The sequence below is a fragment of the Tistrella mobilis genome, from assembly GCF_039634785.1.
GTDB classification, from domain to species: Bacteria; Pseudomonadota; Alphaproteobacteria; order Tistrellales; family Tistrellaceae; genus Tistrella; species Tistrella mobilis.
Genome location: NZ_JBBIAB010000008.1, coordinates 56,651 through 168,224 on the forward strand (window position 1 = coordinate 56,651; position 111,574 = coordinate 168,224).

Annotated in this window: 108 protein-coding genes, 2 tRNA genes, 1 pseudogene and 1 riboswitch (1 of these 112 only partly in view); of the genes and pseudogenes, 60 read left to right on the top strand and 51 right to left on the bottom strand. The window is 69.3% G+C overall.

Annotated features, from left to right (window positions below; all coding sequences use genetic code 11):
* Window positions 1–174: 174 nt before the first annotated feature.
* The 6 genes from pip (at window position 175) to WI697_RS13280 (ending at window position 5,284) form a co-directional block, all read left to right on the top strand.
* Entirely contained in the window at window positions 175–1,194 is a 1,020-nt protein-coding gene (gene pip, locus WI697_RS13255; RefSeq protein ID WP_345958790.1) for a prolyl aminopeptidase, read from the top strand.
* Window positions 1,195–1,326: 132 nt separating this feature from the next.
* Window positions 1,327–1,403, top strand: a tRNA-Arg gene (locus WI697_RS13260).
* A gap of 174 nt (window positions 1,404–1,577) precedes the next feature.
* The gene (locus WI697_RS13265) at window positions 1,578–2,690 is read left to right on the top strand and encodes a glycosyltransferase (protein WP_345958791.1); all 1,113 of its coding nucleotides are present in this window, start codon (window positions 1,578–1,580) and stop codon (window positions 2,688–2,690) included.
* Complete coding sequence (locus WI697_RS13270) at window positions 2,687–3,856, top strand: acyl-CoA dehydrogenase (protein ID WP_345958792.1); 1,170 nt, start codon at window positions 2,687–2,689, stop codon at window positions 3,854–3,856. The genes WI697_RS13265 and WI697_RS13270 overlap by 4 nt, the downstream gene beginning before the upstream one ends.
* Window positions 3,853–4,617, top strand: a complete 765-nt coding sequence (locus WI697_RS13275; protein WP_345958793.1) for a PIG-L deacetylase family protein — start codon at window positions 3,853–3,855, stop codon at window positions 4,615–4,617. Before WI697_RS13270 ends, WI697_RS13275 begins: the two co-directional genes overlap by 4 nt.
* On the top strand, window positions 4,604–5,284 hold the full coding sequence (locus WI697_RS13280; RefSeq protein ID WP_345958794.1) for a class I SAM-dependent methyltransferase: 681 nt from the start codon (window positions 4,604–4,606) through the stop codon (window positions 5,282–5,284). Before WI697_RS13275 ends, WI697_RS13280 begins: the two co-directional genes overlap by 14 nt.
* On the opposite strand, the gene WI697_RS13285 is transcribed toward WI697_RS13280, so the two are convergent.
* From WI697_RS13285 to WI697_RS13310, 6 genes are all read right to left on the bottom strand, one after another.
* Window positions 5,184–6,110, bottom strand: a complete 927-nt coding sequence (locus WI697_RS13285) for an HNH endonuclease (protein WP_345958795.1) — start codon at window positions 6,108–6,110, stop codon at window positions 5,184–5,186. The two genes, WI697_RS13280 and WI697_RS13285, sit on opposite strands and share 101 nt — an antisense overlap.
* 90 nt (window positions 6,111–6,200) lie before the next feature.
* A complete protein-coding gene (locus WI697_RS13290) occupies window positions 6,201–7,004 on the bottom strand; it encodes an enoyl-CoA hydratase/isomerase family protein (protein WP_345958796.1) in 804 nt (267 codons plus the stop codon).
* A 29-nt stretch (window positions 7,005–7,033) separates the two neighbouring features.
* Window positions 7,034–8,161 (bottom strand): NAD(P)/FAD-dependent oxidoreductase, encoded by a 1,128-nt coding sequence (locus WI697_RS13295; protein WP_345958797.1) that lies wholly within the window; start codon window positions 8,159–8,161, stop codon window positions 7,034–7,036.
* An 80-nt stretch (window positions 8,162–8,241) separates the two neighbouring features.
* Window positions 8,242–9,186, bottom strand: a complete 945-nt coding sequence (locus tag WI697_RS13300) for an NAD-dependent epimerase/dehydratase family protein (protein ID WP_345958798.1) — start codon at window positions 9,184–9,186, stop codon at window positions 8,242–8,244.
* A complete protein-coding gene (gene rfbC / locus WI697_RS13305) occupies window positions 9,183–9,749 on the bottom strand; it encodes a dTDP-4-dehydrorhamnose 3,5-epimerase (protein WP_345958799.1) in 567 nt (188 codons plus the stop codon). The genes WI697_RS13300 and rfbC overlap by 4 nt, the downstream gene beginning before the upstream one ends.
* Window positions 9,750–9,756: 7 nt before the next feature.
* Window positions 9,757–10,815, bottom strand: coding sequence for an NAD-dependent epimerase/dehydratase family protein (locus WI697_RS13310; protein WP_345958800.1), 1,059 nt, complete (start codon window positions 10,813–10,815; stop codon window positions 9,757–9,759).
* A 383-nt stretch (window positions 10,816–11,198) separates the two neighbouring features.
* On the opposite strand from WI697_RS13310, the gene WI697_RS13315 reads away from it, so the two are divergent.
* Window positions 11,199–11,900: a TetR/AcrR family transcriptional regulator gene (locus WI697_RS13315; RefSeq protein WP_345958801.1), complete on the top strand. Its 702-nt coding sequence runs from the start codon at window positions 11,199–11,201 to the stop codon at window positions 11,898–11,900.
* Window positions 11,866–13,062 (top strand): aromatic ring-hydroxylating oxygenase subunit alpha, encoded by a 1,197-nt coding sequence (locus WI697_RS13320; RefSeq protein ID WP_345958802.1) that lies wholly within the window; start codon window positions 11,866–11,868, stop codon window positions 13,060–13,062. The genes WI697_RS13315 and WI697_RS13320 overlap by 35 nt, the downstream gene beginning before the upstream one ends.
* Before the next feature lie 31 nt (window positions 13,063–13,093).
* Here the strand turns inward: WI697_RS13320 and WI697_RS13325 are convergent, their stop codons facing one another.
* Together WI697_RS13325 and WI697_RS13330 are read right to left on the bottom strand one after the other, a co-directional pair.
* Window positions 13,094–13,558 carry an NUDIX hydrolase gene (locus tag WI697_RS13325; protein WP_062761933.1) on the bottom strand — a complete coding sequence of 155 codons (465 nt, stop codon included), beginning with the start codon at window positions 13,556–13,558 and terminating at the stop codon, window positions 13,094–13,096.
* Between the two features lie 24 nt (window positions 13,559–13,582).
* The gene (locus tag WI697_RS13330) at window positions 13,583–13,951 is read right to left on the bottom strand and encodes a RidA family protein (protein ID WP_014746551.1); all 369 of its coding nucleotides are present in this window, start codon (window positions 13,949–13,951) and stop codon (window positions 13,583–13,585) included.
* Between the two features lie 138 nt (window positions 13,952–14,089).
* Here WI697_RS13330 and WI697_RS13335 point away from each other — a divergent pair, with 138 nt between their 5' ends.
* Complete coding sequence (locus WI697_RS13335) at window positions 14,090–14,959, top strand: RluA family pseudouridine synthase (protein WP_062761934.1); 870 nt, start codon at window positions 14,090–14,092, stop codon at window positions 14,957–14,959.
* Window positions 14,960–14,990: 31 nt separating this feature from the next.
* Here the strand turns inward: WI697_RS13335 and WI697_RS13340 are convergent, their stop codons facing one another.
* From WI697_RS13340 to WI697_RS13350, 3 genes are all read right to left on the bottom strand, one after another.
* Window positions 14,991–16,298 (bottom strand): adenylate/guanylate cyclase domain-containing protein, encoded by a 1,308-nt coding sequence (locus WI697_RS13340; protein WP_345958803.1) that lies wholly within the window; start codon window positions 16,296–16,298, stop codon window positions 14,991–14,993.
* 4 nt (window positions 16,299–16,302) lie between these two features.
* On the bottom strand, window positions 16,303–16,749 hold the full coding sequence (locus WI697_RS13345) for an HIT family protein (RefSeq protein WP_062761936.1): 447 nt from the start codon (window positions 16,747–16,749) through the stop codon (window positions 16,303–16,305).
* A 113-nt stretch (window positions 16,750–16,862) separates the two neighbouring features.
* Window positions 16,863–17,291 (bottom strand): PaaI family thioesterase, encoded by a 429-nt coding sequence (locus WI697_RS13350; RefSeq protein ID WP_197465051.1) that lies wholly within the window; start codon window positions 17,289–17,291, stop codon window positions 16,863–16,865.
* A 177-nt stretch (window positions 17,292–17,468) separates the two neighbouring features.
* Between WI697_RS13350 and WI697_RS13355 the strand changes: the two genes are divergently transcribed.
* From WI697_RS13355 to WI697_RS13385, 7 genes are all read left to right on the top strand, one after another.
* Entirely contained in the window at window positions 17,469–18,335 is an 867-nt protein-coding gene (locus WI697_RS13355) for a hypothetical protein (RefSeq protein ID WP_156503030.1), read from the top strand.
* 58 nt (window positions 18,336–18,393) lie between these two features.
* Entirely contained in the window at window positions 18,394–19,038 is a 645-nt protein-coding gene (locus WI697_RS13360) for a c-type cytochrome (RefSeq protein ID WP_345958804.1), read from the top strand.
* The gene (locus tag WI697_RS13365) at window positions 19,035–19,931 is read left to right on the top strand and encodes a phytanoyl-CoA dioxygenase family protein (RefSeq protein ID WP_345958805.1); all 897 of its coding nucleotides are present in this window, start codon (window positions 19,035–19,037) and stop codon (window positions 19,929–19,931) included. Before WI697_RS13360 ends, WI697_RS13365 begins: the two co-directional genes overlap by 4 nt.
* A gap of 226 nt (window positions 19,932–20,157) precedes the next feature.
* Window positions 20,158–21,471, top strand: a complete 1,314-nt coding sequence (gene gltA / locus WI697_RS13370; RefSeq protein ID WP_345958806.1) for a citrate synthase — start codon at window positions 20,158–20,160, stop codon at window positions 21,469–21,471.
* A 220-nt stretch (window positions 21,472–21,691) separates the two neighbouring features.
* Complete coding sequence (locus WI697_RS13375) at window positions 21,692–23,329, top strand: PAS domain-containing protein (protein WP_345958807.1); 1,638 nt, start codon at window positions 21,692–21,694, stop codon at window positions 23,327–23,329.
* A gap of 57 nt (window positions 23,330–23,386) precedes the next feature.
* A complete protein-coding gene (gene dapB / locus WI697_RS13380; protein WP_345958808.1) occupies window positions 23,387–24,247 on the top strand; it encodes a 4-hydroxy-tetrahydrodipicolinate reductase in 861 nt (286 codons plus the stop codon).
* Entirely contained in the window at window positions 24,244–25,896 is a 1,653-nt protein-coding gene (locus WI697_RS13385; RefSeq protein WP_345958809.1) for an FMN-binding glutamate synthase family protein, read from the top strand. Before dapB ends, WI697_RS13385 begins: the two co-directional genes overlap by 4 nt.
* Window positions 25,897–25,908: 12 nt before the next feature.
* Here WI697_RS13385 and WI697_RS13390 read toward each other — a convergent pair whose 3' ends face one another.
* From WI697_RS13390 to WI697_RS13400, 3 genes are all read right to left on the bottom strand, one after another.
* On the bottom strand, window positions 25,909–26,739 hold the full coding sequence (locus tag WI697_RS13390; protein WP_345958810.1) for an alpha/beta fold hydrolase: 831 nt from the start codon (window positions 26,737–26,739) through the stop codon (window positions 25,909–25,911).
* A gap of 100 nt (window positions 26,740–26,839) precedes the next feature.
* Complete coding sequence (locus WI697_RS13395; protein ID WP_062761944.1) at window positions 26,840–27,277, bottom strand: DUF1499 domain-containing protein; 438 nt, start codon at window positions 27,275–27,277, stop codon at window positions 26,840–26,842.
* A gap of 36 nt (window positions 27,278–27,313) precedes the next feature.
* Window positions 27,314–28,228 (bottom strand): LysR family transcriptional regulator, encoded by a 915-nt coding sequence (locus tag WI697_RS13400; RefSeq protein WP_062761945.1) that lies wholly within the window; start codon window positions 28,226–28,228, stop codon window positions 27,314–27,316.
* Window positions 28,229–28,384: 156 nt separating this feature from the next.
* Between WI697_RS13400 and wrbA the strand changes: the two genes are divergently transcribed.
* From wrbA to WI697_RS13440, 8 genes are all read left to right on the top strand, one after another.
* On the top strand, window positions 28,385–28,990 hold the full coding sequence (gene wrbA / locus WI697_RS13405; protein ID WP_041606591.1) for an NAD(P)H:quinone oxidoreductase: 606 nt from the start codon (window positions 28,385–28,387) through the stop codon (window positions 28,988–28,990).
* Window positions 28,991–29,076: 86 nt separating this feature from the next.
* The gene (locus tag WI697_RS13410; protein WP_062761946.1) at window positions 29,077–30,093 is read left to right on the top strand and encodes a glutathione S-transferase family protein; all 1,017 of its coding nucleotides are present in this window, start codon (window positions 29,077–29,079) and stop codon (window positions 30,091–30,093) included.
* A gap of 227 nt (window positions 30,094–30,320) precedes the next feature.
* Window positions 30,321–31,916: an ABC transporter substrate-binding protein gene (locus WI697_RS13415; RefSeq protein WP_345958811.1), complete on the top strand. Its 1,596-nt coding sequence runs from the start codon at window positions 30,321–30,323 to the stop codon at window positions 31,914–31,916.
* A 151-nt stretch (window positions 31,917–32,067) separates the two neighbouring features.
* Entirely contained in the window at window positions 32,068–33,078 is a 1,011-nt protein-coding gene (locus WI697_RS13420) for an ABC transporter permease subunit (RefSeq protein WP_062761947.1), read from the top strand.
* A gap of 81 nt (window positions 33,079–33,159) precedes the next feature.
* On the top strand, window positions 33,160–34,056 hold the full coding sequence (locus WI697_RS13425) for an ABC transporter permease subunit (protein WP_062761948.1): 897 nt from the start codon (window positions 33,160–33,162) through the stop codon (window positions 34,054–34,056).
* Entirely contained in the window at window positions 34,056–35,060 is a 1,005-nt protein-coding gene (locus WI697_RS13430) for an oligopeptide/dipeptide ABC transporter ATP-binding protein (RefSeq protein ID WP_345958812.1), read from the top strand. The genes WI697_RS13425 and WI697_RS13430 overlap by 1 nt, the downstream gene beginning before the upstream one ends.
* Window positions 35,053–36,042: a dipeptide ABC transporter ATP-binding protein gene (locus WI697_RS13435; protein WP_345958813.1), complete on the top strand. Its 990-nt coding sequence runs from the start codon at window positions 35,053–35,055 to the stop codon at window positions 36,040–36,042. The genes WI697_RS13430 and WI697_RS13435 overlap by 8 nt, the downstream gene beginning before the upstream one ends.
* Before the next feature lie 260 nt (window positions 36,043–36,302).
* On the top strand, window positions 36,303–36,860 hold the full coding sequence (locus WI697_RS13440) for a hypothetical protein (protein ID WP_345958814.1): 558 nt from the start codon (window positions 36,303–36,305) through the stop codon (window positions 36,858–36,860).
* Here the strand turns inward: WI697_RS13440 and WI697_RS13445 are convergent, their stop codons facing one another.
* From WI697_RS13445 to WI697_RS13455, 3 genes are all read right to left on the bottom strand, one after another.
* Window positions 36,861–37,520, bottom strand: a complete 660-nt coding sequence (locus WI697_RS13445; protein ID WP_062761952.1) for an FMN-binding negative transcriptional regulator — start codon at window positions 37,518–37,520, stop codon at window positions 36,861–36,863. It abuts the gene before it with no gap.
* 174 nt (window positions 37,521–37,694) lie between these two features.
* Window positions 37,695–38,687 carry an aspartate-semialdehyde dehydrogenase gene (locus WI697_RS13450; RefSeq protein ID WP_296714532.1) on the bottom strand — a complete coding sequence of 331 codons (993 nt, stop codon included), beginning with the start codon at window positions 38,685–38,687 and terminating at the stop codon, window positions 37,695–37,697.
* Window positions 38,688–38,863: 176 nt separating this feature from the next.
* Window positions 38,864–40,462 carry a gamma-glutamyltransferase family protein gene (locus tag WI697_RS13455; RefSeq protein WP_345958815.1) on the bottom strand — a complete coding sequence of 533 codons (1,599 nt, stop codon included), beginning with the start codon at window positions 40,460–40,462 and terminating at the stop codon, window positions 38,864–38,866.
* A 219-nt stretch (window positions 40,463–40,681) separates the two neighbouring features.
* Between WI697_RS13455 and zapE the strand changes: the two genes are divergently transcribed.
* The 7 genes from zapE to lpdA all read left to right on the top strand — a co-directional run bounded on the left by zapE (window position 40,682) and on the right by lpdA (window position 51,250).
* Window positions 40,682–41,860, top strand: coding sequence for a cell division protein ZapE (zapE, locus tag WI697_RS13460; RefSeq protein ID WP_062761955.1), 1,179 nt, complete (start codon window positions 40,682–40,684; stop codon window positions 41,858–41,860).
* A 401-nt stretch (window positions 41,861–42,261) separates the two neighbouring features.
* A complete protein-coding gene (gene mdh / locus WI697_RS13465) occupies window positions 42,262–43,206 on the top strand; it encodes a malate dehydrogenase (protein WP_062761956.1) in 945 nt (314 codons plus the stop codon).
* Between the two features lie 179 nt (window positions 43,207–43,385).
* Window positions 43,386–44,555 carry an ADP-forming succinate--CoA ligase subunit beta gene (sucC, locus tag WI697_RS13470; RefSeq protein WP_014746523.1) on the top strand — a complete coding sequence of 390 codons (1,170 nt, stop codon included), beginning with the start codon at window positions 43,386–43,388 and terminating at the stop codon, window positions 44,553–44,555.
* 2 nt (window positions 44,556–44,557) lie between these two features.
* Window positions 44,558–45,433 carry a succinate--CoA ligase subunit alpha gene (sucD, locus tag WI697_RS13475; RefSeq protein WP_062761957.1) on the top strand — a complete coding sequence of 292 codons (876 nt, stop codon included), beginning with the start codon at window positions 44,558–44,560 and terminating at the stop codon, window positions 45,431–45,433.
* Between the two features lie 65 nt (window positions 45,434–45,498).
* Complete coding sequence (locus WI697_RS13480) at window positions 45,499–48,390, top strand: 2-oxoglutarate dehydrogenase E1 component (protein WP_345958816.1); 2,892 nt, start codon at window positions 45,499–45,501, stop codon at window positions 48,388–48,390.
* 145 nt (window positions 48,391–48,535) lie between these two features.
* Window positions 48,536–49,762 carry a 2-oxoglutarate dehydrogenase complex dihydrolipoyllysine-residue succinyltransferase gene (gene odhB / locus WI697_RS13485; protein ID WP_345958938.1) on the top strand — a complete coding sequence of 409 codons (1,227 nt, stop codon included), beginning with the start codon at window positions 48,536–48,538 and terminating at the stop codon, window positions 49,760–49,762.
* A 75-nt stretch (window positions 49,763–49,837) separates the two neighbouring features.
* Complete coding sequence (gene lpdA, locus WI697_RS13490) at window positions 49,838–51,250, top strand: dihydrolipoyl dehydrogenase (protein WP_345958817.1); 1,413 nt, start codon at window positions 49,838–49,840, stop codon at window positions 51,248–51,250.
* Window positions 51,251–51,358: 108 nt separating this feature from the next.
* On the opposite strand, the gene WI697_RS13495 is transcribed toward lpdA, so the two are convergent.
* From WI697_RS13495 to WI697_RS13510, 4 genes are read right to left on the bottom strand one after another with little or no spacing between them, the layout of a single operon-like run.
* On the bottom strand, window positions 51,359–51,820 hold the full coding sequence (locus WI697_RS13495) for a periplasmic heavy metal sensor (protein WP_062761958.1): 462 nt from the start codon (window positions 51,818–51,820) through the stop codon (window positions 51,359–51,361).
* Window positions 51,817–52,227 carry a hypothetical protein gene (locus WI697_RS13500; RefSeq protein ID WP_062761959.1) on the bottom strand — a complete coding sequence of 137 codons (411 nt, stop codon included), beginning with the start codon at window positions 52,225–52,227 and terminating at the stop codon, window positions 51,817–51,819. Before WI697_RS13500 ends, WI697_RS13495 begins: the two co-directional genes overlap by 4 nt.
* Window positions 52,224–52,799, bottom strand: coding sequence for a sigma-70 family RNA polymerase sigma factor (locus WI697_RS13505; protein WP_062761960.1), 576 nt, complete (start codon window positions 52,797–52,799; stop codon window positions 52,224–52,226). The genes WI697_RS13500 and WI697_RS13505 overlap by 4 nt, the downstream gene beginning before the upstream one ends.
* A 3-nt stretch (window positions 52,800–52,802) precedes the next feature.
* Window positions 52,803–53,120, bottom strand: a complete 318-nt coding sequence (locus WI697_RS13510) for an EF-hand domain-containing protein (RefSeq protein WP_062761961.1) — start codon at window positions 53,118–53,120, stop codon at window positions 52,803–52,805.
* Between the two features lie 161 nt (window positions 53,121–53,281).
* Between WI697_RS13510 and WI697_RS13515 the strand changes: the two genes are divergently transcribed.
* The 4 genes from WI697_RS13515 to WI697_RS13530 all read left to right on the top strand — a co-directional run bounded on the left by WI697_RS13515 (window position 53,282) and on the right by WI697_RS13530 (window position 57,485).
* A complete protein-coding gene (locus WI697_RS13515) occupies window positions 53,282–54,625 on the top strand; it encodes a hypothetical protein (RefSeq protein ID WP_345958818.1) in 1,344 nt (447 codons plus the stop codon).
* A 265-nt stretch (window positions 54,626–54,890) separates the two neighbouring features.
* Window positions 54,891–55,616, top strand: coding sequence for a Crp/Fnr family transcriptional regulator (locus tag WI697_RS13520; RefSeq protein ID WP_062761963.1), 726 nt, complete (start codon window positions 54,891–54,893; stop codon window positions 55,614–55,616).
* Window positions 55,617–55,639: 23 nt separating this feature from the next.
* On the top strand, window positions 55,640–55,978 hold the full coding sequence (locus tag WI697_RS13525; RefSeq protein WP_345958819.1) for a hypothetical protein: 339 nt from the start codon (window positions 55,640–55,642) through the stop codon (window positions 55,976–55,978).
* 61 nt (window positions 55,979–56,039) lie between these two features.
* Window positions 56,040–57,485 (top strand): multicopper oxidase family protein, encoded by a 1,446-nt coding sequence (locus WI697_RS13530; protein ID WP_345958820.1) that lies wholly within the window; start codon window positions 56,040–56,042, stop codon window positions 57,483–57,485.
* Here the strand turns inward: WI697_RS13530 and WI697_RS13535 are convergent.
* From WI697_RS13535 to fsa, 3 genes are all read right to left on the bottom strand, one after another.
* Window positions 57,476–58,498 (bottom strand): tyrosine recombinase XerC, encoded by a 1,023-nt coding sequence (locus WI697_RS13535; RefSeq protein WP_345958821.1) that lies wholly within the window; start codon window positions 58,496–58,498, stop codon window positions 57,476–57,478. The two genes, WI697_RS13530 and WI697_RS13535, sit on opposite strands and share 10 nt — an antisense overlap.
* Window positions 58,483–59,190 (bottom strand): DUF484 family protein, encoded by a 708-nt coding sequence (locus WI697_RS13540; protein WP_345958822.1) that lies wholly within the window; start codon window positions 59,188–59,190, stop codon window positions 58,483–58,485. Before WI697_RS13540 ends, WI697_RS13535 begins: the two co-directional genes overlap by 16 nt.
* Window positions 59,191–59,337: 147 nt before the next feature.
* Window positions 59,338–59,994, bottom strand: coding sequence for a fructose-6-phosphate aldolase (fsa, locus tag WI697_RS13545; protein ID WP_014746505.1), 657 nt, complete (start codon window positions 59,992–59,994; stop codon window positions 59,338–59,340).
* 345 nt (window positions 59,995–60,339) lie between these two features.
* On the opposite strand from fsa, the gene WI697_RS13550 reads away from it, so the two are divergent.
* The 8 genes from WI697_RS13550 to WI697_RS13585 all read left to right on the top strand — a co-directional run bounded on the left by WI697_RS13550 (window position 60,340) and on the right by WI697_RS13585 (window position 69,513).
* A complete protein-coding gene (locus tag WI697_RS13550; RefSeq protein ID WP_345958823.1) occupies window positions 60,340–62,544 on the top strand; it encodes a primosomal protein N' in 2,205 nt (734 codons plus the stop codon).
* 308 nt (window positions 62,545–62,852) lie between these two features.
* Window positions 62,853–63,413, top strand: coding sequence for a F0F1 ATP synthase subunit delta (locus WI697_RS13555; RefSeq protein ID WP_062761967.1), 561 nt, complete (start codon window positions 62,853–62,855; stop codon window positions 63,411–63,413).
* The gene (atpA, locus tag WI697_RS13560) at window positions 63,413–64,945 is read left to right on the top strand and encodes a F0F1 ATP synthase subunit alpha (RefSeq protein WP_345958939.1); all 1,533 of its coding nucleotides are present in this window, start codon (window positions 63,413–63,415) and stop codon (window positions 64,943–64,945) included. Before WI697_RS13555 ends, atpA begins: the two co-directional genes overlap by 1 nt.
* A gap of 172 nt (window positions 64,946–65,117) precedes the next feature.
* Window positions 65,118–66,011 carry a F0F1 ATP synthase subunit gamma gene (locus WI697_RS13565; RefSeq protein ID WP_062761968.1) on the top strand — a complete coding sequence of 298 codons (894 nt, stop codon included), beginning with the start codon at window positions 65,118–65,120 and terminating at the stop codon, window positions 66,009–66,011.
* A gap of 75 nt (window positions 66,012–66,086) precedes the next feature.
* On the top strand, window positions 66,087–67,511 hold the full coding sequence (gene atpD / locus WI697_RS13570; RefSeq protein ID WP_014746500.1) for a F0F1 ATP synthase subunit beta: 1,425 nt from the start codon (window positions 66,087–66,089) through the stop codon (window positions 67,509–67,511).
* 57 nt (window positions 67,512–67,568) lie between these two features.
* A complete protein-coding gene (locus WI697_RS13575; RefSeq protein WP_014746499.1) occupies window positions 67,569–67,970 on the top strand; it encodes a F0F1 ATP synthase subunit epsilon in 402 nt (133 codons plus the stop codon).
* A 284-nt stretch (window positions 67,971–68,254) separates the two neighbouring features.
* Window positions 68,255–69,070, top strand: coding sequence for a ferritin-like domain-containing protein (locus WI697_RS13580; protein ID WP_014746498.1), 816 nt, complete (start codon window positions 68,255–68,257; stop codon window positions 69,068–69,070).
* Window positions 69,022–69,513 (top strand): winged helix-turn-helix domain-containing protein, encoded by a 492-nt coding sequence (locus WI697_RS13585; RefSeq protein ID WP_409351433.1) that lies wholly within the window; start codon window positions 69,022–69,024, stop codon window positions 69,511–69,513. Before WI697_RS13580 ends, WI697_RS13585 begins: the two co-directional genes overlap by 49 nt.
* Here the strand turns inward: WI697_RS13585 and modC are convergent.
* From modC to rplU, 17 genes and pseudogenes are all read right to left on the bottom strand, one after another.
* Window positions 69,488–70,609, bottom strand: a complete 1,122-nt coding sequence (modC, locus tag WI697_RS13590) for a molybdenum ABC transporter ATP-binding protein (protein ID WP_345958824.1) — start codon at window positions 70,607–70,609, stop codon at window positions 69,488–69,490. The two genes, WI697_RS13585 and modC, sit on opposite strands and share 26 nt — an antisense overlap.
* Window positions 70,606–71,367 (bottom strand): molybdate ABC transporter permease subunit, encoded by a 762-nt coding sequence (gene modB, locus WI697_RS13595; RefSeq protein WP_345958825.1) that lies wholly within the window; start codon window positions 71,365–71,367, stop codon window positions 70,606–70,608. Before modB ends, modC begins: the two co-directional genes overlap by 4 nt.
* Before the next feature lie 34 nt (window positions 71,368–71,401).
* A complete protein-coding gene (gene modA / locus WI697_RS13600) occupies window positions 71,402–72,199 on the bottom strand; it encodes a molybdate ABC transporter substrate-binding protein (RefSeq protein ID WP_345958826.1) in 798 nt (265 codons plus the stop codon).
* A 107-nt stretch (window positions 72,200–72,306) separates the two neighbouring features.
* On the bottom strand, window positions 72,307–72,783 hold the full coding sequence (locus tag WI697_RS13605) for an RNA pyrophosphohydrolase (RefSeq protein ID WP_296714587.1): 477 nt from the start codon (window positions 72,781–72,783) through the stop codon (window positions 72,307–72,309).
* 85 nt (window positions 72,784–72,868) lie between these two features.
* Window positions 72,869–74,218, bottom strand: a complete 1,350-nt coding sequence (locus tag WI697_RS13610; RefSeq protein WP_345958827.1) for a divergent polysaccharide deacetylase family protein — start codon at window positions 74,216–74,218, stop codon at window positions 72,869–72,871.
* Window positions 74,219–74,255: 37 nt separating this feature from the next.
* A complete protein-coding gene (locus WI697_RS13615) occupies window positions 74,256–75,653 on the bottom strand; it encodes a S41 family peptidase (RefSeq protein ID WP_014746491.1) in 1,398 nt (465 codons plus the stop codon).
* Between the two features lie 93 nt (window positions 75,654–75,746).
* Complete coding sequence (locus WI697_RS13620; RefSeq protein ID WP_345958828.1) at window positions 75,747–77,165, bottom strand: murein hydrolase activator EnvC family protein; 1,419 nt, start codon at window positions 77,163–77,165, stop codon at window positions 75,747–75,749.
* Between the two features lie 4 nt (window positions 77,166–77,169).
* Window positions 77,170–78,750 carry a 2,3-bisphosphoglycerate-independent phosphoglycerate mutase gene (gene gpmI / locus WI697_RS13625; RefSeq protein WP_345958829.1) on the bottom strand — a complete coding sequence of 527 codons (1,581 nt, stop codon included), beginning with the start codon at window positions 78,748–78,750 and terminating at the stop codon, window positions 77,170–77,172.
* Between the two features lie 181 nt (window positions 78,751–78,931).
* Window positions 78,932–79,615, bottom strand: a complete 684-nt coding sequence (locus WI697_RS13630; RefSeq protein ID WP_345958831.1) for a flavin reductase family protein — start codon at window positions 79,613–79,615, stop codon at window positions 78,932–78,934.
* 34 nt (window positions 79,616–79,649) lie between these two features.
* Entirely contained in the window at window positions 79,650–80,123 is a 474-nt protein-coding gene (rlmH, locus tag WI697_RS13635) for a 23S rRNA (pseudouridine(1915)-N(3))-methyltransferase RlmH (protein ID WP_014746487.1), read from the bottom strand.
* 127 nt (window positions 80,124–80,250) lie between these two features.
* Complete coding sequence (rsfS, locus tag WI697_RS13640; protein ID WP_014746486.1) at window positions 80,251–80,655, bottom strand: ribosome silencing factor; 405 nt, start codon at window positions 80,653–80,655, stop codon at window positions 80,251–80,253.
* A gap of 127 nt (window positions 80,656–80,782) precedes the next feature.
* On the bottom strand, window positions 80,783–81,493 hold the full coding sequence (locus WI697_RS13645) for a nicotinate-nucleotide adenylyltransferase (protein ID WP_231889532.1): 711 nt from the start codon (window positions 81,491–81,493) through the stop codon (window positions 80,783–80,785).
* A complete protein-coding gene (locus WI697_RS13650) occupies window positions 81,459–82,802 on the bottom strand; it encodes a glutamate-5-semialdehyde dehydrogenase (protein WP_345958832.1) in 1,344 nt (447 codons plus the stop codon). The genes WI697_RS13645 and WI697_RS13650 overlap by 35 nt, the downstream gene beginning before the upstream one ends.
* Window positions 82,799–84,004: a glutamate 5-kinase gene (proB, locus tag WI697_RS13655; RefSeq protein ID WP_345958833.1), complete on the bottom strand. Its 1,206-nt coding sequence runs from the start codon at window positions 84,002–84,004 to the stop codon at window positions 82,799–82,801. Before proB ends, WI697_RS13650 begins: the two co-directional genes overlap by 4 nt.
* Before the next feature lie 470 nt (window positions 84,005–84,474).
* Window positions 84,475–85,488 (bottom strand): annotated as a pseudogene (obgE, locus tag WI697_RS13660) (GTPase ObgE); the annotation flags it as partial.
* Window positions 85,489–85,694: 206 nt separating this feature from the next.
* Window positions 85,695–85,955: a 50S ribosomal protein L27 gene (gene rpmA / locus WI697_RS13665; RefSeq protein WP_014746481.1), complete on the bottom strand. Its 261-nt coding sequence runs from the start codon at window positions 85,953–85,955 to the stop codon at window positions 85,695–85,697.
* A 114-nt stretch (window positions 85,956–86,069) separates the two neighbouring features.
* On the bottom strand, window positions 86,070–86,378 hold the full coding sequence (gene rplU, locus WI697_RS13670) for a 50S ribosomal protein L21 (RefSeq protein ID WP_345958834.1): 309 nt from the start codon (window positions 86,376–86,378) through the stop codon (window positions 86,070–86,072).
* 415 nt (window positions 86,379–86,793) lie between these two features.
* Between rplU and WI697_RS13675 the strand changes: the two genes are divergently transcribed.
* Window positions 86,794–86,878 (top strand) — tRNA-Leu (locus WI697_RS13675).
* A gap of 15 nt (window positions 86,879–86,893) precedes the next feature.
* Here the strand turns inward: WI697_RS13675 and WI697_RS13680 are convergent.
* Window positions 86,894–87,877 carry a GlxA family transcriptional regulator gene (locus tag WI697_RS13680; protein WP_345958835.1) on the bottom strand — a complete coding sequence of 328 codons (984 nt, stop codon included), beginning with the start codon at window positions 87,875–87,877 and terminating at the stop codon, window positions 86,894–86,896.
* A 120-nt stretch (window positions 87,878–87,997) separates the two neighbouring features.
* Here WI697_RS13680 and WI697_RS13685 point away from each other — a divergent pair, with 120 nt between their 5' ends.
* Complete coding sequence (locus tag WI697_RS13685) at window positions 87,998–88,543, top strand: cysteine hydrolase family protein (protein WP_345958836.1); 546 nt, start codon at window positions 87,998–88,000, stop codon at window positions 88,541–88,543.
* A gap of 10 nt (window positions 88,544–88,553) precedes the next feature.
* Here the strand turns inward: WI697_RS13685 and WI697_RS13690 are convergent, their stop codons facing one another.
* Window positions 88,554–89,177, bottom strand: coding sequence for a LysE family translocator (locus tag WI697_RS13690; protein ID WP_345958837.1), 624 nt, complete (start codon window positions 89,175–89,177; stop codon window positions 88,554–88,556).
* A 119-nt stretch (window positions 89,178–89,296) separates the two neighbouring features.
* On the opposite strand from WI697_RS13690, the gene WI697_RS13695 reads away from it, so the two are divergent.
* Window positions 89,297–90,094, top strand: a complete 798-nt coding sequence (locus WI697_RS13695) for an AraC family transcriptional regulator (protein ID WP_345958941.1) — start codon at window positions 89,297–89,299, stop codon at window positions 90,092–90,094.
* Here the strand turns inward: WI697_RS13695 and WI697_RS13700 are convergent.
* From WI697_RS13700 to WI697_RS13710, 3 genes are all read right to left on the bottom strand, one after another.
* Window positions 90,046–90,969 (bottom strand): NAD(P)-dependent oxidoreductase, encoded by a 924-nt coding sequence (locus WI697_RS13700; RefSeq protein WP_345958838.1) that lies wholly within the window; start codon window positions 90,967–90,969, stop codon window positions 90,046–90,048. The genes WI697_RS13695 and WI697_RS13700 overlap by 49 nt on opposite strands.
* A gap of 96 nt (window positions 90,970–91,065) precedes the next feature.
* A complete protein-coding gene (locus WI697_RS13705; RefSeq protein ID WP_345958839.1) occupies window positions 91,066–91,998 on the bottom strand; it encodes a transglutaminase family protein in 933 nt (310 codons plus the stop codon).
* A 99-nt stretch (window positions 91,999–92,097) separates the two neighbouring features.
* Window positions 92,098–92,556: an Lrp/AsnC family transcriptional regulator gene (locus WI697_RS13710; protein ID WP_345958840.1), complete on the bottom strand. Its 459-nt coding sequence runs from the start codon at window positions 92,554–92,556 to the stop codon at window positions 92,098–92,100.
* A 116-nt stretch (window positions 92,557–92,672) separates the two neighbouring features.
* Between WI697_RS13710 and WI697_RS13715 the strand changes: the two genes are divergently transcribed.
* On the top strand, window positions 92,673–93,878 hold the full coding sequence (locus WI697_RS13715) for a methionine gamma-lyase (protein ID WP_345958841.1): 1,206 nt from the start codon (window positions 92,673–92,675) through the stop codon (window positions 93,876–93,878).
* A 61-nt stretch (window positions 93,879–93,939) separates the two neighbouring features.
* Here WI697_RS13715 and hutC read toward each other — a convergent pair whose 3' ends face one another.
* Window positions 93,940–94,698 carry a histidine utilization repressor gene (gene hutC / locus WI697_RS13720; protein WP_345958842.1) on the bottom strand — a complete coding sequence of 253 codons (759 nt, stop codon included), beginning with the start codon at window positions 94,696–94,698 and terminating at the stop codon, window positions 93,940–93,942.
* Between the two features lie 297 nt (window positions 94,699–94,995).
* Between hutC and WI697_RS13725 the strand changes: the two genes are divergently transcribed.
* The 7 genes from WI697_RS13725 to WI697_RS13755 all read left to right on the top strand — a co-directional run bounded on the left by WI697_RS13725 (window position 94,996) and on the right by WI697_RS13755 (window position 102,939).
* Entirely contained in the window at window positions 94,996–95,985 is a 990-nt protein-coding gene (locus WI697_RS13725) for an ABC transporter substrate-binding protein (RefSeq protein WP_345958942.1), read from the top strand.
* A gap of 128 nt (window positions 95,986–96,113) precedes the next feature.
* Window positions 96,114–96,971: an ABC transporter permease gene (locus WI697_RS13730; RefSeq protein ID WP_345958843.1), complete on the top strand. Its 858-nt coding sequence runs from the start codon at window positions 96,114–96,116 to the stop codon at window positions 96,969–96,971.
* Window positions 96,964–97,785, top strand: coding sequence for a quaternary amine ABC transporter ATP-binding protein (locus WI697_RS13735; RefSeq protein WP_345958844.1), 822 nt, complete (start codon window positions 96,964–96,966; stop codon window positions 97,783–97,785). Before WI697_RS13730 ends, WI697_RS13735 begins: the two co-directional genes overlap by 8 nt.
* Window positions 97,778–99,340, top strand: a complete 1,563-nt coding sequence (locus WI697_RS13740; protein ID WP_345958845.1) for an HAL/PAL/TAL family ammonia-lyase — start codon at window positions 97,778–97,780, stop codon at window positions 99,338–99,340. The genes WI697_RS13735 and WI697_RS13740 overlap by 8 nt, the downstream gene beginning before the upstream one ends.
* Window positions 99,341–99,414: 74 nt before the next feature.
* Complete coding sequence (hutU, locus tag WI697_RS13745) at window positions 99,415–101,088, top strand: urocanate hydratase (protein WP_345958846.1); 1,674 nt, start codon at window positions 99,415–99,417, stop codon at window positions 101,086–101,088.
* Window positions 101,089–101,136: 48 nt separating this feature from the next.
* Window positions 101,137–101,724: a HutD/Ves family protein gene (locus WI697_RS13750; RefSeq protein ID WP_385997655.1), complete on the top strand. Its 588-nt coding sequence runs from the start codon at window positions 101,137–101,139 to the stop codon at window positions 101,722–101,724.
* Window positions 101,725–101,826: 102 nt separating this feature from the next.
* Window positions 101,827–102,939, top strand: coding sequence for a DNA alkylation repair protein (locus tag WI697_RS13755; RefSeq protein WP_345958848.1), 1,113 nt, complete (start codon window positions 101,827–101,829; stop codon window positions 102,937–102,939).
* On the opposite strand, the gene WI697_RS13760 is transcribed toward WI697_RS13755, so the two are convergent.
* A complete protein-coding gene (locus WI697_RS13760; RefSeq protein ID WP_345958849.1) occupies window positions 102,936–103,730 on the bottom strand; it encodes a DUF72 domain-containing protein in 795 nt (264 codons plus the stop codon). The genes WI697_RS13755 and WI697_RS13760 overlap by 4 nt on opposite strands.
* A 139-nt stretch (window positions 103,731–103,869) precedes the next feature.
* Here WI697_RS13760 and WI697_RS13765 point away from each other — a divergent pair, with 139 nt between their 5' ends.
* Genes WI697_RS13765 through WI697_RS13775 form a run of 3 tightly spaced genes read left to right on the top strand, consistent with a single transcriptional unit; the run spans window position 103,870 to window position 107,555 of the window.
* Window positions 103,870–105,654, top strand: a complete 1,785-nt coding sequence (locus tag WI697_RS13765) for an FUSC family protein (RefSeq protein WP_345958850.1) — start codon at window positions 103,870–103,872, stop codon at window positions 105,652–105,654.
* Window positions 105,651–106,166, top strand: coding sequence for a MarR family winged helix-turn-helix transcriptional regulator (locus WI697_RS13770; RefSeq protein ID WP_345958851.1), 516 nt, complete (start codon window positions 105,651–105,653; stop codon window positions 106,164–106,166). Before WI697_RS13765 ends, WI697_RS13770 begins: the two co-directional genes overlap by 4 nt.
* 60 nt (window positions 106,167–106,226) lie before the next feature.
* Window positions 106,227–107,555 (top strand): ferredoxin reductase family protein, encoded by a 1,329-nt coding sequence (locus WI697_RS13775; RefSeq protein WP_345958852.1) that lies wholly within the window; start codon window positions 106,227–106,229, stop codon window positions 107,553–107,555.
* Here WI697_RS13775 and WI697_RS13780 read toward each other — a convergent pair.
* A complete protein-coding gene (locus tag WI697_RS13780) occupies window positions 107,531–108,184 on the bottom strand; it encodes a TetR/AcrR family transcriptional regulator (RefSeq protein WP_345958853.1) in 654 nt (217 codons plus the stop codon). The genes WI697_RS13775 and WI697_RS13780 overlap by 25 nt on opposite strands.
* 91 nt (window positions 108,185–108,275) lie before the next feature.
* Between WI697_RS13780 and WI697_RS13785 the strand changes: the two genes are divergently transcribed.
* Window positions 108,276–108,677, top strand: coding sequence for a hypothetical protein (locus tag WI697_RS13785; protein ID WP_345958854.1), 402 nt, complete (start codon window positions 108,276–108,278; stop codon window positions 108,675–108,677).
* Between the two features lie 17 nt (window positions 108,678–108,694).
* Here the strand turns inward: WI697_RS13785 and WI697_RS13790 are convergent, their stop codons facing one another.
* Window positions 108,695–109,945 (bottom strand): RNA polymerase sigma factor, encoded by a 1,251-nt coding sequence (locus tag WI697_RS13790; protein WP_345958856.1) that lies wholly within the window; start codon window positions 109,943–109,945, stop codon window positions 108,695–108,697.
* Entirely contained in the window at window positions 109,942–110,316 is a 375-nt protein-coding gene (locus WI697_RS13795) for a YciI family protein (protein WP_062766679.1), read from the bottom strand. The genes WI697_RS13790 and WI697_RS13795 overlap by 4 nt, the downstream gene beginning before the upstream one ends.
* A gap of 199 nt (window positions 110,317–110,515) precedes the next feature.
* Window positions 110,516–110,755: riboswitch (cobalamin riboswitch) on the top strand.
* Between the two features lie 105 nt (window positions 110,756–110,860).
* On the opposite strand from WI697_RS13795, the gene WI697_RS13800 reads away from it, so the two are divergent.
* Window positions 110,861–111,535, top strand: a complete 675-nt coding sequence (locus WI697_RS13800; RefSeq protein WP_322107996.1) for an energy-coupling factor ABC transporter permease — start codon at window positions 110,861–110,863, stop codon at window positions 111,533–111,535.
* A protein-coding gene (locus WI697_RS13805; protein WP_322107995.1) for an energy-coupling factor ABC transporter substrate-binding protein crosses the window boundary here: on the top strand, window positions 111,532–111,574 show its 5' end (the start). The gene runs 287 nt beyond the window's last position; 43 of the gene's 330 nt are visible here — the first part of the coding sequence; it begins with the start codon at window positions 111,532–111,534; the stop codon falls past the right edge of the window. The genes WI697_RS13800 and WI697_RS13805 overlap by 4 nt, the downstream gene beginning before the upstream one ends.

Sequence of the window (111,574 nt, forward strand, 5' to 3'; positions counted from 1 at the left end):
CTGGGGCCGGATCAGGCAACCCGTGCAGGCGTGACAAGGCTGCGACATGACGCGGCGCAGCGCCTTGGGTCTCACGGCTGCGCTTGCGTGCCCCATAAGGGATCGGCCACACTTCGGGTGGCGATACAGTCGCCGAACCTGCGGAAGGCCGCCGATGCCAGTGGAGACCCGCCGATGATGGATGCCGCACCCCGCGATCTCCATCCGCCGATTGAACCCGATGCACGTGGCCGTCTGGATGTGGGCGATGGGCACGTTCTCGCCTGGGAAGCCTGTGGCCGGCCCGACGGCGTCCCGGTGGTCTTCCTCCACGGGGGGCCGGGCACCGGCACGGAACCCGCCCATCGCCGCTTCTTCGATCCGCGGATCTGGCGGGCGGTTCTGTTCGATCAGCGCGGCTGCGGCCGATCGACCCCCCATGGCGAGACCCGGGCCAACACCACCGATCATCTGGTCGAGGATATCGAGCGTCTGCGCCGCCATCTGGGGATCGATCGCTGGGCGGTCTTCGGCGGCTCCTGGGGGTCGACCCTGGCTCTTGCCTATGCCACCACCCATCCCGAGCGGGTGACCGGGCTGATCCTGCGCGGCATCTTCCTCGGCACCGACGACGAGGTCGCCTGGTTCCTCCACGAGATGGGGCGGTTCTTCCCCGAGGCCCGGGATGTCTTCCTGGGGCATCTGCCCGACAGTGCGCGGGGTGATCCGCTGGCCGGCTATCTGCCGCTGCTGATGGACCCGGATCCGCGCATCCACCTGCCGGCGGCACGCGCCTGGTCGGGCTATGAGGGGGCCTGTGCGACCCTGAGGCCGGTATCGCAGCTGGCCCCCGGCGCCGCTGCCGCCGCCGGCCGCGCCGACGAAGACCGCGCCATGCTGGCGGTGTCGCGGCTTGAAGCCCATTACTTCGCCCATCGCTGTTTCCTGGCCGACCGGCCGCTGCTCGACCGGATCGATGCCGACCCGCGGCTCAGGCGGCTGCCGGTGCACATCGTCCAGGGCCGCTATGACGTCATCTGCCCCCCGGCCACCGCCGTCGCGCTCGCCCGTCATCTGGGGCCCTCGGCGATGCTGGAGATGATCGCCGATGCCGGCCATTCGGCCTTCGAACCCGGCACCCGCCGCGCCCTGGTCGCGGCCGCGGATCGCATGGGCCGGATGTTGCAGGCCGGCCTCCACCCCCGCAGCTTCTGACCCGCCCGACCATCACGCGCCACCGCCTGGTCCGACGGGGCTTTCGTGCCACCGGGATTTCGTGCTACCTAAGGGCAGCCGCCCGTCCCGGCCCGCCGGAGCCCCGCTCCCGCCCGCCCGGAGGCGCCCGGTGTCCCCGTAGCTCAGCAGGATAGAGCACAGGATTCCTAATCCTGGGGTCGCAGGTTCGAATCCTGCCGGGGACGCCATTCCTGCCCTGCATCTGAACCAAATCGCTCCTCGCCGGTTGTCGTTTCCGGTGCCGGATCACCGGTGCCCTGGTCACAGCTGACGGAGGGGTGCCGGTGCGCGGTGTGCAGGATGGAGAGGATGCGGATGGCGGGGCGTCGTCGGTCCCGCCCCGGCGACAGGATGCCGCCTATGTGATTGCCATCCCCGCGCGGGACGAGGCCGCACGGATCACCGGATGCCTGGAGGCCTGCGCGCAGGCGGCTTCCCGTGCCTGGCCCGTCCGGGGGCGGATCCTGGTGCTGGTCAACAATTCCGTCGACGACACGGCGGCGCGTGCGATGTCGTGGGCTGCCCGGCCCGATCTGCCCATGACCCCCGACCTGCCCATGATCTCCGACATACCGGTCGACGTGGTGTCGTGCCGCCTGCCGCGGGATCTGGCCCATGCCGGGGCTGCCCGGCGGCAGGCGCTCGATCTGGCGCGCGCCAGGGTCGGGGAAGATGGCGTGCTGCTCACCACCGATGCCGATACCCGACCGGATCCGGACTGGGTGCGGGCCAATCTTGCCGCTCTCGGCAAGGGGGCGGCGCTGGTCTGTGGGCGCCTCGCCTTTGATCCGACCGAATTCAACCGCCTGCCGCCGACAATCACCGCGCGCTACCGCTTGCAGGCGCGCTGGCGCCGTCATGCGGCTGAACTGGTGGCGCGGCTGGACCCGGACCCGCACGACCCCTGGCCCTCTCATGGCGAGGTCGGCGGGGCCAGCCTGGCCGTCACCGCCCGGGCCTGGGACCGCGTGGGCGGCCTGCCGGCCGTATCGCATGCCGAGGACCGTGCCTTTGCCCGCCGGATCCGCGCCCATGGCCTGCCGGTGCGTCACGATCCTGCCGTGCGGGTGGTGACCTCGTGCCGGCTGACCGGGCGTGCGGCCGGCGGACTGGCCGATACCCTGGCCGCCGGCCTGGTGGCGGGGGATCATCCGGCCGACGAGGATTTCGAGCCGCTGGGCATGCTGTGGTTGCGGGCCGCCCTGCGGGCGCGGGTGCGCCGGCTTCTGGCTGCGGATATCGATCCGGCGCCGCTGCTGCGGTGGAGCGGTTTCGAGGGTCGTCTGCCGGATCGCGCGGCCGGCTTCGGGGCTGTCTGGGCGGCGGTCGAGGCACAGCACCCCCATCTTGCCCGCCGGCGCATGCGGCTGAGCGATGTGGCGGCCGGCCTGCCAAGGCTGGTGGCAGCCTGTCGGGCGCTGCGGCCGGAGGGCGACGAAGAACATGCCGACCGCCTGTTTCAGGAGATGCCATGACGGCAGAGGTGGCAACGGAGGCGCTCTCCCGCGCCCAGCTGTCCCAGGCTTTGGCCGCCATCGAGGCGGGGGCGGCTGCCGCGGATCGTGAAGGCCGGGATCTGGGGCCCGAGATCGGCCGTCTGCGGGAGTTGGGGGTCTTCACGGCCTGTCTGCCGCCCGTGGAAGGCGGGTTCGGCCTGGGGCTCGGCCGCGACCCGCAGGCCACCCGGATGGCGTTCGACCTGCTGCTTCGCCTGGGGCGCGCCAGCCTGCCGGTCGCGCGGCTGGTCGAGGGGCATATCGATGCGGTGAAGCTGGTGACGCTGCATGGCGGCCCGGCGCAGATCGCGGAGATGGCGGCCGGGGTGCGGGCCGGCGGCCTGCTCGGCGTCTGGGGGGCCGATGATCAGCCGCCACTGACGGCCGCGCCGTCTGCCGCCGCGGATGCCCCGCACCGGCTGGGCTTCACCGGGGCCAAACGCTTCGCGTCCGGGCTGGGCCTGGTCACGCAGGCAGTGGTGACCTTCCGCCTGGGGCAGGAGACGGCCACGCGTCTGGCGCTGCTGCCGGTCATGGACCGTCGCCGGCACCGGCGCCAGGACTGGCGGGCGGCTGGCATGCGGGCGACGGCATCGGGGCGGCACGATTTCACCGGGCTTGAGGCCGGGCCGGGCGCGCTGCTCGGCGGGCCCGGCGACTATCAGCGCCCGCCCCATTTCGACGGCGGGATCTGGCGCTATTGCGCCGCCCATCTGGGCGGTGCCCAGGCGCTGATCGAGGCCTGGCGTCGCCGGCTGAACGCGCGGCGGCGACTTGACGATCCGTTTCAGCTTGCCCGCCTTGCGCGGGCGGTGGGGCTGGTTCAGGCAGCGGTCTCGCGGCTGGAGGTGGTGGCGCTGGCGGTTGAAGCGGCCGGGGCGGACACCTCCGCATCCGCGGCCCGTATCGACGCAGCGGTCACCGATGCGCTGCTGGCCCGCCAGCTGGTCGAAGAGGTCTGTGTCGAGGTGCTGCGACTGTCCGAGGCGGCCCTCGGCACCGATGCCCATATGACCGATCAGCCGGTGGAGCGCCTGCGCCGCGACCTGTCGCTGTTCATCCGGCAGGCGGCCCCCGATGCCCGTCTGGTCGCGGCCGGCCGGGCGCTGGCCGGCCGCGCCGCGCGCGAGGGCGGGCTGTGGTGACGCCGCTTGCCCGTGGCCGGGTGCTGCGCGCGGCCCCGGGGGCGCCCATGATCGATCTCCGCAGGCTCACCGGCGGCCGCCCGGTGATGGTTCTGGCCCCCCATCCCGACGACGAGACCTTCGGCTGCGGTGCGGCCCTCGCTGCCGCTGCCGCTGCCGGATTGCCGGTTGTCGTGGTGGCGGTGACCGACGGCACCCGGTCCCACCCCGCCTCGCGCCGCTGGCCACCGGCCGTGCTGGCGCAATTGCGGCAGGCCGAACTCCGGGCAGCGCTCCGCTGCCTGGCCGGCCGCAGCCGTCACCGGATCATCCACCTCGGTTTCGCCGACCAGGGAGCGCCGGCCGATGGTGCGGATATGGCCAAGGCCTGCAGACGGGTGGTCGCCCTGGCCCGCCTGGCGCGCATCGGCGCGCTCTGGACCACCTGGGACGGGGATCCGCATGTCGATCATCGCCGCACTGCGGTGCTCGGGGCCCGGGTGGCGGCTGCGCTGCCCGGGGTGCGGTTCTGGCGGTTTCCGGTCTGGGGCCGCTTCACCGACACCGCAGTTGCGCCGCCGGACCGGCTTTACCGGTTCGATGACAGAGGCTTCCGCCAGGCCAAACAGGCGGCCATCCGCTGTCACAGATCGCAGGTCACCCGGCTGATCGCCGACGATCCGGACGGTTTCGTGATGGCGCCGGAGACCCGCCGGCATTTCCTGCAGACGCCGGAGCTGTTCATCGGATCCGTATACGGCGGCGCTCATGTCCGGGCGTGAGCGGCGCTTCGACCGGCTCTACGCCAGCGACCCCGATCCCTGGGGGTTCCGGGATCGCCCCTATGAACGCGGAAAATACCGCGCCAGCCTGGCCGCGCTGCCGACGCGGCGCTGGCGGGTCGCGATCGAGGCGGGCTGTTCGATCGGCGAGTTGACGCGGCTGCTTTCGACCACCGCGGATCGGGTGATCGGGATCGATGTGTCCGGCGTGGCGCTGGAGATCGCCGCCCGCCGCTGTGCCGACCGGCCGAATGTGGCCTTCCTGCGGGCGGAGCTGCCGGAAGGCTGGCCGGAGCTTGCCGCCGATCTGATCATTCTGTCCGAGGTGCTCTATTTCCTGACCGCGGCCGAAATCGACCGGCTTGCGGCCCGGATCGCCGGGCTCTGGCCAGCGGATGGATATTGTCTGCTGGTGAACTGGCTGGGGCCGACGGGAGAGGCGCTGCAGGGGGAGGAAGCGGCACGGCTGTTTCTGGCCCGGCTGGCCGCCCATGCCGGCCCCCTGGATCACGCGACCGGGGGCGGTACCGGCTATCGGATCGATCTGGCATCTCGGTCCGGGCGGCTCAGCCGCGAAAGATCTCCCTGCGGTGATAGCGCAGAAATTCCGGATGCGGCCGGAGATCCGGGATATCCGGCACCACCAGACGCCGGTCGGGATGGATGATCCGCAGGATCGTGTCCGGCACCCGGCCCCGATCGAGCAGCAGGCTGTGATCCTCGTCCACCGAGACCAGACCGTGATCGAACATCCAGTGCAGCGTGCCGGTCAGGGCCAGGCCATTGCGCACCGAATCCGGCCCGTCATCGGCGACCGGCCGGATATGGGCGGCCTCGGCCTCGCCCAGACCGTCGGCATCGACAAGGGCAAGGCCGGTCATTGCACAGCGCCGGCCATAGGCGCGGCGCACGACATCCGCGAAGGCGCGGTCGCGGAAGGGGCGGGTGACCAGGCGCTCGATCATCGGGCGGGGCGGGGTCGGCACATCCTCGAAAACGGCCGGCGCCTCGCCGAAGCCGTCGAAGGGTGCGGCCGCCGGCGAGATGGTCACCGGTGGGCCGATCAGCCGGCCGAAGCCGGCGGTAACGATGCGATCGAATTCCGCATCCGACAGATTGCGCACCGCACGGCCGAATGCGCCTTTGCTGGTGCCGCCATCCTGTCGCGTCAGGCTGCGTTCATAGGTGTCGCCCGGGCCCGCCCGAAAGGGGACGGGGTGTTCGAGATCGAGATAGCCGTCGATCCGGGCGTAGAAGTGATCGGGCCGGACCGGGTCGGGTTCGATCCCGGCCACCCGGGCGATGGCGAAATAGGCCTGCCGGCCGCCGCGGCTGCCGGGATCGGCCGAACGCCGGCGGGGTTCGTAATAGACGATCCAGTCGCCGAGCGCCGCCTCGACCTGACGCAGATAGCTGCGTGGGAAATGGTAATAGCGCTCGGGCAGGTCGTCATAGCTCGGCGACACTCTGGTCGTGAACACCGCCTTGACCATGACCCGCCGGGTTCTCCCTGTCGCATCAACCATTGAAAGTTGTGAATGCGGCAAGGATACAGCAGCAGGTGGCGGTTCGACCAGGCCCCCTCAGCCGCCGGCGAAGCGGGCGCGCTCGGTGCGGAAGGCCGCTCCCCGTGCCGACCCGGTGAACTGGTCGACATCGACCAGCGAGGCCGGGGTCAGAGGGGCGATGGCGCTGGCATTCAGCATGCGCTTGTTCATCCTGAGCGGCGTTGCCGGCTTGGCGGCAAGCTCGGCCGCCATGGCCCGGGCGAGATCGAGGGCCGGGGTCGCGCCGTCGGCGATGCGGTCGACCAGGCCGAGCGGTGCCGCCTGCTCCGCCGTCAGCCGTTCGCCCAGGATCGCCATCCGGCGGGCCGGCTGCAGGCCGATGGTGGCGACAAGCCGAGGCAGGCAGCCCCAGCCGGGCGTGATGCCGCGGTCGATTTCGGGCAGGCCGAAGAGGGCGCCGCTGCGCGCCACCCGGAAATCGCAGGACAGCGCCATCACCAGCCCGCCGCCCAGGGCATAGCCTTCGACCGCCGCGATCGTGACCGGCGGGGTCGATGTCCAGGCCTCGACCGCCTCGCCGCCTGCCCGGGCGACGAGTTCGGCCAGGGCTTCGTCCGAGGCCTCGGCAAGGGCTGCGACACCGTCATCCTTGAGGTCGAAGCCGCCACAGAAGGCGGTATCGGATCCGGTCAGGATGGCGACGGAGATATCCGGTCGCCGGGCCAGATGGCGGGCGGCATCCGCCAGATCGTGGAGCAGGGCGGGCGAAAGCGGGTTCACCCGCCGGTCCGGCCGCGCAAAGCGCACCGTAGCGATCGCGCCCTCGGTGGTGATGGTGACGGCGCCGGTCGAAGACCGGTAGCTGGAGACAATGGACATGGGGCGTTCCGGTCGGGGGCGGTCGGGTATCACTCGGCTGCGCGTGCTGCGGGCTCCATCAGGCCGAAAGTCGCTTCCGCGATGGCGAGTGAGGATGTCAGCCCGGGAGATTCGATCCCGTAGAGCACGACCAGGCCTTCATGGCCGTGGCGGTCGACGCCGTCGATTTCAAAATCGCCGTCGGGCTGGCCTGCCGGGACCAGCTTCGGACGGATGCCGGTGTAGTCAGGTACCAGGGCATCAAGCCGGATGGCGGGGTACCAGCGGCGGATCGACTGGAAGAAGGCGTCCCGGCGGCTTTCGTCGAACTGGTAGTCAATGCCGTCGATCCAGCACACGTCCGGACCAAACCGTGCCTGCTTGCCGAGGTCGACGGTGACGTGGGTTCCAAGTCCCCCCTTGACCGGCACGGGATAAACCAGTCGCTGGAAGGGCGACCGCCCGGCCAGCCGGAAATAGTGGCCCTTGGCGAAATACATCGGGCGGATCGCACGCGGCGACAGCCCGGACACGGCTTCAAGGAAAGGATTGGTGCCGAGACCCGCCGAAACGATCAGTTCGCGACAGGAGACAGTGGTGTCGTGAATGCCGCCGATGTGCAGCGCATAGCCGCCACCATCCAGCACGGCGCCACCGGTCACGGGGGCGTGGAAGATGAATTCGGCACCGGCATTCGATGCGTCCCCCTGAAGGGCGAGCATGAAAGCGTGACTGTCGGCAACGCCGGTTTCGGGCGAGACCAGTGCCGCCACGGCCGTGACGTCGGGTTCCAGCCGCGCCACCGCTTCGCGACCGATCAGATGCAGACCCTCGACATCATTTGCCCGCCCCCGCTCCTGCAGGCTGTCGAGGACACCGGTCTCGTCATCATTGGTCGCAATGATCAGCTTGCCGCATTTCGCGTGCGGAATGCCGCGTTCAGCGGCATAGGCGTAGAGCATCCGGCGCCCGCGGGTACAGAACCGGGCCTTACGGCTGCCCTTGGGGTAATAGATGCCGGCGTGGATGACTTCGCTGTTGCGGGAACTGGTCTCGCGGCCGATGCCATCCTGACGGTCGACGACAAGGACGCTGCGACCGGTCTCGGCCATCAGCCGGGCAACGGCCAGGCCGACGACACCGGCGCCGACGATGATCGTGTCGAAATCATGCGACATGAAAACTCACCCGTTCGATGGCCCGCCGGTGCGGCGGGCTCGTCCGTTCGATACATCGTCGGCGGCGCGGCGTATGTGCATCAGTTCGCTGCGAGGCCGAACTGTTCGCGATAGTAGGCAGCAAGCCCGTCCCAGGCCAGGCTTTCCGACCAGCCGAGGGCCGCCGGATCGATGTGGCAGGTGTTGACCCGCGCCAGCGGTTCGCTGAAGTCGGTCTGCTCGGCCAGAGAAAGGCCGCAGGCAAGGCCCAGCCGCTCGCGCATCCGGGCAGCGAACCGTTCAGCGAAGGCACCCTGGGTTTCGACATAGCCCATGGGACCGTAGATCCGGTCGACCTGCGAAGACGCCATGGTTTCGACGAAGTCGGTATACGCCAGCGCCATCAGATCGACATGGATGTTGTCGCGCAGGTAGCGCGGCGTATTCACACCGGCCACATCGCCCTTCACCCAGGTCTTGAGCAGGTAGTTGCAGAACCGCGGTTCTTCGTAGGGGCCGAAGGGGTTCGCGATCATGAACTTGCCCAGCCGGATGCCGAGCCGGCCGCACCAGAAGCGGATCATCTGGTAGGTGAGTGCCTTCGACAGCCCGTAGGGGGAGAAGGCTTCCCGGGGCTCGTTGCCGGCACCGGCATCGTTTTCAAAAACGCTGCCGGTTGCGACCACGGCCTTCAGGCCGCGGCCACTCATAACCTCGAGGACCTGACGAAGACGGTGCGTGTTGTCGGCCACGGCACCGGTCACGTCGAAATCCAGGCTGCGATAGTCGGTCACGCGTGCCGCGTGATGAACGAGCACATCGAAGTCGCGGCCTTTGACGAGATCGATGAAGCCATCGTCACCGAACGAGATGCCGGGCACGATTTCCGCGACAGCGGCCACACGTGCCGCCCGGATGCCCCGAAGCCCGTCATAGGCGGCGGGCGCCGACCGCAGCGGCGCCACCACCTCATGCCCCGCTGCGGCAAGCTTCTCGGCGATCCACATGCCGCTGAAGGAACTCGCCCCGGTGAGGAGGATCTTCATTTGATCCCCCTGAAACGCTCGACCCCGTGATACTCGGGGTCAAAATCCGGCCAGGCGGCGTCCTTTGCGGAGATCTCAGTCGGCTCCACGGGCCACTCGATGCCGAAGCGCGGATCATTCCAGCGGATGCCGCGTTCCTCCTGGGGCGCATAGAAGTCGCTCACCAGATAGAAGGCCTCGGTATCCTCGGTCAGCGTGACGAAGCCATGAGCGAAGCCGCGCGGCACGTACATCATCAGCCGGTTCTCGGCCGTCAGTTCGGCACCGAACCACTTGCCGAAGGTCGGGGAGTCCGGACGCAGGTCAAGAACCGCATCCCAAAGGGCGCCGCGCACACACCGGACCAGCTTGACCTCGGACGAGGGGGCCAGCTGATAGTGCATCCCGCGCAGGGTGCCCTTCTTGGCGGAAAGCGAGTTGTTGACCTGAACGTAATGGTTCACAAGGCCTGCCTCTGCGAACTCACGCTCGCAATAGACACGGGCAAAGAAACCACGGTCATCGCCCCGGCGTTCCGGTTCGATCACACGCACGCCGTCGACGGGAGTCTCGTGGAAGATCATGGTGCGATCACTCGAAGTTGGTGGTGAGCCAGCGCAGGTCGTTCGACAGCGCGCCCGAGGAGATGTGGCTTTCGAGCATCTTGAGGCGCATATAGGGGGAGTTGCGGAAATCGGCATCCGCGAAGCCCATGCGCTCCAGACCGTCCCGCAGCAGCTCGATCGACTGGTCCAGGGTCACCTGCGGCTGGTGATCAGGTGCCAGGCTGCGGAAGAGCGAGAAATCGACCTTGTAGGAACGCTTGTCCGGCTGCGCATCCTTGTTGATGCTGACCGAGGTGCCCGGAACATGGCGTGCGACGGCTTCGGCCAGATCGCGCACCTGATAGTTCCACTGGTCCGACCCTGCATTCACGATGAGGAAGGCGCCACCGTTGTCGGCGTGCCGCGTTGCGGCCCAGTCGATGGCACGTGCCATGTCCCGGACGTCGATCAGCGGGCGCCAGGGGCTGCCGTCAGACAGAACCGTGATCTCGCGCTTGGTGATCGCACAGGCGACGAAATCGTTGAGCACGAGATCCAGCCGCAGGCGATCGGACATGCCGCAGGCGGTGGCAAAGCGCAGGCAGGTGACGGTCATGTCGCCACGATCCATCGCCGCCAGGGCCTTCTCGGTACCGACCTTGGAACGGGCATAGGCGGTCTGGGGCGCCAGCTCGTCGGTTTCCTTGCGGGCGCCGCCCGGTGCGAAACCATAGACGCTGCAGCTGGACGCGAAGACGTAATTCTTCACACCGGCATCGCGGGCCTTGGCCGCAATCGCGATGCTGGCTTCCTGATTGATGTCGGTGGTCACCGACTCGAACTTGTTGCCCATCGGATCGTTCGAGACTGCGGCGAGATGCACGACCGCATCGGCCCCTTCGAAGACCTCCGCCGGCACGTCACGGACATCGCCGAAGATCTGCGCATTCAGCACGCGCTCGGGCGCATGAACCGCACCCGAATAGGCATGAGCGAAGAGGGCGCTGTCGTAGCCGACCAGAACGGCATCGGGGTAGGCGCGGCGCAGGTGACGGCCCACGATCGGGCCGACATATCCCTGGTTCCCCGTGATCACGATCTTCATACGTCGAAGGGTCCTTTTTCCTGATCGGTACGTCAGTACGCCAGATGACCGACAGAACTATGGCACGGCCGTCGAGCCAGCCGCCGGGGCGTGGTGCCGGCTGAAGTGAGATGTCGCCCAGGCGATTTGACGTCGGAAATCCCATGGGCAACGCAGTTCAAACCATCGTCGGTTCATACAAGAAAATCAGCCGTCGATCCAGGGACCTTCCGCACCGCAAACGGGGTGTTGACGGCTTACCCGTGCCCGGTGGAGAGCCTTGATGCGGCTGCGCCGCCTGCTGGCGGCGAGCACGGGAGTACGCAGATCAGTGGCCCGGGTCCTGGGGCATCTTTCTGTCATACACCTTTACAGACCGACCGATCGGTTGGTTAAATGGTGCTATGACACACAGCCCCGCCCTCGCCGACACCGTCGAGCCCTCTGTCCAGTCCCGTCGCGAACGTGGCGAGGACACCCGCGCCCGGCTGATCGAGGCCGCCGAGGCGGCCTTCGCCGAGCATGGCTTTCACGGCATCGGCGTGGCGGCCCTTGCCCGTGCCTGCGGCCTGGGTAATGCCGGGTTGCTGCATCATTTCCCCAGCAAGGCGCGGCTGTACGCGGCGGTGCTGGAGCGGGTGGCGGCAGAGGCGGACGGGCTGCTGGTGGCGGCGCTCGATGCCGCCGGCGCCGACCCGGGTGATCGTCTGACGGCGATGATCGGGGTTCAGGCCCGGTGGACGGCCGACCGGCCGGCGGCGGCGCGGCTGGTGCTGCGCGAGCTGCTGGACAATGTCGACCGGGTCGGCCGCGCCCGCCATCTGCCGCTCAAGCCCTATGTCACGCGGATGTGCGACGAGATCTCGGCGGGGCAGGCGGCGGGGCTGGTGGCGCGCGGGCCCGCGGTGGTGCCGCTGACCCTGCTGCTCGGCGCCTTCGCCTATGGCCTGGCGGTCAGGCCCACTTTTGCCCAGATGCGGCCGGAAGATGCCGTACTGGCCGAGGATGCCGGCTTCGTTGCGGCGATCGCCGCCGCGGCCCGGACGGCATTGTTTTCCGGAGGACGCGCCCATGAGTCTGACCCCCGCCGGCACCCTGCCGGCTGATCCGTCGCCCGGCCACGACATTGCCGACCGGCTGGAGCTGCTGCGCCGCGCCTGTGCCGGCCTGGCGGCCGGCCGGCCCGAGATGCCGGCGGCGCAGTTCGCAAACCCGGTCGCACGCTATGCCGATCCGGCACGGCTGGCGCAGGAGCAGCGGCTGATCCGACGCTTCCCGCAGGTGGCCGCCGCGGCCGGTGAGATGACGGAGCCCGGCGACTGGATCGCCCGCGACATCTCGGGCGTGCCGGTGCTGCTGGTGCGCGACCAGACGGGCCGGGTGAATGCCTTCATCAATGCCTGCCGCCATCGGGGCGTGCGCCTGGCGGCCGACGGCTGCGGTGCCGGCCGGCGCAGTTTCACCTGCCCCTATCACGCCTGGACCTACGGCACCGACGGCGCGCTCAAGGCGCTGCCCAAGGCCTATGGCTTTCCGGACCTGGACCGTGCCGGCCGCGGGCTGGTCCGGCTTGCGGTGGCCGAGCGGGCCGGGCTGATCTGGGTGGTGACCGATCCGGGCCTCGCCGATCGGCCGGTCGATCCGCTGCTCTCCGGGGTCGCCGACGATCTGGAGGCGCTGGGCTTTGCAAGCCATGTTCCCCATGCCCCGCGCGATCTGCCGCTCGCCTGCGACTGGAAGCTGGTGCTCGACGGCTCGTTCGAGGCCTATCACTTCAAGATCGCCCATCGGGACACGATCGCGCCCATGTTCGCCGACAACCTTCAGGTCATCGACGAGTTCGGCCTGAACCGGCGGCTCTATCTGGTCAAGGCGGGGCTGGATCCGGCAGATCCGCCGGCGGCCGAAAGCTTCGTCACCCGTGACTGGGGCAACATCTTCTATTTCGTCTTCCCCAACACCCTGATCCTGGTCCAGCCCGATCACGCCCAGGTGACCCGGGTGGAGCCGGCGGGGCCGGGGCAATGCGTGCTGCGCGAGGTGGCGCTGATTCCGGCGGCCCCGGACACTGAAAAGGCCGCCCGGCATTGGGCGCGCAATGTCGAGATCTATCGCGCGGCGCTGGGCGAGGATTACGCGCTGGCGGAATCCACCTGGTCGACGCTCGCCTCCGGCGCCAACGACACCCTGCTTTTCGGCGGCTATGAATTCGCCGCCGCCCGTTTCCACGATCAGCTGGAGGCGGAACTGGCCAGACTCAGAGGGTGAGGCTCAGAGGGTGAGACTCAGGGGGTGAGGCTCAGAGGGTGAGGCCGGCCGCCCTGAGAAGCCCGGGGATGTCGGCCGGATAGACCGGCGCGTCGGCATGGATCAGTTCGGCCGGGTGCCACCAGCGGTGGTCCGCCAGCACCCGGCGTTCCAGCTCGGTCCAGTTGTCCCGGACCAGGGTATGGCGGCCCGACAGGCGGATCAGGAAGAAGCGCTCTTCTGCGAGCACGATCTCGCCATCGCTCATCCGCAGCTCGACCTCGTGTTCGAAGACGGCGGGGCCGGGGTGGTCGACCACCAGCCCCACCTCTTCGTACAGCTCGCGCACGGCCGCCTGCTCGAAGCTCTCGCCCGGCTCCACCCCGCCGCCGGGCGTGGCCCAGCAGCCCTGGCCGGCCGTGGGGCCCGACAGGAAGGTGAAGCGGAAGAGCAGGATCCGCCCGTCCCCGTCGACGACGAAGAGCCGGGCGGCCGGGCGGCGGCGGCGTGCGGTCATCGGCCTGATCAGGGTTTCACGGCTTCAGGGCTTCACGGCCGCGGTGACGATCACCTCGACCCGGTATTCCGGCGCGGCCAGCTTCGCCTCGCCGGTGGCGCGGGCGGGGGTATGGCCGGGCACGACCCACTTGTCCCAGACCGCGTTCATCTCGGCGAAATCGGCCATGTCGGCCAGCCAGATGATCGCCTGAAGGATGCGGCTGCGGTCGCTGCCGGCCTTCTCCAGCAGGGCGTCGACCTCGGCCAGCGCGTCGGCGGTCTGCTCGGCGACGCTCTTGCCGGGCGTGCCGACCTGGCCGGCCAGCCAGACCATGCCGTTGTAGACGACCGCGTCGCTCATCCGCGGACCGGTGTCGATGCGGCGGATATCGGGGTTGGTGGCGTCGGTCATGGGATCGGCTCCTGGAAGTCTCCCGCCTGCGGGGAGAGGCAGTGGAATGACGGGGGCCGGATGGGGGTTCCGCCCGGCCCGGGATAGGTGTACCAGTGAGGCCGTCCCGCCGCCAAGCTTCCGGAGCCCGCGCCGCCCATGACCCCCACGGAAATCCGCGCCCGCGTGCTCCACCGCGATCGTCTGGTGGTGATCATCGACAAACCCGCCGGGCTGCCGGTCCATGCCGGCCCGCGCGGCGGGCCCAATCTGGAGCTTTACCTCGACGCGCTGCGCTTCGGCTACAAGGAGCAGCCGTCGCTGGCCCACCGGCTGGATCGCGACACCAGCGGCTGTCTGGTTCTGGGGCGCAATCGCCGGGCGCTGGCCAGGCTTGGCCGGATGTTCCAGGGCGGGCGGGTCGAAAAGGTCTATTGGGCCGTAACCGACGGCGTGCCGAAGGCGCCGGAGGGGCGGGTCGATGCGCCGCTGGCCAAGCGTACCCCCGGCCGGGGATGGAAAATGGTGGTCGATCCCGCAGGGCAGGCGGCGGTGACCGACTGGCGGGTGCTGGGCCAGGCCGGCGGCCGGGCCTGGATCGAATGCCGCCCGCGCACCGGCCGCACCCACCAGATCCGCGTGCACATGGCTCATCTGGGTTGCCCGCTGGTCGGCGACCCGGTCTATGCCGAGGGCGTGGGTGACGCCTTCGCCGACGAGATGCGCACGAAGCTGGGACCGATGCTGCTCCATGCCCGGGCGATCACCCTGCCGCTCTACCCCGATCAGCCGCCGGTCGAGGCGGTGGCGCCGGTGCCGGGCCATATGCGCCGGGCGCTGGAAGAGGTCGGCATGGACGGGGCCGCCGAGGATGCCTTCGCCCGCCGTCAGCGCGCCGAGGCACTGGCGGCTGCCGAGACGGCGCCTGCCGATGAAGAGCCGGTGGAGAAGCTGAAGAGCCGCCGCGGTCGCGGCTTCGAGGCGCCGCGCGGCCCCGGTTCCGGCCGCGGCGGTTTCGGCGGCCGCTGAACGGCCCCGTCTCGTATTCCGGCCTCGTTTTCTAGCCGGGCGTGTGGCAGGTCATGCCGGTGCTGCGGCCGCGCAGAGTGCACAGCCCGAGCGATCGCCACCCGGCGGGGCGGCCGGCAAGGTCGATGACGGTGTCGCTCGCCACCACCGCGAGTCCCCGTTCCTTCGCGATGCTTTCGATCCGCGCGGCGACGTTCACAGGGTCGCCGAGCACGGTGTAGTCCAGCCGCTCGTCGTCGCCGACCGGGCCGCAATAGACCGTGCCGGCATGCACGGCGACCGCCACGGCCGGATCGGGCAGGGCGGTGCCGATCCCGTCGGCGGCCAGGGCCTCGCGCGCCCAGGCACTGACGTCTGATGCCACCTCTCCGGCGGCGGTGAGGGCTGCGGCCGCGCCGGCATCGGGGGCCTCGGGCCCGGTCGCGCCGAACAGGACCAGGATGCCGTCGCCCACGAAGCCCGCGACCAGCCCGCCATGGGCGGTGACCACGCGGCGGACCCGGGCGCGGTAGTCGCCGATCCGGCGGCCCACGGTCTGTGGATCCAGCTTTTCGGCCAGCATGGTGGAGCCGCGCAGGTCGACGAAGATCATCGCAAGTCGGCGCCGGCCGCCAAGCCCGGTGGGATCGTCCCCGCTGCGCCCGACATCGGCGGCAATCTCGGCCGGCAGAAAGCGGCCGAGCCGGCCGGCGCGCGCCGCCTCGTCCACTGCCCGGGCGACGATCCGACGGTTGCGCCGGGCGGCGAAGGCGAGCACGCCGCCGGCCAGCGCCAGCATGACCAGCCGTGCGAGGTTTGGGGGCATGGCATGCATGCCGTTGATCTCGTCGGCGAGTGCTGCGGGATCGGGGGCGACCGTGCCGTCGGCCAGCATCGGCAGGCCCAGCGCCGCCACGGTCATGGCGGTGGCGATCAGGATCGCGCCGGCCCTGAGGCGGAGTGCCGCGATCGCCAGGATGACCGGCGCCAGCCAGACGGCGGTCAGCATCAGGGCGTAGTCGCCGGGCAGGGCGGTCAGCACCAGCCCGGCCAGGACCGAGGCGCAGAGCAGGCCGGCATCGACGGCGGGGAAGACCCAGGCCATCCAGCGCCGGTAGCGGCCCCGCCGTGCCAGCAGCACGCCGGCCCCGCCGGCCAGGCCGAAAGCGATCAGGGTTGTAAGGGCGATGACCAGCCGGGTGCTGACCGCCCCCGAAAAGATCATCGCCGGTTGCAGGATCAGCAGCGGCCCGACCAGCGAGCAGAGCAGCACGGTCGCAATGGCGATGCGCAGCCAGCCGCCCAGCCGCTCGGCTGCGCGTTCCGCGGCATCGATCCCGTCCGAGGGCGGCGGGGCCAAGGCGTCACCCCTGCCTGACGGCATCGGCAAGGCGTGCGGCGATGCCGGCAAGCTCGGCGGGTTCCGCCCGCGGCATGGGCCGGACGGTGATGTCGGGCTCGGCGATCTGACGCTTTGAGAGCACGTCGGTCACCTCGACCATGGGGAAGACATGGGCATGGGTGTGCGCGACATCGATGCCGGTGAAGGCGAAGGCCACCCGCGGCACCTGCCAGATCCGCTTCATTTCGCGGGCGAGACGCTGGCCGAGATCGACGATGCGCGCCGCGGTGGCGGGTGGCAGATCCTCGAAATAGGCATGATGCGCCCGCGGGATGATCAGGGTATGGCCGGGCCGGATGGGCTGGATGTCCATGAAGGCCATGATCTCCTCGTCCTGATGGACGAGATGGGTGGGCAGGCGGCCATCGGCGATGGCGCAGAACAGGCAGGTGGTCGGGGTATCGGTCATCGGGGCGTCCGTTCGCGGCGGAGGGGAGCGGCGCAGGGGATGCGCCGCGGCCCGCATTGATACGCGCCCGAGAGTATAGTCCGACGCGCCCGCCGGACCGAAGCCCGTGCGTGTCACCAGATCCGGCTGGTCACGGTCGCCTGCGCGATGAGCTGCCCGTCGGGGTCGTGGATCTCGACCGAGGTCACCGTGCCGCTGCGGCTGCGCGACAGCACCCGGGTGCTGGTTTCCAGATCGCAGCCATCGGCCGGGCGCAGATAGTTGACGACCAGGGTCTGTGTGGCACCTCCGCGGGCCGTGGTCGGGTCCACCCCTGAGAAAGAGGCGGCGGCCCCGGCGATATCGGCCAGGGTGGCGATGACCCCACCATGGACGATCCTGTCGACGGTGACGTTCTCCATGGCGAAGGCCAGGCGCAACCGCACGTCGCCGGGTGCCAGACGGGTGACCGTAATCCCCAGATGGCGGGCGATGGGCGAGGCGATCAGCAGTTTGCGGACCAGGGTTTCGATATGCGGGTCGATCGCGGCGGTCGGGGTCATGGCGCGGCCTTTCGGATGGGGTGTGGTCTTCCATCTCGCCACCCCTGCCATGCCGGACTCCATGACCCCGCAGGTAATGCGGCGCGATTCGCCTGCTGGGAAATAGATCACAGGTTGTTTTTAAAAGGGGTGGTGTCTACTCTCGGGATCGGGATCACTTGCCGCGACGGGGGACGGATGACGGCGATCGAGATGACGGCCGCAGCAGGGACGGCTGCGCCCACACGGCCGATGAGCGGTGCGGCCGCCGGACTGGATGCGGCACTGGGCTGGGCCGCGACCCGTGCCCTGGCCGAAGCGATCCGGGGCGGGACGTTCGAGCGGCTGGCCGCCGGTCGGGCGGATCCGACCGAACTGGCCGCCGCGGTCGGGTTGCCGGTCGATCGCCTGCTGGCCCAGCTTGCGGCGCTTGGCGCCCAGGGCCTGGTGCAGCTTGAAGAGGATGGCCGCGTTCAACTGGCGGACCATGCCGGCGAGGTGGCCCGGGCGGCTGCCGTGGTGCTGGGCGGCGGTGTGCCCGCAGCGCCGCCGCGGCTCGACTGGCCGATCCTGGATCCGGCCCTCGGCGCCTGGGCGGCCGCGGCCCTGGCCCCGGCGGGGCGCTGGCTGGTGCTGGGCGGCGATGCCGGCTTCGTCCGAAGCTTCGGCGAGGGGCTCGATCTCAGCCATCTGGCCGAAGGCGCGCCGGAGTTCGGTGCCGCCCTGGCCGGCGAGGACTGGCCGGTGGGGCTCGACGGGGTGCTGATCCTGCGCGGCCTGGGCCGCAGCGCCAAGACGGCGATTTCGGCGGTCATCGAGGCGGCCGAAGAGGCGCTGCATCCCGGCGGCTGTTTCGCCTGCCTCGATCTGGTGCTCGACGACGATTACGCCGGCCCCCGCCATGCCGGGCTCTGGGCTTTTGCCCAGGCCGATCTGGGCGGAGAGGCGCCGCCGCTGACCCTGAACTTCCTGGGCTTGCGGCTGGCCGAGCTGTGCTTCACCCCGCCGGTCGCGGCCGAGGCACCGGATGGCGTCCATCGTCTGATCTGGAGCCGGCGCGACTGATCGACGCCCCGTCTGCGGTGGCCTTGCCGTCGACGCGCGGGTCGGCGATGCTGCAGGCATGGCCCGTCACGAGCACAGATCCGCGCCGCCCGTTCCCACCCGCCCCGGCCTTCATGCGCGGCGGCGGCGGGCGCTTGCCCTGGGCCTGGCCCTGGCGGCAGGGCTGGGTGCCGCGGCTGTTGTGGCGCTGGAAGTCGATGGGCCGCTGCGCCAGCTGCTCGGTCTTGACTATCGCGCCGCCGGCCACGTGGTCCGTCGCTTCCCCGATGCCTCAGGCTCCGATGCGGAGGCACGGGCGGCGCTTTATGCGGCCCTTGCCGAAATGCCGTCCGAGCTCGATCCCGACGACCCCCGCAAGGTGCGCGAGGGGGCGGCGATCTATGCCGATGCCTGTGCCGCCTGCCATGGCGCGGACCTCTCGGGGGCAGAGGACTGGCGAACCCGCCTGCCCTCGGGGCGCCTGCCCGCCCCGCCGCACGACGCCACAGGCCATAGCTGGCATCATCCGGACCAGCACCTCTTTGCCCTGACGGCGCTCGGCCCCGGGCCGTTTGCACCGCCGGGCTATGAAAGCGACATGCCGGCCTTCCGCGACCGGTTGAGCGACGACCAGATCTGGGCCGTGCTCTCTTTCATCAAGAGCCGCTGGCCGGCCGATATTCGTGCCGCCCATGACCGCATTTCGGCAGGCATGGCCCGATGACCGCGCCCCGCATGACGTCACCGTCCTTTGCCGACCCCCGCCTGACCGATCCGGCGGGCTGGCGGCGGCTGGTGCCCTGGCTCGATATCGGGGGGCAGGCTGCTGTCTCTCCCGCGCGGCTCGGCGAGGAAGATCTGGCCCGGGCCGCCGACGGGCTGCACGACCATGGTTGGTTTGCGCTGCCGCCGGTGCTGCCGGCCGGGCTTATCGACGATCTGCGCCGTGGCCTGCTGCGGCTGAAGACGGCCGGATGGCCGCCGGTCTTCATTCATGTGTTCGATCAGGCCTGGGCCCTGCAGGCCGCCCTGGCGCCGCTTGGCGCCCATCTGCTGGGGGAGCGGTTCGCGGTGCTGCCGCATCTCTGGGCCTGGGTCGTGCCGCCGGTCGATGGGGCCCGCGGCTGGCCGGGGCATCGGGATCTGATCGGACGAAGCGTGTTTCCGGGCGGCATCCACATGACCCTGAGCTTCTGGGTACCGCTGGCCGATGCCGGGCTCGACAATGGCTGCATGCGGGTGGTGCCGCGCGAGGTGGAGCGCAGCCTGCCGGCGCCGCTCGAGACCCTGATCGCCGAGGGGCGGCTGCCGCAGGAGCCCGAAGAGATCGGCCTGGCACTGCCCGCCGCTGCCGGATCGGTCCTGGGCTGGCGGCAGGACCTCTATCACTGGTCGGGACGCGCCCGGGCGGACGCTGCCGGACCGCGGATCAGCATTGCGATCGAGATGCAGAACACGGCCTTCGACCCGGTGGCTGAACCGCTGATCCGGCCGGACACGCCGCCGGACATGCAGACGCGTGTGGATCTGATCCTCCGCGCACTCGGAACCTATGCACGCATGGAGCGCATCCCCGATCGTCTGCCGATTGAAACTCTCGCGCAAGAATTTCAATAAAAAATCGCCCGAGGCATGTGTGGCGAATTAAACGCGAGAGTTAATTTGAACGCGGATTGATTGCGTTCAAATCGTGTGAACAAATCTATGAAATTCCGCGCAACCCCGTTGCGCCGGCACCCTTGCCATTGTGCTTTTGGTGCCGAGGGCTATATTCAGGCCGACATTATACCCAGTCGACGCCTCCGCGCGGTGTCGCGCGGAGCGGCTCAAGGAGTCTTACCGCATGACCGAGAACACCGCCGTCCGTGCTGGTACCGTCACCATCACCGACGATATCAGCGGACAGAGCCACGAGCTGCCGATCTTCGGCGGCACCGCGGGCAACAAGGTGATCGATATCCGCACCCTCGGCGGCAAGACCGGCTATTTCACCTTCGACCCCGGCTTCATGGCCACGGCGTCCTGCGAGAGCAAGATCACCTTCATCGACGGCGACAAGGGCGAGCTGCTCCATCGGGGCTATCCGATCGACCAGCTCGCCACCCAGAGCAACTTTCTGGAAGTCGCCTATCTGCTGCTGAACGGTGATCTGCCGAACAAGGACGAATACGCGACCTTCGAGCGCAACATCACCCGCCACACCATGCTGCACGAGCAGCTGACGAAGTTCTTCACGGGCTTCCGTCGCGACGCGCATCCGATGGCGGTGATGGTGGGCGTGGTCGGCGCGATGTCGGCCTTCTATCACGACAGCACCGACATCAACGATCCGGCGCATCGTATGATCGCGTCGCATCGTCTGATCGCCAAGGTCCCGACCATCGCGGCGATGGCCTACAAGTATTCGATCGGCCAGCCCTTCGTGTATCCGCGCAACGACCTGGGCTATGCCGAGAACTTCCTGCACATGATGTTCTCGGTGCCGTGCGAGACTTATGAGGTGAACCCGGTTCTGGCCAAGGCCATGGATCGCATCCTGATCCTGCACGCCGATCACGAGCAGAACGCCTCGACCTCGACCGTGCGTCTCGCCGGCTCGTCGGGTGCCAATCCCTTCGCCTGCATCGCGGCCGGCATCGCCTGCCTCTGGGGCCCCGCTCATGGCGGCGCCAACGAGGCGGTGATCAAGATGCTGGAAGAGATCGGCTCGGCCGACCGGATCGGCGAGTTCGTGAAGCGCGCCAAGGACAAGGACGATCCGTTCCGCCTGATGGGCTTCGGTCACCGCGTCTACAAGAACTTCGATCCGCGTGCGACCATCATGCGCCAGACCTGCCACGAGGTTCTGGGCGAGCTGGGCATCAAGGACGAGCCGCTGCTCGACATCGCCATGAAGCTCGAGAAGATCGCGCTGGAGGACGAGTACTTCGTGGAGCGCAAGCTCTACCCGAACGTCGACTTCTATTCGGGCATCATCCTGCGTGCCATGGGCATCCCGACCAGCCTGTTCACCGTGCTGTTCGCGGTGGCCCGCACCGTCGGCTGGGTCGCCCAGTGGAAGGAGATGATCGAGGATCCCACCCAGAAGATCGGTCGTCCCCGTCAGCTCTATACCGGCGCTGCCGCCCGCGACTATGTGGCGATGAACGCGCGCTGATCCGGCCCGCCCCATCCCACGCCTGCACCACCCCCGGAGCAATGCTCCGGGGGTGGTGTCGTTTCGGGGGTGATTCTGCATCCTGCAGTTATGCGAATCGCGCGCTGCGCGTGTGTGATGGCAGTGAATGCGACCGTCGCGCGCCGGCGCCTGCGATGCTAATCTGTGATCGGGGAGGGCCGTTCAAGGCGCCTCCACGAGGCAGGAGGTCGTCCGGCGGATGGATCGACGGATCTGGGGGCTGACATTCGCGATGGCCGCAATCGGCCTGGCGTTGATCCAGCTCGTACGGGTCGAGGATGAGCGGCGGGATGCAGTGACGGAGGCCACGCGACAGCTGGGCCGCGATGCCGCATCGGCAGAGATTGCGATCACCGGACTGCTGCGTGGCGCCTCGGCAAGGCTCGATCGCCTGGCGCTGGAGCTTGCACCCCTGCTTCGCGGGGGCAAAGAGGCCGACCTCGCCACCCGGCTTCACACGCAGCTTGCGCCGGACCTTCAGGGCTGCACCCTGCGTGTGACCGATGGCGCCGGCCGGATTCTGGTGCAGCTGGGGGAGGTTCTGCCCCTGGCCCCCTCGGGCCTGCTGGCGGTCACCGTTCACGACCGCACCACCCCACCCCCGCCCGAAGCCGTTCCAAGGCTGATGGCAAGCGGGTTGTTCATCGCAGCCGACCGGGACCGGGTGGTGCTCAGTCGTCCGATCGGCGACCCGTCGGAGACCGGCCGCAGCGGACGGCCCGAGGGTGTGGTGGTCATGCTGCTCGGCCGATCCGTGTTCCGGCAGATCGCCGACCAGCTGATCCCCGACCGCGACACCGCGGTCACCCTTGCCGATGGGGCGGGCGGCCGGATCGTGGTGACCGGCGGGCGCCCGGCCACGGCCGATGCGGATCTGGTGGAACGGCAGGTCGATGCCTTCCCCCTGCGGCTGATCGCGGCCCGCACCATCGCCCCGGCCCAGGCCGGCTGGGGATGGCTGGCGGGCAATCTGGGCTCCGGTTTGCTGATCGGCCTGCTGGCCGGGGCGGCCGCGGCTCTGCTGCTCGCGCCTGCCCGCCGGCAGGACGCGGCCCGTGCGCGCCCCCGAGAGGGCGATGCGACGGTGATGCGCGGGCTGGAACTTGCGCGGGCGGCCGTCTGGCAGCATGACGCGCGCACGCGCCATGTCAGCGTTCTGCCCGGGCTGCCGGCACTCGGTATCGGCGTGATCGGCACGGCGGATCTGTTCGAACGGATCGCCGCCCCTGAACGCCAGGCGCTGCTCGCGGCGCTGGCTGATCTGGGGGCGGGGCGCCGCGGTGCGCTCGACATGGTGCTGACGGTGCCGTCGCAGAGCGGTGGCGCGCCGCGCTATCTGCGGGTGGTGGGCGGGGGCCTGCCCGAGGGGGGCCGCTCGACCGGCCTGATCCACGACATCACCGAAACCGAGGTGGCGCTGCGTCGGGCCGATGACCGGCTGCGATCCCTGACCGAGATCCAGTCGCTGGCGGGCATCGCGTCCTGGAGCTGGCCGATCGGCGCACCCCGGGTCTGGTGCGCGAACGAGCTGTTTTCCGCCTTCGGGCTGGACAGCCCGCCCGACGGGGCGATCGATGCGCCGCAATTCCAGGCCATGGTGCTGGCGGAAGACCGTCCGCGGGTGCGGGAGGCATTGCGCCGGGCCCGGCGCGGCACGGTGTCGGCGCTCGATTTCCGCCTGCTGCGCATCGATGGCCGGATCGTGCGGATGCATGGTGCCGCGGCCCCGGGTTTCGACGATGACGGGCAGGTGGTGCGCATAAACGGCGCGCTTGCGGTCGACCCGGGCCCCCACCCGTCGGATGCGGCGAAACCGGAGACCGGCTTGCATCCATAGCCCGGACGGGTCAGGCTCGGAGCCGAGTTTCCGCCAGCCGCCGATGGAGAGGCCTGCATGACCGTCACCACCCCGCTCCGTGTCTGTGTCGCCGGTGTCACCGGCTGGACCGGCGGCGAGATCGCCCGCGCGGTCGCCGCTGCCGCCGATCTCGACCTCGCCGGCGGCATCGCCCGCTCCGCCGCCGGCCGCAGGCTGGACGAGCTGGTGCCGGGGGCCCTGCCCGGGGTGGAGGTTGCGGCGGATGTCGAAACGGCCCTTGCCGCAGGCGGGATCGACGTCCTGGTCGACTACACCCATCCATCGGCCGTCGCCGCCCATGCCGAGGCGGCGCTGGCACGCGGTGTCCATGTGGTGATCGGTACCTCCGGCCTGGATGCGGCGGCCTATGAGCGGATCGCCGCCGCGGCGCAGGCCGCCGGCCGCGGCGTGGTCGCCAGCGGCAATTTCGCCATCACCGCGGCGCTCGCCACCCGCTTCTCGCTGATCGCCGCCCGCTATATCCCGCATGTGGAGGTGGTGGAGATCGCAGGTCCCGCCAAGCCGGATGCGCCGTCGGGCACCGCGCGGGAACTGGCCGAGCGGCTGGGGCGGGTCGCGCGGCCCGAGATGCCCCAGGGCACCGTGCCGGTGGCCCCCGACAAGGTGCTGGGCGATCCGGCGCTGCGCGGCGGCACGATCGGCGGGGTCCAGGTGCATTCGCTGCGCCTGCCCAGCTATGCCGCGTCGATCGATGCCCATTTCGCTGTCGCCGGCGCGCGGCTGGTGATCTCTCACGATGCCGGCAAGGATGCCAAGGCCTATGTCGACGGCACCCTGCTCGCGATCCGCAAGGTGCCCGAGGTGACCGGGCTGGTGCGTGGCCTCGACGTGCTGCTCTTCGGTCCCGATGACGCGGCGGCGGGGGCGCCGGCATGACCGCGAAGACCGAAATCGGCGGGGCCGAGCGCAGCATCACCCTCGACCGGGCGATCCGGCACGGCACCTTCATCCTGATCACCCTCGCCACCCTGCTGTGTCTGATCCTGGGGGTTACGGTCGAGGCGGAGATCCTGTGGGCCTTGGTGGTGCTGGTGCCGCTGGTGGTGCTCGGCATCGTCGATCTCGGTCAGGAACGCCATGCGATCCGCCGCAATTATCCGGTGGTCGGCCATCTGCGCTGGGCGTTCGAGGCGCTCCGGCCCTATCTGCGCCAGTACATCGTGGAAGACGATCTGGAAGGCCGTCCCTATGACCGGCTGGCCCGCAGCCTGGTCTACGAGCGCGCCAAGGGCGACGAGGACGCCCAGCCGCTCGGCACCCAGCTCGACGTCTACGCCCCCCGCTACGAGGCGATCGTGCACTCGATCGCCCCCCACCCGGTGGCGACGGAACCCTTTCGGGTGAAGGTGGGAGGGCCGCAATGCACGAAGCCCTACCACGCCCAGGTGCTCAATATCTCGGCCATGAGCTTCGGCTCGCTCAGCGCGCGTGCGATCGAGGCCCTGAACCTGGGCGCCGCCCGCGGCGGCTTCTATCACGACACCGGCGAAGGCGGGCTCAGCCCCTATCACCGCATGCATGGCGGCGATCTGGTCTGGGAGCTGGGATCGGGCTATTTCGGCTGCCGTGACGAGCATGGCCGATTCGATCCCGACCTCTTTGCCGAGACCGCCCGGCTCGATCAGGTGAAGATGATCGAAATCAAGCTGAGCCAGGGCGCCAAGCCCGGCCATGGCGGCATGCTGCCCGGGCCGAAGGTGACGGCCGAAATCGCCGCCACCCGCAAGGTGCCGGAAGGTGTCGACTGCATCTCGCCGGCACGGCATTCCGCCTTCGACGACCCCGAAGGCATGATGCATTTCGTGGCCCGGCTGCGGGAGCTGTCGGGCGGCAAGCCGGTGGGGATCAAGCTTTGTGTCGGCCAGCCGCACGAGATCTTCGCCATCGTCAAGGCGATGCGCAGCACCGGCATTCTGCTCGATTTCATCGTGGTCGACGGTGCCGAAGGCGGGACCGGTGCGGCGCCGCGGGAATTCTCGGACCATCTGGGCCTGCCGCTGCGCGAAGGGCTGGTGCTGGTGCGCAATGCCCTGGTCGGTGCGGCCCTGCATCCGCATGTGCGCATCGGCGCCGCCGGCAAGATGGTCAGCGCCTTCGACATCGCCGCGGCGCTTGCGACCGGCGCCGACTGGTGCAATGCCGCCCGGGCCTTCATGTTCTCGATCGGCTGCGTGCAGTCGGTGAAGTGCCATACCGGGCGCTGCCCGACCGGCGTTGCGACCCAGGATCCGGATCGCCAGAAGGGGCTGGTGGTCGAAGACAAGGCCGAGCGGGTGCGCCGCTTCCAGTCGCGCACGGTGCATGCCCTGGCGGAACTGGTCGCCGCGGCCGGGCTGGACCATCCTTCCGACCTGGAACCGCGCCATCTGCTGCACCGGCGGTCCCCTAACGAGATCGTGCCGATGGACCGGCTTTATCCCTTCCTGACCCCCGGTGCGCTGATCGATGCGCCGGATGCCACACCCTATGCCTCGGACTGGGCGGCAGCGGATCCTGCGAGTTTCGCGCCACGCCGCGCCGCCTGAAGCGGGATGGCATCAGCCGGCGGCGAGCCTGTCCAGGATCGCCGCCACCAGCACCGCCGGGGCGTCGGTCTGCACCAGATGACCGGCACCTGCAATGCCGGTGAAGCCGCAGCCGATGGCCCGGGCCAGATCGCGCCCCTGCGCGGCCGGCAGCCAGCGGTCCTCCAGCCCCCACAGCACCTGGGCCGGGCAGCGCAGACGGCCCAGATGCGGCACGGCCTTGTCGGTCGCGGCCGGGTCCATCTGCGCGATCTGGGCATAGAAGGCCCGGCGGCCATCGGCATCTCCCCAGGCATCCAGAATGTCGGCCAGGATGTCGTCCGGGATCGGCCTGTGGGCGGCCTCGGCCACATAGGCCGCCACCAGCGCCCGGTGCAGATGGTCGGGCAGGCCGGCGAAAGCCGCCTCGTGGTTGCGGACATGGGTGACGAAGGGGGAGCCCCAGGGCCGGAGCATCACCGCATCCGCCAGGATCAGCCCCGCCATCTCCAGCCCGCGGAGCAGATGGGCGCGGAGCGCGGTCGCACCGCCGAAGTCGTGGGCGACGACCAGCGGCGGCCCGTCGAGGGTCAGATGGGCCACCCAGTCGGCCAGGATCCGGTCCTGAACATGGAGCGAGACATCCGATCCGGCGGGCACCCGCGACTGGCCATAGCCGGCCAGATCGAGCAGATGAACTCGGGCCCGCGGTGCGAGCGCTGCGGCGACCGGTGCCCAGACCGCCGCGTTGAACGGGGTGCCGTGGATCAGCACGAGATCCGGCCCGCTCTCTCCGAAACGGTCCCAGGCGATGGTGCCGGCGGGATGGTCGAAGCGACGGCAGAGCGGCAGGTTGTGACGCATGATCGGCCTCCGGTCGAAGATGGGGATGCCCCAGCCAACCACGGTGCCTGCCGGTGCGGCCAATTCAATGGCCTGATCCGATGATGACCGATGCTGATCTTCAGCCGCCGCAGAAGCCGAGCATCGCGGCCAGCCAGCATTCCACCCGGCGGCGGTTGGTGCCCATGTCCCAGCGGCCGATGCGGGATCGCGACAGGATCACCGGTGCTGCCGCGATGCGACCGTCCGGCATCGGCACCGGCATGGCCCAGAGCGAGATGTCGTCGGTGAAGCGGCAGATCCGGGTGCGCTGGATGGCGTCGATCCGGTAGAGCGTGGTATCGGCGGCCAGGATCCGGCTGCGCGGCTGCGCCCGCACGCAGCGTGCCATGGCGGCGAGCAGACGGTCGGGTCCCGCCTGAAGCGGCCCGGTCGGGATATGCGGTCGCACGCGGAGCGCGCCTTCAGGGGCGGCCAGGCACCAGCCGGGCTTGCGGTCGCCGCTGAAGGCCGGAAGGTCGAACAGCTCGGGCGCGAGCGAACTATCGTCCAGAGGCATCGGAGGTAGGCTCCTCGGGCGGCGGGGCCCGCGGCTTCAGGAGAAGGGCATCTCCTGGCGCCGCTGGCGCAGCCAGTCGACGTAATGATCGATGAAGGCACGGACCTTCGCCGACAGATGCCGGTTATGTGGATATACCGCGTAGATATCGACGGGGGGCGGTGCGAATTCCGTGAGCACTGCCTCAAGGCGCCCGGCTGCGACGTCCGAGCCGATGATGAAGGCGGGCAGACGGGCGACGCCGGCGCCGGCAAGGGCGGCGTCGCACAGGATCTGGCCGTTATTGGCGTTGAGGGTGCCGGAGATCCGGACGGCAAGGGTTTCGCCGCCATCGGCGGACCGGAAGCGCCACTCGTTGCGGGTGGAGAGATAGGCATATTCCAGACAATTGTGCCGCGAGAGGTCGCGCGGATGGCGGGGCCGGCCATTGGCCTGCCAGTAGGCCGGGGTGGCGACGATCATCGTCCGGCTTTCCGCCAGCTTGCGGGCAATCAGGCTGCTGTCGGCCAGATTGCCGATGCGCACCACCAGGTCATAGCCTTCCTCGACCACATCGACGAACCGGTCGTCGAGCGAGACCTCGACCCGGACATGGGGGTGGGCCTCCATGAAGCCGGGCAGGCAGGGGGCCAGATGCAGCACACCGAACGACATCGGTGCATTGATGCGCAGCGTGCCGCGCGGTTCGTCCTGCAGGCGGCCGACCTCCAGATCGGCCTCTTCCGCCTCGCGCAGGATGCGGGCGCAATGGCGGTAATAGACCTCGCCCATTTCGGTGAGGCTGAGCCGGCGGGTGGTGCGGTTCAGCAGCCGCGCACCCAGCCTGTCCTCCAGCCGGCCGATATGCTTGGAGACGGCGGATTTCGACAGGCCCAGCGCCCGGGCGGCGGATGAGAAGCTCTGCGCCTCCACCACCCGCGCAAAGACCGCCATGCTGGTCAGATGGTCCATGCCGCCCTCATCGCGCACCGTTTCCCTCAGGCTGACAATTCATTTCCATTGTTGCCGGTGGTGCGCAAAACCGCCAGTGCTACATTTGAGGGGACGACGGGGGCGGGGCCGCCTGCAGGCCACCCCCGACATCCTCATCAACCGGGAATGACGGCGATGACCAAGGTTCTGGTTCTCTACTACAGCACGTATGGCCATATCGAGACCATGGCCGGCGCCGTGGCCGCCGGCGCCGCCGAGGTGGACGGCGTCGAGGTGACCGTGAAGCGGGTGCCCGAGCTGATGCCGCGCGACGTGGCCGAAAAGGCGGGCGCCAAGCTCGATCAGGCGGCCGAGGTGGCCTCCCCCGCCGAGCTTGCGGATTACGATGCGATCATCTTCGGCGCGCCCACCCGTTTCGGCAATGTCGCCTCGCAGATGCGCAACTTCCTCGACCAGACCGGCGGCCTCTGGGCCCAGGGCAAGCTGCTCGGCAAGGTCGGCAGCGTGTTCGTGTCGACCGGCACCGGCGGCGGCAACGAATCGACCGCGCTGACGCTGTGGCCGACGCTCGCCCATCACGGCATGGTCATCGTCGGTCTGCCCTATGCGGTGGCGCCCGAGCTGGCCGATATCTCGGAAGTGAGGGGTGGCAGCCCCTATGGCGCCGGCACCATCGCCGGCCCCGACGGCAGCCGCACGCCGAGCGAAAAGGAACTCTCCACCGCCCGCGCCCAGGGCCGCCACGTCGCCGGCATCGCGAAGAAGCTGGCCGCCGGCTGATGTCCGCCTGACCCATATGCCGCCGCCTGTGCCGTTCCGCAGGCGGCGGTTCCTTCAACCTTCAGCCATCCCCGGGGAGACCGCTCATGGGCGTGATGATCGACGGCGTCTGGCACGACCGCTGGTACGACACCGCAAAGACCGGCGGCCGCTTCGAACGCGAAGCCAGCCGTTTCCGCGACCGGCTTGCGACCGAACCCGGCGGCGAGGGCCTGCCGGCCGAACCCGGGCGCTACCATCTCTATGTCTCGCTCGCCTGTCCCTGGGCGCATCGCACGCTGATCTGGCGGCGGCTGAAGCGGCTGGAGGGGGCGATTTCGGTGAGCGTGGTCGACCCGCGCATGGGCAGTGCCGGCTGGACGTTCGGCGCGCCCGCCGAAGCGGGCGACGAGGCCGCGCCCTTTGCCGGTGCAACCGGCGACGCCCTGTTCGGCAACCGGGCCCTGCACGAGGTCTATGCCCGCGCCAACCCGTCATACAGCGGCCGGGTGACCGTGCCGGTGCTCTGGGACAAGCTGCGCGGGACCATCGTCAACAATGAAAGCGCCGAGATCGTGCGCATGTTCGACCGCGCCTTCGACCATCTGGCGCCCGAGCACGGCAATCCCGGCCTGATCCTGTGCCCGGATGCGTTGCGCGACGAGATCGACGCGGTCAATGCCGATGTCTATGACCGGATCAACAACGGCGTCTACAAGGCGGGTTTCGCCACCACCCAGGACGCCTATGAGGCGGCGGTGGTGCCGCTGTTCGAAGCGCTGGATCGCATGGAAGCCCGGCTGGCCGACGGGCAGGGCTGGCTGGTCGGCGGCCGGATGACCGAGGCGGATCTGCGCCTGTTCACCACGCTGGTGCGCTTCGACCCGGTCTATCACGGGCATTTCAAGTGCAACCTGCGCCGCATCGCCGATTATCCGATGCTGACCGCGCTCACCGCCCGGCTGCTCGCGGTGCCGGCGATCCGCGAGACGGTCGACGATGCCCATATCCGCTGGCACTATTACTGGAGCCATACGACCATCAACCCGACCCGGGTGGTGCCGCTCGGCCCGGCGGAGCCGCCGCGCCTCGATCCGTCATGGCCCGCGCCTGCGCTCGACTGAGCGCCATCCCCCGGCATCCCGCTTCCGTTGCATCGCACAACCGGTGCGCCCATCCGGTATACCAGCATGAAGCGCCGGCGTGTGTTGCAGCGGCGTTGACGCTCCCCGGAAAGCTGGCATAGGCTTTCGGAAATCCGCGGGCAGGAGGAGGGCCGAGGAGCCCGGCATCTTGGGGGAGATGCCGCCGACGCCCTGGTCCCGCGGGACGATTTCCGGAGGGAGACTTCATGAATAAGGCTCTGATGGGCGCGGTTGCCGCCGCGGCCCTGCTCGGTGCGGTCGGCGCTGCCGAAGCCAAGACGATGGTTTACTGCTCGGAGGGCAGCCCCGAGGGCTTCAACCCGCAGCTGTTCACGACCGGCACGACCTTCGATGCCAGCTCGCGCAATGTCTACAACCGGCTGGTCGAGTTCGAGCGCGGCACCACGACCGTGCAGCCCGGCCTGGCCGAGCGCTACGAGGTGTCGGATGACGGCCTGACCTACACCTTCCATCTGCGCAAGGGCGTGAAGTTCCAGACCACCAAGAGCTTCACCCCCAGCCGCGACTTCAACGCCGACGACGTCGTGTTCAGCTTCATGCGCCAGCTGGACCCGAACCATCCGTACAACAAGGTGTCGGGCGGCACCTATGAATACTTCCAGGGCATGAGCATGCCTTCGCTGCTGAAGGCGGTGGAGAAGGTGGACGACCACACGGTCCGCTTCGTGCTCAACCGTCCGGAAGCGCCGTTCATCGCCAATATCGCGATGGATTTCGCCTCGATCCTGTCGGCCGAATACGCCGATCAGATGATGAAGGCCGGCACGCCCGAGAAGGTCGATCTGGAGCCGGTCGGCACCGGCCCGTATCAGCTGGTGAACTACCAGAAGGATGCGGTGATCCGCTACAAGGCGCATCCCGACTACTGGCGTGGCAAGAGCAGCCTCGACACCCTGGTCTTCTCGATCACGCCCGACGCCTCGGTCCGCTACGCCAAGATCCAGGCGGGCGAGTGCCATGTGATGCCCTATCCGAACCCGGCCGATCTTGTGAAGATGAAGGAAGACCCGAAGGTCAACCTGATGTCGCAGGAAGGTCTGAATATCGGCTATCTGGCCTTCAACGTCCGCAAGAAGCCCTTCGACGACGTGAAGGTGCGCCAGGCGCTGAACATGGCGGTCAACAAGGCCGCGATCATCGACGCGATCTATCAGGGCGCCGGCAAGGCCGCCAAGAACCCGATCCCGCCGACCATCTGGTCGTATAACGACAAGGTCGAGGATTACGCCTACGACCCCGAGAAGGCCAAGGCCCTGCTGAAGGAGGCCGGTTTCGAGAACGGTTTCGAGACCGACATCTGGGCGATGCCCGTGCAGCGGCCCTATAACCCCAATGCCCGCCGCATGGCCGAGATGATCCAGGCCGACTGGGCGGCCGTGGGGGTGAAGGCTCAGATCGTGTCCTATGAATGGGGCGAGTATCTGAAGCGCGCCCAGGCCGGGGAGCATCAGACCCTGCTGCTGGGCTGGACGGGCGACAATGGCGACCCCGACAACTTCCTGGTGGTGCTGCTGGGCTGCGATGCGGCCAATGGCGGCTCCAACTATGCCGGCTGGTGCTACAAGCCCTTCGACGACCTGATCATGAAGGCCAAGACGGTCTCGGGCCAGGCGGAGCGCACGAAGCTCTATGAAGAGGCCCAGGTGATCTTCAAGGAGCAGGCCCCCTGGGTGACCATCGCCCATTCGGTGGTCTATCAGCCGATCCGTCCCGAGGTCACCGACTGGAAGATCGACCCGCTCGGCGGTCACTACTTCTACGGCCCGGGCCTCAAGGACTGAGGCGCGCGCTGGCGCCATCTGCGGCGGCCGGCCGGAGGTGCGGGGCTCCCCACACCGCCGGCCGGCCTCGGTGCATCCCAACTCCCCCGTCCATGTGCCATCCCGTGTCCGCGGATGATGCCGGCCGCGCCGCAGCTGCGGTCGCCGTCAGATGTTCGCTTTCGTGTTCCGACGTCTGGGGCTGGTCGTGCCGACCTTCCTCGGCGTCACCCTCTTCGCTTTCGTCCTCATCCGGCTGATCCCGGGCGATCCGGTCGCCCTGCTGGCGGGCGAACGCGGCCTCACCCCCGAACGTCATGCCCAGATGCTGGCCCAGCTCGGCCTCGACCGGCCGATGGTGGAGCAGTATTTCAGCTATCTGTGGTCGCTCGCCCAGGGTGATTTCGGCCGCTCCCTCGTCACCCGCTCGCCGGTGCTGAACGACTTCCTCACCCTCTTTCCGGCCACGCTGGAACTCAGTTTCGCCGCGATGATCTTCGCGGTCGCGATCGGCCTGCCCGCCGGCATTCTGGCCGCGGTTCGGCGCGGTTCGGCGCTCGACCATACGGTCATGGCCGGGGCGCTCACCGGCTATTCGATGCCGATCTTCTGGTGGGGGCTGCTGCTGATCATGCTGTTCTCGGTGACGCTCGGCTGGACGCCGGTGTCGGGCCGGATCAGCGTGATGTACTACGTGGAGCCGGTGACCGGCTTCATGCTGATCGACACCCTGCTCTCGGACGAGCCGGAGGCCTTCTGGTCGGCGCTGCATCATCTGGTGCTGCCGGCCATCGTGCTCGGCACCATTCCGCTCGCCGTCATCGCGCGCATGACCCGCTCGTCGATGCTCGAGGTGCTGGGTGAGGATTACGTCCGCACCGCCCGTGCCAAGGGGCTGAACCCGACCCGGGTGGTGCTGATCCATGCGCTCAGAAACGCGCTCATTCCGGTGATCACGGTGATCGGCCTGCAGGTCGGTCTGCTGCTTGCCGGCGCGATCCTGACCGAGACCATCTTCGCCTGGCCGGGCATCGGCAAATGGCTGATCGAATCGATCGGCCGGCGCGACTACCCGTCGGTTCAGGGCGGCATCCTGCTGGTCTCCTGCGTGGTCATCGCCGTCAACCTGATCGTCGACCTGCTTTACGGCATCATCAATCCGCGGATCCGACATGCACGCTGATCTCTGCTGCCGCATGCCCGCGGTGGCTTTGCCCCCTCCGGGTATGACCTCTTCCGATGCGGCCGGGGACCGCGGGTGCCGATGAGCACCGCCGCCCCGCCGACCACGGCGCCCGCGCCCCCTGGCGCGCTCGCCGCCTTCTGGTCCGATTTCAGGCGCAACCCCGGCGCGGTCGCCGGGCTGGTGGTGATCGTGATCATCACCCTGCTCGCGGTCTTCGCCGATGTCGTGGCGCCCCATGACCCGTCGGCGCAGTTCCGTGATGCCCTGCTGGTGCCGCCGGCCTTCGCCGATGGCGGCAGCTGGAGCTTCCCGCTCGGCACCGACGATGTCGGCCGCGACATGCTCTCGCGGCTGATCCACGGCGCCCGGCTCAGCCTGCTGATCGGCGTCATCGTCGTCACCCTGTCGCTGGCGGCGGGCATCCTGCTCGGCCTGCTCGCCGGCTATTTCGGCGGGGTGGTCGACACGGTGATTATGCGGCTGATGGACATCATGCTGGCCCTGCCCAGCCTGCTGCTCGCCATCGCGATCGTCGCCATTCTGGGCCCCGGCCTCGCCAATGCCATGTTCGCGATCGCGATCGTGGTGCTGCCCCATTACGTCCGCCTCACCCGTGCGGCGGCGATGGGCGAGGTGAACAAGGAATATGTCACCGCCTCGCGCCTGGCGGGGGCGGGGCCGCTGCGGCTGATGTTCAGCGCCATCCTGCCCAATTGCATGGCGCCGCTGATCGTGCAGGCGACGCTCGGCTTTTCGACCGCGATCCTGGATGCGGCGGCGCTCGGCTTCCTGGGGCTCGGCGCCCAGCCGCCGACCCCGGAATGGGGCACCATGCTGGCCGGCGTGCTGCAATACATCCAGCGCGCCTGGTGGGTGGTCACCCTGCCGGGCCTTGCGATCCTCGTCACCGTGCTCGCCTTCAATCTGCTGGGCGATGGTCTGCGCGACGCCCTCGATCCCAGGATGAAACGCTGATGGCCCTGCTCGATATCGACGGCCTGACCGTTACCTTCGGCACGGGCGACCGTGCCTTCCGGGCGGTGGACGGCGTCTCGCTCTCGGTGGATGCGGGCGAGGTGCTGGGCATCGTCGGCGAAAGCGGGTCGGGCAAGAGCGTCAGCTCGCTCGCCGTCATGGGGCTGCTGCCGCCGACCGCCCGGGTGGAGGCGCAGCGCCTGACCTTTGCCGGAACCGACCTCCTGTCGCTGTCGGGCCGCGCCCGTCGCAGGCTGACCGGCAAGGATGTGGCGATGGTCTTCCAGGACCCGCTGACCAGCCTCAACCCCTGCTACACGATCGGCTTCCAGATCATCGAGGCGCTGAAAGTGCACGAAGGCGGCAGCCGCCGGCAGCTGCGCGAACGCGCCGTCGACCTGCTGGACCAGGTGGGTATTCCCGACCCCAGGGCGCGGATCGATTCCTACCCCCACCAGCTTTCGGGCGGCATGAATCAGCGGGTGGTGATCGCCATGGCGATCGCCTGCAACCCAAGGCTGCTGATCGCCGACGAGCCGACCACGGCACTCGACGTCACCATTCAGGCGCAGATCCTGGATCTGCTGCTGGGGCTGCAGCGCGACCGGGGCATGGCCCTGATCCTGATCACCCACGACCTGGCCGTGGTCGCGGAAACCGCAAGGCGGGTGGCGGTGATGTATGCGGGCCAGGTGGTGGAAACCGGGCAGGTGCCCGGGATCTTCCGCCACCCCCGCCATCCCTATACCGCCGCCCTGCTGGAGGCCTTGCCGGAACGGGCGGCGGGCAAGCGCCGGCTGAATGCGATCCCGGGCGTCGTGCCCGGCCAGTATGACCGCCCGCCGGGCTGCCTGCTGGAGCCGCGCTGCCCCCATGCCGTGCCGCATTGCCGGGCGGTGCAGCCATCGCTCAGGCCCTGGGGGCCGGATGCGGCGGTGCGCTGCCACACGCCGCTCGACGATGCCGGCCGGCCAGGTCCGGCGGAGGAGATGGCCCATGGCTGAGCCGATCGCACCGATCCTGGTGTCGGAGGATCTGACCCGCCATTACGAGGTGCCGCGGGGCTTCCTCAAGGGCTCGGCCGTGCTCAGGGCGCTGGACGGGGTCAGCTTCGAGGTGGCGCCCGGCCGCACGCTGGCGGTGGTCGGCGAAAGCGGCTGCGGCAAGTCGACCCTTGCCCGTCAGCTGGTGATGATCGAAAAGCCGACAGCGGGCCGGCTGGTCATTGACGGTGCCGATGTGGCGGGTGCGGATGCCGCCACCCTGCGCCGGCTGCGCCGGCGGGTGCAGATGGTGTTCCAGAACCCCTATGCCTCGCTCAATCCGCGCAAGACCGTGGCCCAGACGCTGGAGGAACCGCTCGCCATCAACACCGATCTCGACCGCGCGGCGCGGCGGGAGAGGGTGGCGGCGATGATGGCCAGGGTCGGGCTCCGGCCGGAACAGGCGGGGCGCTACCCGCACATGTTCTCGGGCGGCCAGCGTCAGCGCGTCGCCATCGCCCGGGCGCTGATGCTCGACCCGGCGGTGGTGGTGGCGGACGAGCCGGTCTCGGCGCTCGACGTGTCGATCCAGGCCCAGGTGCTGAACCTGCTGATCGATCTGCAGCAGGAATTCGGCGTCGCCTATGTCTTCATCAGCCATGATCTGTCGGTGGTGCGCCACATCGCCGACGAGGTGATGGTGATGTATCTGGGCCGCGCCGTGGAGCAGGCCGACAAGGCGGTGCTGTTCGACGCGCCGGCGCACCCCTATACCCGCGCCCTGCTTGCCGCCACGCCGCGGATCGACCCGGATGAGCGGGCGGTGCGCCAGCCGATCGGTGGCGAGCTGCCGTCGCCCCTGGCGCCGCCGCCGGGCTGCACCTTCCATCGCCGCTGTCCGTTCGCCATCGACCGCTGCAAGACCGAGCGGCCGGAGCTTCGGCCTGTGGGGCCGCGACGGGTCGCCTGCCATCGTGCCGAGGAGGTGCTGGCTCAGCCCTGACCCTCACCCGAACCCTGACCCTCACCCGATGGCGCATGCCCCGGGCCGGTCGTGACATCGTCCTGTCACGGCCGGCCCGTCCTTTGCCGCAGCCTGCCCATCGACCGCCATTGACAGGACATCTCACGGCCACTGGCGGGACCGTCTGGAATTGTCTAAACTCCGATCATTCCAGGTGTTTCCGTCCCGCACAGCCTGTTCCGCCGATGCCTGGACCGTCCCTTATCCGCTGATCCACCCTCGGGAGCCTCTGGCCGCCCATGTCCGCGCTCGACGCCATCCGCCGTATCGAGACGGCCCGCCCGGTTCCGGGCTGGGGTGGGGCGACCACGCGCAGCGCGCCCCTGGGCGAAAGCTGGCAGGATGAAATCCGCCGCGTCGATCCCTCGGGCACCGGCCGCGAGGATGGCGGCAGTGCCTTCGAACAGGCGCTGGCGCGCGATCAGCAGAACCAGGAACAGCAGCGGGGATCCGGTTTCGGGCAGCGGTTTTCGTCCGGAACGCTGTCGACCCTGATTGCACTGCAGGCGGATCCGGGATTTGCAGCCCGGAGTTACGGCTCCGCCGACGTCACCAGCCCGTCCCGCGCAGCCGCGCGCTACGAGGCCACGGCCAATTCGACCGTCCTCGACGACACGGCCGGGGCCGGTGATGGTGCTACGGCCACGGCGCGGGGAAGCGCAAGCCTGTTCGGGCTGTTCCAGAATTTCGTCGCCAATCGCCCCGAGGCGTCTTCGGTGATTGCCGCCTATCGCGCGGTTCAGTCGGTGCGCGCCGACGATCTGGGCCGGCAGCTGGCGGTCACCCGCTTCGGCTGATCAGGGCATGTCGTTGTCGTCTGGAAAATCATAGACGAGATCCGGGCGGAGTGCCCGCATGCGGCGGGCCAGATCCTCTGCCGCGGTCGTTCCGGCCCGGGCCAGCCGGTTGGCGACGGCGACATGGTCGGCATCCGTCTTGTGCTGGTTGAGCTTGGACTGGCCCTCGATCCGGTCGACGAGCACTTCGATGACCCGGATGCCGTCGAGCATGGCCTGGCGCTTCTGCGGCTCCATCGCCTCCAGGCTCCAGGCGGGCTTGGGCAGCCGGGCCTCGGCCGTGGCGAGGAGGGCATCGCCATGGCCGCGATTGCCGTCCACCGGCTGCAGCCGTGCCGGGCCCGACAGATGCACCGCTTCGTAAAGCCAGGTCGAGACCTGGTCTTCCGAGACATACCAGTCGTTGGAGACATAGGCGTCCGGCCCGGCAACCGCGATCAGGAAACGGGCGCCGGCCGCCGCCTGCGCCACCAGTGGATTGCCGGCGGTCAGGTGGAACTGCACCACGGTCTGACCGGGGTCGCGCCGGATGATGAAGGGGATGTGCGACCCCAGCGGATCGCCACCATCGGCCGCGACCGCCAGACCGAAGCCGCGCCTGGCGGCGAAGTCCAGGGCGGCATCATCCTCCATGCGGAAGGGCGGACGCAGGATGTGCATGATCTCCACTCCCTCGTGCCCCGTCTGCTTCTGCGGCCGGTTTCGGGCCGGGCGGGGGCTGTTCTTCCTGGGTAGCACGAGCCCGGGCGATCCGCACGAAAAAGGCCGGCCTCACCAATGGGAGGCCGGCCTTCTGGCAGGGTGTCCGGTGCGGCCGGTCAGACCAGCAGCCGGTCAGACCAGCAGTTCGGCGATCTGCACCGTGTTGAGGGCGGCACCCTTCAGCAGCTGGTCGCCGCAGACGAAGAAGTCGAGACCGGTGTCGCCGAAGACCAGGCTCTCGCGGATCCGGCCGACTTCCACGTCATACTTCGACGAGGCGGTCAGCGGCATCGGGTAGAGCTTGTTTGCCGGATCATCGGCCAGCGTGACGCCCTGGGCCTTGGCCAGAACCTCGCGCGCGGCCGCCGGGGTGACCGGGTGCCGCGTCTCGATGGTCACCGCTTCGGCATGGGCGCGCATGGTCGGCACGCGCACGGCCGTGCAGCTCAGCAGCACCTCGGGCGCTTCCATGATCTTCCGCGTCTCCCAGAGGACCTTCATCTCCTCGCGGGTGTAGCCATTGTCCTGGAAGCTGTCGATATGCGGGATCAGGTTGAAGGCCAGCGGATGGGCGAACTTCGACGCCGTCACCGGCTCACCCGCCAGATACTGGCGCGCGCCCTGTTCCAGCTCGGTCATGCCCTCGGCGCCCGCGCCGCTCGCCGCCTGATAGGTCGAGACGATGGCGCGCTTCACGCCGAACGCCTCGTGCAGGGGGGCGAGCGCCATCAGCAGGATCGCCGTGGTGCAGTTCGGATTGGCGATCAGCTTCTGCCCCAGCGCGCGGCGGCCGTTGATCTCGGGCACCACCAGCGGCACCGCATCGTCGTAGCGGAAGGCCGAGGAGTTGTCGATCACCACCGCACCGCCTTCGGCGGCGATCTGCGGCGCATATTCCTTGGCGAAATCACCCGAAACCGCCAGGAACACGATGTCCATGCCCCGCGCCGCCTCCACCGAGAACGGCTCGATGGTGATGGTGCCGAACGCGGTTTCGGTGGTTTTGCCGGCGCTCCGCTCGGAGGCGAAGAGATGAAGCTCGGTCACGGGGAAACCACGGTCCTTCAGGACCTGGATCGTCTCCTGACCGACCGCGCCGGTGGCGCCGACGATACCGATCCGCATGGGTCTGTTCCTTGGAGGCAGAGAGGTTGATGAGCGCAGGCACGGAGATATGGCACAGATCCCCCGCCTGCAAGCGCGCCGCACGCTAACAGCTTGGACGGCCACACGCAACGGCCGCCGGTATACCGGCGGGCTCGGTTGAAAACTTCTCGGGCGCCCCCCCTCGTATCGCCGGTTCAGTAGCCCAGCGCGCAACCGTCCTTGCGCGGATCGGACCCGCCGATCAGTACGCCGCGGTCCCAGTCGATCAGGATGGCCTGGGCCCCGCCCAGGGGCTGGGCCGCGGCCCGCACGCGGTGGCCGAGGCCGATCAGCCGGGGCATGAGGGCGGGGTCGGCCCCGGTCTCCACCTCCAGCACCCCGCCCATCGCCATGGAGCGCGGCAGATCGATGGCGGCCTGCGGGTCAAGTCCGTGATCGAGGATCCGCGACAGCAGTGCCGCATGGCCGATGGCCTGGTAGTGCCCGCCCATCACCCCGAAACTCATCACCGGCCGGCGGCCATCGCCGGTCATCCCGGCGACCAGGGTGTGGGGCGGCCGCAGACCGGGCCGGTAGTGCCCGGCCATCCCCGGTGCCAGGCGGAAGCCGGTGCCGCGGCTGTTGAACAGCACGCCCGATCGGGGGCAGGTGATGCCGCTGCCGAAGGCATGGAAGATCGAATTGACCATCGACACCGCCGTCTGGTCGCGATCGACGACGCTGACATACACCGTATCGCCGCTGCCGCCGGGGCGCTCCGGGGCGGGGTCTGCCCGACCGCCTGCCGCAATGCGGGCAGCTGCGGCGCGGGCCCCCTCCATGATCTGCGCCAGCCCGCCATCATCGGCGCCATGGTCGTCTGCAGGATCGGCCAGGAACCGGTCGCGCAGGGCGATACCGGCCTCGGAGGCCCGGGCGATCAGGTCGTGGAAGGCGGCGCCGTCGGGGTCGAGGGCGGCGATGTCGGCCGGTTCCATCATCGCCAGCAGGGCAAGCACGATGGCCCCCTGGCTGTTGGGCGGGGTTTCGAACACCCGGGTGCCGCGATAGCTGCCCGCTGCCGGGGCGACATAGTTGCCGGTATGGCCGGTGAAATCCTCCGCCTCGTGCGGGCCGCCCAGCGCCTTCAGGGTGGCGAGCATGTCGTCCGCCACCCAGCCGTCATAGAAGCCCCGGGCGCCGTCCTTCGCAATCGCCGACAGCGTGCGGCACATCTGGGTCTGCGGCATGCGGGTGCCGGCCGCCGGGGCACGGGTTCCGGCCAGGAAACTCTGGGCGGTGATCTCGTTGGACTGCAGCAGCGGCAGATGGCGGGTCCAGTCGGCGGCGACCCGGGGGGCGACCGGGGCGCCGGCGCGCGCCAGATCGATTGCCGGCGCCAGGATCCGGTCCAGGCCCAGTCGGCCATGATCGATGGACAGCCGGTCCCAGGCCTCCACCGCGCCCGGGATGGTGACGGCCAGCGGATGGGATTGCGGCACGGCGACGGCGCCCTCGTCCAGCAGCCGCAGGACCGCAGGCTCCGCGCCGCGGGCGGCACGCCCGGTGCCGTTATAGCAGAGCGGGGCCGCATCGCCGGCGCGCTGGATCAGCATCCAGCAATCCCCGCCGATGCCGGTCATATGCGGCTCCAGAAGCCCCAGCACCGCCACGGCGGCGATCGCGGCATCGACGGCATTGCCGCCCGCGCGCAGCGTCTCGATCGCGGTCAGGGTCGCGAGCGGGTGCGAGGTCGCGGCCATCGCCTCGTTGGCATAGACGGCGGAGCGGCCGGGGCGCTGGAAGTCACGCATCGGGCGTGGCCCTTTCCGGAAAGATCGTGATGCGGGGTGCATTGTGGCATGAATGTGCGCAATGCGCGAGGCATGCCGCCGACCGGCACCGGGTGCATGGCCGCCAACCGTCCTCTGCGGGTTGTGCAATGCGGCAGAATGCCCCATCTTCAGGGCCGACACCGCCCGCTCGCCCTTCGCCGGCCGTCCTCTGGCCGGCCGCCCTCCAACCGTCGACGAATGTCCGCACCCGTGCCCGACGCCGCCCAAGATCCTGCACGCGCCTATGCCGCCCTGGTGGCTGCGGGGCGCATTGCCGCCGATCCCGCCCAGGCCGCGGCGGCCGACCGGTTGAGCGCATTGATCCGGCGCATGCGCGAGGACAGGGGGACGCCACCCCCGGCACCGGCCCCGAAACGCGGCCTGCTGGGCCGGCTGTTCGGTGGCGGCGCGCCCGAAGAGGGCCCGCCGCCGATGCCGCCCGGGCCGCGCGGGCTCTATCTCTGGGGCGGGGTCGGTCGCGGCAAGTCGATGCTGATGGACATGGCCTTCAGGGCGGCCCCGGTGGCCCCGAAGCGCCGGGTCCACTTCCACGCCTTCATGCTCGACATCCATGCCCGTCTGCACGCCTGGCGGACCACGGGCGACCAGAACCGCGAGCCCGACCCCCTGCCGCGCATTGCCGACGCGGTGGCGGCCGAGGCGAAGCTGCTCTGCTTCGACGAGTTCCAGGTCCGCGACGTCGCCGATGCGATGATCCTGGGCCGGCTGTTCACCCATGTGCTGGCCCGCGGCGTCTATGTGATCGCGACCTCCAACCGCCCGCCCGAGGATCTCTACCTCGACGGGCTGCAGCGCGACCGCTTCATCCCCTTCATCCGTCTGGTCCGTGACACGCTCGAGGTGATGGAGCTCGACTCCGCCCGCGACTATCGTCTGGATCGACTGACGCTGATGCCGGTCTATCATGTGCCGGCCGATGCCGCGGCGCGCGCGGCGCTCGATGCAGCCTTCCGGGATCTGTCGGGCGGCGCGCCGGCCTCGGCCGAGGTGCTGGACGTGTCGGGGCGGCGGATCGAGGTGCCGAAGGCGGCCGGGGGCGTTGCGCGTTTCGGCTTCGACGACCTGTGCAGCCGGCCGCTCGGGGCCGCGGACTATATCGAGATCGCCCGTCACCATCACACGGTCATCATCGACGGCATTCCGGCGATGGGGCCGGACAGCCGGGATCGTGCCGCGCGGTTCGTGACCCTGATCGACGAGCTGTACGAACACCGGGTGAAGCTGGTCTGTTCGGCGGCGGCCCTGCCCGATGATCTGTACCCGGCCGGTGACGGATCCTTCGAATTCGCCCGGACCGCATCGCGGCTCGCCGAGATGCAGAGCAAAGAGTATCTGGCCCTGCCGCATCTGGTCTGATGCGGCGGCCGAAGCGGGGTGCGCCCCCTTGCTTCGGCGCGCGAAAGAGAGTAGTTACGGCGCGAGATTTTCCGAACGGAAACGCCGGGTTCACCGGCTTCTGCTTCGGTAAGATTACAGCTTCGTGCCGCAGGGGTGCCGGCGTTTCAATGCCGGTGGATCTGCGGCGTGAGTGCCGGCCGGCGGATGGCTGCGTCGATCCCGGACATACGGGATCCGTGGCCCTGGCGGGCGGTACACGGAGGGACGGATTTCACATCCGCACAGACGGGCGCATGAATGCCCTTCTGTGCGTCGGCGGCGCGACCGGCGCGCGTGACCGTACCCCCCGCTCCTCGCGGACGGGCGGCCCGGCCCGCTCCCGGCCGACGCCAGACGCTGGAAAGTCGCGAGGAAACCCGATGGCACGCAACAAGATCGCACTGGTGGGCGCCGGCAATATCGGCGGCACCCTGGCCCATCTGGCCGGGCTCAAGGAGCTCGGCGACGTCGTTCTCTTCGACGTCGTCGAGGGCATGCCGCAGGGCAAGGCGCTGGACATCGCCGAGTCGTCCCCCGTCGACAGCTTCGACAGCCGTCTGACCGGTGCGAACGACTATTCGGCCCTGGCCGGTGCCGACGTCGTCATCGTCACCGCCGGCATCGCCCGCAAGCCGGGCATGAGCCGCGACGACCTGCTGGCGATCAACGCCAAGATCGTCGGCCAGGTGGCCGACGGCATCAAGACCCATTGCCCCGATGCCTTCGTGATCGTGATCACGAACCCGCTCGACGTGATGGTCGGCCTGATGCAGAAGTTCTCCGGCCTGAAGCCCGAGAAGGTCGTCGGCATGGCCGGCGTGCTCGACAGCGCCCGCTTCCGCTACTTCATCGCCGAGGCGCTGAACGTGTCGGTCGAGGATGTGACCGCCTTCGTGCTGGGCGGCCATGGCGACACCATGGTGCCGCTGGCCCGCTACTCCACCGTTGCCGGCATCCCGCTGACCGACCTGGTCAAGATGGGCTGGCTGACCCAGGAGAAGCTCGACCAGATCATCCAGCGCACCCGTGACGGCGGCGCCGAGATCGTCTCGCTGCTCAAGACCGGCTCGGCCTTCTATGCGCCGGCCGCCTCGGCCATCCAGATGGCCGAAGCCTATCTCAAGGACAAGAAGCGGGTTCTGCCCTGCGCCGCGAAGCTGTCGGGCCAGTATGGCGTGGACGGCCTCTATGTCGGCGTGCCGGTCGTGATCGGCGAGGGCGGTGTCGAGCGGATCGTCGAGATCGAGCTGAACGAGGAAGAGAAGGCTGCCTTCCTGCACTCGGTCGATGCGGTGAAGAAGCTGAACGAGGCGCTGTCGGTCTGATCGGCACCGCGCGCGAAGCCCTGTTGCAGCCTTGCCGAGACGGTCTCGGAAAAGGTCCGCAAGCGGGCTTCAAGCGCTTGATTTCGCGGGGGACGGCGGTTGCGCACCGGGAGACGGGTGCTATAACTGCAGGCGCCGGCACCTCCGCGGCTGATCGAGCGGTCTAGGGAAGAGGCTCAATGAACATCCACGAATACCAAGCGAAGGCGCTCCTCGCGAAGTACGGCGTCGCGGTGCCCCGCGGCGGCGTCGCCTACACGCCGGAAGAGGCGGTCGAGGTCGCCAAGAGCCTGGGTGGCCCGGTCTGGGTCGTGAAGGCCCAGATCCACGCCGGCGGCCGCGGCAAGGCCGGCGGCGTCAAGGTCGTGAAGTCGCTCGACGACGTCGCTGCGACCGCGAAGAACATGCTCGGCATGACCCTGGTCACGCACCAGACCGGTCCCGAGGGCAAGGAAGTCAAGCGGGTCTACATCGAGGAAGGCTGCGACATCCGTCGTGAGCTGTATCTCGGCGTCGTCATCGACCGCGAGACCTCGTCGGTGACCTTCATGGCCTCGACCGAAGGCGGCATGGAGATCGAAGAGGTCGCGAAAGAGACCCCTGAGAAGATCATCAAGGTGCCGGTCGACGTCATCACCGGCATGCAGCCCTTCCACGCCCGCAAGATCGCCTACGGCCTCGGCCTCGAAGGCAAGCAGGTGTCGGTTGCGACCAAGTTCATGCTCGCCATGTACCAGGCCGTGATCGGGACCGATGCGAGCATCGTCGAAATCAACCCGCTGGTCGTGACCGGCGCGGGCGACGTCATCGCGCTCGACGCGAAGATGAATTTCGACGACAACGCCCTGTTCCGTCACAAGGACATCGAGGACCTGCGCGACGAGAGCGAGGAGGATCCCTCCGAGCTGGAAGCTTCGCGTCACGCCCTCAACTACATCAAGCTCGACGGCAACATCGGCTGCATGGTCAACGGCGCGGGTCTCGCGATGGCGACCATGGACATCATCAAGCTGTATGGCGGCGAGCCGGCGAACTTCCTGGACGTCGGTGGCGGTGCGACCCGCGAGCGCGTGACCACGGCCTTCAAGCTGATTCTCTCGGACCCCAATGTCGAGGGGATTCTCGTTAACATCTTTGGCGGTATCATGCGTTGCGACGTGATCGCCGAGGGTGTCGTGGCTGCGGCCCGCGAGATCAGCCTCCAGGTTCCGCTGGTGGTGCGTCTCGAGGGCACGAACGTCGAGAAGGGCAAGGCGATCCTGGCCAATTCCGGCCTGCCGATCATGTCCGCCGACGATCTGGCCGACGCTGCCGAGAAGATCGTGAAAGCCGTGAAGGAGGCCGCCTGACCATGGCCGTGCTCGTCAACGCCCAGACCAAGGTGATCTGCCAGGGCTTCACCGGCCAGCAGGGCACCTTCCATTCCGAGCAGGCCATCGCCTACGGCACCCGCATGGTCGGTGGCGTGACGCCCGGTAAGGGCGGCACCACCCATCTCGACCTGCCCGTGTTCGACACCGTGGCCGACGCGGTGGAGAAGACCGGCGCCGATGCCTCCGTGATCTACGTTCCGCCGCCGTATGCGGCCGACGCGATCCTGGAAGCCGTCGATGCCGAAGTGCAGCTGGTGGTCTGCATCACCGAGGGCATCCCGGTGCTGGACATGGTGCGTGTCAAGCGGGCGCTGGAGCGCTCCAGGACCCGCCTGATCGGCCCCAACTGCCCCGGCGTCATCACCCCCGGTGAGTGCAAGATCGGCATCATGCCCGGTCACATCCACCAGCGGGGCAAGATCGGCATCGTCTCCCGTTCGGGCACGCTGACCTATGAAGCCGTCGCGCAGACCACTGCCGCCGGCCTCGGCCAGTCGACCTGCATCGGCATCGGCGGCGATCCGATCAACGGCACCAACTTCATCGACGCGCTGGACCTGTTCCTGAAGGACCCCGAGACCGAGGCGATCATCATGATCGGCGAGATCGGTGGTTCGGCGGAAGAGGACGCCGCCGAGTTCCTGAAGCAGTCCAAGGTGAAGAAGCCGACCGTCGGCTTCATCGCCGGGCGTACCGCGCCTCCGGGCCGTCGCATGGGCCATGCCGGCGCCATCATCAGTGGTGGCAAGGGCGGCGCCGACGACAAGCTCGAGGCGATGCGGTCCGCCGGTATCGTCATCGCCGAATCGCCCGCGGCTCTCGGTAGCACCATGGTCCAGGTGCTCCGAGGCTGACGGATCCACGAACCAGACCCAAACCTGGAGAGGGCGCCGCGTAAGCGGCGCTCCCATTGCTCAAGATGGCTGCGCAAAGCGAGCAACTTTCGTTCCTGTTCGGGAGCAACGGCGCCTTTATCGCCGATCTCTACGCGCGTTTCGTCCAGAACCCCATGTCGGTCGATGAGAGCTGGCAGGGGTTCTTCGCCGATCTGGGCGACGAAGCCGCGTCGGTGCTGGCCGAAGTCCGCGGTGCCCCCTGGGCGCCCGGCATCGTGCCCGGCACTGCGACCAACGGTCATGCCGACACCCTGGCCTTCAAGGCCGACGGCGCGACCGGGCTGCGGGTCGGCCCGGTCAACGGCAAGACCGGCGAGCTTCCGACGGAACGTTCCGCAACGGTGGACAGCATTCGCCTGCTGATGCTGATCCGCGCCTATCGCGTGCGCGGCCATCTGGTGGCCAATCTGGATCCGCTCGGGCTTGAAACCCCGTCGGGCCATCCCGAGCTGGATCCGGCTTCCTACGGTTTCACCGAGGACGACCTCGACCGCACTTTCTATGTCGACGGCGTGCTCGGCCTTGAGAACGCGACCCTCCGCGAGATCCTGCACAAGCTGCAGTCGACCTATTGCGGCAAGGTCGGCGTCGAATTCATGCACATCCAGTCGCCCGAGCAGAAGGCCTGGCTGCAGTCGCGCATCGAAGCCGACCGCCCCGAGCAGGCCTTCGATGCCGAGACCCGCAAGCGGATCTTCGGCCAGGTGGTGATTGCGGAAGGCTTCGAGCGCTTCCTGAACATCAAGTACACCGGCACCAAGCGCTTCTCGCTGGAAGGCGGCGAGGCCCTGGTTCCGGCGCTCGAGGCGATCCTCGAGAGTTCGTCGGATCTGGGCTGCGAAGAAGTCGTGCTGGGCATGCCGCATCGCGGCCGCCTGAACGTGTTGACCGCGGTGATGGGCAAGTCCTTCACGGCGGTGTTCAACGAGTTCAACGGCGGCTCGGCGACCCCTGAGGACGTCCAGGGTTCGGGCGACGTGAAGTACCATCTGGGCACGTCGACCGACCGCACGCTCGCCAACGGCAAGACGGTGCATCTGTCGCTGACCGCCAACCCCTCGCATCTCGAGGCGGTGAACCCGGTGGTCGTCGGCAAGACCCGGGCGAAGCAGGGCCAGCGCGGCGACACCGACCGGGTGAAGGTGCTGAGCATCCTGCTGCATGGCGACGCGGCCTTTGCCGGCCAGGGCGTCGTGGCCGAATGCTTCGCGCTGTCGGAGCTGAAGGGCTACCGCACCGGCGGCACGGTCCACGTGATCGTGAACAACCAGATCGGTTTCACCACCAGCCCGAAATACTCGCGCTCCTCGCCCTATCCGTCGGATGTGGCGAAGATGGTCGATGCGCCGGTCTTCCATGTGAATGGCGACGATCCGGAGGCGGTGGTCTGGGTGGCGCGTCTGGCGGCTGAGTTCCGTCAGATCTTCCACAAGGACGTCGTTCTCGACATCTTCTGCTATCGCCGCCACGGCCATAACGAGGCCGACGAGCCCTCGTTCACCCAGCCGCTGATGTACCGCAAGATCGCGCAGCACCCCACCCTGCTGCAGATCTATGGCGACCGGATGGTGAATGACGGCGTCATGACCCGCGACGAGGTCGATGGCGCGCTCAAGAGTTTCCATCAGCGCCTCGAGCAGGATCTGGAGCAGTCCAGGACCTACAAGCCGAACAAGGCCGACTGGTTCGAGGGCGTGTGGAAGGGCTATGAGCGGGCGCCGAACGACGACCGCCGCGGCTCTACCGCCGTGTCGCTGGAGCGTCTGCGCGAGATCGGCTTCAAGCTGACCGACGTGCCCGAGGGCGTGAACGTCCACCGCAAGATCCAGCGTCAGCTGGGCCAGAAGCGCGAAGCGATCGCGAACGGCGAGGGGCTGGACTGGGCGCTCGGCGAGGCGCTGGCCTTCGGCACCCTGCTGACCGAGGGCTACCCCGTTCGCCTGTCGGGCCAGGATGTCGGCCGCGGCACCTTCTCGCACCGCCATTCGGTCCTGGTCGACCAGAAGACCGAAGAGCGCTATGTGCCGCTGAACAACCTCGGTGCCTCGGTGGGCTACGAGGTGGTGGACAGCCTGCTGTCGGAATATGCGGTGCTGGGCTTCGAATACGGCTATTCGCTGGCCGAGCCCAATGCGCTGGTGGTCTGGGAAGCCCAGTTCGGCGACTTCGTCAACGGTGCGCAGGTGATGATCGACCAGTTCATCAGCTCGGCCGAATCGAAGTGGCTGCGCATGTCGGGCCTGGTGATGCTGCTGCCCCATGGCTATGAAGGCCAGGGTCCTGAGCATTCCTCGGCGCGGCCCGAGCGGTTCCTGCAGCTCTATGGCGAGGACAACATCCAGGTCGCCAACTGCACGACGCCGTCGAACTACTTCCACATCCTGCGCCGGCAGATCCACCGCAAGTTCCGCAAGCCGCTGATCATGATGACGCCGAAGTCGCTTCTGCGTCACAAGCTGGCGGTGTCGAAACTGTCGGATATGGGCCCGGGCTCCAGCTTCCATCGGGTGCTGGGCGAAGTGGATCAGCTGCGCCATGCCGACAAGATCCGTCGGGTGCTGCTCTGCACCGGCAAGGTCTATTACGACCTGCTGGAAGAGCGCCGTGCCCGCGGCATCGAGGATGTCGCCATCATCCGCGTCGAGCAGCTGGCGCCGTTCCCGGCGACCTCGATCGCGGAAGAGCTGCGGCGCTATCCGAATGCCGAGGTGCTCTGGGTGCAGGAAGAGCCGAAGAACCAGGGCTACTGGTTCTTCATGAGCCCGCGCCTGGACGACCTGATCGACAGCATGGGGGCTTCCGGCAAGCGCGTGCGCTATGCCGGCCGGCCCGAGGCGGCGGCACCTGCCACCGGCTCGCACCACAAGCATGTCGCAGAACAAAAGGCGCTGATCGACGACGCACTGGCGGGCTGATCGCCGGGAACATGGGCCGCATGCGTCGCATGCGGCCCTTCTCGTGCGTTAATGCCTTGTCATCCGTGCGCGGATACGCCACCTAAGCCACGTGTTGTAGCTTCCCGGCCGTCGATGCCGGGACATGAACGAAATCGGGATCGTGATGAGCGTCGAGATCAAAGTTCCGAGCCTGGGCGAATCGGTTACCGAGGCCACCATCGGCCAGTGGTTCAAGAAGGTCGGTGACCGTGTCGAGGCCGATGAGCCGCTGGTGGAGCTGGAGACCGACAAGGTCACCCTCGAAGTCAATGCCCCCGCATCGGGCGTGCTGACCGATATCCTGGCCGAGGAAGGTGCCGACGTCGAAGTCGGTGCGCTGCTGGGGGTGATCGGCGAGGGCCAGGGTGCCGCTGCCGCGAAGCCCGCCGAGGCGCCGAAGAAGGCCGAGGCCCCCAAGCCTGCACCGGCTGCCGCCCCCGCCGCCGAAAAGATCCTGTCGCCCGCGGCCCGCAAGGCGGCCGGCGATGCCGGTATCGATGCCGGTTCGGTCGAGGGCACCGGCCGTGACGGCCGGGTCATGAAGGACGATGTGCAGCGCGCCGCTGCGGCCCAGCCTGCCGCCCCGGTCCAGTCTGCCGCTCCGGCCCGGCCCGCTGCCGCCCCGGCGGCCAAGGCCGCCCAGCCGGCCGGCGAGCGCGAGACCCGCGTGCGCATGACCAAGCTGCGCCGCCGCATCGCCGAGCGCCTGAAGGATGCCCAGAACACCGCCGCGATCCTGACCACCTATAACGAGGTGGACATGTCGCAGGTGATGGCGCTGCGCAACCGCTATAAGGACGGCTTCGAGAAGAAGCACGGCGTGAAGCTGGGCTTCATGTCGTTCTTCGTGAAGGCCGCGATCGCGGGCCTGAAGGAGTATCCGGCGGTCAACGCCCAGATCGACGGCGACGAGCTGATCTACAAGAACCACTACGACATCGGCGTTGCCGTCGGCACCGAGCAGGGCCTGGTGGTTCCGGTGGTGCGCGATGCCGACCAGCTGTCCTTCGCCGGCGTCGAGGCGACCATCAACGCGCTCGGCGTGAAGGCCCGCGACGGCAAGCTCACGATGGAAGAGCTGACCGGCGGCACCTTCACCATCTCGAACGGTGGGGTGTACGGCTCGCTGATGTCGTCGCCGATCCTGAACCCGCCGCAGTCGGGCATCCTGGGCATGCACAAGATCCAGGAGCGTCCGATGGCCGAGAAGGGGCAGGTCGTGATCCGTCCGATGATGTATCTGGCGCTGTCCTACGACCACCGCATCATCGACGGCAAGGAAGCGGTGAGCTTCCTGGTGCGCGTCAAGGAATGCATCGAGAACCCGGAGCGGCTGCTGTTCGATCTCTGATCGACGCGCAGATCCCTCCCGCGCCCGCCGCCTTCATCCGGCGGCGGGCGTTCCGACTTCTTGAGGATGCATGAGATGAGCGATACCCAATCCTTCGACGTCGTCATCATCGGCGGCGGCCCCGGCGGTTACATTGCGGCGATCCGCGCGGCCCAGCTGGGGCTCAAGACCGCCTGCGTCGAGAAGCGCGGCGCGCTGGGCGGCACCTGCCTGAATGTCGGCTGCATTCCGTCGAAGGCGCTGCTGCAGTCGTCGGAGCTTTATGCCGAGACGAAGCATGGGCTGGACGAGCATGGCGTGAAGCTGTCGGGTGTCGAACTCGACCTCGCCGCGATGATGACCCGCAAGGGCAAGGTCGTCTCCCAGCTGACCGGCGGTATCGAAGGCCTGTTCAAGAAGAACAAGGTCACCTATTTCAAGGGCGCCGGCCGTTTCGTCGACGCGACCACCATCGAGGTGGCGCTGAACGACGGCGGCACCGAGACGATCAAGGCCCGCGAGACGATCATCGCCACCGGGTCGACCCATGTCGACCTGCCGGGCGTCGAGATCGACGAGAAGCGGATCGTGAGTTCGACCGGCGCGCTCGAGTTCGAGAAAGTGCCGGGCCGTCTGGTCGTGATCGGCGGCGGCGTCATCGGCCTGGAACTCGGCTCGGTCTGGAGCCGCCTCGGCTCGGCGGTGACCGTCGTCGAGTTCATGGACCGGATCACGCCCGAGATGGATGGCGAGGTCTCCAAGCAGTTCCAGCGCATCCTGGGCCGCCAGGGCCTGAAGTTCCGCCTGTCGACCAAGGTCACCGGCGCCGATACCTCGGGTGAGGCGATCAGGCTGACGGTCGAGCCGGCCAAGGGCGGCGATGCCGAGACCATCGAGGCGGATGCCGTGCTGGTCGCCATCGGCCGCAAGCCCTATACCGAGGGCCTCGGCCTTGAGGCCGTGGGCATCGAGACCGGCCCGCGCGGCCGGATCGAGGTCGACGATCATTTCCGCACCAATGTGCCGAACATCCGCGCCATCGGCGACGTGATCAAGGGCCCCATGCTCGCCCACAAGGCCGAGGAAGAGGGCGTGATCGTGGCCGAGATGATCGCCGGCCAGTCGGGGCATATCGACTACAACCTGATCCCGGGTGTGATCTACACCTGGCCGGAAGTCGCCAGCGTCGGCCGGACCGAGGAACAGCTCAAGGCCGACGGCATCGCCTACAAGCCCGGCAAGTTCCCCTTCTCGGCCAACAGCCGCGCCCGCGCGGTGGGCGAGACCGACGGCTTCGTGAAGATCCTGGCCGATGCCGAGACCGACCGGATTCTGGGCGCCCACATCATCGGCCCCGATGCCGGCACCCTGATCTCCGAGCTGGTGCTCGCCATGGAGTTCAAGGCCAGCGCCGAGGACATCGCCCGCACCAGCCATGCCCATCCGACCCTCGAAGAGGCGGTGAAGGAAGCGGCGCTGGCGGTGGACGGCCGCACGCTCAACATGTAAAGAAAATATCACGTGGCCATATGGTCGCGGGATTATCTTCGCACAAACGCCCGGCAGCGATCTGCGCTGCCGGGCGTTTGTGCGTGGGGGGCCGGCTCCGGCGCGGCGTCAGCGCGCCTTGCGGATTTCCGCGACGATCTGCCGCCTGGCCTCGAGGGACGCATCGGCCAGCGTCTCGACGAAGATGTCGATCACCAGATCGGCGGAGCGGCTGCGGATGGATCGGGCTTCGTTGAAAGCCGCATGCAGGGCGGCGCGGTCCACCTCGGGCTTTTCGATCTCGGTCATGACGGCGATCATCGCCTGGCGGAAAGCCATGTCCTCCGCCGCCATCGCCGGCTGCCGCGCTGCATAAAGAGCCGTCAATCTGGCGCCTTCTGCCGGCGGCAGGCGGTTTGAGATCATCTCCACCAGGCGTGCGGCGCGCGGCGCCATATCCCGGCCGAAGGGGCGGGCAGGCTCGGCGAGGAGCAGATATGCCGCGACCGCGAGGTTGGCCGCGACCGACAGGACAAGGGCCAGCCGCTCTGCACGGGGGCGCCGCAGGCGGTGGATGAGCGGACGGATCACCGGACGGCTCCATCAAGCAGAATAAGATCGCTGTCGAACAGCAGGGTCATCATGGCCGCACCATCCGCCGTGCCGGGCAGGCCGTGCAGGCCGATGGCGAGCAGGATGGCCGCGGCGCCGGCCAGGGCGGCCAGCGGCCAGCCGATACGGCCCGCCCGCCCGGCCCCCTGGCGGGATGTCTTAAGCCGATGCCCCACGGCCGCGATCGCCGCGGCGACCTCCCGGTCGGGGATCTGCGGGGCCGTGTTCAGGAGGGCGGCATCCAGTGCGGCCGCCCTGGCGAGCGGAACCAGCAGATCGGGATGCGCCTCCAGGCAGGCGCGTGCCGCCGCCTGCCGGTCTTCGGGCCAGCGGGAGATATCGGCACCCCAGGCATCGAGCAGCCGGCGGAAGCTGTCTGGGGTCATGATCCGATCTCCTTCCGGCTGGCCCGGGCGTCCGGGTCGATGGGGGTGAGGGCGTGTCGCAACTTGCGGCGCGCCCGTGCAAGCAGGCTCTCGAAGGCATCTTCGCTGATCTCCAGGATCCGGGCGCAGTCGCGGCCGGCAATGCCTTCGTAATGGAACAGCACGATCGCCGCGCGCTGACGCGGGTCCAGCCGGTCGATCCCGGCCTGAAGCCGGGCCTCGCGTTCCGCCCCGATCAGGCGGGTAAGGGCGTCGGGTGCGGTATCGACGACGGCATCGGCGGTCTCCAGCGCCAGCGCGGCCGGTCGCCGTCGCCGGTCGAGGGTGAGGTTCAGCACGATCCGGGCGAACCAGGCCGTGAAGCTGCCGCGTGCCGGATCGAAGCGGCCGGCATGGGTCCAGAGCCGCAGAAAGGCATCCTGCGCGATTTCGTCGGCATCGGCGGGATTGCGGCCGACGCCCCGCGCGATGCCGATGGCACGCCGCATATGGCGCGCCATCAGCAGGGCGAAAGCGGTATGATCCCCCGCTGCCACGCGGCCGATCAGGACATCGTCTTCGGGGTCCTCCATGCCTCACTCGGGTTTGCGGGCGTCCCATTCCGCCTGGGACAGGCTACCGTCGCCATCGGCATCCAGCGACCGGAAGCGGCGGTCGAGCATGTCGGTGCGTCGCCCTTCCGGCAGTTCGGCAAGGCGCTTCGCCGCCCGGCTTTCGCCGGCCGCGATCTGGGCCGACACCATCCTGCCCCATTCCTCGCGGCTGAGCTGTGCATTCCCGTCGGTATCGATCGAGGTGAAGGTCGGCGGTTCGGCTGCGCCGCCATGGCCGGGCAGGCCGGCGGCAAGGGCAAGGCAGGCGGTCAGGAGAAGGCGGCGGTGGTGGCTGGTCATCGGATGTCTCCGCTCTGATGGACAGGCTCACCCCCTCTACGCCCGGGTGCCGGCGTTTCCGTCGCGGGGTCTTCTGATTTCGGAAGAAGCCGGGTATCGTCCTTCGCGGCTGTCCTGCCCTTGCGGCACAGCCGCGCGTGTGGAGACATGGGATCGACGGCATGAGAACCGCCTCCCGGGACCAGACAATCGATGGCCGCCGGCTGCGGGGCGCCTCTCTGCTGCTGCTTGCCCTGATGCTGGCGCCTGCCGCCCTTGCGGACGAGGCGTCGGCCCCCCAGGCTGAAGCGCCCCAGGCCCCGGCTCACCCGGCGGAAGAGATGCAGGCCGTCCCGGATACCGGCACCGATGATCAGGCCGATCCACCGGCTCCGTCCGGGCGGTGGATGCGGATTCCCGTGGCCGATGGCCGCCTGATCTTCCGGGCGGCGCGCTATGGCGTGAACAATGCGCCGGACATCGCGCGTCATCATCAGCGCGCGGATGGCGAGGTCGATGCCGAAGGCGCCTTCTGGGCACCGGCCGACGAGGCAGAACCCATGGCCGGGCTTTACGTCGGGGCGCTTGCGGCCTCGGGCGCGCAGACCCGCTCTCCCCGCTTCGACGATCTTTTCGCCTTCAAGGACGATGAGGGACCGATCCGCCTGGCGGTCGAGCCTCTGGCCGTGATCCCGAGCCGGTTCGGGCCGCTGCCGGTGGAGCGCTTCCGGGTGACGGAGCGGGACTGTATCGGCTTCCTGGCGCCGATGGCGCCGGGCACCTATGGCTACGCAGCCCCGCCCGCCATCGCGGACGACCCGGCCCCACCCTCTGCCCCTGAACCCGCCCTGCCACCGGTGCCGACCGCCGAAGCCGCCCCGGTGCCGATGCCGCCCACGGCGGTGGTCGCGGGTTTCCACTGCCTGGAACCGGGCCGGCGCTATGATGTCGATCTCGCCGCCCTGGCCGTGGGGTCGATCGGCGTCGTGGGCGAGGCGGTGCCGCCCCGCACCCCGCTCGGCCGCCCGGTGGTGGTCGATCTGGCCGTCAGGGCCCTGCCGGGTGCCGGACCGGCCGATGCGGCGGCGCCGGATGGCGACGGGGATGGGGATCCGGCGGCGGATGACGGCCCGCCGCTCGGTCTCTGGCGCGGGGTGGCTTATGTCGACGGCATCGGCCTCGGCATGCGCGCCGGGGCGAAGGGGCAGATGCTGATGCTGTTCGCCGGCCCTGACGCCGAGCGGGATGGCGCGCGTCCCACCATCTGCCGCGGACAGTGGGAGCTGGACTCGATCGCCTACGAGCCGCCGAATATCGGGTCGGAATGGATCGACGATCCGGTGGACCCGATCCCCCTCTCCGGCTACTGGTCGATGCTCTGCGACGGGCTGTTCGGCGATCTGCTCGGCCCTGTCGAGGGGCGGCTGCAGGGGCGCATCCCCGAAAAGCTCCGGGTCGAGGGCACGGCTCCGGAGGGACGCCGGGCGGTGGAGCTGATGCTGCCGGAATTCGCGCCCGGACCCTGATGTCCCGGGTATCGCGAGACGCGATGTGACGGATGTCTCAATAACTTGCCGCGACGCGACGATTACTTTCGCATCGCCGCAGAGACGAGGTGGACAGGCCTTCCGGCCACGGTTAACGTCTCGGAGTAACGGCAGAGTGGCCGGGCGGTGCAGACCGCCGTCCGCCCCCGCACGGCTGTCCCCGAGGCGTCGCCCGGGGCATTTCCACGCCGGCTCCGGGGTCCGTTCGCCGCCGCATCGCATACCGCCAGGAGCCCTGTTGCCGATGACGACTCTCGCCATAGAGCTGGCCCGTGTCGATCTGCTCGCCGATCTGCCGCGCAACAGCCTGGCCGCCGTGGCGGCGCAGGTGCGCACCATGCGTCACGGGGCTGGTGCGGTGGTGCTGGATGCCGATGACGGCAGCAGCAATCGCGACGTCTTTCTGGTGCTGGAAGGCGTGGTGGACGTCATCAACTACGCCCTGACCGGCCGCGAAGTCTCGTTTGCCCGCATCGAGGCCGGCGGCTATTTCGGCGAGCTGTCGGCGATCGACGGCCTGCCGCGCTCGGCGCGGGTGGTCGCGGCCACCGATTGCCGGCTTGCCGCACTCTCTCCCCAGCTCTTCGACCGGCTGGTGACCGAAGAGCCGACGGTCGCGCGCAAGGTGATGTTGCGTCTGGCCCGGATCATCCGCGCCTGCGACGAACGGATCATGGATCTGAGCACGCTGCGTGCGGTCGAGCGGGTGGCGGTGGAGATCCTGCGTCTGGCCAGGCCTTCGGACGGCAATGCCGGCGCCCCGGGCCGCTGGGTGGTGGACCGTCTTCCGGCCCAGCGCGACATTGCGGCGCGGGTCGGCACGGCGCGCGAGACGGTGGCCCGCGTGCTTTCTCAGCTTCAGGAGGATGGGGTGGTGGAACGCCGCGGCCGCATGCTGGTGGTGCCGGATCGCATGCGCCTGCTGCGGGTGGCGGCCGGCGACCGCCCCGAAGCGCTGCTCGCCCGCTGATACCCCCCCGCAGACACACGCCCATGCGCCGCTTCGCCCTCGTCGCCCTTGCCGCCCTCGCCGTTTTTGCCCTGGCCCTGACCGCCTGGTCGGGTGGGGGTATGGCGGTATCGCCTGCGGCAGAGGCGATACCGGCGATGGCGGTCATGGCCGCCGGCCCCTGCCCCGACCATCATGGCGGGGCGCCCGATCGCCAGCATCGCGCCTGCATGGCCGCCTGCGCGATGCTGTGTGCGCCGGCAGCCCTGCCGGCCCTGCAGATCCCGGTCGGCTTCGGCCATGCCGGCCGGCCATCGCTTCCGGCCATCTTCCTGCCCGACGGCCGCAACCCGGCCGGTCCGTTCCGTCCGCCGATCGTCTGAAGGCGCCCCGCCCCGGGGCCTCTCTTCAGATATCGGATCTCCGGACGGAAAGGGATTTTCCATGTCCATGAACATCACCCGCCGCCGCCTGCTCGGTGCGGCGGGCGCCGCTGCGGCCCTGGCTGCGGCCGGACGCGTCCTGCTGCCGTCGGCCTATGCCGATGCGCCGCGTCACCGGCTTTCGGCCACAAGCCGGGTCATCGACATCCGCGGCCGCGCCGCCACGGTCTGGGGGCTCCGCCGTCCCGACGGCGGCAACGGGCTGGAACTGATGCCCGGCGAGCGGTTTCACCTCGCCCTCCACAACCGGATGGACGAGCCGACCATCATCCACTGGCACGGCCTGACCCCGCCGCCGGATCAGGATGGCGTGACCGATACCGGCTATGCCGGGCTGATTCCGCCCGACGGGCAGGCGGCCTATGATTTCGCGGCCCGGCCCGGAACCCATTGGATGCATTCCCATGCCGGCCTTCAGGAACAGCTTCTGCTGGCGGCGCCCCTGATCGTGCGCAGTGCCGCCGACCTCGCCGCCGACCGGCAGGAGGTGGTGGTCATGCTCCACGACTTCAGCTTCCGGACGCCGGACGAGATCCTGGCCGGCCTGACCGGCATGGCGGCGGCGGGTCATGGAGGCATGAACCACGGCACGATGACCCACGGTGCCATGAACCACGGGACTATGGGCCAGGCTGCGGCGGGCCCCGATCTCAACGATGTCGACTACGATGCCTTCCTGGCCGAGGACCGCACGCTCGACGATCCGCTGGTGGTGCGGACCGAGCGGCGCGGGCGGGTCCGGCTCAGGGTGATCAATGCGGCGACGGCCACCGCCTTCCGGCTCGATCTGGGCGGCCATCCCGTCCGCGTGGCGGCGGTGGACGGCAACGAGGTGCCGGCGCAGGAGGTCGCGGATGTCCCGCTTGCCCAGGGGCAGCGGGTCGATCTGCTGGTCGACATGCCGGCCGAAGGCGGGGTGGTGCCGCTGCTGGCGACGCGTGAGGGCGATACCATCCGCACCGGCATTCTGCTCGCCACGCCGGGGGCGGCGGTCGCCAGACTATCCGACCGGGCGGCACGACCGGCCGCACCGGTCGATGCGACGCTGGACCGGATCCTGATGCCCGCCGATGCCGCGGTGGTCCGGCCTGCACGGCAGGTGGAGATGGTGCTGGATGGCGGGATGATGCCCTATCGCTGGACCATCGACGGCCGGAGCTGGGCCGATCGCCGGCCGGTGCAGGTCCGGCCCGGCGAGGTGCTGGCGGTGACCATGGTCAACCGCTCGGCCATGGCGCATCCCATGCACCTTCACGGCCATCATTTCCGGGTGACGGCGATCGATGGCCGGCCGGTGGGCGGTATCCTGCGCGACACGGTGCAGGTGGTGCCGGGCAGTGCGATCACCATTGCGGTCACCGCCGACAATCCCGGCCGCTGGCTGTTCCACTGTCACAGCCTCTACCACATGGCCACCGGCATGATGACCGAACTGGTCTATGTCTGAGGGGGGCGGTCCGTGCCGTCCGTTTCGTCCTCGCCGCTGCGCAGCCGTGCCCGGGGGTGCGCGGCGGCATAGGCGGCGATCATCCGTTCGGTCGCAACCGCCGTGTAGCGCTGGGTGGTCGCCAGGCTCTCATGGCCCAGCAGATCCTGGATGATCCGAAGATCGGCGCCGCCATCCAGAAGATGGGTGGCGAAGGCGTGGCGCAGCGCATGGGGGGTGGCGGTCGCATCCAGCCCCAGCGCGCGCCGCGCCGCCGCCATGTGCCGTTCCGCCACCGCCCGGTCCAGCCGGCCGCCGCGCACGCCGGTGAAGACCGGCCGGTCGGGGGTCTGCGGATGCGGGCAGGCGGCACGATAGGCCTCGACCGCGCCGACCACCGCCGGGATCAGCGGCACCCGGCGCTGCTTGCCGCCCTTGCCGCGCACCACCAGGGCCGGCTGGCTGCTGCCCGGCGCCGGCCAGTCGCGCCCGTCCAGCGACAGCGCCTCGCCGATGCGCAGCCCCGCCCCCCAGAGCAGGGCGAAGAGGGCGCGTTCGCGCAGCGCCACCCAGTCGCGGCCGGTTTCGGCGCCGATATCGGCGGCTGCGGCGATCAGCCGGCGGGCATCTGCCGCCGCCACGGGGCGAGGTGCGGGGCGGACGTGTTTCGGCGCCGAAAGACCGGCGAGCCCCGGCGCCGGCAGGCCGTGCACCCGATCGAGCCGTCGATAGAACCCGCGCACCACTGCCAGCGCCCGGGCGGTGGAGGCGGGTTTCAGGCCGTCGGCGCGCCGCCGGGCCATCCAGGCGCGAAACCCCTGGATGTCGATGGCGGCCAGTGCGGAAAGATCACCGATCCCACCGGCCCAGTCGGTGATGAAGCGCAGAAACTGCGTCAGATCGCGGTCATAGGCGGCGACCGTATTGGCCGAGGCGCGCCGTTCGGCCACCAGCCAGCGCCGCCAGTCTTCGACCGCCGCCGCGATATCCGCCGGCAGGGGCGCGGCCGGATCCTGCGTCAGGCGCTGGGCCACGACCGGGCCAGGCAGCGGGCGGCCACGGCTGCCAGGAAATCGAGCAGATCGCTCGCCTGACCGTCATGCCAGGTGGCTTCGCGGCCATTGCCCAGCACCATCACCATCGGCGGCATGTCGGCGCGGGTCTCCAGGCGGACCACGGCGTCGGACCGGACGGTATCGTTCTCGGTCCAGAGCGGTGCCCGGGCATCGGCCTCGATCCGGCCGCGCAGCCGAAGCGGCCGGCCGGCGCCCAGCAGGCGATCGATCGTGCCGGGGGGAAGGGCGGTGACACCCGCCGGCATCCGGCTGGCATCACCTTCGGCCGCAACCAGCGCGCATTCGATGCCCAGCGCCTGGGGGACGGCCTGGACCAGCCGGTCGACCACGGCATCGACGGTCTGCGCCTCGACCAGGGCCAGGACCGACTGGCGGACCCGCTGGTCGATCTCGGCATTGGCTTGAACCGTGCCGATCAGGCGCTTCTGGTTGCTGCGCATGTCGTCCACCGTCCGTGCCAGCCGGTCGATCTGGAAGCGCTGCATGTCGACGACGCCGTCGCCGTGGCGACGGCCCGGCAGAACCAGGGCTTCCAGGGCTTCGGGGTGACGCTGGAAGAAATCCGGGTGGCGGGCGAGATGCGCCAGCACGTCGGCGTCCTGGATCGGGCGGCCGGCGGCGGGGGCGGCGGTGTCGGAGCTGCTGGTCATCTTGGCGGGTCGGTCTGCCTCGGGGTGGCGGGAAGGGGTTTGCCCTTCAATATGGAACGGCGCGGCTGCGGGGTCGACCCTCAGGGTCATCGCCGCAGGCCGCGCCGCTCGGCATCGGATGATGCGCCGGGTTCAGATGGCCGTGGTTCAAAGAACCGTCTGGCCGGTCTTCTCCCAGTCGGCCATGAACGCGGCCAGGCCCTTGTCGGTCAGCGGATGCTGGTACATCTGGCGCAGGACCGAGGGCGGCACGGTCACGACATCCGCCCCGATGCGGCCGGCTTCGACCACATGCAGCGGATTGCGCACCGAGGCGACCAGCACCTCGGTCTGGAAGGTCGGATAGTTGGCGTAGATCTCGACGATCTGCTCGATCAGCTCCATACCGCGCGCGCCGATATCGTCATAGCGGCCGACGAAGGGGGAGATGAAGCGGGCCCCGGCCTTGGCGGCCAGGATCGCCTGGGCGGGCGAGAAGCACAGCGTGACGTTGACCGGGGTGCCCTCGTCCGAGAGCGCCTTGCAGGTCTTCAGCCCGTCGATGGTCAGCGGCACCTTGATGGTGACGTTGGGGGCGATGCGGGCCAGATACCGGCCCTCGGCCAGCATCTTCTCGTGATCGAGGGCGGTGACTTCGGCCGAGACGGGGCCGGCGACCACGGCGCAGATCTCTTCGATCACTTCGACGAACTTGCGGCCGCTCTTGGCGATCAGCGTCGGGTTGGTGGTGACGCCGTCGACCAGGCCGGTGGCGGCGAGATCGCGGATTTCGGCAACGTCGGCGGTATCGACGAAGAACTTCATGATGCGGGCCTCTGGAAACCAGGGTATCGGCGGTCGGGTGACGGGCCGATGGAAGTGACGGACCGCCCTGACCGGGCGAAGACAGGGGAAGCCGGCGTTCGGGCGGACACTTCCGTGGCGGTCGGGGATGCCTGAAAACCCGGTCCGGGTCTTCCGGCAAGGGATGGTGGGTCCGCCGGTTTGGCGCGGAGTTTAACGAAAGCCTTGCGCCGCCGCCAGTTGCATGATGCCATCCGCCCGACCCGTCCGCACCCGACTGCTGCTTATGCGATGACCGCCCCGGATACAAGTCCGAACCCGTCCGCCGGGTTGTTTCCCGACCATGCCCCTGCCGATGCGTCTCGCGTGGCCGTTCTGCCGCTGCAGACGATGGGCGGCCCGGCGGGGCGCCGGCTGGATCGGCTGGACTATCTTGTCCCGCCCGGTATGACGCTCGCCCCCGGCGATGTGGTGCAGGTGCCGTTGGGGCCGCGCACGATCACCGGTGTGGTCTGGGGGCCCGGCGAAGGCGACCTTGCGGCCGGGCGGCTGAAGCCGGTGACGGCGCGGCGCGACTGTCCGCCGGTGCCCGAGGCGCTGCGCCGGCTGGTGGATGCGGTTGCGGCCTATACCGTCTCGCCGCCCGCGGCCGTGCTGCGCATGGTGCTGCCGGTCGACGACGCGCTGGATCCGCCGCGGCCCGAGACCGGGCTGGTGGCGACCGGTGCCGCGCCCGCGGGCCGGCTGACGCCCCAGCGGCGGGCGGTGCTGGAGACGCTGGAGCGCGTGATGGCGGAAGAGGGCGGCAGCCCGCCGACGGTGGCGGCGCTCGCCGCCGCGGCAGGCGTGTCCGATGGTGTGGTCCGCGGGCTGATCGACGGCGGGGCGCTGGTGCCGGTCGACCGGCCGGTGCCGCCGGCCTTCGATCTGCCGGACCCCGACCGGCCGGGCCCCGCATTCGGCCCCGACCAGGCCGCGGCCGCCGCGGCCCTGGTCGCGGCGGTGGGGGCGGGGTTCGCGGTCGAAGTGCTGGACGGGGTCACCGGCTCCGGCAAGACCGAGGTCTATTTCGAGGCGATCGCCGCCGCCCTCCGCCAGGGACGCCAGGCCCTGGTTCTGGTGCCCGAAATCGCGCTGACCAGCCAGTGGCTGGAACGCTTTCGCGGTCGCTTCGGTGCGCCGCCGGTGGTGTGGCATTCCAATCTGGGACAGGCCCATCGCCGCCGCGCCTGGCGGGCGGTGGCCGAGGGGACCGCTCCGGTGGTGGTGGGGGCGCGTTCGGCGCTGTTCCTGCCGTTTCCGGCGCTGGGCGTGATCGTGGTCGACGAGGAACACGATGCCGCCTTCAAGCAGGAGGACGGCGTCGTCTATCACGCCCGCGACATGGCGGTGATGCGCGGCGCGCTGGAAGGCGTGCCGGTGGTTCTGGCCTCGGCGACGCCGGCCCTGGAAACACTCGCCAATGTCGAGCGCGGCCGCTATCGCCGCCGCCGCCTGGCGGCGCGCCACGGCGCCGCCGTACTGCCGGCGGTGGAGGCGATCGACATGCGTGCCGAGCGCCTGCCCGCCACCCGCTTCGTTTCGGAGCCGCTGAAAGACGCCATGCTTGCCGCGAAGGAACGCGGCGAGCAGTCGATGCTGTTCATCAATCGTCGGGGCTATGCGCCGCTCACTTTGTGCCGGGCCTGCGGGCACCGGATGCGCTGCCCGTCCTGCGAGGCCTGGCTGGTCGAGCATCGCTTCCGTGCCGGCGGCCCGCGCCTGGTCTGCCATCATTGCGGCCACGAGGAGCCCGAACCCGACACCTGCCCCGCCTGCGGGGCCGAACATAAATTCGCCCCCTGCGGGCCGGGCGTGGAGCGTCTGGCCGAAGAGGTCGGCAGCCTGATGCCCGAACTGCGGGTGGCGGTGATGACCAGCGACACGATCGCCAGCCCGGTCGAGGCCGCCGATCTGATCGCGCGTATGGAGGCGGGCGAGATCGACGTGCTGATCGGCACCCAGATGATGGCCAAGGGCTATCATTTTCCCCGGCTGACGGTGGTGGGGGTGGTGGATGCCGATCTGGGGCTTGCCGGCGGCGATCTGCGGGCGGCGGAGCGGACCTATCAGCTGCTCGCCCAGGTCGCTGGCCGGGCGGGGCGGGCCGAACATCCGGGGCGGGTGCTGCTGCAGACCTATGATCCCGGCCATCCGGTGATCCGCGCGCTCATCGCCGGTGATCGCGACGGTTTCCTCGACGCGGAAGCCTCGGAGCGACGGGCCGCCGGCGCCCCCCCTTACGGCCGATGGGCGGCGGTGGTGGTCTCGGCACCCGATCCGGGCGATGCCCGCTCCACGGCCGACGTCTTCGCCCGTGCGCTCCGCCGGACGCTGCCGCCCGGTGCGCGGCTGCTGGGGCCGGCACCGGCGCCGATCAGCCTGTTGCGGGGCCGCCATCGGGTACGGCTGCTGGTGATGGCCGATCGTGCCGCGGACCTGCCCGCCGCCATGGCCCGTGCCCGCGATCTCGTACCGGTGCGCGGTGCGGTGCGTGTGCAGATCGACGTCGATCCGCAGAGTTTTCTCTGACGCTCTCCAAGGATCCGGTTGCGACCTATTGCCGCGCGGGCGGTTGATCCGACGGTTGATCCCCCGGGGTGGTAACCGGTACCGGGCGGCCGCAAGCCCCGGATGCGCGTCACAGGCACAACGGCGATTTTCGCTGTCGCAACGCGGGTTGCACCTCCCGGGTCCTTGTGTTAGGTATCGCCTGCCCTCGGCATGACGGCGTCCACGGACGGCGTGTGTCGTGGCCTTGGTCCTGCTCGCGCGTTCCATTACGTGACCGCAGGGCCTCGTCGCTTTTCTTTTCACGACAGGCTTCAGGGACGGTCCCAGTGGCAGGTGCGCAAGCGGATGCGACCGGACTGGCGGGGCGTTATGCGACCGCCTTGTTCGATTTGGCGCAGGAGCGTGAAGCGCTCGATGCGGTGACCGGCGATCTCGCCCGATTCAGGCAGCTGCTGGACGAGAGCGCAGAGTTCGCTCGGCTGGTGCGCAGCCCGATCGTGTCGCGAGACGACCAGGTCAAGGCGGTGACGGCGATCGCCGACAAGCTCGGCATGAACGAGCTCACCCGGAACTTCGTCGGCTATGTGGCGAGCCAGCGGCGGCTCTTCTCTCTCGCGGCCATGATCCGCTCCTTCGAGGCGCTCGTCGCCCGGGCGCGCGGTGAAGTGATCGCGGAGGTGACCTCCGCCCATGCCCTCACCGATGAGCAGAAGAGCGCGCTCGAAGCCGCGCTCAAGCAGGCGGTCGGCGGTGCGGTCGCGATCCGGACCGACGTCGATCCCTCCCTCATCGGAGGTCTCGTCGTGCGTGTCGGTTCGCGCATGATCGACGGCTCGATCCGCACCAAGCTGCACAGTCTGAAACTCGCCATGAAAGGGGTTGGATGATGGACATCCGCGCCGCTGAGATATCGGCGATCATCAAGGAGCAGATCGCCAGCTTCGGCACCGAGGCCGAGGTTGCCGAGGTCGGGCGGGTGCTGTCGGTCGGTGACGGCATTGCCCGCGTCTACGGCCTCGACCAGGTCCAGGCGGGCGAGATGGTCGAGTTCGCCGACGGTACCAAGGGCATGGCGCTGAACCTCGAGGCCGACAATGTCGGTATCGTGATCTTCGGCGAAGACCGCAACATCACCGAGGGCTCGCTGGTCAAGCGGACCAAGGCGATCGTGGACGTGCCCGTCGGTCGTGGCCTGCTCGGCCGCGTCATCGACCCGCTGGGCAACCCGCTCGACGGCAAGGGTCCGATCCAGGCGACCGAGCGTGCTCTGGTCGAAAGCAAGGCCCCGGGCATCATCCCGCGCCAGTCGGTGCACGAGCCGATGCAGACCGGCCTCAAGGCGATCGACGCCCTGGTGCCGATCGGACGTGGCCAGCGCGAGCTGATCATCGGCGACCGCCAGACCGGCAAGACCGCCGTGGCGATCGACGCGATCCTGAACCAGAAGGCCGCCCACGCCGGTTCGGACGAGACGAAGAAGCTGTATTGCATCTACGTCGCGGTCGGCCAGAAGCGTTCGACGGTCGCCCAGATCGTGAAGACGCTGGAAGACAACAGCGCGCTGGAATACACCGTCGTCGTGGCTGCCACCGCGTCGGATCCGGCGCCGCTGCAGTTCCTGGCCCCCTATTCGGGCTGCGCGATCGGCGAGTTCTTCCGCGACAACGGCATGCACGCCCTGATCATCTATGATGATCTGTCGAAGCAGGCCGTCGCCTACCGCCAGATGTCGCTGCTGCTCCGTCGTCCTCCGGGACGCGAGGCCTATCCCGGCGACGTGTTCTATCTCCACAGCCGCCTGCTGGAGCGCGCTGCGAAGATGAGCAAGGAGCGGGGTTCGGGCTCGCTCACCGCGCTGCCGGTCATCGAGACCCAGGCCGGTGACGTGTCGGCCTACATCCCGACCAACGTGATCTCGATCACCGACGGCCAGATCTTCCTTGAGACCGAGCTGTTCTATCGCGGTATCCGCCCGGCCATTAACGTCGGTCTGTCGGTGTCCCGCGTGGGTTCGGCCGCGCAGACCAAGGCGATGAAGCAGGTCGCGGGCCGCATCAAGCTCGACCTCGCGCAGTTCCGCGAGATGGAGGCCTTCGCCCAGTTCGGTTCGGACCTCGACGCCGCGACCCAGAAGCTTCTGGCCCGTGGTGCGCGCCTGACCGAGCTGCTGAAGCAGCCCCAGTTCTCGCCGCTCAAGATGGAAGAGCAGGTCTGCGTGATCTTCGCAGGCGTGCGCGGCTATCTCGACGCGATCCCGGTCAATTCGATCGGCAAGTTCGAGCAGGCGCTGCTCGCCGACCTGCGCGGCGAGAACAAGGCGATCCTCGACGCCATCGCGACCGAGGGCAAGCTCTCGGACGAGGTGGAAGCGAAGCTGGTGGCGGTCGTCGACCGCACCGCCAAGACCTTCGCCGCCTGATCCGGCGGATGCCTGAAGGGCGCCGCCCGTATCGCCGGGACATCCCGGCTGATGCGGGCGGCGTCGTCCGGACCCGGTCCGGGCGGACCGGCCGCGGCCGGGCACATCAGGTCCGGGGTTCCGGGCCGCGACGGACAGGATCCACCTCCGGGGTCGATCAAGGGTCAGCCGAATGCCTAACCTGAAGAACCTCAAAGTCCGCATCAACAGCGTCAAGGCGACGCAGAAGATCACCAAGGCCATGCAGATGGTCGCGGCGTCGAAGCTGCGCCGTGCCACCGAGCAGGTCGAGGCTTCGCGTCCCTATGCCGAGCGCATGGAGCGTGTGCTCCGCTCGCTCGCCTCGCGCGTGATCGTGACCGACACCACGCCGAAGCTGCTCGCCGGTTCGGGCAGCGATCAGGTGCATCTGCTGATCCTGGCGACGGCGGATCGCGGCCTGTGCGGCGGCTTCAACACCAGCCTCGTGCGTGCCGCGAAGCGTCAGATCCAGATCCTGACCGCCCAGGGCAAGACGGTGAAGGTGCTGTGCGTGGGCCGCAAGGGCCGCGACCAGCTGCGCCGCGAATACGGCAGCCTGATCATCGACACCGTCGAGGGCATCGGGCGCAAGCGTCTGGCCTTCTCCGAGGTGCAGGCCATCGGCGACAAGGTGATCGCGCTCTACGAAGCCGGTGAGTTCGACGTCGCCACCCTGATTTTCAGCCACTTCAAGTCGGCGATCAATCAGGTGGTGACCCTGCAGCAGCTGGTGCCGTTCGCAACCGCCGAGGCCGCGAACGATACCCAGGCAACTGCAGCGGGCAGCGGCGCTGTCTACGAGTACGAGCCCGAGGAGGAGGCGATCCTCGCCGACCTTCTGCCGCGCAACATCTCGGTCCAGATCTTCAAGGGTCTGCTCGAGAATGCGGCCAGCGAGCAGGGCGCGCGGATGACGGCGATGGACAACGCCACCCGCAATGCCGGCGAGATGATCGGCAAGCTGACGCTGGAATACAACCGCACGCGTCAGGCGGTCATCACGCGCGAGCTGATCGAAATCATTTCCGGCGCCGAGGCGCTGTAAAGAACGGTCCCGGGAGCGGCGGCCGGTACCGGTCTCCGCCCGCAGGTTTTAGAGAGTTCCGACGGGAGCGACAGCATGAAGAACAAGGTCGGCAAGATTACGCAGGTCATCGGCGCCGTTGTCGACGTGCAGTTCGACGGCGACCTGCCGGCGATCCAGAACGCGCTTACCACCGACAACAACGGCAACAAGCTGGTCCTGGAAGTGGCGCAGCACCTGGGTGAAAACCAGGTCCGCACCATCGCCATGGACGGCACCGAAGGCCTGATCCGTGGCCAGGACGTGGTCGACTCCGGCGCGCCGATCAGCGTGCCGGTCGGTCCCGCCACGCTGGGCCGCATCCTGAACGTCGTCGGCGAGCCGATCGACGAGAAGGGCCCGGTGGACAACAGCCGCGTTGCCCCCATCCACGCCGAGGCGCCCGCCTTTGCGGAGCAGTCGACCGAGGCCGAGATCCTCGTCACCGGCATCAAGGTCATCGATCTGCTGGCGCCCTATGCCAAGGGCGGCAAGATCGGCCTGTTCGGTGGTGCGGGCGTGGGCAAGACGGTGCTGATCATGGAGCTGATCAACAACGTCGCGAAGGCCCATGGTGGCGTGTCGGTGTTCGCCGGTGTCGGCGAGCGTACCCGCGAGGGTAACGACCTCTATCACGAGATGATCGACTCGGGCGTTATCAAGCCGGACGATCTGGGCGCCTCGAAGGTGGCCCTGGTCTACGGTCAGATGAACGAGCCCCCGGGAGCCCGTGCCCGCGTCGCGCTGACCGGCCTGACGCTGGCCGAGTACTTCCGTGACGAGGAAGGCCAGGACGTGCTGTTCTTCGTCGACAACATCTTCCGTTTCACCCAGGCGGGTTCGGAAGTGTCGGCGCTGCTCGGCCGTATTCCTTCGGCGGTGGGTTATCAGCCGACGCTGGCGACCGAAATGGGTCGTCTGCAGGAGCGGATCACCTCCACCCGCAAGGGCTCGATCACCTCGGTGCAGGCGATTTACGTGCCGGCCGACGACCTGACCGACCCTGCGCCGGCCACCTCGTTCGCCCATCTGGATGCCACCACCGTGCTGTCGCGTCAGATCGCCGAGCTCGGCATCTACCCGGCGGTGGACCCGCTCGACTCGACCTCGCGCATGCTCGACCCGCGCATCGTCGGCGACGAGCACTACCGCACGGCCCGCGAAGTGCAGCGCGTGCTGCAGAGCTACAAGTCGCTGCAGGACATCATCGCCATTCTGGGCATGGACGAACTGTCGGAAGAGGACAAGCTGGTCGTCGCGCGTGCGCGTAAGATCCAGCGCTTCCTCTCGCAGCCCTTCCACGTCGCCGAAGTCTTCACCGGCTTCCCGGGCAAGCTCGTCTCGCTCGAGGATACCATCCGGGGCTTCAAGGAGATCGTGGACGGCAAGCACGACGACCTGCCCGAGGCAGCGTTCTACATGGTGGGTTCGATCGAAGAAGCGATCGAGAAGGCCCGCGAGATGGCGAAGGCCGCGGCCTGAGCCGCAGCCTTTCGTCACGCTTAACGGCCCGCCCACCTACGAGAAAGGCGCTGACCGATGTCGGACAAGGTCAGGTTCGAGCTGGTGTCGCCGGAGCGTCTGCTCCTGGCCCGGGACGTCGACATGGTCGTCGTCCCCGGGTCGGAGGGACATTTCGGTGTCCTGCCCGGCCACGCACCCCTGATCGCGACCATGCGTCCGGGGGTGATCGAGGTCTATGAGGGCCAGACGGTCGTCGATCGTCTGTTCGTCGCCGGCGGCATGGTCGAGGTCACCGAAGCGAGCTGCATCGTGCTCGCCGAGGACGCCCTCAACCTCAAGGACGTCAACCGCGGCGACGCCGAGGCCCGTGCCAAGGCGGCTCGTGAGGATCTCTCGCTGGCGCGCGACGAGGCCGAGCGCCTCTCCGCCGAGCGTAAGATCGCCGAGGCCGAGGCCCTGCTCCAGGCGGTCGCCTGACCGTCCGGCGCATGACGACATAGGGGCTGCCGGCATCATGCGATGCCGTGCGGGTTCCGTGAAAAAAGAGCGACCGTCCCGTGGGGGCGGTCGCTCTTTTTTTGTCACCCGCAACCGGTGCCTTTTCGGTCAGGATGGCAATAGATGATGTGGCCTTGACCTTGGTGAAGCGTTCACCACTTGTTAAGAGATGCGCCGCCAACGCTCCGCATACGAGCGGCGGGGAGGGAAATCTGGCCCCCTGTCCCTGCCTTGCGTGAACCGGATTGACGCGGGTAAGCCCTATGAAACATTGGACGATCGACGACATCGCCTGGGAGCACTTCGACCCCTCGAAGGTCGACCCCGAGATCCTGAAGGCCGTGAAGGCGGCCGCGCTGGTTGAGCATAACGGTTACGACTACGCGGCCTATCTGTGCAGCGTGTTCGCCGATGATCCCGACTTCTGCCAGGCCGCGAAGGACTGGGCGGAAGAGGAGGTGCAGCACGGCCGTGCCCTCCGCCGCTGGGCCGAATACGCCGATCCGACCTTCGACTTCGATGACGCCTTCGCCCGCTTCACGCGTGACATCACCCTGCCGCTCGACGCCAAGCAGTCGATCCGCGGGTCACGTTCGGGGGAGCTGGTCGCCCGCTGCATCGTCGAGGTCGGCACCTCGTCCTTCTATGGCGCCATGGCGGCCGCGACCGAAGAACCGGTCCTGAAATCCATCGCCATGCGCATCCGGGCGGACGAGCTGCGCCATTACAAGCTGTTCTACAACCACCTGAACCGCTATCTGGAGCGGGAGCAGCTGGGCCCGACCCGCCGGCTGATGATCGCGCTCAGCCGCATCCGCGAGACCGAGGATGACGAGCTGGCCTATGCCTATCACTGCGCCAACGGGCTTGCCGGACCCTATGACCGCTCCGCCTGCATCGCCGCCTACAGCCGGCGTGCCTATGGCATGTACAAGCGCCCGCATGTCGAGCGCGCGGTCATGATGACCTGCAAGGCGGCCGGGCTGGATCCGCAGAGCCGGGTGGCCCGGCTGCTGGGCGATGCATCCTGGTGGCTGATGCGCAAGAAGGTCGGCTGGCTGGAGCGGCGCGCCGCCTGATGGCCGAGGCGGCGCCTGCCAACCTGCCCCCTGCCAATCTGCCCCCTGGCACCCTGTCCCTGCGCATCGATCTGCCGGGCGGCCGCCGGTTCGGTCCGGGCAAGGCCGCCCTGTTGGCCCATGTCGAGGCTTTGGGATCGATCGCGGCGGCCGGCCGCGAGATGGGCATGTCCTATGCGCGCGCCTGGCGGCTGATCGAGGCCATGAATGCCGAGTTCGCCGCGCCGCTGGTCCAGCGTCAGGCCGGCGGCGCCGGCGGTGGCGGTGCTCTGCTGACAGAGACCGGCCATGCCGTGCTGGCGGCCTATCGGGCCGCGCTGGAGGCAGCCTCGGCGGCCGCCGCGGCGCCTCTTGCCCGCTTCGCCGATCTGGCGGGGCCCGCCAGCCCTGTATCCTCAGATCCTGTCTCCTCAGGCCCTATGTCCCCAGAGCCAGGGTCTTGATCAGGGCCAGCACCGGCCGCCCCGGCGCCAGCCCCAGATCCCGCGCCGCTGCAGGCGTGATCCGCGCGAGCAGACGGCCGCTCTCGCCTCCGTCAGTGTCTGTGCCCTCGATCTCCAGGGCCACGGCCACCAGCCCGTCCGCTTCCTGCGTCACCGCGGTCACCCGGCAGGGCAGGCGGTTGCGGATGCTGAGCCCGGCGGCATCGAGCGCCGCACCATCCAATGCCAGGGCGACGTCGCGTGCTGCCACCCTGAGGCGCATCATGCTGCCTGGCGGCGGCGGCGTCTGACCGGCGGCGAGCCGCAACCGGCCCCGGCCCACGGCCAGTTCCAGCAGGCCGTCGCCATCCGGCCGGCCGGTGACCAGCAGATCGAGCACGCCGCCCCGCGCAGCCTCGCCCGCGATTCGCGCCAGGGCCGGATCGGCGGTCACCCGGGTGGTGCTGCCGCTCGCGATTGCGCGCCCGTCTTCCATCAGCACCAGATGGTCGGCCAGCCGCATGACCTCGTCGAGGGCGTGGCTGACATAGAGCATGGGAACCTCCCCCTCGCGCGCCAGCCGGTCGAGGAAGGGCAGGATCTCGTCCTTGCGGGCGCCGTCCAGCGCCGCAAGCGGCTCGTCGAGCAGCAGAAGCCGGGGCTCCGCCAGCAGCGCACGGCCCAGCGCCACGCGCTGCGCCTCCCCGCCCGAGAGCGTGCGCGGCTTGCGTTCCAGCAGCGCCTCCAGTCCCAGAAGATCGACCACCGCATCGAACCGCCCGATGGCCGGCTGCGCCGGGCCATGGCGGCGGGCATAGTCCAGATTGCGCCGGACGGAGAGATGCGGGAACAGGCGGGCATCCTGAAACACCACCGCCACCCGCCGCCTGTGCGGGGCAAGGCTGGTTCCGGTGGCGCGATCGAACAGGGTGGTACCGTCGATGCTGATCCGGCCGTCTTCGGGGGAAAGGAAGCCGGCCACGGCCGAAAGCAGCGTCGATTTGCCGGCACCGGAGCGGCCGAAGATCGCGGTGACGCCATGGGCCGGCAAAGCGAGGTCGATATCGAGCGCGAAGCCGGCGGTCAGCCGATGGGCGATGCGGATGGCGATCGTCATGCCGGGCCTCGCGACCGTCGCGACCGCGGCAGGTCGAGGCCGAGCCGGCGGCGCATGATCCGGGTCACGATCTCGGCCAGGATCAGGGCGGCGACGGCGATCACGATCCCGACCAGCGCCAGGCGCAGCGCCGGCCCGTCGCCGCCCGGGGCGGACAGCAGGGTCTGGATCGCCAGCGACAATGTGCGGGTCTCGCCGGGAATGTTCGACACGAAGGTGACGGTCGCCCCGAATTCGCCGAGGCATTTCGCGAAGCCCAGGATCATGCCGGCCAGGATCCCCGGCAGGGCGAGAGGCAGGGTGATGGTCAGAAACGACCGCCAGGGCGGGACACCCAGGCTGGAGGCCGCCTCGGTCAGCCGCGGATCCGCCGCTTCGAAAGCCAGCCGGATCGGGCGGACCACCAGGGGCAGGGCCATCACCGCCGCGGCAAGGGCGGCGCCGGTCCAGCGAAAGGCGAAGACCAGACCGAAGACCTGGTCGAGCACGGCGCCGATCGGCCCCTTGCGCCCGAAGGCGAGCAGCAGCAGGAAGCCGGTCACCACCGGCGGCATGACCAGCGGCAGGTGGACGATGACGTCCAGCACCACCCGTGCCTCGGATTTCCAGCGGGCCAGGATCCAGCCCAGCATCACCGCCACGGGCAGCAGACAGGCGAGCGCCACCGAGGCCACCTGCAGGCTGAGCAGGATGGCATCGCGTTCGGCGGCGCCCAACCAGTCCAGGCCCATCCAGTCCAGGCCGGGCCAGCCGGTCATGCCGTCGTCCTGCCGATGTTTCGGGGCGTGCAGGTCACTTCGCGATCGGCTCCAATCCGTGCCTGCGCAGGATATCCGCCCCTTCGGGACCTGTCAGGTAGTCAAGGAAGGCGACCGCCGACGGTGCGGCCTCTTCATCGGCGCCGCCCAGCAGGGCCGCCGGATAGCGCACCGGCTGGTGCAGCCGTTCCGGCAGCACCGCCAGAACCTTCACATCGGGTTCGGCTGCGGCATCCGAGGCATAGACGATCCCGGCCGGCGCCTCGCCACGGGCCACCAGCGACAGCGCCACCCGGACATTCTCGACCGGCGCGGTGCGCGGCTCGATCTTCGACCAGATGCCGAGCGAGGTAAGGGCGTCGCGGGCATATTGCCCGGCCGGCACACTTGCCGGATCGCCGATCGCCAGTCGGCCGTCGGCACCGATCACCGCATCGATGGCGGCGGACAAGGCGGCATCGCCGTCATCGGCGGGCGGGGTGGCCCCACTGTCCTTCGCCACCACCAGCACGACCCGGTTGGCGGCATAGGGGCGGATCTCGCGGGTCAGCCCGGCCTTTTCGACCTCGTCGACCCATTTGGGATGGGCCGAGATGAACAGCGTCGCCGGCGCCCCGGCGATGATCTGCCGGGCCAGCGTGCCCGATCCGGCAAGGGAGACCTGCGGCGCCTCTCCGCCCTTGGCCACGAAACCCTTGCCGGCTTCATCCATCACCTCGGCAAGGCTGGCGGCGGCAAAGACCAGCAATGGCCGGTCCGCGGCCTCTGCCCGGCTCTGGCTGGTGGTGACGGCAAGGGCGGCAAGCAGCAGGCCGGTCAGAAAGGCTTTCATGGGGGGCTCCGTTATATCTGGATGGATATAACGGTGAACGAGCCCGCCCCCCGCGTCAATGGGCACGTCACCTGAAGGTGGTTAACATGCCCGCCGCCTGCCGCCGCTCAGCGCAGCAGATGGTCGAATTCGGCCAGCACCTGTTCATAAAGGGCGCGCTTGAACGGCACGATCATCCGCGGCAGGTCCTGCGCCGGCAGCCAGCGCCAGCGGTCGAATTCGGGATGTTCGGTGGCAAGATCGATATCGGCATCGGTGCCGAGGAAGTCCATGGCGAACCATTTCTGGCGCTGGCCACGATACCTGCCGCCCCAGACCTTGCCGATCAGCTCCGCCGGCAGGTCATAGGTCAGCCAGTCGGCGGTTTCGGCGAGGATCCGGGCCTTGTCGGTGCCGATCTCTTCCTTCAGCTCGCGCAGAGCGGTGACCTCGGGGCTTTCCCCGGGATCGATGCCGCCCTGGGGCATCTGCCAGGCCTCGGCCGTGGTGTCGATGCGCTGGCCCACGAAAACCTCGCGGGCGGGGTTGAGCAGCATGATGCCGACGCAGGGACGATAGGGAAGATCGGCGGGATCCGCGGCCATGATGTTCTCCGGGACGACTGTATCTTGGGGGGGATCTTGGGGAGAGAGGGTGCGCCACATGCCTGTGCGCGACGCAGTCACTTGCTCAATGCCCGCTGCCATGGGCCGCGCCGCCCGGGGCATGGGCGTCGGCGGCCGGGGCGCTTCCGGGAGGCGCCGAGGTGGCCGGTGTCGAGGTGGCCGGTGTCGAGGTGGCCGGTGTCGAGGTGGCGGGTGTCGAGGCGGGGCCCGACACGGCCGGCGGGGCCGCACCGCCATCGGGGGCAAGGCCCGGCGCCTCGGCAAGGGCCGTTGCCGGCGCGAAGGCCACGCCGCGGCTTTCGATGGTGCGGATCCAGTTGGCCACCCGTTCCAGGGTGACCGGCCAGGCATCGGCCACGGCCAGCGCCTTGCCCTCGCGCCGGGCCAGGCTTTCCAGCGCATTCAGCCGCTGATCGATCGCCTGAGGCGTCGCCACGGCGTCGACCGTCAGCCGCGCGGTCGCCCGCGGCACGCCGATCTCGCGGGCGAGTGCCGCGCCGACATCGGTGTCGCTTTCTTCCTGCACCACCATCATCACGCCCCGCTCCTGCAGCTCGTCGAGCACGGGCCGGAGATGCTGGGGGGAGCGCATGAACCGGTCGCCCATCAGCGGCTTCACCCCGACATAGCCGGTCACCCGGCTCAGCGTCCATTGCAGCCGCTCGCGGTTGCGGGCGGGCTCCAGCGTCGTCAGCAGGGCGGCGGGGCCGGCATCGTTGCGCGGATAGCCGTCGGGCTCCATCGGCAGTTCGATCATCACCTCGTGGCCGGCCTGACGGGCAAGGCCGATCCAGCGGCTGAGTTCCGGCGCATAGGGGGAGAAGGCCAGCGTCACCGCGCCCGGCAGATCGATGGCCGCCTTGGTCGCCGTCTCGGAAAAGCCCAGCCCGCCGATCACCAGCCCGACCCGGGGGCGGGCGTCGCTGCGATCGAAGGGGCGGGCATAAACCTGCCAGGGCGCCTCTCCGTCGGTGCCACGCACCGGCAGCGGGCCCTGGGTGCTTTCCTGGGTCAGGCCGGGGGCGGGGGCCGGCGTCATGGTCACCGCCGCATCCGGTGCGGTGGGCGGCGGCGGTGGCGGCGGGGTTGCGGGCGGCTGGTTTGCCGCTTCGCGCACCGTCGCCAGCGTATCGCGGGCCAACGGTTCCTCGCGGCTGGCCTGGATCGGGTTGCCGCGCGGGGCCGGGTCGGTGAAGGCCGGCATCGGCAGCACGATCTGCGGCAGATTCCGCTCCGCCTGCTTCTGCGCCTCGGTTTCCGGATCGGGCCGGGCGGCGGCAAGCGCGATCAGCCCGGCCGCCGCAACACCGGCAAGCGCAAGCAGGCCGGTGATGGTCCAGATCGTGCGCGCACCATCACCCCGGCCGCTTGCGGCGGTCGGCTGGTCGCGCCTGCGTTTGGATCCTGCGGCCATGATCCGTCCCCGTCCGTCGCGCCCGGCCGTCCGATGATCAGCCGTTCAGGGCGAGCGCGTTGTCCCGCTGGCGGTTGAACAGGGCAACGCCCCTCAGCAGTTCCAGCGCCCGCTGCAGCTGATAATCCTCGTCACTGCCCGGCACCGGCGGGTTGCCGACCGGTGCCGCCGGCTGGGCGCCGGGGGCCGTGGCGCCCGGCTTTGCATCCCCCGGCTTTGCAGCGCCCGGCTGCACCTGTTCCGGTTTCGCATCGTCGGGCAGCGCCGTGGCCGGGGTCGTCGGCTCCTGGTCGTTTTCCAGATGACCGCGCAGATCGGCCTCGCTGCGCGGATGGATCACCACGCCCAGCGGCGAAACGATCGGCTGATCGACCACCACATCCGGCTCGATCCCCTTGGCCTGGATCGACCGGCCCGAGGGGGTGTAGTAGCGCGAGGTGGTCAGCCGCATGGCGCCGTGACCCGGCAGCGGGATCAGCGTCTGGACCGAGCCCTTACCGAAGGATTTGGTGCCGAGCACCACGGCACGGCCATGATCCTGCAGCGCGCCGGCCACGATCTCGGAGGCCGAGGCCGAGCCGCCATTGATCAGCACCACCATCGGCAGGCCGTGGATCACGTCGCCGGCACGCGCATTGAAGCGCTGCACCGCCTGCGGATCGCGGCCGCGGGTGGAGACGATCTCGCCCTGTTCCAGGAAGGCGTCGGACACCGCCACCGCCTGGTCGAGCAGGCCGCCCGGGTTGTTGCGCAGATCGAGGATCAGCCCGGTCATATGGCCGGTCTCGCGCTCGAGCTTCGCGATGCCGTCTTCCAGCTGCTCGTCGGTCCGCTCGTTGAAGCTGCGCACCCGCATATAGCCGATCGAGCCCTTGGCTTCGACCCGCACCGCATCGACGGGGATCACCGCGCGGGTGATGTTCACGTCGAAATCCTGGGCGAGGCCCTCGCGGCGCAGCGTGACCACGATATTGCTGCCCGCGGGCCCGCGCATGCGCTCCACGGCATCGGCCAGGGTCAGGCCCTGCACCTGCTCGCCGTCGATCGCCACGATCAGGTCGTTCGGCTTCACGCCGGCCTTGTCGGCGGGGCTGCCGTCGATCGGCGAGATCACGCGCACCAGGCCCAGCTGGGTGTCCATGGTGACCTCGATGCCGAGGCCCCCGAACTCGCCGCGGGTCTGGACCTGCATGTCCCGATAACCCTTGGCATCCAGATAGCTGGAATGCGGGTCCAGAGACTGCAGCATGCCGTTGATGGCCGCCTCGATCAGCTTCTCGTCGTCCACCGGCTCGACATAGTCGCGGCGGATGCGCTCGAACACCTCACCGAACAGATTGAGCTGGTTGTAGCTGTCCCGGTTGGCGGCGCTGCCCACCAGGGGCAGGGAGAGGACCACGAGGCTCACCAGCCCCGTGACGAATCCGCGTCGCATCGTCGTCCCGACCTTTCCTGTCGACCGTCTGCCGCCTGCCGGTGCTCCGGCCTCATTCCTGGTTCGACCTGTCGTCCCTGCCGTCATGCGGCTTCAGCCTCCGTTGGCGCGGGCGAGAAGCGGCGCCGGATCGACCGGATCGCCGCCACGGCGAACCTCGAGATAAAGATAGGCGGTTCCGCCCCCGTCGGCCATGGCGCCGATCGGATCGCCGGCGGTGACGCGATCGCCGACACGGGCGTCGAGCCGGCCGAGGCCGGCGAGAAGGGTATGATATCCGTCGCCGTGTTCCACGATCAAGAGCAGCCCATAATGGCGGAACGGCCCGGCGAAGGCCACCCGCCCGGCAAAGGGCGTGAGGACGGTGGCACCGGGGGGTGTTGCATAGGTGATGCCCGGCCGCTCCTGGCCTTCATGCACATCGCCGAAGCGCGAGACGATCCGCCCCGACACCGGCAGCCGCCGGGCGATGCCGGCACCGGGGGCGGGGATGGCGGCCACCTGGCGTTCGGGCGGGGTGCCGGCGACGCGCGGCATCACCGGATCGCGCGGCGGCGCCCCGGGGTTGGTGGCCGGGTTGGTCGCCGGGGCCGCTGTCGGTGCGGGAGGCGGTGGCGGGGGCGTGGCGACCGCAACCTGCCGCGGGGGCGGCGGCGGTGGGGGAGGCGGCGGCGGTGGGGGCGGCTTCGGCTTCGCCCGCGGGATCACCCCGGCCCGGGCCTCGGGGCTTGCCGGCTTGACCACCGGGCCGTTCTGCATGCGCTCGGCTTCCAGGGCGACCAGCAGGTCGCGGATGCCGTCGGCCCGTTCGGCCAGCTGGCGGGCGCGGCTCGCCTCCTGGGTCGCCTCGCTGTCCAGCGCGCTGGCGCGACCCTGGCGGTCCTCGATCAGTTTTGCAAGCCGGACCCGTTCCCCCTCCAGCATGGTGCGGGTGGCGGCGATGCGCTCGCGCTGGCGCTCGGCCTCGGCCTTGGCACTGGCGAGGTCGGCAAGCTTGCTCCGCAGCGCCTGTGCCTCCGCCTCGATCTCGGGCAGGGTGGCGCCCATCAGGATGCCGGCATGGATGGGGGCGGTCGCCGGGCCGTCGCGGGCGATCATCGCTTCGGGCGGCTGGCGGCGCAGCCGGATCAGGGCCTCGGTCAGCCGGCCAAGATGGGCGCGTTCCACCTGCAGCTCGGTCTCGCGCGCCGAGATTTCGGCTTCCAGCCGGGCAAGGGCGTCGCGCTGTTCGGCAAGGGCGGCTTCCTGGCGCTGAACGGCGGCCGCCGCTTCCCGTGCCTGCAGCCCCAGGGCTTCGGCTTCGGCGCGGGCATCCGCGGCGCGGCGTTCCAGCTCGGCCCGCCGGGCGCGGGCTTCGTCGCGGGCACGCTCGGTGGCCTGAAGGTCGCGGCCGCTCGGCGGATCCTCGGCACGCGCCGTCTGTATCCAGCCCGGCCAGACCGGGCCGGGCAGGATCAGGGACAGGGAAAGCGCGACCGCGGCCGCGCGGCGGCGACGGTCGCGTCGGGACATGGGATCAGGCGCCGGCCGCGCGGCGGGCCGGGGCGGCGTCGTGGATCAGCACCCGCCCGGTCATCTCCGCGGGCTGGGCCAGCCCCATCAGCTTCAGCACGGTGGGGGCAAGATCGGCCAGCCGGCCGTCAGCCAGGCTCACCCCCTTGGGCGCACCGGCCCCGGCCAGCACCAGCGGCACCACATTGGTGGTGTGGGCGGTGTGGGGGCCGTTGGTCTCGGGGTCGAACATCTGCTCGGCATTGCCGTGATCGGCGGTGATCAGAATGCAGCCGCCGACCTCGTCCAGGGCCGCCACCACCTCGCCCAGGGCGGCATCGACCGCCTCGGCGGCCTTGATCGCCGCGGCAAGGACGCCGCTATGGCCGACCATGTCGCCATTGGCGAAGTTGACCACGATCAGGTCGAAGCGCTTGGAGCGGATCGCCTCGGCCAGCTTCGCGGTCACTTCCGGCGCCGACATCTCAGGTTGCAGATCATAGGTCGCAACCTTCGGGCTGGGGACCAGGATACGCTCCTCGCCCTCGTAGAGCTGCTCTTCGCCGCCGTTCAGGAAGAAGGTGACATGGGCGTATTTCTCGGTCTCGGCGATGCGCAGCTGCTTGCGCCCGGCCTTGGCCACCACCTCGCCCAGAATGTTCTTCAGCTGGGTGGGCGGAAACAGGGCCGGGATCATCTTCGCCAGCGCCGAGGAATACTCCACCATGCCCAGCACGGCGGCGAAATCGGGGCGGATCGTCCGTTCGAAGCCGTCGAAAGCGGGGTCTATCAGGGCATGCAGGATCTCGCGGGCGCGGTCGGCGCGGAAATTCGCCATCAGCAGCCCGTCGCCGGGCTTCACGCCGGCATAGTCGCCGATCGCCGCCGGATCGACGAATTCGTCGGTGGTGCCGGCGGCATGGGCCGCGGCGACCGCTTCCTCCGCCGTGGCGAAACGGCCGCCCTCGGCCTTCACGATCACGTCATAGGCACGGACCACCCGTTCCCAGCGCTTGTCGCGATCCATGCCCCAATATCGGCCGCCGACGGTGGCGATGGCGATGTCGCCGGCGCCTGCAACCGCGGCTTCCAGCCGGCGGATGAACTCGGGCGCGCTCTTCGGCGGGGTGTCGCGGCCGTCGAGCAGGGCGTGGATGCGGACCGGAACACCCGCACCGGCGATGATCTTCGCCATGCCGGCGATATGGTCCTGATGGCTGTGTACGCCGCCATCCGACACCAGCCCCAGAATATGGGCGGTGCCGCCCGATGCCTTGAGCGCCGCGATGAACCCGGTCATCCGCGGGTTGGTCGCCAGGCTGCCGTCGGCAAGCGCGGTATCGATCTTGGGCAGTTCCTGCATCACCACCCGGCCGGCACCGATGTTCAGGTGACCGACTTCGGAATTGCCCATCTGGCCGGCGGGCAGCCCGACCTCTTCGGCCGAGGTGTTCAGGAAGGCCATCGGCTGTTCCGAGGTCAGCCGGTCCCAATTGGGGGTGTTGGCGAGCGCGATGGCATTGTCGTCGGCGGGCGCGCGATAACCCCAACCATCCAGAATGCACAGAACGACGGGGCGCGGCGGCTGCGTATGGGCGGTGGTCATGGGGCTCGGATCCTCGGGCAACATCGGCGCAGGCGGTCGTGAACGGTCCTGCTTCTATCAGGTTTTCCGCTCTACATATAGGGGGTTGGGGGCCCGGATCACAGGCCGGGGGGACATGCCCCCGGCTTGTCACGGGCGCCCCGGCTGTCACCGGCGCTCCGGCGGTTGGGGAACCCGCTCCTCAGTCTTCGGGGCCAGATGCCGCATCGGGCCGTGCCCGGGCCACGGCCTCGGGATGCTCCGGGGCCCAGTCCTGCCAGCTCGGCCGGTCGATCGAGAACAGGTCGGTGGTGCGGGCATACCAGCCGCCGCCATGCATGCGGCCGATCAGGCCAAGGGCGGGGGTGTCGACATGGTGGCGGGCGGCATCCAGGATCGCATCGTCCCGGACATGGGCGACCAGCACCTCGCCCAGGATGATGGCCTGGCGGGGGCCGGTGGTGACGGCGGTGTGCAGGTGGCACTCGAAGGCGACCGGGGCGGTCGCGATCCGCGGCGGGCGCACGGCGGTGGAGGGCAGGGTGTCGAGCCCGGCCAGCGCCAGCTCGTCCACGCCGGGCGGGGCATCGATGCAGGTGATGTTCATCTGCGGCGCCACCGCTTCCGAGACCAGATGCACAACGAATTCGCCCGTCGCCAGAATGTTGGCGGGCGTGTCCTTGAACCGGTCTTCGGGGTGGCGGAGCATGCCGATCGCCAGGATCGGCGGCTCGTGGCCCATGCAGTTGAAGAAGCTGTAGGGGGCGGCGTTCACCCGGCCTTCGGTCGACAGCGAGGTGATCCAGGCGATCGGGCGGGGGGTGATGGTCGATCCCAGGATCTTGTAGCGGTCGGGTGCCGCCATGCGGCGCATGTCGAATTCCATGGATCCCCCGGGTCTCTGGCGCTGGCTCGGCGGTCTAGTCCCGATGATAGGGATGGCCGTCGAGGATGGTCTGCGCACGATAGATCTGTTCGGCGATCAGTGCACGTACCAGCATGTGGGGGAAGGTGAGGCGGCCGAGCGCGAGGACGAGATCGGCCTGGTCGCGGAGCGAGGCGTCCAGCCCGTCGGCACCGCCGATGACCAGGGCGACCTCGCGCCGGCCGCTTTCGGCAAAACCGCCGAGCGCTGCCGCGAAGCCGCGGCTGTCGAGCAGACGGCCGCGTTCATCCAGCGCCACCAGGGCGGCGCCCTGGGGCAGTTTTGCGCGGATCGCCGCAGCCTCTTCGGCTTTCAGCGCCTCACCCTGCAGGGTGGCCTTGCGGGCCTGGACCTCCACCAGCGTGAAGGGCCAGCGCAGGCGCCGGACGTAATCCTCGACCAGGGCCGCTTCCGGGCCGCCGCGGGCGCGGCCGACCGCGACCAGCGTCACCTTCAGCATCAGGCTCATGGCGCAGGCCTGACCGTGCGTGCCGGGTTCTGTTCCGGCCTGCGGGTGAGAAGGTCAAGGGGCGCAAGGTGCAGCCCCGCGCGGCCCGGCCCGGACCGCGCGGTGACACCGCGCCGGATGGCGCCCGTCACTCGGCGACGCGCTGGGCGCCGTCGCCCGGCAGGCTGGCGCCCCACATCTTCTCCAGATTGTAGAAGGCGCGCACTTCCGGCCGGAAAAGATGCACCACCACCGGGCCGGCATCGACCAGAACCCAGTCGGCCAGGGGCAGGCCCTCGGTCACCGGCAGCTGATCGCCGGAGGCCTTGATGCGCATCTCGAGCTTTTCGGCGATCGAGGCGACGTGACGGCTCGACCGGCCGCTCGCGACCACCATGTAGTCGGCGAAATCGGTCTTGCCGGCCAGGTCGATGATCACGACGTCCTCGGCCTTGTCGTCGTCGAGCGACGCGCGGACCAGATCGAGCACCTGGTCTGCGCTGAGCGGTGCCGGCGGCGTCGCGGGCACCGTGATGGGACTGTCGGTCTGCAACAGAGCGAACCTCATCAAGCGTTGGCGGGGGCGGGGTCAGGAGCGGCGGGTCGCCGGAGCGGCCGACCGCGAACCCCGCAGGCGCCATGGTGTAACCATAACAGGCATCGCGGCTTTTCGCGATGGTCTAGCGAGGTGGGGGCTGGCGAGGTGGGGCGGCCGCTGGCCGCGGCCGCCTGCCCTCGCGGATTTCGGTGGCCGAACGCGGGTCCAGCCTGCCATGCAGCAGAACCCAGGCCGGCGGTGCCGTCCGGGGCAGGGCGCGGGCCCTGGCCTCGGGCAGGCGGTGGCGGGCGAAGCGCCGGGCGGCGGGGGCGGCCGCTGCCCGGGCGCCATAGCCGGGACGATCGATCACCAGCAGCGGCAGTTCTGCCATCAGCTCTCGCCAGCCGCGCCAGCGGTGCAGCTCCGCCAGGCCGTCGGCCCCCATGATCCAGACGAATCTGATATGGGGGCGGCGGGCCTTGAGGGCACGCACCGTGTCGAGGGTGAAACGGGTGCCGAGCCGGCTTTCGATCGTGGTGACCCTGAGCCGCGGATGCCGGGCGAGGGACCGGGCACCGGCAACCCGGTCGGCGAGCGGCGCGCTCACCCGCCCCGCCTTCAGCTTCAGCGGGTTGCCCGGGCTCACCAGCCACCAGACCTCGTCGAGGCCCAGCCGCCTCAGGGCTCGCAGCGCGACATGGACATGGCCCTCATGCGCCGGATCGAAGGATCCGCCATAGAGGCCCACCGTCATGCCCCGGCGGCGGCCCGCGGCCCGCCACAGCGGGTCGCCCAGGGCCGCATCGGGGACCGCCCGCTCAGGCGCGAAGCGTGCCCTGGCCGCGAACGACATATTTGAACGTGGTCAGCTGTTCGACCCCCACCGGGCCGCGGGCATGCATGCGGCCGGTGGAAATGCCGATTTCGGCCCCCATGCCGAATTCGCCGCCATCGGCGAACTGGGTGGAGGCGTTGTGCATCACGATGGCGCTGTCGACCTCGGCCAGGAACCGGTCGGCGGTCGCCTGGTCGTCGGTCACGATGCTGTCGGTGTGGTGAGAGCCATAGGCCTCGATATGATCGATCGCCCCGCTGACCCCGTCGACGACCCGGGCCGAGATGATGGCGTCCAGATACTCCGTCCGCCAGTCCTCTTCGCTGGCCGGCACCACACGGGGGTCGGCCGCCTGGACTGCGTCGTCGCCGCGGACCTCGCAGCCGGCGTCGAGCAGCGCCGTCACGATCGGCGCCAGCATCCGGGGGGCGGCTTCCCGATCGATCAGCAACGTTTCGGCCGAGCCGCAGATGCCGGTCCGGCGCAGCTTGGCGTTCATCACGATCGCCCTGGCCATTTCGGGATCGGCGGCGCCGTCCACATAGACGTGGCAGAGACCTTCGAGATGGGCGAAGACCGGCATCCGGGCCTCGGTCTGGACCCGCTCGATCAGCGACCGGCCGCCGCGGGGCACGATGACGTCGATCAGCCCCGAGGCGGCGAGCATGGCGCCCACCGCTGCCCGGTCGGTAACCGGCACCAGCTGCACCGCATCGGCGGGCAGGCCGGCCGAGGTCAGGCCCTCGACCATGGCGGCATGGATGGCGCGCGAGGAGCGGAAGCTCTCGGAACCGCCGCGCAGGATCACGGCGTTGCCGGCCTTCAGGCAGAGCGCACCGGCATCGGCCGTGACATTGGGGCGGCTTTCGTAGATCACGCCGACCACGCCCAGCGGCACCCGGACACGGGCGATATGCAGCCCCGTCGGCCGGTCCCATTCCTCCATGACGTGGCCGACCGGATCGGACAGGCGGGCAACGTCTTCCACGCCTTTGGCGATGCCGGCGATGCGGCCGTCGTCGAGCGCCAGGCGATCGAGCAGGGCGCCGGTCAGCCCGCGGGCGCGGCCGGCGGCCATGTCTTCGGCATTGGCGGCCAGGATGGCGGGCACGGCGTTGCGGATCGCCGCGGCCGCGGCCATCAGCCCGGCGGTCTTGGCCTCGGGCGTCGCCTGGGCGAGTGCGCGCTGCGCCGTGCGGGCGCGGCGGCCCATATCGGCGATCAGGGCGGCGGCGTCCACCGGAGCATGGCTGCCTGCCGGTTCGGCCGGGGTGGCGACCGGAGCGGCCGAAACGGTCCGGGGGGCGGTGCTCAGGGTGTCGGTCATGACGCTTGGGCCTCCTCCGTGTCGTCTCCGGTCGTGGCGGGCATGTCGCCGCCATGGAAGACGAGGTCGTCGCGATGGATCATTTCGTCCCGGCCGCGGAAGCCGAGGATCTGCTCGATCTCTGCCGAGCGATGGCCGGCGATGGCGCGGGCATCGGCATCGCCATAGGCCGCCAGGCCGCGGGCGATCTCGCGGCCGGCGGGGTCGACCACGGCCACGGCATCGCCGCGCTGAAAGCGGCCGGTCACCAGCCGGATGCCGGCGGGCAGCAGGCTGCCGCCGCGGGCGAGCGCCTTCACCGCACCCTCGTCGACGGTCAGCGTGCCGCGGGGGCTCAGCCTGCCGCCGATCCAGCGCTTGCGGGCGGTATGGGGGGGGGTCTCAGGGTCGAACCAGGTGGCGCGGCCGCCTGCTTCCACCGCGCCCACCGGGCCCATATGGCGGCCGAGGGCGATGACCATGGCGCAGCCTGCCGCACCGGCGACCCGGGCGGCGGCAAGCTTGGTGGCCATGCCGCCGGTGCCGACGGCCGAACGCGAGCCGCCGCCCATCGCCATGATCCGCGGGGTCAGCCGCGGCACCCGCGGGATGTGGCGCGCCGTGGGGTCGATGCCGGGATCGGCGGTATAAAGCCCGTCGATGTCCGACAGCAGCAGCAGCAGATCGGCCGATGCCATTTCGGCCACCCGGGCCGACAGCCGGTCGTTGTCGCCGAAGCGGATCTCGGCGGTGGCGACGGTGTCGTTCTCGTTGATCACCGGCACGGCCCCCAGCTTGAGCAGGGTGCCGAGGGTGGCGCGCGCATTCAGATAGCGCCGGCGGGCTTCGCTGTCTTCCAGCGTCAGCAGCACCTGGGCGACCTGTATGCCGTGGGGGCCGAGGACGGTTTCATAGGCATGGGCCAGACGGATCTGGCCGGTGGCGGCGGCGGCCTGCTTCTCTTCCAGCCGCAGCACGCCCTGGCCGAGCCCCAGCAGCCGGCGGCCAAGCGCGATCGCGCCCGAGGAGACCACGATCACCTCCTGGCCGCGGGCGCGCATCCGCGCGATGTCGTCGGCCAGGCTGCGCAGCCAGGCGTCACGCAGCCGGCCGGTGGTTTCGTCGACCAGAAGGGCGGATCCGACCTTGATCACCACGCGCTTCGCGGCACGCAGGCCCGCTGCGGCGGGTGTGTCGGCCAGGTCGGTTCCGGCGATCGTCACCGTTTCCTCCCGCGGGCGGGGGCGTCCCCATCCTCGCCGTCATCCGCCGGCCCGTCTTCGTCCTCGTCTTCGAAATCTTCGTCGTCGAAATCGTCGTCCTCGTCATCGAGGTCGTCGTCGTCGAGGTCCTCGTCATCGAGGTCGTCCTCGTCGAGATCGTCTTCGTCGTCGAGGTCGTCATCCTCGTCGATGTCGATCTCGTCTTCGTCCCCGTCGCTCTCGTCCCCGTCGCTCTCGTCCTCGTCATCCCAATCGTCCCAGTCCTCGTCGTCCGAGGCGGTGACGACCAGGCGATCGGCTTCCAGGCCGTCGACCAGGTCTTCGTATTCGTCGAAGAGATCCGAGCTGCCGGCACGGGCACGGCCTTCGGCCGGGGCGTCTTCCGGCGGCGGCAGGCGCAGCAGGGGCGCGCGCTTCTGGGCCGAGGCGTCGACGGGATCCTCGATCACGCCGAACTCGCGGCGCTGGCGTTCCCGCGCCTCGCGTTCGGCCTCGCGCACCGCATGGACATGGGGGAGAAGGGCGTGCAGCGCCTCGGTCACGCCCCGGCGCGACACGCCGGAGAGCGCCAGCACCGGCCGGCCGAGCTCTTCCTCGACATAGTCCTTCACCAGCGCCAGGGTATCGTCGTCGACCGCGTCGATCTTGCTCAGCGCCACGATTTCAGGCTTGTCGGTGATGCCGTGGCCGAAGGCTTCCAGCTCGCCGCGCACGATCCGGTAATCCTTCACCGGATCCTCGGCGGTGACGTCGAGCAGGTGGAGCAGCGCGCCGCAGCGCTCGACATGGCGCAGGAAGCGGTCGCCGAGCCCGTGTCCTTCATGGGCGCCTTCGATCAGCCCGGGAATGTCGGCCAGCACGAATTCCTCGTCGCCGGTCCGGACCACGCCCAGATTGGGATGCAGCGTGGTGAAGGGATAATCGGCGATCTTGGGGCGTGCCGCCGTGACGCCGGCCAGAAAGGTCGACTTGCCGGCATTGGGCAGCCCGACCAGCCCGGCATCGGCGATGACCTTCAGCCGCAGCCACAGCCAGCGCTCGGTACCCTCGGTGCCGGGATTGGCCCGGCGCGGGGCCTGGGTGATCGAGGATTTGAATCGGGCATTGCCGAAGCCGCCGCTGCCGCCGTCGCAGATCAGCACCCGCATGCCCGGCTCGGTCAGGTCGATCAGCATCCGCTCGCCATGCTCGTCCCAGATCTGGGTGCCGACCGGCAGATGGATTTCGACATCGGTGCCGCGGGCGCCGTGGCGGTTGCGGCCCATGCCGTGGACACCGCGGCCGGCCTTGAAGTGCTGCTGGTAGCGGAAATCGATCAGTGTGTTGAGGTTTTCGACCGCCACCGCGATCACGCGGCCGCCATCACCGCCGTCGCCCCCGTCCGGGCCGCCGAACTCGATGTACTTCTCTCGCCGGAAACTGACGCAGCCATTGCCGCCGTCGCCGCCGCGCACGTAGATCTTGGCCTGGTCGAGGAACTTCACCGGGGGCGACTTTCGAAGGGCGGACGGTCCCGATCGTCGCTGGGATCGCCGTTCGCCTGCAAAATGAGGATGGGCGGGAACGCAAACAAGGGGGATGGCCGAGCCATCCCCCTCGTGTCGCATTTCCGGAACCGACGACCAGCCATGCCTTCAGGCAGTGGCACGCATCAGATCCGGCATGTCTCGCGTCGGGCGGCCGGCCTGGATCAGGCCTGCGCCGGCTCGACGTGAATGATGGTCCGGTCGTCGCGGCCGCGGCTGAAGGTCACGGTGCCGTCGGTCAGGGCGAACAGGGTGTGGTCGCGGCCCATGCCGACATTGCGGCCGGGGTACCACTTGGTGCCGCGCTGACGGATGAGGATGTTGCCGGCAATCACGGCTTCGCCGCCGAACTTCTTGACGCCGAGGCGCCGGCCGGCACTGTCGCGACCGTTGCGGGAGCTGCCGCCTGCCTTTTTATGAGCCATCTCGGAAACCTCCGTGATGCCCGTCCGGGGCCGGATTGCCGCGAACGGGGAAAGTTGCTGGGAGAGCTGTCAGGTCTGGGACCCGTCGCGGACATTCATGCCGCGGTGACGGGATCAGGCCGAAATCGAGGTGACGCGGATCTTCGTCAGGCTCTGACGATGACCGTTCAGGCGACGATAGCCCTTGCGCCGGGTCTTCTTGAAGATCAGCACCCGACGGGTGCGGACCAGGTCGACGACCTCGGCCGTGACCTTGGCGCCGGCAACGACCGGGGCGCCGATCTTCACGCCATCGGCGGTGCCGACCATCAGCGGCTCGAACTCGACCGTCGCGCCCGGCTCGACGCCCAGCGTCTCCACGGCGATGACGTCGTTCTCCGCGACCTTGTACTGCTTGCCGCCCGTCTTGATGACCGCGAACATGATCGATCTTCCCGATAGTCGTCATCACGCCGCCCATCCGGTGGTCCGCCGTCAGGCGGTCCGCCCGGCCGGCTCGCGGCGCGGAACAGTTGGAGTGGTTACACCCGCGGGTCACCCGCCGACCGGTCTCCCCACATCGCTTGGGCAGTGACCTGCCGTCTGCGATCATCGGGTGTCCCGCCTTGGGTTGCGGACGAAAGCGACCGGGTCGGCGCCGACTGTGAGATCGCCGCCGCTGCCCGGGACCCCGCGACTATATGTGTCGCGCGTCCTTTGTCAACAGCGACGGGCAGATAACCGACCTGCCGGAACCGCCCTGCAACTTCCGTTGGCACGTCGAGGCGACGGATCTTCGGGATCTGTTGCATTGCCGCAGCACTTGGCTATGCTCATGCGGCACGAGCTGCACCGGCACGCGAGAGTGGCGGAATCGGTAGACGCAGTCGACTCAAAATCGACCACCGAAAGGTATGGGGGTTCGAGTCCCCCCTCTCGCACCATGTCCGGCTTCGCCATCAGCGCCCGGCGCCCGCTCCGAACCTCTCCCGATACGCCGCCGGCGTCAGCCCGGTGATCCGCTGGAACAGCTTGCGGAAAGATGCCGGATCTTCGTAACCGGCTTCCCAGGCGATCCGGTCGACGGTCTCTGCGCTCCGTTCCAGCCGCTCGCGGGCGCGGGCGATGCGCAGATGCTGGCAGTATTCCACCGGCCGCAGGCCCGTGGCCTTGCGGAAGCGGCGCAGGAAGGTGCGTTCCTCCAGCCCCGCCCGCGCCGCCAGATCGGGCAGCCGCACCTCGCGTGCCCCCGTTGCCTGCAGCCAGTGCTGGACCTTCAGGATCGCCGCATCGCCATGGTCGAGCCGCGGCACGAACAGGCTGTAGGCGCGCTGTTCGCGGCCGGGCGGGTCGATCAGCAGGAAGCGGGCGGTGCGCACCATCAATGCCGGCCCCAGCAGGCGGGCGATCAGGGCCAGGCCCAGATCGGTCCACGACATCACCCCGCCCGCGGTCATCAGGTCGCCGTCGTCGATCAGCAGCCGGGCGGTATCGACCCGGATGGCGGGGAAGCGGCTGGCGAAGCGGTCGTGATAATTCCAGTGGGTGGTGGCCGGGCGGCTGTCGAGCAGCCCGGTTTCGGCCAGCAGGAAGGCGCCGGCACAGACCGAGCACAGCACGGCGCCGTCACCATGGCGGGCGGTCAGCCAGCGGGCCAGCGGTGCGGCGGCTTCGGGCGAGATCGGCGGCGCCAGGCTGGGCGGCAGGATCAAGGCCGCCGGCCGGCCGGGCCGGCCCGGATGGCTGTCGAACACCCGCCGCACCTCTCCCGTCTCGTCCGCCCGCCAATGGCTGAGGCGGAGCGCCGGACCCGTGGCCTCGTCTTCGGCCCGCAGCCGGTCGGCGATCAGGATCAGGTCGCTCAGCCCGTGGATCGCGGCCTCCTGGACGTCCGGGTAGAGCAGCAGGCCGATCTCGACCGGCTCCGGCAGCGTGTCGGTCATTTGTCGGTTTCGCCCCTCTGAATGTCGGTTCCGCCGATCCCAAGCCTGCCCGGCTGCGGCTAGCCTGTCCATCACCGTCCGGATGGTCCGGGGCGGATCAAGGGTCAGGAGGCAGCCGTCATGGGCAAGCGCGCCCTCGTCGTGATCGACGTCCAGAACGACTATTTCCCCGGTGGCAGCTGGCCGCTGGTCGGCATCGAGGCCGCAGCGGCCAATGTCGCCCGGCTGATCGCCGCCTTCCGCGCGGCGGGGGAGCCGGTGGTGCATGTCCGCCACGAATTCACCCGCGAGGGCGCCCCCTTCTTCGTCGCCGGATCCGATGGCGCCCGCATCCACGAGAGTGTCACTCCGGCGGAGGGTGAGCCGGTGGTGCTGAAGCACTTTCCCAACGCCTTCCGCGAGACCGGGCTGGACGCGCTGCTGCGCGAGATGGCCGTGGACCACGTGGTGATCGCCGGCGCCATGAGCCATATGTGCATCGATGCCGGTGCCCGCGCCGCCCGCGATCTGGGCTTCGAGGTCACCGTCGCCCATGACGCCTGCGCCACCCGCGACCAGGAGTTCGGCGGCGTGATCGTCCCGGCTGCCCAGGTCCATGCGGCCTTCATGGCGGCGCTGGGCTTTGCCTATGCCAATGTCGTGGCGACCGGCGAGCTGGCAGGCTGACCCCCCGGCCTCACCCCCTGACCGCCACCACCATCGATCCCACCAGCAGCACCGCCAGCACCAGATTGACCGTCCGCGACACCCGCGGCCGGCGGAGCAGACGGGCGAAGCCGGCGCCGAGCAGCAGCCAGACGACATGGCTGGCGATGATCGAGGCTGTCAGGATCAGGATCCGCGGCCCGATTTCGCCGGGCGTGGTACCGGTGCCGGCGAAGAGGGCGGCGAAAGCGAGCCAGGCTTTGGGGTTGGTGACGGCCAGCACCACCCCGCCGGCCGGTCCCGGCGGGCGGCTGCCGGCCTGGGGCAGGCCCGGAGGCGGGGCGGTGGCGATGCGCAGGGCCAGGTACAGGATATAGCCGGCCGATATGATCAGCAGGATGGTCGCCACTGCCGGCTCCGCCAGCAGCAGCGAGGCGAGGCCGGCGGCGACTGCCGCCATGACCGAGATCGTCCCGAGCGCACTGCCCAGGGCATAGGGCAGGGCGCGGGCCAGGCCGAAGGCACTGCCGGTTGCCGTCATGGCGATGGTGCTGGGGCCCGGGCTGAAGGTGATCGCGAGGCTTGCGGCGGCGAAACCTGCAAGCTCGGGCAGGGCGGCAGGCCCGGGCAGGGTGATGCTGGAGAGATCGGCCATCGCGCCGGCTCCTGTACGCTGAGCGAAGACGGGGATAGTATGGCAGTATGACTGACCTATCTGCCAGCCCGACTGCCCCGCTGCCGGGGCTTGAAACGGCCCCCGCCGCCGAGGGCGGGATCCGGCTGCGCCTGGGTGCGGGCGCGCCTGGCCTGGAGCGTCTGGCCGCGGCCTTCGACGGTCGGGCTTTCGCGCCCCATCGCCACGACACTTATGCGATCGGCATCACCACTCATGGCGTGCAGAGCTTCCGCTATCGTGGCACCCGCCGGGCCTGCCTGGCCGGGCAGATGCATGTGCTTCACCCCGACGAGCTTCACGACGGCGCCGCCGGCACGCCGGACGGCTTCGGCTATCGGATCGTCTATGTCGATCCGGCGCTGATCCTGGCGGCCCTGGACGGCCGGCCGCTGCCTTTCGTCGCCGACCCGGTGGTCACGGCGGCGGCGATCGATCCGGTGCTGCGGCAGGGGCTGGTCGATCTGGATGTGCCGCTGGGCGATCTGGAGAGCGTCGAACTCGTCACCGGGCTGGCGGACATGCTGGGCCGGCTGGATCGGTCGGCGTCGCCGAGGGGCACAGGCGGCCGGCTGCCGGTCGAAGCGCTGGAGCAGGTGCGCCGGCTGATCGCCGACGACCCGGCAACCCGCCATGCCGCCGCCGCTCTGGAAGCCGTTTCGGGCCTGGATCGCTGGACGCTGGCCCGCCAGTTCCGGCGCGCCTTCGGCACCAGCCCCAGCCGTTATCGCACCATGCGCCAGCTGGACCTTGCACGGGCGGCGATGCAGCGGGGCCTTGCTCTGTCGGAAGCGGCGCTGGACGCGGGCTTCGCCGATCAGAGCCATATGAGCCGCGCCTTCAAGCGCGGCTACGGCCTCACCCCGGCCCGCTGGGCGGGGGCGGTTGCGGCGCGTTGAGCCGCCGTCCGGGCCTGGATCGCCTTCACCACCGCCGCCATGTCGAGGCTGTCATGGCCGGCGGCGAGCGTCTCGCCGAACAGGCCGTGACAGACATCAAGGACGGGCGAGGCGATCTCTGCCGCCCGCGCCGCTTCCGCCACCAGCCGGGCATTCTTGAACACGTCCGGGATCGAGGCCTGGACGCTGTAATCGCCGGCCCGCAGTTTGGCGAGCTTCATCCGCGACACGGCACTCGCCATCGGGCCTGCATCCAGCACCTCGACGAAGCGGTCGAGATCGAGCCCATGGCCCTCGGCGAAATGGAAGGCTTCGGTCAGCCCGGTGACCATGGTGATCAGGAACAGGTTGACCGCCAGCTTCATCTGCAGCGCCTGGGGCACGGCGCCGCAGGCCACGGTCTGGCGGCACATCGGTGCCAGCAGCGGTTCGACCCGGGCGACGTCTTCAGGGGCACCGGCCAGCATGGCGACCAGCTGCCCGGCCTCGGCCGGCGCGCGGGAGCCGGAGACCGGCGCTTCGACATAGCGCCCGCCGGCGGTGCGGATTTCAGCCGCGAGCGCGCAGGAATATCCGGCGGGCAGCGTGCCCATGTTGACGATCAGATGGCCTGCGACATTGGCCCGGAAACGCGCGACGCTGCGGCCCAGCACCAGATCGGTCGAGGCCTCGTCGATCATCATCAGGATGACGACCTCGGCGCGGCGGAAGACTTCGTCCGGGCTTGCCGCGACTTCGGCGCCGGCGGCGGCCAGGGCGTCGCATTTCTCCCGCGTGCGGTTCCATACCACCAGTGGTGTGCCGGCACGTGCCAGGTTGAGCGCCATGGGCTGGCCCATCACGCCGAGCCCGATAAATCCGACGGTTTCGGTCATGTCGTCCTCCCGATCCGGGGGGCGGCCATCATGCGCGGCCGCCAGTCGCCACGAGGCTAGGGGAGGTGTGAACCGACGTCTTGAATGGTTGTGACATCACCTGCCCGGGGCGGCCGTCTGCAGATCTTCGACTTTCACGACGACATCCATGACCGGTCGGTCGACATCCGCGCCGGCGAAGCTTCCGGCGATGGGCAGGATCTGCTGGATGTTGCGCGCCACCGCAACCGGGATCAGATTGGCCGAGCCCACCGCCCGGTTGGTCGGGTCGAACGGGATCCAGCCGGCGCCGGGCACGAAGACTTCGGCCCATGCATGTGTCGATCCCGCCGCCGTCGATCCCAGCTGGTCGCCGGCCGGGTTGTAGAGATAGCCCGAGACGAGCCGCGCCCCAAAGCCGAGCGTTCTGGCCGCCTCGGTGAACAGCACGGCAAAGTCGCGGCAGGATCCCCACCCCCGGTCCAGGGTTTCGAGCGGCCCCTGTGTCCCTTCGGTTTCGCGGCTTTCATAGGCAATCTGCGCCGCAACGCCGTTGCTGAGGTCCTTCAGCAACGAGAGGGTGTCGGTCGGCCTGCTCATCACGAAGCCTTCGACCCAATCGGACAGCCGCCCCGTTGCGTCGGCATATTGGGGCAGGGCGAGTGCGCCGAGATCGGTCCAGTCATCCGCAGAATAGAAGAACGGATAGCGGATCGCCGAGGCTGCGATCGGGAAGACGGGCCAGGCCGGCGCGCTGAGCCCGACGACGGCCTGGGCATGGATCGTCAGCGTGTCGGATGGGCTTTCGAACAGGGCGGATGCGATGGCGTTGCCCGCCACATCATGTGACCAGTCGACCCGGGCCGCCGGTGAGATGTCGAGATCGAAGGCAAGCAGCCTGTGCTCCCGGCTTTCCCGTGGTCGCAGCATCAGCCTGTGGGGGCCCAGTATGACGGCGCGATCGTAACGATACGACGTGATGTGGGTGATCCTGACCCTTTGGTCGGCGCCCGCGGCGGCGCCCTCTCGACGGTCGGTTCCCTCTGCCATGAATTCTGCTCCTCGCGTCTTCAGGCGGGTCGATGTCTCGCAAGCACCTTACCGCAGGGATCCGGCCCGGATAGCCGGCATCTTGGCCGAAGGCCGGCGTCACCCCGGATCGGGCCAGGCGCCGGCATCCTTGACCGAGCTGTAGACGAAGATCGATTCGATCGACGTTATGCCCTCGATATCGTGCAGGCGGTTGCGGACGAAATCCTCATAAGCCGCGAGGTCGGCCACCATCACCCGCAGCAGATAGTCGGATTTGCCGGTGACCAGATGGCATTCCACCACCTCGTCGATCACGCCGATCCGGCGTTCGAAACCGTCCACCACGGCTCGGTTGTGCCGGTCCAGGCGGATATGGACGAAGGCGGTGAGGCCCAGTCCGAAGGCTTTGGCATCGACCCGGGCGCCGTAGCCCCGGATGACACCCGCCTCTTCCAGCGCCCGTACCCGGCGCAGGCAGGGTGAGGGTGAAAGCGCCACACGGTCCGCCAGTTCCAGATTGGTGATCCGGCCCTCGGTCTGGAGGATGCGGACGATCTGGCGGTCCTTGTCGTCCATGGCCATTCCTTTCCTGGCATATCTGACCCGAAGACTGCCGATTCAGGGTGAAAATGGCAATCAAATGCCAGGCGAGGCGGCGCATCATGCCCCGAGATACAGAGGGAGACGCCCCCATGACCACATCGCGCAGTTTTTCGACCCGCGCCATCCATTCAGGCTACGATCCGGCTGCCAATGACGGTGCGCTGACCCCGCCGCTTCATCTTACCTCAACCTTCGTGTTCGAGACCGCCGAGGCGGGTGGCGAGATGTTTGCCGGCACCCGCCCCGGCCATGTCTATTCCCGCATCTCCAACCCCACCCTCGACCTGCTGGAGCGCCGGATGGCCGATCTGGAAGGGGCGGAGGCGGGGCTGGCACTGGCGTCGGGTATGGGGGCGATCACCGCCACGCTCTGGACCCTGGTTTCGCCGGGGGACGAGGTGATCGTCGACCGCACGCTTTATGGCTGTACCTTCGCCTTTATGCGCCATGGTCTGGCGCGCTTCGGGGTCACCATCACCCATGTCGATCTCACCGACCCCGAAAACCTTGCCGCCGCCATCGGCCCACGCACCCGGGTGGTGTATTTCGAAACCCCGGCCAATCCGAACATGCGGCTGGTCGACATCGGTCGGGTGTCGGAGATCGCCCGTGCCGCGGGCGCCGTGACCGTGGTCGACAACACCTATGCCACGCCCCGTCTCACCCGGCCGATCGAGCTCGGTGCCGATCTGGTGGTGCATTCGGCGACCAAATATCTGGGGGGACATGGTGATCTGGTGGCAGGGCTGGTGGTCGGTGATGCCGAAACCGTCGGCCGGATCCGGCTGGAGGGGCTGAAGGACATGACCGGCGCGGTGATGGCGCCGTTCAACGCCATGCTGATCCTGCGCGGGCTCAAGACCCTGGCGCTGCGCATGGAGCGCCATTCGGCGAGTGCGCTTGCGGTGGCGCGGATGCTGAACGCCCATCCGGCCGTGGCGTCGGTCTGGTATCCGGGGCTGGAAGATTTCCCGCAGCATGATCTGGCCCGGCGCCAGATGGCGCTGCCGGGCGGCATGATCGCCTTCGAGCTGACCGGCGGCCTCGTGGCCGGCCGCGAGACCATGAACCGGCTGGGGCTGATCGGCCGGGCCGTGTCGCTGGGCGATGCCGAAAGCCTGATCCAGCACCCCGCCTCAATGACCCACTCGACCTATACGCCCGAGGAGCGGGCCGCCTATGGCATTTCCGACGGGCTGATCCGGCTGTCGGTCGGGTTGGAGGATCCGGCGGATCTGCTGGAGGATCTTGAGCAGGCCCTGCCGCGGCCGGTTCTGCACCGGCGCAGTGCCTGAACATCTCGTCGAAAGTTGTATAGGCAAGCGGGCGATTCCGACGGGATCGCCCGTCGCGTCGTCAGTAGCTGCTCTCCAGCCGGTAGCGTGTGCCGGGGTAGAGCAGGCGCACCGCCGTCACCACCCGCGGCCCCGACCAGGTCCGGCGGCGGACCATCAGGCAGGGCTCGGCGCGGGCAATCGCGAGCAGCCGGCATTCCCAGGCCTTGGGCAGGATCGCTTCAACCGACTGTTCGGTGCGGGTGATGGGGGCGAGTGCCGTAAGGTAGGCGTTGGGCGTGATACTGCTGAAATCCTGGGCCAGATAGTCGGGCGCCACCGCCGGGTTGACGAACCGGTCCTCGATCTGGATCGGCACCTCGTCCTCGCGATGGACGATGACGGTGTGGAAGACTTCCGATCCCATCGCGACCTCCAGCGCGTCGGCAAGCTCCGGCCCGCAATTTTCTTTCTGGCTCAGGGTGATGGAAACCGTATGGGCGGCGCCGCGTTCGGCGATCTCGTCGGCGATGTTGCGCACGCCCAGGAAGGGGGCGCTGCGCTTGGCGGGGGCGACGAAGGATCCCTTGCCCTGAACGCGCAGGATCACGCCTTCGGCCGCCAGCTCTCTCAGGGCGCGATGCGCGGTCATGCGGCTCACCCCCATCTCCTCGACCAGCTCGTTCTCCGACGGTACCCGGTGATTGGCCGGCCAGTCGCCGCTGGCGATGCGTGACTTGATACGGGCCTTTAGCTGCTCGTAAAGCGGCAAGTCGCGCAGCCCGTCTTCGCCGGCCGGCGCCGGCCGGGTCGCCTCGATCTGGATGCCGATCTGGGTCATGGGGGCTGCCTGTATGGTGTGCATGCGGCAAGTTGCATGTTTTTCGACCATACAGGATTGCGTCCCTTCGGGAAATGGGTCATCTTGCATATACAACTTGCCTGTGGCGCCCCGGGGAACTGAGGGGGGGCTCAGGCCAAAGCGCACCCCCGGCCCGGCGGCCCCTGCCCGTGCGGTCCGGTGAGGAGGCGACGACCGAAGATCCTGACCGGGTACGCCAAGCGATAAAAAAGGGAACGCACGGTGTCGAATTTCACCTTCACCACGCTCAAGCTCGCGCTCGCCACCACGGCCGCCGTGTTCGCGGTCTCCACCGGCAGCGCCCAGGCCTCGTATTGCGGGGACGGCAAGACCGTCACCTTTGCCGGCATCGACTGGGAAAGCGGCGCCTTCATCACCGAGGTGATGAAGACCATCCTGTCCGAAGGCTATGACTGCGCGGTTGACGCGATCCCCGGCAACTCTGTGACGCTGGAGCAGGCGACCGCCAATAACGACGTCCAGATCTTCGCCGAGGAATGGATCGGCCGCAGCGACGTCTGGAACAATGCCGCCGCCGCCGGCCAGGTGGTCTCGGTCGGCAAGACCTTCGTCGGCGCCAGCGAGGGCTGGTTTGTCCCGGCCTATATGATCAAGGGCGACACCACCCGCGGCATCGCCCCTGCCGCGCCCAAGCTGGAGACGGTGGAGCAGCTCAAGGATCCGGCGATCGTGAAGCTGTTCACCGACCCGGAGGAGCCGTCGAAGGGCCGTTTCCTGAACTGCCCCTCGGGCTGGACCTGCGAGGGTGTCAACACGGCCAAGCTCGAAGCCTACAAGCTTACCGACGATTATGTGAACTTCCGCCCGGGCACCGGCACCGCGCTGGATGCGGCGATCTCGGCCGCCTATCTGCGCGGCGAGCCGATCCTGTTCTACTACTGGACGCCGACCGCGATCATGGGCAAGTACGATCTGGTCCAGCTGAAGGAACCGGCCTATGACGAGGCCTGCTGGACGGAGCTGACCAGCGCCACCGGCAAGCGTGACCGCGGCTGCGCCTTCCCGGCGGTCGAGGTTGCCTATGGCCTGAACGCCGATTTCGCCAAGGCGGCGCCCGAGATCGTCGAGATGCTGGAGAAGGCGACCTTCCCGCTGGCCGAGGTGAATGCCAGCCTGGCCTATATGGTCGACGAAAAGGCCGATGCCCAGGCTGCCGCGAAACGCTTCCTGGCGACCAAGGGCGATGTCTGGGGCGGCTGGGTTCCGGCCGAGGTCCGGGCGAAGATCGAGGCGGCGGTGAAGTGACGGGCTGAGCCCCGTCCCGACCTCCCGCCCCGGTCTCCATCCCTGCCTCCCGCACGGTCCACCGCCGGCCCCCGCCCGGTGGTGGACCGTGCCATCCTCCGCTTCACCCGCGGCAAGGAAGCCAGCCCATGTTCCCCGAGTCCCTCCACATTTCCATTCGCGGGCCGATCAACGACTTCGTCCGCATGCTGGTGGTCGATTACGGCTTCGTGTTCAAGGCCGTGTCGAACGTCATCCTCCAGGGCATCCTGGTCATCGAGCAGATCCTGCGCGGCCTGCCCTGGTGGGTGGTGTTTCTGGTGTTCACGGGGCTTGCCTGGCAGGCGACCCGCCGGATTGCGCCGACCGTGATGATCGCCGTGATGCTGCTGGTCGTGGGCGTGCTCGGGCTCTGGGACCTGACCATGCAGACGCTCGCCCTGATGCTGATGGCGACACTCGTCTCGGTGGTCATCGGCATCCCCGTCGGGATCTGGGTCGCCAAAAGCCGGATCATGCGCGGCATCACCCTGCCGGTGCTCGACGTGATGCAGACCATGCCGAGCTTCGTCTATCTGATCCCGGCGATCATGCTCTTCGGCCTGGGCAAGGTGCCGGCGGTGCTGGCGACCATCATCTACGCCGTGCCGCCGCTGATCCGGCTCACCGATCTCGGCATCCGTCAGGTCGACCGCGAGGTGATCGAGGCCGCCCAGGCCTTCGGCGGCAGTCCGCGCCAGATCCTGTTCGGGGTGGAACTGCCGCTCGCAACCCCGACCATCATGGCCGGTCTCAACCAGACGATCATGATGGCCCTGTCGATGGTGGTGGTCGCCTCCATGATCGGCGCCCGCGGCCTTGGCGAGCAGGTGCTGAACGGCATCCAGACGCTCGATGTCGGCAAGGGGCTGGAAGCGGGGCTCGGCATCGTCATCCTGGCCATCGTGCTCGACCGCATCACCCAGGGCTTCGGCCGGCCGCGCAACGAGGATGCCCGTCATGGCTGAGATCGAGATCCGCAATGTCTACAAGATCTTCGGCCGCGACACCGGAACCGCGCTCCGGCTTGCGAAGGAGGGTCTCGACAAGGCCGAGGTGCTGGCCCGCACCGGCTGCAGCGTCGGCCTGGACGATGTCAGCCTGACCATCGGCGCCGGCCGGATCTTCGTGATCATGGGGCTGTCGGGTTCGGGCAAGTCGACGCTGGTCCGGCACATCAACCGGCTGATCGAGCCCACCGCCGGCGAGGTTCGTTTCGACGGCCGCAACATCCTGGATCTGGGAGCGAAGGCGCTCAGGGATTTCCGCACCCATCGGGTCAGCATGGTGTTCCAGAGCTTCGGGCTGATGCCGCATCGCACCGTGCTGCAGAACGTCGTCTACGGCCAGCGGGTGCGCGGCCTGTCGCGCGCCGAGGCCCGGCCGATCGGCATGCAGTGGATCGAGGCGGTCGGCCTGTCCGGCTATGAAGACAAGTATCCTCACCAGCTGTCGGGCGGCATGAAGCAGCGCGTCGGCCTTGCCCGGGCCCTGGCCGCCGATACCGACGTGATCCTGATGGACGAGGCCTTCTCGGCGCTTGATCCGCTGATCCGCACCGACATGCAGGACCAGCTGCTTCAGCTGCAGCAGAACCTCGCCAAGACCATCGTCTTCATCACTCACGATCTGGACGAGGCGCTGCGCATAGGTTCTGAGATCGCGATCCTGAAGGATGGCCGCCTGGTCCAGGTCGGCAGCCCCGACGAGATCCTGACCAACCCCGCCAACGACTATGTCGCCCGTTTCGTCCAGCGTCGGACCGGAGGTGGCCATGACTGATCCCATGCAGGATCCGGCGGCGCCGGACGGCTTTCTTTCGGGGGACGTGACCGCGGAGGCGCTCGTGCAGGCGAACCGCATCATCCTCGACCGCGTCCTCGGCTGGCGCGACCTCGCCTCCATTGCCGAAGGGGCCGGGCTGGAGCTGTCGCCTGCCGCCTGGGCACGGATCGAGGCGGCGCGCCGGGTGGTCGATGCCCTGGTCGACCGCGGCATCCGCGGCTATGGCATCAATACCGGCGTCGGTGCGCTCTGCGACGTGATCATCGACCGCTCCGCCCAGCAGAGCCTGTCGCGCAACATCCTGTTCAGCCATGCCTGCGGCGTGGGGGAGCCGCTGCCCGAGGCGGAGACCCGTGCGATCATGGCTGCCCAGATCGCCAATTTTGCCCATGGCTATTCGGGCGTGCGGCCGCAGACGGTCGCGGCACTGCTGGCGCTGCTGAATGCCAATATCCTGCCGGTGATCCCCGCGCGCGGCTCGGTCGGCTATCTCACCCATGCGGCCCAGATCGGTCTGGTGCTGATCGGCCACGGCACGGCCCGCAAGGGGATGGAACTGCTGACCGGACGCGAGGCCCTGGCCGCTGTCGGGCTGGAACCGCTGGTGCTGGAAGCCAAGGAAGGCCTGAGCCTGGTCAACGGCACGCCCTGTGCCACCGGCCTCGCCTGTCTGGCGCTGGCCCGTATGGACCGGGCGATGGACTGGGCGGATGCCGCGGCGACGCTCGCCTACGAGAATCTGGGCGCCCAGGCGGGGGCCTTCGCCCCGGCGCCGCTGGCCCTGCGCACCTCTCCGGGGCTGCAGACCGTCGGCGCCAGGCTCGATGCCTGGCTTGCCGGCAGCGAGCTGCTGGCCGCCGCCGCCGGCAGCCGCACGCAGGATCCGCTCAGCCTGCGCGCCGTGCCCCAGATCCATGGCGCGGTGCGCGACCAGGTGGAGCAGCTGGCGGTGGTGGTCGATCGGGAGCTGGCCAGCGTCACCGACAATCCGGCGGTGTCGGGCACGCCCGAGGCCCCCGAGGTGCATTCCCAGGCCCATGCGGTCGGGGCGGCGCTCGGTCTGGCCATGGACGGGCTGGCGGTGGCGGCGGCAGAGCTTGCCGCGATTTCGGAACGCCGGGTCGACCGGCTGGTCAACCCGCTGGTCAGCCGGCTGCCGGCCTTTCTGGCCGGCGACAGCGGGGTGTGTTCGGGCTTCATGATCGCCCAATACACCGCCGCGGCGCTGGCTGCCGAATGCCGGCGGCTCGCCGCCCCGGCCAGCCTGGATGGCGGCATCACCTCGGCGCTTCAGGAAGACATCCTGACCCACGCCACCCCGGCCGCGGGCAAGGCGCTGGCGGTGCTCGACAATCTTGAGCGCATCCTGGCGATCGAGCTGCTGGCCGCCGCCCAGGCCTATGATCTGCAACCCCCGGCCCTCGCCCGGGCGCCGCGCACCGATGCGCTCTATCGCCGCATCCGGGCCCGCGTGGCCCCCTATGCCGACGACCGGCCGCTCAACGGCGATTTCGCCGCCCTGCATACCATCCTCAGGACCACCCGTCCCTGACGGCGATGTCCGCCTTTCAGCCCCTGCCGCCCCCAGACCGACCCGGCCTACACTTCGCCCGAGGAGCACATCCGATGAGCAATCCGCGCCACAACATCCGCGAGATCAGGGCGCCGCGCGGACCTGAGATCAGCGCCCGGAGCTGGCTGACCGAGGCCCCGCTCCGCATGCTGATGAACAACCTCGATCCGGACGTCGCCGAGAACCCCAACGAGCTGGTGGTCTATGGCGGCATCGGCCGCGCCGCCCGCACCTGGGAAGATTTCGACCGGATCGCGACCACGCTGCGCACGCTTTCGGATGACGAGACCCTGCTGGTTCAGTCGGGCAAGCCGGTGGGCGTGTTCCGCACCCACAAAGATGCGCCCCGGGTGCTGATCGCCAATTCCAACCTGGTGCCGCATTGGGCGACCTGGGACCATTTCAACGAACTGGACCGCAAGGGCCTGGCCATGTACGGCCAGATGACCGCCGGATCCTGGATCTATATCGGCACCCAGGGCATCGTTCAGGGCACCTACGAGACCTTCGTCGAAGCCGGCCGCCAGCATTATGACGGCAATCTGAAGGGCCGCTGGATCCTGACCGGCGGGCTCGGCGGCATGGGTGGTGCCCAGCCGCTGGCGGCGGTGATGGCCGGCGCCTGCTGCCTGGCGGTGGAGTGCAACCCCGACTCGATCGATTTCCGCCTCCGCACCCGCTATCTGGATGCGAAGACGGAATCCCTCGACGAGGCGCTGGAGATGATCCGGGTCTGGACCGAGGCCGGCGAGGCGAAATCGGTCGGTCTGCTCGGCAATGCCGCCGAGATTCTGCCCGAACTGGTCTGCCGCGGCGTCCGCCCCGATATCGTCACCGACCAGACCTCGGCCCATGATCCGATCAACGGCTATCTGCCGATCGGCTGGAACATCGCCGAATGGCGGGCGAAGCGGGAAAGCGATCCCAAGGCGGTGGAAGCGGCGGCACGGGCTTCGATGAAGGTCCATGTCCAGGCGATGCTCGACTTCTGGAACCAGGGCGTGCCGACCCTCGACTATGGCAACAACATCCGCCAGGTCGCGAAGGATGAGGGGCTGGAAAACGCCTTCGCCTTCCCCGGCTTCGTGCCGGCCTATATCCGCCCGCTCTTCTGCCGCGGCGTCGGCCCGTTCCGCTGGGCAGCGCTCTCCGGGGATCCGGAAGACATCTACAAGACCGATGCCAAGGTGAAGGAACTGCTGCCCGACAACACCCATCTCCACCGCTGGCTGGACATGGCGCGGGACCGGATCTCCTTCCAGGGCCTGCCGGCGCGGATCTGCTGGGTCGGCCTGGGCGATCGTCACCGCCTTGGTCTCGCCTTCAACGAGATGGTCGCGAAGGGCGAGTTGAAGGCACCGGTGGTGATCGGCCGCGACCATCTGGATTCGGGGTCGGTTGCCAGCCCCAACCGCGAGACCGAGGCGATGAAGGACGGCTCGGATGCGGTGTCGGACTGGCCGCTGCTGAACGCCCTGCTCAACTGCGCGAGCGGCGCCACCTGGGTCAGCCTCCATCATGGCGGCGGCGTGGGTATGGGCTTTTCGCAGCATTCGGGTATGGTCGTCGTCTGTGACGGCACCGAGGATGCTGCGCGCCGGGTGGAGCGGGTTCTGTGGAACGACCCTGCGACCGGCGTGATGCGCCATGCCGATGCCGGCTATGACATCGCGCTCGACTGCGCCCGCGAACAGGGGCTGCGTCTGCCCGCGATCCTGGGGAACTGAGACCGGCCGCCGGCGGCCGGGCAAGACGGAGGAACGGTCATGGCCCCGATGCGTCTGCTGCCTGCGGCCGGACATCGGCGCATGCCCTGGAAGAACGGCGGCGGCGAGACCGTGGAAATCGCGATCTCGCCCGCCGATGCCGGGCTCGACGGCTTCGATTGGCGGTTGAGCATGGCGACCGTCGCCACCGACGGCCCGTTCTCCGTCTTCCCCGGCATCGACCGGTCGCTTGCGGTGATCCGCGGCGCGGGGATGGAGTTGTCGGTGGCAGGGGTCGGCAGCTGCAGCCTGGACCCCGCTGCCGAGCCCTTCGCCTTTCCCGCCGATCAGCCCACCACCGCCCGGCTGATCCACGGGCCGATCACCGATCTCAACCTGATGACCCGGCGGGCGGGGTTCGTCCACGAAATGGAGCGGATGCGGGTCGCCGGCCCCGTCGATCTGGCCGTGGTGTCCGAGGTCGTGCTGCTGCTGTGCGTCAGCGGCCAGGTCGGCGTGCAGATCCGGGGCGAAACGGTCGATCTTGCACCGCTCGACGCCCTGCTGATCGACCGCCGCGGCCTGGCCGAGGCCGGCGGGGTCGATGGCGAGGGTCTGCTGATGGTCTGCCGGATCCGCGAGCGCATGCTGGCCTGAGATGCGGGGTTTGCCCGGCGCAGGTGAAACCTCCTGACAGGTTTCTGTCACCTCCCATGGCAGGATGCCGGTTCCAGCACCACCGAACCGCACCCGGATGCCATGACCGACACCGCCGCCCGACCTGATCTCAAAGAGCCGGCCCTCAAAGACATCTTCGACCGTGCCCGGATCGAGGCGATCGCCGGTCATCTGGCCGATCTCTCGCCCGCCTTCGATCGTGCGCGCTTTCTTGAGGCGGCGCTGCGTGACCTCGACGATCTGGCCCTGATGGCCCGGCTCGGTCAGGTCAGCGGGGCGATCCATGCGGCACTCGACCTGCCGGTTGAGCGGGCGCTCGATGTGCTGCGCGACCTGGCGCCGCGCATGGGATCGGGCTTCGCGACCCTGATCCTGCCCGACTGGGTGGCCCGGTTTGCCTCCGACGACACGGATCGGGCGCTGGATGCGCTCGCCTTCTTCACCCGGTTCGGCTCGTCGGAATTCGGCATCCGCCCATTCATCCGCCGCGACCCGGCCCATGTGCTGGGGGTGATGACCGGCTGGACCGCCGATGCATCCGAACATGTCCGCCGCCTGGCGAGCGAGGGGGCCAGGCCGCGCCTGCCCTGGTCCTTCCGGCTTGAGGCGGTGATCGCCGATCCGGCGCTGACCTGGCCGATCCTCGACCGGCTGAAGACCGACCCCGCGATCTATGTCCGCCGCTCGGTCGCCAACCACCTGAACGACGTCTCGAAGGACCATCCCGACTGGCTGCTGGATCGGCTTGCCGGCTGGGACCGGGATCATCCGCATATCGCCTGGATCATCCGCCACGGCCTGCGCAGCCGGATCAAGGCCGGCGATGCGCGGGCGCTGGCGCTGGTCGGTGCCGACCGGCCCGCAGAGCTGCGGGTAGAGGCGGCGGCGATCACCCCGGCCAGGATCCGCCCGGGCGATCGCATCACCCTTGCCGTCGATCTGGTCTCCACCGCGGCGGTACCGCAACGACTGGTGATCGACTATGCCATCGGCTATGTCCGCCCGACCGGCATTTCCCGCAAGGTCTTCAAGCTTCGCACCGTCGATCTCGGCCCGGGCGAGCGGCTGCAACTCTCCCGCTCCCAGGTGATCCGCGACTTTTCCACCCGCCGCCATCATCCGGGCCATCATGCGGTGGAGCTGCTGGTCAATGGCGCGGTGCTGGCGGTGACCGGCTTCGACCTTGGAAGCTAGCGGCTCAGCCGCTCGATCAATGCCATGGCGGCTGCCGGATTGGCGGGTTTGTAGCCCGAGATGACATAGAGGAAGACGTCGCGTGGCGTGGGCGTCGCAGGCGGTTGCCCCACCATCGTCAGGCCCTCGGGCGTGTTCCCGGCGGCGATGGCACGGGCGCGGGTGGCCCAGAGGTCAAGCTCCTCCGGCGTATAGCCGGTCTCCGCGTCCTCATGCGTGCCCATGATCCGAAGACAGGCGAAGTCGGCGGTGGGATCGGCGATCTGCGGATGCTCCGAATCGCCTGCGATCACGATCGCCACACCGCGGGTCCGGGCCAGGGTGATCAGCTCCGGAACCGCGAAGCTCTGATGGCGAAGCTCCACCGCATGGCGGAGGCGCAGGCCGTTGCGCTCCGGCGGCAGCAGGTCGAGGAAGGCTTCGAAATCCTCGGGCAGGAAGGCCTTGGTAGGCATGAACTGCCAGTTGATCGGGCCCAGTTTGGGGCCGAGCGCCACCGCACCTTCAAGAAAACGTTCCACGGACGCCCCGGCCTCCGCCAGCACCCGACGATTGGTGGTGAAACGCGGCCCCTTGAGGGCGAAGACGAAATCCTCGGGCGTCTCCTCACGCCAGCGGGCGAAGGTCTCGGGCTTTTGCGTGCCGTAATAGGTGCCGTTGACCTCGATCGAACTGAGCCGGCCGGCGGCATATTCCAGCTCGCGCTTATGGGGCAGCCCGTCGGGATAGAAGCGGCCGCGCCAGGGCTCGAAGGTCCAGCCGCCGATGCCGATACGGATGGTGCCGGTCATAAGGTCCACCAGGTTGGGGGAGGGAAGGCCCGGGTGCGGCGTCCATCATCGCCCGCATGTGTCCTCTGCGCAAAGTGCATAAAGATAGCTCACCTACCTAATGATAATCTGACTCCCATGCTCATCATCGGGGGTCGGTATGATGTCTCTCGCCGTTGAAGGCTGGCCGGCGCGGCTCGGGCTCGATCGGGCCGGGCTCTTCCAGGCGGTGCGCCTTGCCGCCGCCGCCCTGATCGCCTTCTCGATCGCGGCCCTGCTGCATGTTCAGAACGCCTATTGGGCGGCGATGCCGGTCTGGGTGGTCGCCCAGTCCGCGCGCGGCCTGCTGATCGAGCGCGGCATCTTTCGCATCCTCGGCACCCTGATGGGGGCGGGCTTCGGGCTGGCGGCGGTCACGTTTGCGGGGGATCCCCTGCCGACGCTGGTCGCTCTCGGGGTCTGGATGGCTGCCGGCGCCGGTGCCACGCGGCTGATCCGCGGCACGGCGTCCTATGCACCGCTGATGGCTGGCATGACCGCGGCCGTGGTGGTGCTGCCATCGCTCTTTGCGCCGGATCAGTCGATCGCGCTCGCCATGGCGCGGGTGGAATGCACGCTGATCGGCGTGGTGGTGGTGACCCTGGTGACCGGCCTCTTCACGCCGCCCGCGCGCCGTGCGGATTTCCTCGACGGTCTCGACCGTCTGGTGGGGGCCGTGCGGGATTTCTCCGGTCTCTGCCGTAAGGATGTGGCCGAGACCGAGCTGGCTGCGGCGGAACATCGCCTGCTCGCACGCATGGCCCGGCTCGATGCCATGACGGCGCCGGTGACGGCGGGCTCGGCAGAGGGCTATCGCCGGCGCCGCCATGTCGATGCGCTGATCTTCGCCTGTCTCGACGTGATGGCGGCGGCCGAAAGCCGGCGCCTTGGCGGGGGTGACGACAGGCATCCCGATGCGGCCGAGATCCGGCTCGAGGTGGCCCGCCGGCGGCTGGCGGGGGCGCTGCCCGACAGGGCCCTGCCCACATCCGACCTGCCCATGCTCGGCGCCGATCGCGACTGGCGGGGCGCCTGGCGCATGGGGGCGGTCGCGGGTGGCGCCGGCTTCCTTGCCGGTGCCGCGGGTCTCGCCACCGGTTGGCCGGCGGCAGAGCTTGCGGCGCTTGGGGTCTGCATCTTTTCGATGGTGCTGGGATCGATGCCGCTGCCGCAGAAGGTGGCGCCGCCGATGTTCCTGGGGGTGGTCACCGGCGTCGCGCTCGCGACCGGCTATCGCTTCCTGGTTCAGCCGTATCTGGACGGCACGGCCATGCTGATCCTGACCATGGCGCCGATCTTCCTGATCGGCGGGCTTGGGCGCGCCTCGACCCGCACCGCCCTGCCGGCGCTGGATGCCAATATGTGCTTTCTGCTCGCCTCTCAGGCCGGCATGCCGGCGGCCGGGGCGTCCGAGATCCTGGCGGGCTCCGCCGCCCTGATCCTGGGGGCGGCGCTGGTGGCGGGGACCTGCATCGCCCTGCCGCGCCGGCCCGAGGGTCAGGCGGCGCGGGTTGCGGCCCTGCTGCGCGACGATCTGCGCCGGCTGATCACCGGCCCTGCGACCGAAGCGGCGGCTGCCCGCCATGCGGCACGGAGCACCCGCGGCATTCTGCGGCTGATGCTGCATCTGGGCCGGGCCGGCGGCATGGCGGCCTTGCCCGGGCGGCCGCTCGCCGTCCTGGTGCTGGCCCGTGCGGTGGCGTTGCTGGCCGCCCACCCCGAAGGCCGGCCGGGGCTTGCGGCGCTGGCGGGCTTCGCCCAGGATCCGGCAGGCACCGCGCGTGAGCTGGAGGCCCTGTCCGCGGCGGCTGCGGATCCCGATCTCGGCCGGTCGCTTCTGCTGGCGGCCGCGGCGTTGAAGGCGGGCGGCAGGATCCTGGGGCCGGTCGGGAAGGGAGTGGCATGACGGACGAGGCCCGAACCACTGACGACGGCACCGCCACCGACGACGCCACCCTCGGCCGCCCGGGCCGCATGGAGCGCTTCGGCATGCATCTGGTGCTGATTGCCCGGCTCTATCGCCGGCTGCTGGATCAGGCGCTGCACGGTCACGGCCTGTCCGAGGCCAGGGCCTTGCCGCTTCGCTATCTGGCGCGGCTGGGCGACGGCACCCGTCAGGGCCGGCTGGCCGAGGTGATGAACCTGGAGGGCCCGACCCTGGTCCGGGTGATCGACCAGCTGGTCGCCGACGGCCATGTCGAGCGGGTGGAGGATAGCGACGACCGCCGGGCCCGGCTCGTCCGCCTGACCCCGGCCGGGCGGGAGCTGGCGGAACGGCTCGGCGGCGACCTCACCACGCTGCGCGAGAGCATCTTCCGGGGCGTTGCCGATGCCGATCTCGCGGTCACGCTCAAGGTCATGGCGCAGGTGGAGGCCAATCTCCGCGATGCGGCACCGGGTCGCATGCGTGCCCCGTAGGTTTCCCAGTCAGGCGGCGTAAAAAGGGGTGATGACGTCGCCTGATGGAGTACCCGTCCCATGTCCGCGCCCAAGCGGTTGCTGATTGCCTTCCTTGTCGTCCTGCCCGGCCTCTGGCTCGCCACCGGGCAGATCTTCCAGGCGCCCGCAGAGATTTTCGCCATCCGCCCGGCGATGATGCAGGGCACCGGCATTCTGGCGATCGGTGCGATGAGCCTGGCCCTGGTGCTGGCGATGCGGCCGGTGCGCCTTGAAGGCCTGCTCGGCGGGCTCGACAAGGGCTATCGGCTGCACAAATGGCTGGGCATCACGGCGCTGGTCGCGGCCGTCATCCATTGGCTGTGGGCCCAGGCGCCGAAATGGGCGGTGGGCTGGGGGCTGCTCGACCGGCCGGCGCGCAACCGGGTGCCGGTCGAGCCGGGCACCCTGGAAGCCACCCTGCGCAGCTGGCGCGGCTTTGCGGAAAGCGTCGGCGAATGGGCCTTCTATGCGGCGGCGGCACTTATCCTGCTTGCGCTGATCCGGCGCTTCCCCTATCGCCGGGTCTTTCAGGTCCACCGGCTGCTGGCCCTGGCCTATCTGGTGCTGGTCTTCCATGCCGCGGTGCTGTTCACCTTCGATCAGTGGGCCCAGCCGGTCGGCATCGTGGTGGCCCTGCTGCTGGCGGCCGGCACCGTCTCGGCCCTTCTGGCCCTGTTCGGCCGGATCGGGATCCGCCGGCGCGTGGCCGGCCGGGTCTCCCGCCTGGCCCATGATCCGGCCACCCATGTGCTGGAGGTCGATCTGGCCCTCTCGGGCAGCTGGCCGGGGCATCGGGCGGGGCAGTTCGCCTTCGTCACCTTCGATGCCGCCGAAGGCCCGCATCCCTTCACCATTTCCTCCGCCTGGCAGGGCGACGGGCGGCTGCGCTTCCATGTCAAGGCGCTGGGGGATCATACCCGGGCCCTGCCGGCCCGGCTGACGCAGGGCGATCCGGTGACCGTCGAAGGGCCCTATGGCCGCTTCGACTTCATCGATCACCAGCCGGCCCAGCTCTGGGTGGCCGGCGGTATCGGCATCACGCCCTTCCTTGCACGGCTGGAGGCGCTGGCGGCAGCACCCGAGCGGCGGCCGGTCGATCTGGTCTATTGCGCGGCGGCGCCGGCGCCGGATTTCGTCGCCCGACTTCAGGCGCTGGCGACGGCGGCCGGGGTGCGGCTGCATGTCCTGGCGAGCGGTCGCGACGGCCGGCTTGATGCCGGCCGTCTGGCGGGGCTGGTGCCGGGCTGGCGCGAGGCCTCGATCTGGTTCTGCGGCCCGGCCGGGTTCGGCCGCAGCCTCCGTCGCGGGCTTGCCCGTCTCGGTCTTGCCCGCGGCCGCTTCCATCAGGAAGCCTTCGAAATGCGCTGATCCTGGCGGGGTGTCTCCGGCGCCAGATGCCGGGCGAGCATGGTGACCAGTTCGTCATGCAGCGCCCGGGGCAGGCGGTCATGCCCGTCGGCGAGGGCGCCGTGGACGACGGCCTCGATGCTCCGCTCCACCAGCACGGCAAGAATGGCGGGGTCCCGACCGGGGGCCAGGGGCAGGGTGGCGATCCAGCGGGCGACATGGCTGGTGATCGCCGCCGAGACGTCCCTGATCCGGGCCATGTCGCCGATCCGCGGCACCTGTTCGTTCAGCACCCGGTGCAGGGCCGGGTGCAGGCGGTGGGCATCGGTCGCGGCCGCGACGATCATCGCCACCGCCTCGGCCGGCGGCCTGCCGGCAAGTCGCGGCGCCAGGTCGTCGAATACCCGGGTCAGGGCTGCGGCGTGGCGGTCGATCAGCGCCGCGACCACCGCTTCCTTGGACGGGAAATACTGATAGAGCGAGCCGATGCCCACGCCTGCCGCCTCGGCGATGCGGGTGGTGGTGGCACGGTCGAAGCCGTCGCGGATCAGAATGTGAGCGGCGCCGTCCAGGATCGTCTCAACGGTGGCGCGCGATCGGGCCTGAACCGGCCGTTTCCGCGGGCTTGTGGCGGGGGGGACAGGCGGCATCGGCGGGGCTCCGGATGCGAATTCAGAAACCGAAGGAATCTTCGTATTCTGAAAGCGACCGATCAAGCCCCCCGATGAACGAGGTGTTCCGATGAAGCCGGCCGTGTTCTCGATTGCCCAGGAACTCGCGACACTGGTGCCGGGCGGCGATTTTCGCCTGCTCGATCATCATCTGGCCGACGGGCCGGTGATGGCCGGGGTGATCCGGATCGATGCAGGCAGCGTGAAGGGCTTCTGGGAACGCCATGACGGCGGCGACGAAATCCTGGTGATCCTGGCCGGCCGCGCCACTTTTACCATCAGCACGGGCACCATCAGCACGGGTGGGGAAGACATGCAGCTGGAGGTCGGGCCCGGCGACGTCCTCTGTGTGCCCAGGGCCATGACCCACGGCGCGGTCCTGCACACGCCCGCCCTCGACATCCTGTTCTTCACCCCCCGCGACGGCAGCAGTGCCTGGACCGACGATCCGTCGGTCACGCCCCGTCATTGATGCCGACGATCCGTCGGTCACGCCCCGTCATTGAGGCCGGCGGCCGCAGCCGCAAGCCAGCTGCGCACGGCCGGGTCCTCGGCCAGGCCGATCGCCCGGGCATAGGCGGCGCGGGCCGATGCGGCATCGCCCGACGCCGCCAGCAGATGGGCCCGAAGCGCCCAGGCGGGCTGATAGGTTTCAAGCCCGGCGACGGCGTCGAGGGCATGAAGCCCGTGCATCGGGCCCGCCGTTCCGGCCAGGGCGGCGGCATGGCCAACGGCGGCCCCCGCGGATGGGGCGATCGCCATCAGGGCCTTATAGAGGGCCAGGCGGATGTCGGGGCCGGGTTGCGGCCGGCCGGCGGGGTCGGCGCGTGCGTTATGGGCGGACTGGATCGCCGCCTCCAGCTGATAGCGGCCGGGGCGCCCCAGGGCTGCGGCCGCGGCCAGCTGGGCTTCGGCCTCGGCGATCAGATCCGCCCGCCAGAGCGTGGTGTCCTGAAGATCGATCGGGACATAGCGCCCGGCGGCGTCGCGCCTTGCCGGGCGGCGTGCCTCGCAATGGGCCATCAGGGCCAGAAGACCGCGCGCCTCGGCCGCGGCCGGCATCAGTTCCACCAGCAGCCGGCCCAGCCACAGGGCCTCGCCGGTCAGGTCGGCGCCGCGGGTATCGCCGCCGGCCACCATCTCCCAGCCGGTGCCGAAGGCGGCGTAGACGGCATCCAGCACATGGCTCAACCGTTCCGGCAGATCCTGCGGCTCGGGCAGCTGAAAGCCGATGCCGGCACTCCGGATCCGCGCCTTGGCCCTGACCAGCCGCTGCCCCATGGTGGCGGGTGCCACCAGAAAGGCCGATCCGATCCGGGCGGCATCCAGCCCCAGCACCGCCTGCAGCATCAACGGCGCGCGCATCTCGGGGGCGATCGCGGGATGGGCGCAGACGAACAGCAGGGCCAGGCGATCGTCGGGCAGGGGGCGCGCCGCCATCGCCGCATCCTCCGCCTCCCCCGCCAGCAGGGTCAGGGCCGGTTCGGCCGCCCGGCGCACGGCCCCATGGCGCAGGGCATGGGTGATCCGGCGGCGGGCGACCGTGGCGAGCCAAGCCTCCGGCGCGTGCGGCACACCCTGCCGGGGCCAGAGGTCGAGCGCGATCCGGAAGGCATCGGCCACGGCATCCTCTGCCGCGGCCAGGTCGCGGAACCGTGCGGCCAGGAAGGCGACGAGGCGGGCACGGGACTGCCGTGCCGCCGCCTCGACCGCCCTGTGTGCCGCGTCGGGGCCGGTCACGCCGCGCCCCCGGGTTCCTGCGCCGAGGGCATCACCGGCCGCAGCTCCACCGCGCCCTCGGCCGCCGCGGGGCAGCGGGCGGCCCAGTCGAGGGCCGTGTCCAGATCCGGCACCTCGATCACGAAATAGCCGGCGAGCCGCTCCTTGGTGTCGGCAAAGGGGCCGTCCTGCACCTCGCGGCGCCCGTCCGTGATCCGCAGCGTCGTCGCCGTCTCGGGCGGCAGCAGCCCGTGGCCTTCCAGCATGATGCCCGAGGCGCGGATCGCCTCGACATAGGCGCCCCAGCCGCCCCAATAGGCCCCGGCCCGGGCCGGATCCTTCTGCTTCGCATGGGCTTCGGCGGTTTCGTAGATCACCATCATGTACTGCATCGTTCGCATCCCTCATCTGCGGACGGCACGCCGTGCCCGCACCCCGCGGGCCGCTCTTCCCCGTCCGGAATGATGAGCCCCGGGCCATGGCGATTTCGACAGCGATGCCGTGCGGCCCGAGATTTTTTTTGAGGCGGGGATGTCCGGTGCCGACCCCACCCGCAGGCCGGCGACTTGACACCCGATACAACCACAGATCAGAATCACCCCCCATGAAGGTCCGCCTCTCGCTCCTGACGGGGGAGGGCGGTGTAAAAGGGAACATGGGCACGGGCGCTGCGCGCCCGGGAGCCATGGCTGCCCCCGCAACTGTAGGCGGAGAGTTCGTCGCCCGCCCGGGACCTGAGGTTCCGGGCTGTCAGGCCACTGGGCAACCGGGAAGGCCGGCGACGGATGGTGACCCGCAAGCCAGGAAACCTGCCTTCGCATCTGACAGGGCCACTCTCCGAACGGGGTGTTCGGACGGGGGCGGGGTCCCCGGAACCTGCCGGGATTTCTCCGAAGGCCTTGCCGCACGTGGCCAACGCCTTCGGAGGATCGGCCCTTGCATATTATGGAAGGTTATCTGCCGGCGACCCATGCTGCCCTCTGGGCGGCGGTCTCGGCACCCTTCGTCATTCACGGTGCCCGCCGCATCACCCGGCTGGTCCGCGAAACGCCGGAAGTGAAGCTGCTGCTGGCGGCGTCCGGCGCCTATGTCTTCGTGCTCTCGGCGCTGAAACTGCCCTCGGTCACCGGCAGCTGTTCCCATCCGACCGGAACGGGGCTGGCCGCCACCCTGTTCGGGCCCACGGTCACCACCGTGCTCGGCACCATCGTGCTGCTGTTTCAGGCCCTGCTGCTCGCCCATGGCGGGCTCACCACCCTTGGCGCCAACGTGTTCTCCATGGCGATCGCCGGGCCCTTCGTGGCCTGGGGGCTGTTCCACGGCCTCACCCGCATGGGGGCCGGGGCCGCGCTCGCGATCTTCGTCGCGGCGACGCTCGGCGATCTTGCGACCTATGTGGTGACCTCGCTGCAGCTGGCGCTCGCCTTTCCCGATCCGGCCGGCGGCATCGCCGGGGCGGCATCGAAGTTCCTGGGCATTTTCGCCCTCACCCAGGTGCCGCTGGCGATCAGCGAGGGGCTGCTGACCGTGGTGGTGTTCAACATGCTCGGCCGTTACAGCCGCTCGGAACTGAAGGCGCTGGATCTGTTCCGCGGGCGGGTGGCGTCATGATGAAGCGCAATCTGGTTCTGCTTGCCCTGGTCGTGATGC

Coding starts and splice junctions, on each gene's coding strand:
- WI697_RS13505 (WP_062761960.1), bottom strand. CDS start 52,799: ATGGAGGACCCCGAAGACGATGTCCTGATCGGCCGCGTGGCAGCGGGG.
- rplU (WP_345958834.1), bottom strand. CDS start 86,378: ATGTTCGCGGTCATCAAGACGGGCGGCAAGCAGTACAAGGTCGCGGAG.
- atpA (WP_345958939.1), top strand. CDS start 63,413: ATGGACATCCGCGCCGCTGAGATATCGGCGATCATCAAGGAGCAGATC.
- WI697_RS13795 (WP_062766679.1), bottom strand. CDS start 110,316: ATGCAGTACATGATGGTGATCTACGAAACCGCCGAAGCCCATGCGAAG.
- WI697_RS13385 (WP_345958809.1), top strand. CDS start 24,244: ATGACCGCGAAGACCGAAATCGGCGGGGCCGAGCGCAGCATCACCCTC.
- WI697_RS13365 (WP_345958805.1), top strand. CDS start 19,035: ATGACCGCGCCCCGCATGACGTCACCGTCCTTTGCCGACCCCCGCCTG.
- WI697_RS13700 (WP_345958838.1), bottom strand. CDS start 90,969: ATGACCGAAACCGTCGGATTTATCGGGCTCGGCGTGATGGGCCAGCCC.
- WI697_RS13320 (WP_345958802.1), top strand. CDS start 11,866: ATGAGTCTGACCCCCGCCGGCACCCTGCCGGCTGATCCGTCGCCCGGC.
- WI697_RS13325 (WP_062761933.1), bottom strand. CDS start 13,558: ATGACCGCACGCCGCCGCCGCCCGGCCGCCCGGCTCTTCGTCGTCGAC.
- WI697_RS13690 (WP_345958837.1), bottom strand. CDS start 89,177: ATGGCCGATCTCTCCAGCATCACCCTGCCCGGGCCTGCCGCCCTGCCC.
- WI697_RS13330 (WP_014746551.1), bottom strand. CDS start 13,951: ATGACCGACGCCACCAACCCCGATATCCGCCGCATCGACACCGGTCCG.
- WI697_RS13430 (WP_345958812.1), top strand. CDS start 34,056: ATGGCCCTGCTCGATATCGACGGCCTGACCGTTACCTTCGGCACGGGC.
- WI697_RS13410 (WP_062761946.1), top strand. CDS start 29,077: ATGGGCGTGATGATCGACGGCGTCTGGCACGACCGCTGGTACGACACC.
- dapB (WP_345958808.1), top strand. CDS start 23,387: ATGACCGTCACCACCCCGCTCCGTGTCTGTGTCGCCGGTGTCACCGGC.
- WI697_RS13335 (WP_062761934.1), top strand. CDS start 14,090: ATGACCCCCACGGAAATCCGCGCCCGCGTGCTCCACCGCGATCGTCTG.
- WI697_RS13615 (WP_014746491.1), bottom strand. CDS start 75,653: ATGCGACGCGGATTCGTCACGGGGCTGGTGAGCCTCGTGGTCCTCTCC.
- WI697_RS13565 (WP_062761968.1), top strand. CDS start 65,118: ATGCCTAACCTGAAGAACCTCAAAGTCCGCATCAACAGCGTCAAGGCG.
- WI697_RS13300 (WP_345958798.1), bottom strand. CDS start 9,186: ATGAAGATCCTCCTCACCGGGGCGAGTTCCTTCAGCGGCATGTGGATC.
- WI697_RS13680 (WP_345958835.1), bottom strand. CDS start 87,877: ATGACCGACACGCTGCCGGAGCCGGTCGAGATCGGCCTGCTGCTCTAC.
- WI697_RS13315 (WP_345958801.1), top strand. CDS start 11,199: ATGACACACAGCCCCGCCCTCGCCGACACCGTCGAGCCCTCTGTCCAG.
- pip (WP_345958790.1), top strand. CDS start 175: ATGATGGATGCCGCACCCCGCGATCTCCATCCGCCGATTGAACCCGAT.
- WI697_RS13715 (WP_345958841.1), top strand. CDS start 92,673: ATGACCACATCGCGCAGTTTTTCGACCCGCGCCATCCATTCAGGCTAC.
- WI697_RS13290 (WP_345958796.1), bottom strand. CDS start 7,004: ATGTCCATTGTCTCCAGCTACCGGTCTTCGACCGGCGCCGTCACCATC.
- WI697_RS13520 (WP_062761963.1), top strand. CDS start 54,891: ATGACGACTCTCGCCATAGAGCTGGCCCGTGTCGATCTGCTCGCCGAT.
- modC (WP_345958824.1), bottom strand. CDS start 70,609: ATGACGATCGCCATCCGCATCGCCCATCGGCTGACCGCCGGCTTCGCG.
- WI697_RS13645 (WP_231889532.1), bottom strand. CDS start 81,493: ATGTCGTTCGCGGCCAGGGCACGCTTCGCGCCTGAGCGGGCGGTCCCC.
- WI697_RS13755 (WP_345958848.1), top strand. CDS start 101,827: ATGACCGACACCGCCGCCCGACCTGATCTCAAAGAGCCGGCCCTCAAA.
- rlmH (WP_014746487.1), bottom strand. CDS start 80,123: ATGAGCCTGATGCTGAAGGTGACGCTGGTCGCGGTCGGCCGCGCCCGC.
- WI697_RS13435 (WP_345958813.1), top strand. CDS start 35,053: ATGGCTGAGCCGATCGCACCGATCCTGGTGTCGGAGGATCTGACCCGC.
- WI697_RS13775 (WP_345958852.1), top strand. CDS start 106,227: ATGTCCGCGCCCAAGCGGTTGCTGATTGCCTTCCTTGTCGTCCTGCCC.
- hutU (WP_345958846.1), top strand. CDS start 99,415: ATGAGCAATCCGCGCCACAACATCCGCGAGATCAGGGCGCCGCGCGGA.
- WI697_RS13345 (WP_062761936.1), bottom strand. CDS start 16,749: ATGACCGATACCCCGACCACCTGCCTGTTCTGCGCCATCGCCGATGGC.
- WI697_RS13445 (WP_062761952.1), bottom strand. CDS start 37,520: ATGCACATCCTGCGTCCGCCCTTCCGCATGGAGGATGATGCCGCCCTG.
- WI697_RS13375 (WP_345958807.1), top strand. CDS start 21,692: ATGGATCGACGGATCTGGGGGCTGACATTCGCGATGGCCGCAATCGGC.
- WI697_RS13415 (WP_345958811.1), top strand. CDS start 30,321: ATGAATAAGGCTCTGATGGGCGCGGTTGCCGCCGCGGCCCTGCTCGGT.
- WI697_RS13575 (WP_014746499.1), top strand. CDS start 67,569: ATGTCGGACAAGGTCAGGTTCGAGCTGGTGTCGCCGGAGCGTCTGCTC.
- WI697_RS13420 (WP_062761947.1), top strand. CDS start 32,068: ATGTTCGCTTTCGTGTTCCGACGTCTGGGGCTGGTCGTGCCGACCTTC.
- rfbC (WP_345958799.1), bottom strand. CDS start 9,749: ATGATCTTCCACGAGACTCCCGTCGACGGCGTGCGTGTGATCGAACCG.
- WI697_RS13480 (WP_345958816.1), top strand. CDS start 45,499: ATGGCTGCGCAAAGCGAGCAACTTTCGTTCCTGTTCGGGAGCAACGGC.
- WI697_RS13530 (WP_345958820.1), top strand. CDS start 56,040: ATGTCCATGAACATCACCCGCCGCCGCCTGCTCGGTGCGGCGGGCGCC.
- WI697_RS13650 (WP_345958832.1), bottom strand. CDS start 82,802: ATGACCGACACCCTGAGCACCGCCCCCCGGACCGTTTCGGCCGCTCCG.
- WI697_RS13360 (WP_345958804.1), top strand. CDS start 18,394: ATGGCCCGTCACGAGCACAGATCCGCGCCGCCCGTTCCCACCCGCCCC.
- zapE (WP_062761955.1), top strand. CDS start 40,682: ATGTCCGCACCCGTGCCCGACGCCGCCCAAGATCCTGCACGCGCCTAT.
- mdh (WP_062761956.1), top strand. CDS start 42,262: ATGGCACGCAACAAGATCGCACTGGTGGGCGCCGGCAATATCGGCGGC.
- WI697_RS13270 (WP_345958792.1), top strand. CDS start 2,687: ATGACGGCAGAGGTGGCAACGGAGGCGCTCTCCCGCGCCCAGCTGTCC.
- WI697_RS13525 (WP_345958819.1), top strand. CDS start 55,640: ATGCGCCGCTTCGCCCTCGTCGCCCTTGCCGCCCTCGCCGTTTTTGCC.
- WI697_RS13710 (WP_345958840.1), bottom strand. CDS start 92,556: ATGGACGACAAGGACCGCCAGATCGTCCGCATCCTCCAGACCGAGGGC.
- WI697_RS13400 (WP_062761945.1), bottom strand. CDS start 28,228: ATGGACCATCTGACCAGCATGGCGGTCTTTGCGCGGGTGGTGGAGGCG.
- rpmA (WP_014746481.1), bottom strand. CDS start 85,955: ATGGCTCATAAAAAGGCAGGCGGCAGCTCCCGCAACGGTCGCGACAGT.
- WI697_RS13760 (WP_345958849.1), bottom strand. CDS start 103,730: ATGACCGGCACCATCCGTATCGGCATCGGCGGCTGGACCTTCGAGCCC.
- WI697_RS13620 (WP_345958828.1), bottom strand. CDS start 77,165: ATGTCCCGACGCGACCGTCGCCGCCGCGCGGCCGCGGTCGCGCTTTCC.
- sucC (WP_014746523.1), top strand. CDS start 43,386: ATGAACATCCACGAATACCAAGCGAAGGCGCTCCTCGCGAAGTACGGC.
- WI697_RS13395 (WP_062761944.1), bottom strand. CDS start 27,277: ATGCCTCTGGACGATAGTTCGCTCGCGCCCGAGCTGTTCGACCTTCCG.
- WI697_RS13440 (WP_345958814.1), top strand. CDS start 36,303: ATGTCCGCGCTCGACGCCATCCGCCGTATCGAGACGGCCCGCCCGGTT.
- WI697_RS13355 (WP_156503030.1), top strand. CDS start 17,469: ATGACGGCGATCGAGATGACGGCCGCAGCAGGGACGGCTGCGCCCACA.
- WI697_RS13540 (WP_345958822.1), bottom strand. CDS start 59,190: ATGACCAGCAGCTCCGACACCGCCGCCCCCGCCGCCGGCCGCCCGATC.
- WI697_RS13450 (WP_296714532.1), bottom strand. CDS start 38,687: ATGCGGATCGGTATCGTCGGCGCCACCGGCGCGGTCGGTCAGGAGACG.
- gltA (WP_345958806.1), top strand. CDS start 20,158: ATGACCGAGAACACCGCCGTCCGTGCTGGTACCGTCACCATCACCGAC.
- WI697_RS13705 (WP_345958839.1), bottom strand. CDS start 91,998: ATGGCAGAGGGAACCGACCGTCGAGAGGGCGCCGCCGCGGGCGCCGAC.
- WI697_RS13730 (WP_345958843.1), top strand. CDS start 96,114: ATGTTCCCCGAGTCCCTCCACATTTCCATTCGCGGGCCGATCAACGAC.
- WI697_RS13780 (WP_345958853.1), bottom strand. CDS start 108,184: ATGCCGCCTGTCCCCCCCGCCACAAGCCCGCGGAAACGGCCGGTTCAG.
- WI697_RS13515 (WP_345958818.1), top strand. CDS start 53,282: ATGAGAACCGCCTCCCGGGACCAGACAATCGATGGCCGCCGGCTGCGG.
- WI697_RS13285 (WP_345958795.1), bottom strand. CDS start 6,110: ATGGTCAAGGCGGTGTTCACGACCAGAGTGTCGCCGAGCTATGACGAC.
- WI697_RS13510 (WP_062761961.1), bottom strand. CDS start 53,120: ATGACCAGCCACCACCGCCGCCTTCTCCTGACCGCCTGCCTTGCCCTT.
- atpD (WP_014746500.1), top strand. CDS start 66,087: ATGAAGAACAAGGTCGGCAAGATTACGCAGGTCATCGGCGCCGTTGTC.
- WI697_RS13785 (WP_345958854.1), top strand. CDS start 108,276: ATGAAGCCGGCCGTGTTCTCGATTGCCCAGGAACTCGCGACACTGGTG.
- WI697_RS13610 (WP_345958827.1), bottom strand. CDS start 74,218: ATGGCCGCAGGATCCAAACGCAGGCGCGACCAGCCGACCGCCGCAAGC.
- WI697_RS13765 (WP_345958850.1), top strand. CDS start 103,870: ATGATGTCTCTCGCCGTTGAAGGCTGGCCGGCGCGGCTCGGGCTCGAT.
- WI697_RS13750 (WP_385997655.1), top strand. CDS start 101,137: ATGCGTCTGCTGCCTGCGGCCGGACATCGGCGCATGCCCTGGAAGAAC.
- WI697_RS13350 (WP_197465051.1), bottom strand. CDS start 17,291: ATGACCCCGACCGCCGCGATCGACCCGCATATCGAAACCCTGGTCCGC.
- WI697_RS13685 (WP_345958836.1), top strand. CDS start 87,998: ATGGGCAAGCGCGCCCTCGTCGTGATCGACGTCCAGAACGACTATTTC.
- odhB (WP_345958938.1), top strand. CDS start 48,536: ATGAGCGTCGAGATCAAAGTTCCGAGCCTGGGCGAATCGGTTACCGAG.
- hutC (WP_345958842.1), bottom strand. CDS start 94,698: ATGACCCAGATCGGCATCCAGATCGAGGCGACCCGGCCGGCGCCGGCC.
- WI697_RS13770 (WP_345958851.1), top strand. CDS start 105,651: ATGACGGACGAGGCCCGAACCACTGACGACGGCACCGCCACCGACGAC.
- WI697_RS13500 (WP_062761959.1), bottom strand. CDS start 52,227: ATGACCCCAGACAGCTTCCGCCGGCTGCTCGATGCCTGGGGTGCCGAT.
- WI697_RS13740 (WP_345958845.1), top strand. CDS start 97,778: ATGACTGATCCCATGCAGGATCCGGCGGCGCCGGACGGCTTTCTTTCG.
- modB (WP_345958825.1), bottom strand. CDS start 71,367: ATGACCGGCTGGCCCGGCCTGGACTGGATGGGCCTGGACTGGTTGGGC.
- WI697_RS13580 (WP_014746498.1), top strand. CDS start 68,255: ATGAAACATTGGACGATCGACGACATCGCCTGGGAGCACTTCGACCCC.
- WI697_RS13295 (WP_345958797.1), bottom strand. CDS start 8,161: ATGTCGCATGATTTCGACACGATCATCGTCGGCGCCGGTGTCGTCGGC.
- sucD (WP_062761957.1), top strand. CDS start 44,558: ATGGCCGTGCTCGTCAACGCCCAGACCAAGGTGATCTGCCAGGGCTTC.
- gpmI (WP_345958829.1), bottom strand. CDS start 78,750: ATGACCACCGCCCATACGCAGCCGCCGCGCCCCGTCGTTCTGTGCATT.
- WI697_RS13735 (WP_345958844.1), top strand. CDS start 96,964: ATGGCTGAGATCGAGATCCGCAATGTCTACAAGATCTTCGGCCGCGAC.
- modA (WP_345958826.1), bottom strand. CDS start 72,199: ATGAAAGCCTTTCTGACCGGCCTGCTGCTTGCCGCCCTTGCCGTCACC.
- WI697_RS13455 (WP_345958815.1), bottom strand. CDS start 40,462: ATGCGTGACTTCCAGCGCCCCGGCCGCTCCGCCGTCTATGCCAACGAG.
- fsa (WP_014746505.1), bottom strand. CDS start 59,994: ATGAAGTTCTTCGTCGATACCGCCGACGTTGCCGAAATCCGCGATCTC.
- wrbA (WP_041606591.1), top strand. CDS start 28,385: ATGACCAAGGTTCTGGTTCTCTACTACAGCACGTATGGCCATATCGAG.
- WI697_RS13280 (WP_345958794.1), top strand. CDS start 4,604: ATGTCCGGGCGTGAGCGGCGCTTCGACCGGCTCTACGCCAGCGACCCC.
- WI697_RS13630 (WP_345958831.1), bottom strand. CDS start 79,615: ATGGAATTCGACATGCGCCGCATGGCGGCACCCGACCGCTACAAGATC.
- WI697_RS13390 (WP_345958810.1), bottom strand. CDS start 26,739: ATGCGTCACAACCTGCCGCTCTGCCGTCGCTTCGACCATCCCGCCGGC.
- WI697_RS13310 (WP_345958800.1), bottom strand. CDS start 10,815: ATGAAGATCGTGATCACGGGGAACCAGGGATATGTCGGCCCGATCGTG.
- WI697_RS13425 (WP_062761948.1), top strand. CDS start 33,160: ATGAGCACCGCCGCCCCGCCGACCACGGCGCCCGCGCCCCCTGGCGCG.
- lpdA (WP_345958817.1), top strand. CDS start 49,838: ATGAGCGATACCCAATCCTTCGACGTCGTCATCATCGGCGGCGGCCCC.
- WI697_RS13605 (WP_296714587.1), bottom strand. CDS start 72,783: ATGGCCGCGGATCCCGCCGATCTTCCCTATCGTCCCTGCGTCGGCATC.